The organism is Parasedimentitalea nitratireducens (assembly GCF_057444295.1).
In genome coordinates this window covers 516066-626875 of record NZ_JBYAXC010000002.1, presented here as the reverse complement: position 1 = coordinate 626875, position 110810 = coordinate 516066, and the positions used below count along the sequence as shown (strand labels likewise).

The window sequence follows — 110810 nt, the reverse complement described above, 5'->3', positions numbered from 1 at the left end:
GATGTCGTTGTACTGGAACGAGATCAGCTAACTTCGGGCACCACTTGGCATGCTGCGGGGCTGATTGTTGGCGGGTTGTTAACATCAGAGGCCGAGTGCGAGATCTACACCCATGGCCGTGACCTTTATGCGTCCCTTGAACAGGAAACAGGGCTCACCACTGGGTTTCGCGACGTTGGCTATCTACAAATCGCAAACAACGAAGAGCGCGTACACGAGATGCGCCGCGTCGCCCCTTTCATGCGCCGCCATGGCATCCATATCCACGAGGTCTCGCCTCAGGAATGCCAGGACCTGTTCCCAATTGGTGATATGTCAGATGTGCTGGCGGGCTTTTACACCCCAGAAGACGGACGAGCCAATCCAGTGGATGTCACCATGTCGCTGGCCAAGGGCGCGCGTATGCGCGGGGTGCAGGTTTTTGAAGGTGTTACCGTCGCCGAAATTATGGCCAAGAACGGTACGGCCACCGGTGTACGCACCGCCGACGGCCAAACCATCACCGCCGAAAATGTTGTGATATGTGGTGGCATGTGGTCACGGCAACTGGGGGCAAGCGCAGGGATCAATCTGCCACTGCAAGCCGCCGAGCACTACTATTTGATCACCGAAAAGATTGATGGTCTCAGCCGTGACCTGCCGGTGCTGGAAGACCCATCAACCTATACCTACTACCGCGAGGAAGTTGGGGGCTTGATGCTTGGTTTGTTTGAACCCGGCGCTGCCCCGTGGAAGCTTGGCGGTATCCCGGATGACTTTGCATTTGGGGAAATCGAACCAGATTGGGATCGGGTAGCTCCGCATCTCGAGACAGCCTATTCGCGCGTGCCCTCAACTTTGAATGTCGGGGTGCGCAAGCTGTTTTGTGGGCCTGAAAGCTTTACGCCAGACCTTGCTCCTTTGGTTGGGGAAACTCCAGAGCTACGCAATTGCTATGTCGCTTGCGGCATGAACAGTCTTGGGATTTTGAACGGCGCAGGCACCGGCAATGTACTGGCTCATTGGATTGTGGATGGCCACCCACCTATTGATGTGACCGGCATCAACGTGAACCGTTTCACCCGCCATCACGCCACACGCGCTTTTCGCCGTGATCGCGGGCCCGAGCTATTGGGGAAAATGTTTGGCCAGCATTATCACAATGAAGGCTATGAGACCGCCCGCGATTTGAAACGCTCTGCCTTGCATGACCGGCTTGCAGCCTCAGGCGCATTCTTTGCCGAGGGGCACGGGTGGGAGATGCCCGACTGGTTTGCCCCAACACCCGAACAGGCAGAGGTTGAGCAATACAGCTGGTTCCGTCAGAACTGGTTCGATTGGCACGCTGAAGAGCACCGCGCCGCCCGTGAGGATGTGATTATTATGGATATGTCCGCCATGTCCAAATTCATCGTCGAAGGGCCTGATGCTCTTGCGCTATTGAGCAGACTGAGCTGCAATGAGGTTGATGTCCCCAATGGGCGATTGGTTTATACCGCCTGGGTCAATGAAAAAGGCGGATTTGAAGCTGATCTGACCGTCACGCGACTAAGCGGCACCAAGTTCATGGTGGTAGTAGGCGAAAACAGCCACGGTCACACCGAAATGCGCATGCGTCGCCACATCGAACAGGGCGAAGTTGCCGTAATCACAGACGTCACGCCGGGCATCACCCAAATCAACATTCACGGTCCCAAAGCGCGTCAGCTGATGGAGAAAGTGACAAGCGCAGACATGTCTAACGAAGGCTTCCCCTTTTTGACTTGTCAGGACATCGACGTCGGCTATTGGGACGTGAAAGCCTTTCGTGTCACCTTTGTCGGAGAGTTAGGCTGGGAGCTTCAGGTGCCTTCATATGCAGCGGTTCAGATATATGACCTGCTCAAAGAAGCGGGCAACGAGTTTGGCCTGCGCGATGCAGGGATGCAGACGCTCAACTCGTTGCGGTTGGAAAAGGCCTACCGTGATTTTGGGCTGGATGTGGACAACACGGACAACCCAATCGAAGCCGGCCTGGGTTTTGCCGTCAAACTGGATAAACCCGGTGGGTTCATTGGCCGCGATGCGCTAGCTGAAATCAAAGCGGAGGGCGTTCCCAAAACTCGGATGCTGCAGTTCCTTCTGAAGGATCCTGAGCCGCTGCTTTATGGAAACGAGCTTATTTATCTGGATGAAGTCGAAGTTGGTCATCTGCAGATCGGCGGGTATGGCCACACTCTGGGCGCTGCGGTTGGTATTGGTTTTGTATCTCTGGATGAGCCGGTGTCTCTTATCCTAGTGCAAAACGGGAACTGGCAGATTGATGTGGCTGGTCAGGCTATCCCAGCGAGTGCTTCCATCAAACCAATGCTCGACCCAACCATGGAACGCATTAAACGTTGAGAGTGGGATCGTTGCAATCTCTGGCAACGCGGTGACTTGGTCGCACAGCAATTACAGCAATTGGATTACCAGTCTGGCTTGGTGAAGAACGATTTTTCGAGCCCCTAAATGACGGCAATGGGTAGTTCCCGACCAGTCAAAACAGGCTGCGATAAGATTTTGCAAATGTCGCTATCTGCGCATTGCCGCCGTTGGTGACAAACACGCTTAACGGCAACTTCCAGCCCGTTCTCGAGATTGGTGCGGAGTGCAGCATCCGTCACTAAGGGCGAACACCTGCCAATCGCGTCACTTCCCTTCAATGTTTCCACAACCGGCAAACCAATCGATAGAAGCCTTAAATCCAGTGTCTGATCGCCAAACTTAGTATAAATGCAGAAACGCTAAGACGGTACCGGTTAACCGGTGACACATCGGCTTTGGCCTATCCTGATGATCCGTAGACAAAAACTCTGGACTAACGAATTTCAATCGTGTGGACACCAGTGATCATCTTGCACGCGCCATTATTCTCTGGTCCTGGGTCAGCTATCAAACTTCGCCAGTTCACGAACCAATTTCTGAAGGCCTGGCGCACCGGTTGATGCCGAGGGGCTTACGATCCGAATTGGCCATTTCAATTCAACCGTCAACGGCACGCCAATGACTTCGGGTTCGGTAACGAGGTTCAAGGATCCCTGATCTACAATTGCCCGGCCTGCGCCCTGAGCCACCATTCTGATCAGCGCGGATTGGGTGCCTGCCTCTGCCATGACCTGAAAGGGTACACCGGCCTGATCAAACATATGCTCGACGGCGCGGCGGAACGGGCTGTGAGTTGGCAGCATAACCTGAGGTACGCTTGCCAGTTCTGCCAGTGATATCTTACCAAGATGAGATAGTTTGTCATCCGCATGTAAGATGGCAATTGGCAATACATCATCGACCCGGATGCAGGCCAGATTAGGATCGCCGGGGTCCGAGGAAATGACCACGCAGTCAGCACGCCCTTCTCTTAGCGCAGCAAAGCATGAGTCTTCGTTCAGCACATCGACATCAATCCTGAGTGCTGGATGTCGTGCCATGAGGCGGCCGGCTGCACTGGCGACCCGGGTATCCGCCACGACGGGAAGCGCGGCTACTCTCAGGTGACCACCCATTCCTGAGGCAATCTGGCGGGCGGCATCTCTGACACGTTCCAACCCATGATAATGCTTCAGCGCGGCCTCTTGCAGGCTGTGGGCCGCTGCGGTTGGTTCAAATTTACGTCCCGACCGATCGAACAGCGCCACCCCAATTTCTTCTTCAAGTTCCGCAACCGCACGGCTGATCGCAGGTTGAGAAATATGCAATGCATCGGCTGCTTTACGCGTCGATTTCTGGCGATAGGCCATCTGGAATATTTCGATCTGGCGGGCGGAAAAGCGCATGCGGATTGATAACAGGAACGTATCAAATGATGCAACTTTTTGATTTTTTCGGTATCGTAAATTACGATATGTAAGGTGAAACTGCCTGCTGGAAGGAACGCCGTTGCCCCTGGATATCACATTACTGCTGCTGGCAATATTCTTGGGAGCCGTGCTTCAGGTTGGGGTCGGGATTGGCTTTAGCATTGTTGCAGGCCCTCCAATGATGGTTTTGCTGGGAACTTCGATCGCAGTTCCAGTTCTGCTGATGTTGAATACGCTGGTGTCAGCTGTTGCTGTCGACTGGCGCGTTTGGGTGACCGAGAAAAAGACGATCAAGACAGCGGTCATCGGATGCCTTTTGGGTGTGGCACTGGGACTGGTTATTTATCCCTTTTTGTCAGAGCAAATCGTACTAGGCTTAACCGCTATGTTGTTGCTGATTGGTGTATTAACAACGCTGATCCCACTTCGCTCTATGGTCGGGACACCTGGCTTTGCGTCGATCTCCGGATTGTCTGGTTTAGCCACAGTTTGGGCCGCAACCCCCGGACCGCTTATGGTGTTTGGTCTGATCGCAACTGGTCGGTCGGCTCATGATACCCGTAGATTAGTCCAACCCATAGCGCTGGTCGCCTACGGAGTTGCACTGCTGTTGCATAGCCTGGTTGACGGTGGAGGTCTCGCGCAGGCGCCGGGAGTTTGGGCCTTTGTCGCGGCCACCCTTCTAGGCAGTCTAATTGGGCGCGTGCTCGGCCCACTGCTGCCTCAACACCTGATTAAAAATGCCATTCGGGTCATCTCTATTCTGGCCTGTTACGCGCTTTTCCGGCGCGCCTATTTGCTGAGTTAGACAAGGGGCAAAATGATGCAAAACGACGAGCTTCTGGCTCGCTTTCCACGCGCTGCACTCATGAATGGTGAAACGCCTTTGGTCCGTTTGGATCGAATGTCTGAACGCCTTGGAATTGAGCTGTGGCTCAAGCGGGATGATCTTACGGGCCTCGGGTTTGGTGGCAATAAGACCCGTCAGCTTGAGTTCTATTTTGGCGACGCGTTGGCAAAGGGGGCTGATACGGTTCTCATCACCGGTGCTGTGCAATCAAACTATGTACGTTCAGCGGCGGCGGCGGCAGCAAAATTGGGGCTTCGCGCCATTTTGCAACTGGAAGAGCGGGTCGCGGGTATGGGAGAGCCATATTACACCTCCGGCAATGTGCTGCTGGCCAAAATTCTAGGTGCCGAGCACATCAGTTTTCCAGACGGCGAAGACGAAGCCGGAGCCGATACCGCGCTTCATGCACGCTCTGATCAGATCAAGGCCAACGGGGGTAAACCGTATGTGATCCACCTGGGGATGGATCACCCGCCACTCGGGGCCCTTGGGTATGTGGCCGCAGGATTGGAGCTCAGTGAGCAGATGAATGATTTCGACGCTGTTGTTGTTCCATCAGGCAGCGGTGCAACGCACGCCGGGCTCTTGACTGGGTTGCGCCTGTCGGGGCAGTTGGCTCCGGTCCATGGGATATGTGTGCGCCGTGATCACCAACAGCAGCAGGCGCGGGTAAAAACCGTGCTGCACAAATTGGCCAGCCTGCTGGATATTGACCCGCAATTGACCTCGGATGCTGTTCTTACCTGGGGCGCCTCATTGGCCCCAGGCTATGGAAAAATGAGCCCAAGTACTGAACATGCCCTAAGTCTGATGGCGCGCACCGAGGGTGTTTTCCTTGATCCGGTGTATACTGCAAAAACGTTCGCTGGCCTGTTGGACCTGGTTGAGAACGGTCACATTCGAACAGGGCAAAAGATTGTCATGCTGCATACGGGGGGATTGCCTGCACTCTTTGGTTATCAAGAGGAATTTTGAGCGGCGTAAACTGATCTGATGAACCAAGAAATATGCTGCAGCGAAGACCTCAACTCGAAAATGCTTTCACCCACCATTTCTGATCGCTGTGGAAAGCAAAACAAACGACCGACCCGAAGTTTCTCATCCTTAATCGGAGTATTCTCGATGCCAAACCAGCCACCTCAAGATCTATCCGATCTTCCCACGCGCATCACCGGACCGGCTGCATGGATCGGCCTCGAGATGGCAGACAATCCTGATGCCTGGCTTTATCAACTCAGCTTAGAAGACATTGCCGACCTTGAGAACGCCGCCCGGCATTTTCTTGCACTAGGGCTTGATGTTGGAGAGATCTCTAAAGAAACTTTTCCACTCACAACGTTTTCCACGCATGTTCAGGAATTGAGTAGGATCCTGTTGACTAGAGCGGGCATCCAAGTGCTTCGCGGTCTGCCAATCGCAGGGTACTCTCAGAAATTTGCTGCAACCATCTTTTGTGGTCTGGGCGCCCATCTGGGAAGTGCACGGTCCCAAAATGCCCAAGGTCACATCTTGGGGCACGTCCGCGATATTGGTGGCGATGTCAACGATCCCAACAGCCGCATTTATCAGACCTGCGAACGCCAAACGTTTCACACGGACAGTGCTGATGTTGTCGGCTTACTATGCCTGCGAGAAGCCAAGGAAGGGGGGCGATCATTACTTGTAAGCGCTGAATCCATCTACAATAGAATGAGAGCCGAGCGACCCGATCTGCTGGAAAAGCTCTTTGACCCAATCGCCACTGACCGGCGGGGCGAAATTCCAGAAGGTTCCAAGCCTTTTATGGAAATACCTGTTTTGAATTGGCATATGGGGCAATTGACGGTTTTCTACCAACGTCAATACATTGACAGCGCCCAACGGTTTGACGGCGCTATGCCTTTGACGACTGAACATGTTGAAGCGCTAGACATGTTCGATGAACTGGCCAATGACCCAACACTTTGTTTTGGGATGCAGTTAGAGCCGGGTGACATGCAGTTTGTCTACAATCATTCACAACTACATGATCGCACAGGTTTTCTTGATTGGCCTGATCCCAGCAAGCGCCGTCACTTAATGCGTCTCTGGCTCTCGATCGATGGCGACCGGCCACTGCCTGAATGTTTCAAAGAACGCTATGGCTCAATCGAAATTGGCAATCGCGGTGGAATAATCACCAAAGAAACCAAGTTACACGCACCGTTAGACTGACAACGGGCACAGGATGTTGTGCAGTTTCCGGCATTAGCTCTTCGCGACAAACCACATCACCGCCGTCCTGCCACCGTAACAACAGACAATCACCTGGTTGGCTTTGCAGGGCCGCAGCTTTCTCGGACAACCAGGTCACCATGTATCAGCGTCTCTTGCGGTGCTGGAGAGGCTCCACTCAAGCCACCCAAAAGGTATGACATTGCCATTTGGCCGATTTGGCTTCTGGGTTGCCGAACGGTTGTAAGAGCAGGGGTTATGTTGTTGGCAAAAGGAATGTCGTCGAAACCGATGACAGAGAAGTCCTCGGGAACGCGATAACCGCGTATTTGCAGGGCACTGATGACACCAATTGCGGTATCGTCATTGTAGCAGAAAAAGGCGGTTGGCAGGGTGTCCTTGATAAACAGTCTTTCGATTGCTGCGCGACCACCTTCGCTGGAACCGTCACCTTCGATGCGCCATTCCTCAATGTGCTCGGCTGCTTCGGCAAGCCCCTTAGTGTATCCTTCCTGGCGTAGATCCGAAACAGGATCGCTACTGCTTGACGACACATACCCGATTTTACGGTGTCCAAGTGAAATCAGGTATTCGGTTGCCATTTTCGAGGCTCCGACATCATCAACCCCAACATATGATACGTCTTTGTGATCTACGGGGCAGGTCGCAGCGACCATGGGTGGAAAGGCTGAAATTGGGTTCTTGGGTTGACCAGCAACCGGTAGGTGCCCGGTTAGCAGAATGAGACCGTCGACCATTCCCGATGACAAAAATCTCATATGGTTTTCTTCTAGCGAAATTGTCCCTTCGGTGTTTCCGATGAGAACACCGTAACCCATTTCGTTGGCCGCTTTTTCAAGTCCTATCAATATTCCCGGAAAGTTGGGGTCGGCAATTGACTGGGTGAGAACCATAACCATGCGAGACCGTTTCATGCGGAGATTTTGCGCCATGGCATTGGCGGTGTAACCAGTGCGGGCAATGGCAGAAGTGACTTTTTTGCGCGTGCTTTCTGCAACCTTTTTCGGCGTTCGAATCGCGCGGCTTACAGTCGCAATCGACACGCCAGCTAACTTGGCGACATCTTCAATTGTAGCTGGCCGGTCCGATGATCTGCTCAAAATCTTTATCCTTGATCCGGTGGGTTATTGGGCCGGATTCAGTATTTATTTCCAAACTGTTAGAGGCGTCTATATCGTGAAAAAGCTCGACTGAGAAGGTTTACATGCGATAATGTAAAGGTTTACATCGCTCGTGAAAAGGTTTACATGGGTCAAAGTGGCGCAGTTGTTTGGTTGCCATTAGGTACAGGGTGGGGTGACATGCTTGACGGACAATCCAATAGGCTCCTGGTTCTGGAAGCAGACTGTATCAGCAAATCTTTTGGGACTGTTCCGGTGCTGTTTAGTGTGAGCATGGATATTTGCGCGGGAGAAGTTCACGCCCTTATCGGTGAGAATGGGGCTGGGAAATCCACGCTGATTAAAATCCTATCAGGGTTTCATCGACCAACCTCGGGGCGCATTCTTTTTGATGGCAAAGAAATTGAGCTCCCTCCAAATGGTGGGGCCGAAGAGCTCGGCATTGTCCTGATCCATCAAGAGCTGAATCTGGCTGAGCAGATGACAGTGGAAGAAAACATCTTTCTAGGCCGCGAGCTAACTCGTCGTGGTGTTCTAGACCGCGTGGCAATGCGGAAAAAGGTGCAAGACTATCTGGGTGATATCGGTCTGGACATTTCCCCGTCTGCGCGGATTTCGGACCTGTCCATTGCGGAAAAGCAAATGGTCGAGATCGTCAAGGCGATCAGCCGCAATGCGCGGGTTCTTATAATGGATGAGCCAACCGCGGTTTTGACAGAAGCAGAAACCGCGCTCTTTTTCCGCCAGGTTGAGAAATTGAAAGCCTCTGGTGTTGCTGTTGTGTTTGTGTCGCACAAACTGTCCGAGGTGAAACAGATAGCAGATAGGGTTACAATCCTGCGTGACGGCCAATGGATTGGGTCCAAACAGGCGGACTCACTGTCGCCAGATGCCATGGCGCAGATGATGGTTGGTCGGGAATTGTCCGACCTTTATCCTCCCATGCACGAAGTCGACGTTGACGCCGAACAAGTACTAGAGGTTCGCAATCTATATGCCGCCGGAGTAAAGGATGTCAGCTTCGACCTGCGTAAAGGGGAAATCCTCGGGTTCTCCGGTTTGATAGGTGCAGGGCGTACAGCTGTTTTCGAAGCAATTTGTGGTCTTGAGCCAATTGAGAGTGGCCAGATTACCTTTGGTGGGCATGAAACCCGTTTTGCTTCGGTTGCTGATGCGCGGGATGCCGGAATTGTCTATTTGACCAAGGATCGCAAGGCCAAGGGATTGCTGTTGGATAAGCAGATGCGACCCAATCTGACCCTGTTTGCACTTCCAAAATTCGCGAAGCACTTTGGCCTTGATACCAAGGCAGAGGACAAAGCGATGGCCCGAGCGATCCGTCGCTTTGACATTCGGGCCCGTGATCCCAAGATTGATGTTGGTGACATGTCCGGCGGCAATCAGCAAAAACTGTTGCTTGCCAAGATTATGGAAACCGACCCGCAGATTGTCGTCATTGATGAACCTACACGCGGCATCGATGTGGGAACCAAGCAGCAAGTCTATCATTTTATTGTAGCACTGGCGGCCGAAGGCGTTTCGGTTGTCGTCATCTCTTCTGAGATGCCCGAGGTGATCGGGGTCAGTCACCGCGTTGTTGTGATGCGGGATGGCCAGGTTATGGGCGTGCTCACAGGGGATGACATCAACGAAAATGAAATCGTGCGCTATGCCGCCGGTCTGAAACGGGAGGGCAGGGAATGACTGTCTTGGCAAACAGTAGCCTTGAGAAGGGAAAACGGATGAGTTTTGACATCAAAACGGCTGGTCCGGCGATTGCCCTGATCCTGCTGTGCATCATTGGTTTTTTGCTTAATCCGGCTTTTCTGAGTGAGGGCAACCTGTCCAACCTCCTGACACGGTCGGCCTTTATTGGCATCATCGCGGTTGGGGCCACCTTTGTTATCACCGCAGGCGGTATCGATCTTTCAGTTGGGTCAATGGCCGCTGCGATTTCCGGGGTGATGATCATCATCATGAATAATGCCGTGGAAACGCTGGGTGCGGGACTAACAACAGTTTTGTTGGGGTGCGGCTGTTCTATCCTGCTTGGGATTGGAGCTGGCTGGATCAACGGTATTCTAACGACCAAAGGCAAGATCGAAGCCTTTATCGTTACTCTTGGAACAATGGGCATCTATCGCTCGCTGGTAACGTATTTTGCTGACGGCGGCACGCTGTCGCTGGATTTCGCTATCCGCGGCACCTATCGCCCCGTGTACTACGGCAGTTTTCTTGGTCTTCCCATTCCAGTCTGGGTATTCATCGTCGTTGCAATCTTGGGCTGGATCCTGCTGAACCGCACCGCCTTTGGTCGCTATTGCACAGCCATCGGCTCGAACGAGGCCGTGGCGAAATACTCTGCCATCAAGGTCGACCGTATCAAAACCATGACCTACGTCATCCAGGGGCTTTGTGTGTCACTCGCTACGATCATCTATGTACCTCGGCTTGGGTCTGCGTCGTCTTCGACAGGCGTGTTGTGGGAACTGGAAGCGATCGCGGCGGTGATCATTGGCGGCACCGTACTCAAAGGCGGATATGGCCGGATTGGCGGTACCATCCTTGGCGCTCTTATCCTGACCACCATCGGTAACATCCTGAACTTTACCGACCTTATTTCCAACTATCTGAACGGCACGATGCAAGGCCTGATCATCATCATAGCTGTCTGGTTGCAGCGCGGTGACTGGGGCAAGGCTAAGACCAAGACAACCTAAGATTACAGATACCAAACCGGGGTCCTGTCCCCATGTTGAAAACGAACCGGGCGCTACCGGACAGGAGAGGTGTGCCCAAAATCTCGGGAGGAGATTACGATGAAACGCTTGAGTACAATTGGTGCAATGGCCCTGACAGGGGCAATGGCAATCACTGCTTCGCTGGCTAGCGCTGAGAACATCAAAATTGGTGTGAGCTATCCAACACCTACCCATGCCTGGGCTGCTGGTATGAACTGGCACGCAGAGCAGGCTGAAAAACGGCTTGAAGCACTATATCCTGACGTTGACTTGATCCTGGTGAACTCACCAGACCCAAGCGCGCAGGCAAGTGCGCTGGAAGATCTGGTTTCGGTTCACAAAATCGATGCGCTTATCGTTCTGCCCTTTGAATCTGAGCCGCTGACGGACCCGGTGTTGAACGTGAAAAACACTGGTGCACGGATTACGGTTGTGGACCGGGGGCTGAGCCAGCCGGGGATCGAAGATATCTATGTTGCCGGTAACAACCCGGAAATGGGTCGGGTTTCAGCCGTCTACATGAAAAGTCGGTTAGAATCTGGAGACAACATCGTGATCCTGCGCGGCATTCCAACGCTGATCGACAACGAGCGTTTTGATGCCTTCATGGCTGAAATAGAAGGTTCCGGCATTAACGTTCTGGATCACAAGCACGCCAACTGGAACCGCGATGACGGGTTCGAAGTGATGCAGGATTTCCTGAGCCGCTTCCCGGACATCGACGCCGTTTGGGCGCAGGATGATGACATCGCAATTGGTGTTGTGGCTGCGCTAAAGCAAGCGGGCCGTGATGGTGATGGTATGTTCGTTGTTGGCGGTGCTGGCATGAAGGAAACCATCAAATCCATCATGGATGGTGAAACACTGGTGCCCGTTGATGTGCTGTATCCACCATCAATGATCGCAACCGCGATGGATGTCACTGTTGCGTCATTCAAATCCAATGGCCCAGTTGCGGGTCGCTACATTCTGGGTGCGACACTGATCACTCCAGAAAACGCGGCTTCCTTCTACTTCCCCGACTCTCCGTTCTGAGACGTGAATGCCTAACACAGAAAGGGGCATTCGTGCCCCTTTCCAACAACCGGAGGACAGGACGATGAAAACGCTAAAAGGCCCCGCGCTGTTTCTGGCGCAGTTTGCTGGCGATGAAGCTCCATTTAACAGCTGGGACAGCATCACCAAATGGGCGGCTGATTGCGGTTACAAAGGCGTACAGGTTCCAAGCTGGGATGGCCGCATTTTTGACCTTCTCAAGGCTGCAAGCTCACGCTCTTATTGTGAAGAAATGGTAGGTGTCGCCCGTGAAAACGGAGTGGAAATCACCGAATTATCTACTCATCTACAAGGGCAACTGGTGGCGGTTCATCCGGCCTATGACACAGCATTTGATGGCTTTGCCGTTCCTGAGGTTCGCGGCAATCCCAAGGCGCGGCAATCTTGGGCGACCGAGCAGGTCAAACTTGCTATTACCGCCAGTCACAATATGGGGATTTCCGCGCATGCGACGTTCTCTGGTGCATTGGCCTGGCCCTATGTCTACCCTTGGCCACAGCGGCCTGCAGGGTTGATCGAAACTGCATTTGACGAACTGGCCCGACGTTGGAAACCCATTCTGGATCACGCTGAAAACATGGGTGTGGATGTCTGCTATGAAATCCACCCGGGCGAAGATCTGCATGATGGTGTGACATTCGAGATGTTTTTGGACCGGGTCGGCAATCATGCCCGTGCCAACATGCTGTACGATCCATCGCACTATGTTCTGCAATGTCTGGACTATCTGGATAACATCGACATCTACAAAGACCGCATCAAGATGTTCCACGTCAAAGATGCCGAGTTCAATCCAACCGGGCGCCAAGGTGTCTATTCAGGCTATCAAAACTGGACCAACCGCGCCGGACGTTTCCGCTCGCTGGGCGACGGGCAGGTGGATTTCGGCGCCGTGTTTTCCAAGATGGCCGCCAATGACTTTGACGGCTGGGCCGTAGTGGAATGGGAATGCTGCCTGAAGCATCCGGAGGACGGAGCCCGTGAAGGCGCTCAGTTCGTCAAGGATCACATCATCCGTGTTACCGAGAAAGCGTTTGATGACTTTGCTGACGGCGGCACCGATGAAGCCGCAAACCGGCGTATGCTAGGACTAGGAGGCTGAGATGACAGGCAAGAAACCTATTCGCCTGGGTATGGTGGGGGGGGGCAATGATGCCTTCATCGGTGCTGTTCACCGCATCGCGGCGCGTCTTGATGGGGAATACGCTCTGATTGCAGGCGCTCTGTCTTCTACGCCCGAAAAGGCTCAGATCTCGGGTGCCGCGCTTGGGCTTGCGCCGGACCGCACTTATGACGATTTCAAATCCATGGCGATCCGCGAGGCTAAGCTGAAGGAGGGGATCGAGGCGGTGGCTATCGTCACCCCGAACCACATGCATGCCCCAGTCGCACGCGAGTTCTTGCGCCGCGGGATACATGTGATCTGTGACAAACCCCTCACCGCAAACCTTGTTGACGCCCGTAAACTGGTGAAATCAGCCGAAACCTCGAACGCGCTGTTTGTGCTGACCCATAATTACACCGGCTATGCGATGGTCCGGCAGGCTCGGGATATGGTTGAGCAGGGTGTTCTGGGAGATATCCGGGTCGTTCAGGCTGAATATCCCCAAGACTGGCTGACCGAGGCCGAAGAAACCAAGGACAACAAGCAAGCCGAATGGCGCACCGATCCGGAACGTTCCGGGGCAGGTGGGTGCATCGGCGACATCGGCACCCATGCCTTCAATCTGCTGAGCTTTGTCACCGGGCTGGAAGCCGAAAGCCTATCTGCTGATTTGCAAAGTTTTGTGCCGGGTCGCCAACTAGATGACAACGCCCATGTGATGCTGCGTTTCAAAGGTGGAGCGCGCGGTATGTTGTGGTCCAGCCAAGTGGCGCCGGGCAACGAAAACGGCCTGATGCTCCGCGTATACGGTTCCAAAGGCGGGCTTGAATGGGTGCAGTCAAACCCGGACATGCTGTGGTATACTCCGTTTGGTGAGCCAAAGCGTCTTCTGACGCGTGGCGGTGTTGGAGCGGCTGGTCCTGCCAACCGTCTGACACGCGTGCCCGGCGGGCATCCCGAGGGGTATTTGGAAGCCTTTGCCAACATCTATACCGAAGCTGCCGCAGCCATTCGGGCACATAGAGCCGGTGAAGCTCTTCCAGCAGATGTTCATTTTCCGACCGTCCACGATGGCCTTCTTGGCATGCAGTTTATTGATGCCTGTGTGAAATCCTCGCAGCGAAATGCTGCCTGGGTCGCGGTCTGACAGGGCGCTTGGGAATGTACATTGGCATTGATCTGGGGACATCTGGTGTCAAAGCGGCTTTGATGACAGCTGAGAAATTAGCACTAGCCGCAACTGGAACAAAGATCACCTCTCACCTCTCAGCTTGCCGTTGGTGGTGGTACTGGCTCAGACTATTGGCTCCAGGCACTGGCAATGGTTCAAAGACGCCAATTCCAGTTCCATTCTCTGGCAATTTTGGCGCTGCGTGGTTGGGCCTGATGGCCGCCGAAGGTGCCGGAGCTGAAGTCGCCATAGCGTCAAAGATACAAAAACCTTTCACCCAGATAAAAATCTTACCGCCGCTTTTGACGCTGCATATGCGCGGTTCAAGCTGGCTCAGACTACGATAGGGGACATTTTATGACCGACTTTTTTGCAGGCATCGAGCCGATACGCTTTGAAGGCCCTGACAGCGAAAACGAATTCGCCTTTCGCCACTACAACCCAGACGAGGTTGTTATGGGCAAACGCATGGAGGATCACCTTCGGTTTTCCGTCGCCTATTGGCATAGTTTTGCCTGGGAGGGCGGGGACCCATTTGGCGGGCAAACCTTTGAACGCCCTTGGTTTGGTGATGGGATGGACCAGGCCAAGAAAAAGGTCGATGTTGCGTTCGAGATGTTCGATATCCTAAACGCCCCGTTCTTCTGTTTTCACGACGCCGATGTGCGGCCCGAAGGCGCAAGCTTTGCCGAAAGTCGCCGCAACCTTGAGGAAATCACCGATCTCTTTGGGCAGAAGATGGAGGAAAGTCAGACCAAGCTGCTTTGGGGCACGGCCAACCTGTTCTCGCATCGCCGTTACATGTCGGGTGCTGCAACCAACCCAGACCCCGATGTTTTTGCCTATGCCGCTGCAACGGTTAAGAGCTGTATGGATGCGACCCATAAACTAGGCGGCGCAAACTATGTGCTGTGGGGCGGTCGCGAAGGATATGAAACGCTGTTGAACACTGACCTATCGCGCGAGGCCGAACAGGCCGGGCGGTTCCTGTCGATGGTGGTCGAGTACAAACACAAGATTGGTTTTGACGGTGCAATTTTGATTGAACCGAAACCGCAGGAACCGACCAAGCATCAGTATGATTACGATGTGGCCACGGTTTATGGCTTTCTGCGCCGTTTTAGTCTGGAGAACGAGGTTAAAGTGAACATCGAACAGGGTCATGCGATTCTGGCGGGTCACAGCTTTGAGCACGAATTGGCATTGGCGTCGAGCCTTGGGATATTTGGGTCAATCGACATCAACCGGAACGACTACCAATCAGGTTGGGACACCGATCAGTTCCCCAACAACCTGCCCGAGGTCACATTGGCCTATTATGAAATTCTTCGGGCTGGTGGCTTCTCATCGGGTGGAACCAACTTCGATGCCAAACTGCGCCGCCAAAGTCTTGATCCCGAAGATCTGATCTTGGCCCACGTTGGAGGCATGGATATCTGCGCGCTTGCCTTAAAAAAAGCAGCGTCCTTGTTTGAAAACGGTGCGTTGGAGGATGCGCGTGAGAGCCGGTACGCAGGTTGGAAAAGTGCCAAGGCCCAAGAAATGCTGGAGCGAAATACATTGGACCAAATAGCAACGAGAGTAGAGGCCGAGCAGCTTGATCCGCAACCACGGTCAGGCCGCCAGGAAAGATTGGAAAACTTAGTGAATTCCAAGACTTGGTCAGCTGTATAGCATATCCGTCGTCTGCTGACCCAGCTGCAAACTCCCAAGTCTCACGTGCTTTCAAATCTTGCAGCCGGAATGACGAATAACGCAGTGGCCCCCGCAGTCCGCAGCGTCTTTTCCGTCTTTTTCCTCCGCGACTTGCGCTCACATGCCGATTAAACATTGAACTCCGTGTCCCGTCGATCGTGACCTTGGTTTCCGCTTTGTCGACTTCGGTTCCATTTGCCTTTTCCCGACCAACAATGTGTGCCATACGCTTTTCCTTCTTCGGTGGTTTTGGTGGCGTATGCCGTCTCACTGAATCTCAATTATGCCCCCCAATTGGGGGGCTAGTGCCAATAAGTGCGGGAATGTCCTGAGAATGTCGGAATTCAGACAAACTACATCTGACGCTAGAGGTGTTGAAAAACAGCAGTTTAGCAATATTCACAAGGCTGCCCGCCTCTCAATTGCACCGATGATGGACTGGACTGACAGGCACTGCAGGTTCATGCACCGGTTGCTGAGCCAAGAGGCGCTGCTCTATACCGAAATGGTAACTGCTCCGGCTCTGGTGCGGGGAGGGGCGTTGCATTTGTTGGCCTATAGTCCCGACGAACATCCTGTGGCCTTGCAGTTGGGTGGGTCTAACCCGCAAGAACTTGCGCAGGCCGCAAAAATGGGGGCGGATGCGGGCTATGACGAGATCAACCTGAACTGTGGCTGCCCGTCGGACAGGGTGCAATCCGGTGCTTTTGGCGCGGTACTGATGCAGCAACCCGATCTGGTGGCAGACTGTGTTGCCGCAATGAGGGATGCGGTTGATGTCGAGGTGACGGTTAAATGTCGTATCGGCGTTGATGAGCAGGAACCACGTGATGTGTTGCCAAATTTTCTGGAGAAGGTCCGTGCCGCTGGGTGCGAGCGCCTGACCATCCATGCGCGCAAAGCCTGGCTGCAGGGGTTGTCCCCAAAGGAGAACCGGGATATCCCGCCGCTCGATTATGATCTGGTGCACCAGATGAAGGCAGATTTTCCGGATCTACACATCTCAATCAATGGCGGTATTACCTCTTTGGAGGAGGCCAAGGTGCATCTAGACCGAGGCTTGGACGGGGTGATGATCGGGCGGTCTGCTTATCACCAGCCCGGTGATGTTCTCAGTGCCGCTGACCCCGAGATTTACAGGGTGGGAGAGGCCAGTGATCCGATTGAAGTGGCCCGACAGATGTTGCCCTATATCGAGGCGCATCTGAGCGACGGCGGCCGGTTGCACCAAGTGACGCGCCACATGCTGGGTCTGTTTGCCGGGCGTCCCGGTGCGCGGCAATGGCGGCGTACCCTGTCCGAAGGTGCACATCGTGACAGCGCTGGCCCCGAGCTGGTCGAGCAGGCAATGCAGCCGGTCATTGGCTGAACGCGAATTAATCAAAGTCACACCTAGACATTTCCTTGCTGTCGCAGTTTGGTCCCCAAGACCAAACACCCAAGGAGTGCCCTGATGCCGGATGCAATGTTGTTGACCCAGATGCTGGTGATGCTGGCGGTCATTGGGGCGGTGGCCGGCGTGCTGGCGGGCTTATTGGGCGTTGGCGGCGGTATCGTTCTGGTGCCAGCCTTTTTCTATGCCTTTCAGACACTGGGCTACGGCGGCGATCAGTTGATGCAACTGTGTCTGGCGACCTCGCTGGCCACAATCATTGTCACCTCGTTGCGGTCGGTGCATAGTCACCACAAAAAGGGCGCAGTGGATTTGGAGATCTTGCGCAAATGGGGGCCGGGTATCGCGGTGGGTGCCATTGCTGGGGTACTGGCCGCGTCCTCGCTGCGATCCACAACCTTGCAGGGGCTGTTTGGCGTATTGGCACTGGTGATCGGTCTTTACCTAGGATTGGGGCGCAGTGAATGGCGGCTGGGTGAAATGATGCCCAAGGGCCTACGCCGGATGACTATCTCTCCAATGGTAGGATTTCTGTCGGTGCTGATGGGCATCGGTGGTGGCAGCTTTGGGGTGCCTCTGATGAGCCTGTATAACACGCCAATCCACCGGGCCGTTGCCACAGCCGCCGGGTTTGGCGTGATCATCGCCGTGCCATCTGTCATTGGCTTTCTGTTTCTGCCAATTGATCCTGCGGTGCGACCGCCCTTGACCATAGGCGCGGTGAACCTAGTTGCCTTTGGCATCGTTATTGCAATGACCCTAATAACGGCCCCTTGGGGCGTTCGCCTGGCCCATGCCATGGATCCCAAACCATTGAAACGCGTGTTCGCGGTGTTTTTGGTCGCAGTGGCTTTGAACATGCTGCGAAAGGCCGTGGGATACTGAAACTAGCGAGACATCGCTTGTTTCTACATCCAACTAGAGAGGGTCATGGTGGTCTCTACGGCACTACTTTAACGTTTTGATTGATTTTAGTCGAAGAGGATTTCCCGATGATCACGATCAAGAGTTTTGACCAAGGCGCACAGTTAGAAGTTGAACTATCGGGCAAGGTCAGCCGGGAGGACTATGAAACAACTTTGATCCCAGCCATCGAATCTGCCCTGATTGAGCAAGATCAATTCCGCATTCTAGCGCTGATGGGTGAGGATTTTGAGGGGTTCGAGCTTGGTGCCGCTTGGGCCGACATTCAGATGGGGCTGACCCACTGGCGGGGGTTTGACAGGATCGCGGTGGTGGCCGAGGCAGGCTGGATCAAATCCGGGGTGCGGATCATTGCTCCGCTCATGCCTAGTCCAGTCCAGCTTTTTGCTCCAAACGAAGCGGATGAGGCCCGGCGCTGGCTACGTCAGTCGCTGGGGGCTGTGCATATGCGTGCCTTGGACAGTGGGGCAATTTACGTGCAGCTGATGGGAAAACTGGACCCTCAGGTTTTGGACCGGGCCGAAGAGGGGCTGGATGCCCATATCCGAGATAGCGATGATGTCCGCCTGATGCTGGATCTCAGCCAATTTGACGGTTGGCAAGGCCTACCAGCGTTAGGAGCCCATTTCAAACTGGTCCGCGAACATGCGCCCTTGGCCAGCAAGGTTGCCGTTTTGGGGGATAAAACATGGCAGCACATGGCGCAGCGCGTGATGTCAAAATTCCTGAACGCCGAAACCCAGTTCTTTGAGCCCAGTGCCCATTCTGATGCTGAAAGCTGGCTTGCCAGCGAATAACGCCAAGCCTGTCGTTTTGCCTAAAATACGCCCTGCGCCGAATAGGGGGCCTTAGCGCTGCAACCGGCCCCGACGTCCCCCGCGACGGGTTTTTGGGGCAGGGTTGCGGCTGGGCAATTCAGCGGTGATGCTGGCGCGCTCGTCTGCAGACATCTTGGACCAGCGGCTGATTTCATCAATCGAGCGGGAACAGCCAGTGCACAGCCGCGTTTCAGGGTGAACGACGCAGATCTGAATACAGGGCGATTCAATCTCTTCGCGTTGCCAGACATCGTCGCTCATCTTCATCTATCCATTCTTCAAGTGGGACATGCGATCCAACGCTCCCTGAAGAATATAGGACGCGGCGACATGATCAATAACCTCAGCGCGACGTTTTCGCGACGTATCCGCCTCTAACAGCGCTCGTTCCGCAGCAACCGTGCTCAGCCGTTCGTCCCAAAAACCAATCGGCACCTCGGTCAATCGGCTCAGGTTACGGGCAAAGGCACGAGTTTTCTGGCAGCGCGGTCCCTCGGTGCCGTCCATATTGCGTGGCAGTCCCAACACAATACCAGCGATATCGCGCCCCTTGATGATTTCCAGCAACCGGGCTGCATCCAGTGTGAATTTCTTGCGCCGAACGGTCTCTAGCGGCGTGGCAACCGTGCCCATCCTGTCAGATACCGCCACCCCAACAGTCTTGTCGCCTAGATCCAATCCCATCAGAGCTGAAAAACCGGGCAGGGCAGACGCGAAATCTTCGATTTCATCATGGATCATTGGGTAATTCCTGCCTGTTGCGCCGTGTCAGACAGCAGTGTCAGCGCCGCGTCATTGCCAGCAAAGTTTTGCATGGCCTCGGCATGTATCATCTTGGCCCGATCCAAGTCTCCAAGAACGGCCAAGGCGCCAATCAGCTGCGCCCATTCTTCGGCAGAGCCCCCTTCAGTGGCCAGCCGGTCTGCCAGACCTGACACCATCCCCTGGATCATCGCCTGGCGGTCGTCGGCGCTCATGTCCTGCGCACCAGCCATGTCTTCCGCACTTGGCCCTGCCAGCGGCTGCCCTTGGCCAGCTGGCGCAACTGGTGTGTAGTCAACACCTGCGCGATAGGCCATCATTTCAATCTGGTCCTGAATTCCGGCAATCCAAGGGGCATCCGCCGGACCGGCCTGCAGGGTCTCAACCCAAATCTGATAGGCCATGTCGGGGCGTCCAATTTGCGCCAGCATCACCCCCCAGTAATAACGCGAGGGGCCATTGGTATTATCCAACGTCAACGAGGTGTGCAGCGCATCTTCGGCCTCGGGTGAGACATAGCCACCTGCGGCCATGATCATCAACTCGGCCAATTCGGAAAAGTCACGGGATTCGACATCCCCCGACATGATGTCGATATAGCTCTGCTTGGCCTGATGGGCGGCAACAAAATTGCCTAGATTAGCTTCGTGCTGCGCCAACAATGCCTGTCCTTGTGCGTCATCGGTCCGTTCACTTGCAGTCTTGCGAAGCTGCTCGATCAAATCTTGATAGCTGTCGTCCACCTGCACCGGAGGCGCGGTTGGCATTTCCGACTCGGCCTCAGCCTGACTTGGACGGGTCTCGGCCCGTTCCTGCGCCTGCGACATGCGATATTCCAGCGGCAAGTCACCATAACCAAAGGCGCCAATTTTGTAATAAAGCCCCAGCGATCCGCCCAGCATCACCACTGCAACCAGCGAGGCCATAACTAGCGTGGCACCGCGCGGTTGTGCCTGGCCTGCGTTGTGCTGCTGCATTTGCTCATCAGCTGCCAGAATGCGCCGCGATATTTCAGTCCGCGTGCGCTCGGCGTCACCTTCGTTGATGACCCCACGCGCCAAGTCTTTTTCCACTTCGCGCAACTGCTGGCGATAGACCTTCAGATCATAGGCCGCTGCCGGTTCGCCGGTTTTGCGAGTCCGTAACAGGACCGCGGCAATCAACAGGGCAATGGCCAGCGCCATAAATGAGGTAACAATCCAGAAGGTCATGATGTCTCCGTATTTTGTCTTTTCATCTACAGGTGCGACGCTGCGGACAAAAGAACAAACTGAGGGGCGGGGCGTGATGTCACGCCTTGGTGAGGAAAGCGGGAGGGATGTCGCAACGATGCATAATTGCGACGATTTACGGCACAAGCAAAACCGCGCCATGATGCATATCAAATGATATCTCGAACCAAATGGATTCGCCATGAAACGCTACTCGGTATTTGCTGTTGCGCGCGAAGCTCTGCGCTATCACTCCGGATGGGAGCGCGCTTGGCGTTCGCCCGAACCGAAACGTCATTATGATGTGATTATTGTCGGCGCTGGTGGCCACGGTCTGGCCACCGCTTATTATCTGGGCAAGAACTTTGGCATCACCAATGTTGCGGTGATCGAAAAGGGCTGGCTGGGCGGCGGTAACACCGGTCGTAACACCACTATCATTCGCTCCAACTATCTGCAGGATCCATCCGCGGCGATCTACGAAAAAGCCCGCAGCCTGTACGAGGACATGAGCCAGGACCTGAACTATAACGTCATGTTCAGCCCGCGCGGCGTTTTGATGCTGGCGCAAACCCAGCACGAAATTCGCGGCTACCAGCGCACTGCCCATGCCAATGCCTTGCAGGGCGTGCAAACCGAATTTATCTCGCCCAAGCGGGTCAAAGAAATCGTGCCGATCATCAATCTGGATGGTCCACGCTATCCGGTTCTGGGTGCGCTGTGGCAGGAACGCGGCGGCACCGCCCGTCACGATGCGGTGGCCTGGGGCTATGCGCGGGCCTGTTCCGCCATGGGCATGGACATCATCCAGCAATGTGAAGTCACCGGTGTGCGGGTCGAAAACGGCCGTGTGGCTGGTGTGGATACCTCTAAGGGTCCGATCGATTGCGACAAGTTGGGTATGCTGGTTGCGGGCAACGCCTCGGTCCTGTCGGAAATGGCTGGCTTCCGCCTGCCAATGGAATCCGTCGCCCTGCAGGCGCTGGTGTCTGAGCCGATCAAGCCTTGTATGGATGTGGTGGTTATGGCCAACACTGTGCACGGCTACATGTCGCAATCTGACAAGGGCGAAATGGTCATTGGTGGCGGCACCGACGGCTTCAACAACTATACCCAGCGTGGGTCGTTTCACCATATCGAAGAAACCGTGCGCGCCCTGAACGAAACCTTCCCGATGGTCTCACGCCTGAAAATGCTGCGCCAGTGGGGCGGCATCGTCGATGTCACCGGCGACCGCTCGCCGATCATCTCAAAAACTCCAGTCGACAATGTCTTTGTCAATTGCGGCTGGGGCACCGGTGGCTTCAAATCCATCCCCGGTTCTGGTTGGGGCATGGCCGAGCTGATGGCGACGGGTCATTCCTCGCTGACCGAAGCCTTTACCATCGACCGCTTCAAAGAAGGCCAGTTCATCGACGAAAGCGTCGCCGCCGGGGTGGCACACTGATGTTGGGTCTAAAGGCTACGTTCGCCCGCTTTCCTGCTTCTGGCTGCAGCAGCTTTGCCGATTCCGTTTGGTACAGTATGCGGGCCGTGTGTCTGCGGCGGAGCGCTTTTTCGGGCCAGACGGACCCGTACCAAAGTTATAATCACTGCCAACACCAGGCAGATACCAGCAACGAGTGTGATGAGAGGTCCTATTTCCATGTTTCATCATATGTGCATCGACAGGTTGTAAAACAATGCTGATCCTTGAATGCCCCTATTGCGGCGTCAAAGCCGAAGAAACCGAACTGCACGCCGGTGGCGAGGCGCATCTGAAACGCTTTGGTCCAGGTTCCTCCGACAGTGAGTTCCACGATTACCTGTTCATGCGCGAAAACCCCAAGGGCGTGCATTTTGAACGCTGGCGCCACATCAATGGCTGCGGCAAGTGGTTCCACGCGGCCCGCTGCACTATGACGCTCGAGGTATTCGGCACCTATTCGGCGCAGACATATGAGCCGCCACAGGACATTCGTGACGCCATCAGCGCCAAACGCCCCGACTGGAGCTGGAGAGAGTTCAAATGAGCCTTCTTTTTGCTGAAAATACTCAAATTCCCTCCGCAGATCTGCGTGAAAGGTCCGTAACATGAGCACCCGTCTTGCCAATCAGGGCCGGTTGATCGACCGCTCCAAACCGATTGAGTTCACCTTTAACGGCAACCGCATGAGCGGCTATGAGGGCGACACCCTGGCCTCGGCGCTGCTGGCCAATGACCAGATGATGCTGGGCCGTTCGTTCAAATACCACCGCCCGCGCGGGCTGGTGGCCTCGGGCGCCGAAGAACCCAACTCCTTGGTGGGACTGGGCAATGGCAACCGCTTTGAGCCCAACCAGCGTGTCACCACGACAGAGCTGTTTTCTGGACTGTCGGCGCAATCTCAAAACCACTGGCCTAGCCTGGAATTCGACGTGGGCGCGATCAATGCGCACCTGTCACGGTTCCTGCCGGCGGGTTTCTATTACAAAATGTTCATGTATCCCAAGGCGTTCTGGAAACATGTGTATGAACCCATCATCCGCCAGTCTGCCGGTCTGGGTAAAGCGCCCGACAAAGAACTGAAAGACGCCGACACATACGAGCACTTTTACTTCTTTGCCGATGTGGTTGTTGTTGGCGGCGGTGTTGCCGGTCTTCAGGCGGCCAAGGCGGCTGCGGCAACTGGTGCCAAGGTTCTGCTGATGGAGCAAACCAACCATTGGGGCGGACGTGCCCCGGTTGATGGCGGCACTATCGACGGTGACACAGCCGAGGCTTGGATTGAAAAGACCCTGGGTGAGCTTGAAGCCATGGACAACGTTACCCTGCGTACGCGTTGCATGGGATCGGGTGTCTATGATCACGGCTATATCCTGGGCTATGAACGCTTGAGTGATCACACTCCGGGTGAGGCAGGTCCGCGCCACCGCTTGTGGCGGATCCGCGCCAAGCAGATTGTCACCGCAACGGGTGCGATCGAACGCCCGCTGTCCTTTGCTGGCAACGATGTGCCCGGCGTCATGCTGGCCGGCGCGATGCGCGACTATGTGGTGAACTGGGGTGTTACTCCGGGTCAGCGCGTGGTGATCGCCACCAACAACGATGACGCCTATCGCACAGCCATCACCCTGCACAACGCAGGGGTTGAGGTCGTTCGCGTGCTGGACGCCCGCCCAGCCGGTGGCGGTGCCCTGATGGAGGAAGTCCGCCAACTGGGTATCCGGGTCGACCCCGGCCGCGCCATTGCCAAGGTCACTGGCGGCAAACGGGTCGCCAAGGTGGCGATCTGTGCTCAGGATGGTGAAGGCGGCGCGCAAGAAGACGTTGCAGCCGATGCCGTGGCAATGTCTGGCGGCTGGTCTCCGGTTGTTCACCTATGGTCCCACTGTGGCGGCAAACTGATCTGGGACGACGCACAGGCCCACTTCCGCCCTGATGTATCACGCCCACCTTTGGGTGACGATGGGGCAGGGTTCGTGGTTGCCGCTGGCTCTGCCAACGGCGCGCTGGACCTTGGAAACACTCTGTCCGACGCAACCACCGCTGGCGCTGCGGCTGCCAAGGCGGCTGGCTTTACCAAAAAGGCTGCAAAGGCTCCGGTTGGTTCAGTCCAGGCCGAGCAACCAATGGCCCCGGTCTGGTTGATGCCAGCCAAGGCGGACATCAAGCTGCGGATGAAAACCTGGCTGGATTACCAGAACGACGTCAAGGTATCCGACGTGCAACTGGCAGCGCGTGAAGGCTATGAAAGCGTCGAGCATACCAAGCGGTATACCACGCTGGGCATGGCTACAGATCAGGGGAAACTGTCCAATATCAACGGCTTGGCGGTGCTTGCTGACACGCTGGGATCTGAGATCCCGCAGGTTGGCACCACCACCTTCCGCCCACCATACACACCGATTTCCATGGGTGCGATCGGTGGCGAGGCCCGTGGCGAAATCTTCCAGCCGATCCGCAAAACCCCGATGCACGACTGGCATGATGCCAATGGTGCCGATTGGGAACCGGTCGGCCAGTGGCGCCGCGCCTATGCTTTTGTGCGTTCAAATGAAAGTGTCGAGGACGCTGTAGCACGCGAGGTCAAGAACACCCGCGAAAACCTCGGCCTGCTCGATGCCTCGACCCTCGGCAAACTGGTGGTCAAAGGCCCGGATGCAGGCAAGTTCCTGGACATGATGTACACCAATATGATGTCCAATCTGAAGGTCGGCAAATGCCGCTATGGGCTGATGTGTTCTGAAAACGGCTTTTTGATCGACGACGGTGTGGTTGCCCGTATCGATGACGACACCTGGCTGTGTCACACCACCACCGGCGGCGCCGAGCGGATCCATGGCCATATGGAAGAGTGGCTGCAAACCGAATGGTGGGACTGGAAAGTCTATGTCGCCAATGTGACCGAGCAGCTGGCCCAGGTCGCCGTGGTTGGCCCCAACGCCCGCAAAGTGCTGGAGAAGCTGAACGCTGCCGCGGGTGGGGGCATGGATGTCTCCAAAGAAGCGTTGCCCTTTATGGAATGGCGCGACGGCAAGATCGGCGAATTTGACGCGCGGGCCTACCGCATCTCCTTCTCGGGTGAACTGTCTTACGAGATCGCAGTTCCCGCCAGCCAAGGCATGGCCTTCTGGCAGGCGCTGCTCGAGGCAGGCAAGGAATTCGGTGTAATGCCCTATGGCACCGAATGTCTGCACATCCTGCGGGCCGAAAAAGGCTTTATCATGATTGGTGACGAAACCGACGGCACCGTGATCCCTCAGGATCTGGGGCTGCACTGGGCGCTGTCCAAGAAAAAGGAAGACTATCTTGGCAAACGGGCGCACCTGCGGTCGCATATGGCGGATCCGGATCGCTGGCAGTTGGTTGGTCTGGAAACTGTTGATGGCTCAGTCATCCCGGATGGTGCTTATGCCGTGGGCGAGGGGTCGAACGCCAATGGCCAGCAAAACGTGATTGGCCGTGTGACCTCGACCTACCACTCACCAACCCTAAACAAGGGCATCGCCATGGGGCTGGTCCACCACGGGCAAAAACGCATGGGCGAAGTGATCGAGTTCCCGGGCACCGATGACAAAACCTACAAGGCCAAGATCGTCGATCAGGTCTTCTACGACAAAGAAGGGGAGAAGCAGAATGTCTGATCCTGTAAGCGCGCTGCAAGGTGCCCAATTCACCGGTATCGCCTCTGTCGAAGAAAGCGGGCTGGCGGGCATGATTACCCTGCGTGGTGACCTGTCTTCGGCCAAGCTGAAAAAGGCGGTGAAGGCGGCAACCGGCGCGGCATTGCCTGCGTCGGGCAAAGCCGAGTTAAGCGAAGAGGGCGGTGTCTGTTGGATGTCCCCCGACGAACTGCTGGTTTTGGTCCGCTATGAAGAGGTTGAAGCCAAGTTGGCCAAGATCAACACGGATTTGGCAGATGAACATGCCTTGGCGGCCAACGTATCAGACGCGCGAGCTGTGTTCCGCGTTTCGGGCGAGGGCGCACGTGAAGTGCTGGCCAAACTATGCCCGGTAGATATGTCGGTCGAGAATTTTGTCCCCGGCCAATTCCGCCGCACGCGCATGGCGCAGGTGGCCGCAGCGTTCTGGCTGGATGAGCAGGGCGCGTTTCACATCGTTTGTTTCCGGTCGGTCGCAGATTACGTGTTTAACCTGCTGAGCACAGCGGCTCAGAAACGATCTGAGGTCGGAGTTTACTGACCCAATCTTTCCTATGCATTTGTCAACATCGCCCTTGACGCGAGGGCGATGTTTTGCGTTGCGTTTGCGGTTGAATTTGCTACCTTGCACGCTGCAACTTGTTGGAAAGAAGAGATATGTTTAAGTCAATTTTTGCATCTATTGTTTTTGCAATCACCTCCACATCGGCTTTTGCCGATACGGTTACATATGATTGCAAGCTGAAAACGCGTGAAGGCGGAAACTTCATGGCTGATCGCGTGGTTTTTTCCGTGGACACTGACGGTAGGCAAGCCTTGGTCTACGACGCATATATCCATCACTACGAGGGCGCACCGAAGCCTGCAAAATTCAAGGTACAGAACAACGGAAAGTACCAGATGAAGTGGTCTGTTGATGTTAGCGCCGTCAATGTCCAATCAATCCGGATTAACTATATTGGCAAATTTGACCCAAATTCGAAAAAGCTTGTCGTTACTGGGCGCCTTCAGAATATCAATTCGATGGACCGACCAGGTGGCAGCGGCCCCTGTACGTCGCTTAAGAATGAGTCCCTGTTTTAAAAGACGATTTATGTGACAAATTGAGTGGGCTATATTAGAGAGGCCACAATTCAGGGTTGAGATGTTTAGAGCCCAGCTAATCGCTATATCTTTACCCCGTCCTTAAAAAATGGCGGGGTTTGATATTGTAGTTTCAAGCAAGATAACTATATCACGGCCAGTAAGCCATTGGAAAGATGAGATATGTTTAAGACATTTGTTGCTGCGGCGGCTCTGGCCGTCATCACTACACCAGTATTCGCTAGCGTTGTTACCTATGAATGCACGATACAAGGTGGTCAAAAACGCGGCTGGATTGATGACACCCTGTTTGTGTCGATCGACACCGATGCCAAGCGGGCTGCTGTGAACACACCATCGGTTCAACACTACGAAGGCAGACCAAAAGCTGCTAAGTTTAAAGCCACCAGAGCGGGAAAGTACCGGGTCAAGTGGTCGGTACTACACACCAACGCAAACCCTTCGGCTATCAAAGCAAATTACGAAGCTGATATCGACCCGAAGACTAATAAAGTTGCGCTTCTGGTTCGGTTTCCAATGGTTAGCGTCTCGAACCGTCCACGCGGCACGGGAACCTGCGAAATTCTGAATGGTAAGTCACTGTTTTAAATTGGTTCTGTTTGTGCATGAACACAAGAGAACTGACCGGAAATACGTGGTGATTGAGACCAAGATGAATAAAACGAAAACTCTACTGTTCGCCTGCGCTGCAACCGCATCTGTTTGTATGACGGCCCCAGCCCTCGCTGACGTATATGAATGCACGTTTAAAGAGGGCCACGTTTCCAAACCAACCCCAACCCGTGTTGTGATTGAGGTCGACGATTATCGACGCCAAGGAAAACTGCTCGAGATTGAAATCCCAGGCGTCGCCACACGACCCGGTCCTATCACTATTACGCGTAACAATATCAATGTTGTCTCGGTCGAGTGGGCAGACCCTGACTATGCGTACACGGCAGAAGCAAAGCAAAATGGTGCAGGGTTCGGAACTTCACACAGAGGCAACTTCCGGGGAAAAGTTAAGTTTTCAGTTTTTCTAAAGAAACAGAACCTCAAGGCTTCAACACGCTCATCGGATAGGAGCGATCAGCCCATCGCGGCAAAATCTGGTCGCTGCGCTCGATTGAAATAGTATACCTGAATTATTCTGCACGTGTATGAAAAGAATATGAAAAAATCAATTTCTCGACTGTTTGTCAGCCTGTCATTTGCCTTCGTGGCATCCTCGTCTCCAGCTATTGCTGAAGTTTACGAATGCACCTTTAAAAACGGCCACGTTGCCAAACCAACTCCAACGCGTGTGGTGATCGAAGTTGACGATAATCGACGTAAAGGAAAACTGCTGGAGATCGAGATTCCGGGTGTCGTTACGCGATCCGGTCCTATCACTGTGACGCGCAATAATATCAAAGTTGTCTCGGTCGAGTGGATTGAGCCAGACTATGAATTCACGGCAGAAGCAAAGCAAAATGGAGCAAATACTCGATCAGTTTATCATGGTTCCTTTTGGGAGAACCTCCGGTTTTCTGTATTTTTGAAAAAGCAATCTCTAAACGCCAAAGTTCGGTCAGACCTCATCAGTCATAATCACCCTTTCAGCGGGCACAGCTCCGGAACATGCACACTGCGTTAATATGGCTCATTTGAATTTTTCAGTATCCAAGAGAAAAAATTGAAAAAACCACCGTCTCGCCTGCTTGCCAGCCTGACTGCGGTCATTGTTTCTGCCGCGACTCCCGCCTTTGCTGAAGTTTACGAGTGTACGTTCAAAGAGGGTCGCGTTGCCAAGCCAACCCCAACACGCGTTGTTATGGAAATTGATGATCATTGGCGCAAAGGACGGTTGCTGGAGATCGAAATCCCCGGAGTGGTTACGTCACCTGGACCGATAACGGTCAAGCGCGACAATGACAAAGTTGTCTCGGTGGAGTGGTTGAACCCCAGCTATGAGTTCACGGCAGAAGCAAGACGAAACGGAGCAAGATCAGCGCGGGACGGGAATGATAACATCGACTGGCGCAGCCAATTGTTTTCTGTGTTTGTGAAAAAAGACAGTTTGAAGGCACATGCACGATCCAACGACACCACTAGGGTGCAACGCGCCTTCGAGCAGCGCGGCTCTTGTGTTCGCTTGAATTGAAACAAATCTCGAAAACTTGAAATTAAGAAAGAAGATGAAAATGAAGAATTTCCTACTTGGCTCCCTGCTTGCACTTGGCGTCGCTAGCGCCGCATCCGCAGAGGTCTTGAGCTATGACTGCAGTCTGAACAGCTGGGAAGAGCAGGGCTGGGTGCCGCCACGTGTCCTGTTTTCGATCGATACCGAAACCGGACAAGCCCGTGCGTTTGATGCCAACATCAACGAAGTCCATGGCGCGCCAATGGCTGTAAAAATCAACTCCACTCGCAGCGGCAAATATCGCATGTCGTGGAAGCTGAACCTAGTTACCGTCAGCGGCGAGAGCATACGCGCCAACTATGTCGCCACCTATGATCCCAACTCTACTAAGTTCAACGTACGGGTGAATATGCCGATGGTGAGTGCAACCAACAGGCCGAGTGGTGACGGAAGCTGTAAATCCACGGGCAACCAGTCGCTGTTCTAACGCTTGGTGCGCGGTCACTGGAAGCAGATCGACTGAATTAAAATGGGCCCTGTTTTGGTTTGTTACTTGGACCAGTCCAGCTTGGTGACTTTCGAAAATACCGAAAAGGAAGAAGAATGAAAATCAAATGTGTAGCTGTTGCAGTTTTAGTAGCTATGGCAACCCCAGCTGTTTCTGCAGTTGTTACGTACGATTGCGATATCAAAAGCGGGGAAGATTACGGCTGGATCTCAGATCGAGTTTTGTTTTCCATCGATGCTGAAAACAAACGCGCAGCAGTGTTGGATGGCTTAATTTCCAACACAAATGGTGCCCCTTTGGTGACCAAGCTGAAAACTAAGCGCAATGGGAAACAAAAAGTGGCTTGGAGAATCGAGACCAAAACAGGCACCGGGCGCAACGTTAAGGTAAACTACGAAGCTGTTTTTGATCCGTCGTTTCAGACCGTAAGGATCGATGGTTGGTTTCCGCTAAGAAACAACGGCAATAACCCAAGGGGGACTGGTTCTTGTACTGTTGTGAACAAGAAATCCCTTTTCTAAGCGTCATACTTGAATGCTCACAAACCTAATATGGATAAAAACATGAAGATTATTACTTGGTCGCTTTGTGCCTTTTTGGGATTTGCCAGCGCCGCAAGTGCCGAAAAATACGAGTGCAGTCTCAGTGAGACGTCGCATTTCAACCTGATTGCTCCAAAGATCGTCATCGATGTTGCCGCTGGTGGAGCAAGTGCAACCGTGGTTGACGGAATACTGGCCCATTACCAACAGGCACCTGCCCAGGCGACAAAAGTGCGCCGCAAAGGCAATGTCCTGAGGGTGTCCTGGAAATTGAAAAAGGCCTCTGGCGGGGCCGTTAATGCCGCGTATACACTTATTTATAAAACCAACACGGGCAAAGCGCATGTGAACGTGTCGCTCCCTGCATATGACAATACCAGCTCAGCTTCTGGTACCTGTCGGAAAGTTTAATTATCAATCCTGTGAGATGTTGGGCGGCAAATTAAATTGTCGCCTGACATTCACCCGCAGTGCTTAGTTCTTGGCACTCTTTGTGCTATTATGCACATAGCTTGCGTCTGTCAGATGTAGCTTCTCTCTTGACCATTCCCATCGCGCAACGCATGTATCCGCATAGGAAATGCAACTTAATTTGATAGGTGTCTCAGATGGCTTTTGAACTTCCCGATCTCCCATATGCACATGACGCGCTGGCTGCCAAAGGCATGTCCGCAGAAACCATGGAATACCACCATGACCTGCACCACAACGCCTATGTGACCAACGGCAACAAACTGATCGAAGGCACCGAATGGGCCGGTAAATCGCTGGAAGAGATCATTGTAGGCACCTATGACTCATCCTCGGTTGCGCAAAACGGTGTCTTCAACAACATCAGCCAGTTGTGGAACCACAACGAATTCTGGAAAATGATGGGCCCCAACGGCGACGTCATGCCAGGTGATCTGGAAAAAGCTCTGGTTGAAAACTTTGGCTCGGTTGACGATTTCAAATCGCAGTTCTCGGCTGCTGGCGCTGGTCAGTTTGGTTCCGGCTGGGCCTGGTTGGTCAAAAACGCCGACGGCTCGTTAGCAGTGACCAAGACTGAGAATGGCGTGAACCCACTGTGCTTTGGCCAGACCGCACTGCTGGGCTGTGACGTATGGGAGCACTCCTACTACATCGACTTCCGCAACAAGCGTCCGGCCTACCTGTCGAACTTCCTCGACAACTTGGTTGACTGGGAAAACGTTGCCTCGCGTCTGGGCTAAGTCCTGATTGCAAAGCGATTATGAACCCGTCGGCGGATGTCGGCGGGTTTTTTATTTGGCCGCTGGTCTGAATTAGTTGGTCAGCATCTCAAGGGCCTGTACTGGGCTATCAACCCAAGTCAAATATTCAGCCGTGGCCTGATCTGCAAATTCCTGATCAACAACATGATCCAGCAGGGTGCGTAGGGGCTCCCAGTATCCTTCGGTATTAAGAATGATGATCGGTTTGCCATGGAGCCCAAGCTGTCGCCATGTCAGCACTTCGAACAATTCGTCCAGTGATCCGGCACCACCGGGCAGAACCACCACCGCATCGGCGTTATACAGCATCACCTTTTTGCGTTCATGCATGGTTTCGGTGACCACATAAGTCGATAGGTCCGATTTGCCGACTTCGCGACGCTCCAGATGCTCGGGGATCACACCAAAGGTCTCGCCACCTGCTGCTTGTGCAGCACGTGCAACCGTTCCCATCAATCCAACATCACCAGCGCCATAAACCAGCCGCAAATTGTGTTCTGCAAGCCCACGTCCCAGACCTTCTGCGGCCTCAGTATACGCAGGCATTGCCCCAAAGCGGGATCCGCAATACACACAGACCGATTTTATAGACATGGGCCAACCCTTCATTGTTGAAACACGAGGGAAACAAGACGTGTTTTGACCCCTGATACCGGGATTGATAGATTGGCTCAACTCAGCGGGAGAGATATCCTGCAAATTGGAAGGAAGACTATGGCGGGAACAGCCGGAAGCGGAGGGCTGGGCGCCCTAACAGTTGGCGGTATCGCAACAGTTGCGGTGGTCGTTGGCGGCGTAGTGCTGATGCAGTTGGGGGTGTTCAGTTCTGATCCTCCCATCGATGAGCAAGCCAATACTAATGGCCAAGTGGAAACCACAGTTGCAACAGTGGCTGAGCCAACCAAAGGCGACGCACCTGAAACGGTTGCCACGGTTGAAGAGACTGCTCCTGCCACCGCAGTTGAGCAGATCGCCACTGAAACCAGTGCGGACGATGCACAGGAAGTCGCCCAAACCACCTCTGAGCAGACAGCGCCTGAGCAGAGTGAGGCCACAGCTGACGCCCAACGGGACACTGTTGTCGCAGTTGCTGCGGATAGCCCGGTGGCTGAAAGTACAGAGCCCGCCGCCGATGTCGTTGCCGATGCCAGCACCACTACGCAAGATCGGGTCGATGAGACTGTTGAGACTGCGAATGTTGATGTGCCTGCTGCTGCTGAAGAAACCGCAACACAAGAGCAGGCACAGCCTACCGAGACGGCCGCGCTTGCGCTGCCAAATACCACCGCCCCTGCAGTGGTCGAGGAACCCTCATTTGTACTGATCGCGCCCGAGTTGGATCTTGTCCGGTTTGATACCGATGGGTCTGGCGTTATTGCAGGCCGCGCTCAGGCGGGGGTTCAGATTTCCGTGTTGTTGGATGACAAGGTGCTGGATCAGTTCATGGTTCAAAATGGAGGCGAATTTGTCTCACTGACCTCGATCGAACCGAGCATTGACGCACGGGTGGTGTCTCTTGTGGCGGCCTTTGATGGCCAAACAGCCATCTCCGACGCAACATTCATTTTGGCCCCTAGCCAGGTTGCTGCCACAGCGACGGAAGAACTCGCCGAGCCTCCCAAAGAGGTTGTGGTCGTGGCAGAGGAAACCACCGTTACCGAACAGGTAGAGCAGCCACAAGCCACACAAGATGCAGTTGATGAGGTGGTCGCAGCCGACGCCTCCCAAGTCGCAGTGGTTGAGTCAGAAGATACTGCTGAAACACAGGTAGAAGCGGCGGCCGATCCTGAAGTTGTAGTCGCCGACGAGCCGGTTGCAGCTGAGGCTGAAGCAGCTCCTGAAACTGTTGCAGCTTTGGCCGATACGTCTGATGATACAGAGGCAACCGAAGCAGCGAAGGCTGCGGTTGAAGTTGCCAAAACTGCTGCGCCACAACCTGTCACTCAGCCCGAAACCGAGACTGTACCGGACGTGCAGCCAACCCCTACTCCCGTGGCCGTTTTGAAAGCGGACTCAAAAGGCGTTGAATTGGTGCAGCCCGCAACACCCGTTGCGCCAGAACTGCTGGGAAAAGTGGCGCTGGACACCATCAGTTATAGCGAAGAAGGCGATGTTCAGCTTGCAGGCCGCGCGCAACCGGACTCGCTGGTGCGGGTCTATCTGGACAACAGTCCGGTGGCCGATATTCGCGCCGCTGAAAATGGACGCTGGAGAGGCGAACTGAGCGACATCGCACCGGGTATTTACACCCTTCGCTTGGATGAACTAGACGCCGACGGCGTGGTTCTGAGCCGGTTGGAAACCCCGTTCAAACGCGAATCCCCCGAGGCCTTGCAGCCACCAGCAGCCCCCGAGGCCAGCCCCACACAGGCAGCGCCGCTGATCCGTGCGGTGACCGTGCAAAAAGGCGATACCCTGTGGGCCATCTCACGCGAACGCTATGGCGATGGATTGCTCTATGTGCGGGTGTTTGAGGCCAACAAAGGCGATATCAGGAATCCGGACCTGATTTATCCGGGACAGGTTTTCAACATCCCCGAATAAGCTGTTGAACAAAATCATGGAAACGCGCCCTTAGTGGCGCGTTTTTCTTAGCTAGCTTCTGGTCAAGCCGGGATGCAGCCCTTACTTCAGTAGGTCTAGCAAGGACGCACCATGACCCAAGCCAATGATATCACCGCCCGCGACGAACGCCGATCTGGCGCGCGCACCCTACGCCGCGTATGGCCTTACCTATGGCCAGACGGTCAGGCCTGGGTAAAACGCCGGGTGGTTTTGGCGCTTGCGGTGTTGGTGCTAGCCAAGGTCATCGCTGTCTACACACCCATTCTGTACAAAGGCGCAGTGGATACCCTTGCGGGCGAGGGCGTGCCGGATCTGGCACTGGGTGCTATTGGTCTGACCGTGGCCTATGGCATGGCCCGGATCATGACCATCGGCTTTCAACAGCTGCGCGATGTGATTTTTGCTCCGGTTGGCCAGCGCGCGCTACGGCGTCTTGCGCTGGAAACCTTTACTCATATCCACCGCCTGTCGATGCGCTATCACATCACCCGCAAAACCGGCGGGCTTAGCCGGATTATTGAACGCGGGGTCAAAGGCGTTGAGTTCTTGCTGCGCTTCATGTTGTTCTCAGTCGGGCCGCTGATCCTAGAACTGTCGATGGTGGCCGTGATCCTGGCGGTGCTGTTTGATGTCCGCTATCTGGTGATCGTTGTGGTCACAATCGGGCTCTATATCTGGTTCACCTTTGCGGTCACCGAGTGGCGTGTGAAACTGCGCCGCGAAATGAACAAGCAGGACACTGACGCCAACCAAAAGGCAATCGACAGCCTACTAAACTATGAAACCGTCAAGTATTTCAGCGCTGAAGGCCGCGAAGCCAAACGCTATGATGGTGCCATGCGCGCCTATGCGGAGGCGGCATTGAAAACCGCGTACTCGCTGGCCTTCCTGAACTTTGGACAAAGCGTTCTGATCACCATCGGCTTGGTAGGTGTAATGGTTCTGGCCGCGATGGGCGTACAGGCTGGTACGCTGACCGTAGGTGATTTTGTCATGGTCAACGCCTATATGATCCAAATCACTGTGCCGCTGAACTTCCTGGGCACTGTCTACCGCGAAATCCGCCAGAGCCTGGTGGACATGGGCGAAATGTTCGACCTGCTTGAGCAACCCGCCGATGTGTCCGATCGCGCTGGCGCTGGCGCACTCAAGGTAAACGGCGGCAAAATTGCTTTGCAAGATGTTCGATTTGGCTATGATGCCGACCGCGAGATCCTCAAGGGTGTGTCGCTGCAGGTTGAAGCCGGGCAAACCGTGGCCATTGTCGGGTCAACCGGATCAGGCAAATCCACCATCGGGCGGCTCTTGTTCCGCTTTTATGATGTCACTGGTGGGGCACTGACTATTGATGGGCAGGATGTGCGTGACGTCACCCAATCCAGCCTGCATGATGTCATCGGCGTAGTGCCGCAGGACACGGTGCTGTTCAACGACACCATTGGCTATAACATCGGCTATGGCCGGGGTGGGGCAACGCAGGATGAGATCGAACAAGCCGCCCGCGACGCACAAATCCACGATTTTATCATCTCCCTGCCAGATGGCTATGAAACCCCAGTGGGCGAGCGCGGGCTTAAACTGTCGGGTGGTGAAAAACAGCGCGTCGGCATTGCCCGAACCCTGCTGAAAAACCCTCCAATCCTGTTGCTGGACGAGGCCACATCGGCACTGGATAGTGACACCGAGCAAGAGATCAAAGAGGCGCTGTCACGGGCCGGGCAGGGGCGTACGGTGATCACCATCGCCCATCGCTTGTCTACCATCGCTGAGGCCGATCAGATTGTGGTGCTTGAACAGGGTGAAATCAGCGAGTTGGGCACCCATGATGAGCTGCTGACCAAAGATGGTCGCTATGCGCATCTTTGGCAGCGTCAGAAGGCGGATCAAGACGCGGCCTAACCGTTGCGTCTAGGCCCATTCAGCGTACGCCCTGTTCACGCAGGTTTTGGATTTGTGTGACAGTCTGCATTTCGTCACGTGACATCCGCCCGGCCTGACAAGCCCGGCATCAGGAACAGGGCCCCCTTGTGAAAGGGGCGCTATCGAAATGCATTTACGCCTGGGGGATAAAGTCCCCGGCCGTCTCCGCAATGGTGGTACCACCGTCGATATTCCCGCCGCGCCCCACTGGGTGATCGGCCATATCAAAACGCACTGGATAATCGGCAGGGAATGGGCCTTGCCGGTTATCAGTCCTGTGCAGGGACAACCTGAACATTGCCGCTGGGATCAACCAACAGTAGGTTGACCAGAGTATTCAGAAAACCCGGTGCTATTGATGCTGAAATTCATCCGCAAACTCATTGTTGTAACGCTTATCTTTGTTCTGGCGAAATTCGGCTTCCTGAGCCTCTTTCCGGTGCCAGCAGATCAAAACCGGGTGGACAGCATCGCAATAGCCCCAACCACTGACACCTTCCTGGGGGCCGAGATCCTGCCCCTGGCCCTGGCCAACCCAGACCGATCGGGGGTTGCCCCATTGCGGCAGGGCGAAGATGCCTTTGCGGCGCGGATGTTGCTGACCGAGGCGGCACAGGACAGCATCGATGCGCGCTATTACATCTGGCAAAACGACGCGACAGGGCTGATGTTGCTCGAGGCCCTGCGCCGGGCGGCGGATCGCGGCGTGCGGGTGCGCTTGTTGCTGGACGACAATGGCACCCCCGATCTGGACGCTGAATTGGCCGAGCTGAACCTGCACGCCAATGTTGAGGTGCGGCTGTTCAACCCCTTTGTGATGCGCCACCTGCGGAGCTTGTCCTATGTGCTGGATTTTGCGCGGGTGAACCGCCGTATGCACAATAAATCTTTCACGGTCGATGGTGTCGCCACGGTAGTTGGCGGGCGCAATATCGGCGACATCTATTTTGCCCACAGCGACGGCGTGAACTACTTCGACCTTGATGTGGTGGCTCTGGGGGATGCGGCCAATGATGTGGCGCAGGACTTCGATCTGTACTGGGCCAGCCCTTCAGCTGTTCCTGCTGATCTGATCCTGCCCGCAGCTGGGGATAAACAGGGCAGCCTGTTGGCAGCGGCAATTGATGCGGTCGAAGACACCGCCGGGGCACGAAAATTTGCGGCCTCTGTCTTGGCCTCAGATTTGATGAAACAGCTACAAGATGGCGCACAGGGGTTTGAATGGGCTGATCTGCAAATGGTCAGCGATCATCCGGCCAAAGGACAGGGGCCGGTGGTGCCTGAAAAGCTGATGATCAACCGGTTGGGGCAGCTCTTGGGCACGCCCACCCAAAGTGTCGATCTGGTCTCGGCCTATTTTGTACCCGGAGATCGCCTCACCACGATGCTGTCAGACTGGGCAGGGCAGGGGCTAAATGTTCGCGTGCTCACCAATGCACAAGAGGCCACCGATGTCTTGCCGGTGCATGGCGGTTATCTGAAATACCGCGATCAGTTGCTGGACGCCGGGGTTCAGGTGTTTGAGCTTAAGTCAACGCAGGAAGAGGACGAAGAGATGGACCTGCGCGACCAGTTTGGCCTGATCGGTTCCTCGCAGGTTAGCCTGCATGCCAAGGCCTTTGTCATTGATCAGCGAGATCTGTTTGTAGGCTCATTCAACTTTGATCCACGCTCAGCCAATCTGAATACCGAGATGGGGTTCCTGATCAAAGACTCCCAACTGGCCAAAGATATATTCCCAGGCTATTCCGGCCAGCTGAAACAGCGGGCGTACCGAGTTCAACGTCGCGCTGATGGCGGCACCGAGTGGGTTGAAACCCGTGCGAACGGTGAAGAGCGGCAATATGTGGTGGAGCCCGGTTCAACCGCCTTTACCCGGTTTCTGGTGCAACTGATCGGATGGCTACCGGTGACCTGGCTGTTATGATCCACTGCGCAAACGCCGCATATACAAAAACGCCCCCTGACCAAATTTGGCAGGGGGCGTTTTTTTGTTTATAGTGTTACAGCGTTACTCCGCCGCGCGTAATGACAGGTTGTCCGGTTCTTCCGCCTTGGGTTTTGCAGGCTTTGGCGATGGCTCGTCATCCCACTGGATTTCCGTGGTGGGCATTTTGCGGGCCTTACGAGCCAGACGCATATCCTGCGCGATGCGGCTGGACCGACCTCCGGTGATACGGGCCAGAATGCGGCCCATCCAGGACATGTAGGTGCTCAACCAAACCCGCAGCGACAGGAATGACGGCGTCACCACCAGTGTCAGAACCGTCGCAATACCCAGACCAAACACCACGGCTGTTGCCAGTTGCTTCCACCACAGCGAGGTCGGGCTGTTGATCGAGTAACCACCGCCAATGAAGTCAAGGCTAAGGCCAAACATCATCGGTGCCAGGCCGGCCATAGTGGTGATAGTGGTCAACAGAACCGGACGGATCCGGGCCTCGGCGGTGCGAATGATCGCTTCGATCCGCGGCATGCGTTGGCTGAACTCCTGATAAGTGTCGATCAGAACAATGTTGTTGTTCACCACGATCCCCGCCAAGGCCACAATGCCGGTCCCGGTCATGATGATCGAGAACGACTGGCCCATCACCATCATACCGATCAGCACACCAGTGGTCGACAGAACCACCGCCAACAGCACCAGCACCGAGTTGTAGAACGAGTTGAACTGCGCAAGCAGGATCACAAACATCAATCCCAGCGCCCCAGCAAAGGCGTTCATCAGGAAGGCACCGGATTCAGCCTGCTCCTCTTGATCCCCGGTCCATTCCCAAACTACAGCACTCGGCAGTGGGTTGGTTTCCAGCCACTCGGTCATTACCGCGATCCGCTCGTTGGCATTGACCGGAGCAAATCGTGCATCGCCATCTAGCGCCGCACGCAGATCTTCGATGCTGTCAGCACCGGTCAGCTGGACCAGTTCCACTTGATCGCCATTGGGCATTTCAAAGGTTTCACCAGTGGGCTGGGTGCCCTCAGCGATCGCCTTGACCAGAGCAAGGCGTTGCTCGTTCCCCGTGTCTTCATTGCTCACTACAACCTTCATCAGGCCAGGTAATACGTCTGCTTTCACGTCATAGTACCGTTGCTGATCAACCCGGTTGATCTCGGCCAGCTTGGGCACCGGGTGGCGGGTGATGAAGTTCGACAGCGGCACCAGACCATCAGCCGTGCGCAGCTTGAGGTTATCAAGCGTCGACAACACCCGGTCTTGTTCGGGCAGGCGCACGCGGATTTCGATTTCCTCGTCCGAGCTGTCAACCCGCATGGTATCCAGCAGGATGCCACGGGTAACCAACTGTACCATGGCACCCACGGTTGCTACGTCAGCTCCGTATCGGCCGGCCTTTTCCACATCGACATTGATTTCCCAATCAATGCCGGGCAGCGGTAGACTGTCCTCGATCAGCGTTAGCCCAGGAGTGGCTTCAAAATGCGCGCGCGCGGCTTTTGTCGCTGCGTTCAGATCATCCCAGCTGTCGCCCTTGATCCGTAAGTGGATGGGTTTACCCGAGCCGGGCCCCTGTTCCATCACGCTTAGCTCACCCACAAAACCGGGCAGCTTGGCCAGTTCGACTTTCAGTTCTTCGATGACCTTGTTGCCGCCAAAATCGGTTGCTGTCACCTCGCGGCTTAGCAGGCCAAAGAACCAGGTTTCTGTCTGAGTTGGGCGGTCTTCCCACGCGATGATTTCAAACTGAACCTGACCCACAGTATCAGCAGGGGACTGGCCGCCACCGGGGCCGCCTGTATCCAGACCACCTTCGCCGGCAAAGGCAAAGACGTTGATAACTGCAGGGTGAGCGGAAATCACCGCTTCTGTCTGGCGCACCAGTTCGTCATTTTCTGTCAGCGAGGTGTTGCCTCGGGCGCGAACGTAAACGGTGGCCTGTTCCGGTTCCTGATCCACAAAGAAATCAACACCGTTGTTGTTCTCACCAAAGTAATTGAACACCGACATGATGGCTATGGCCACCGCAACAATGGTCACCACCGGCATGATTGGGTTGCCAACAATAAATTTGATGAAGGCCCCAAAAGCTGTGTGGTGATAGCCGGGAGTAACTGGTTTCTCGCGACGTTCAATCCGCGCAGCGCCCAGCACAACCGAGGCCGCAAAAGCTGACAGGATCAGCACCACAGCGCCAAGCAGCAGTGGGCCGAACCCTTCGCTGCCGTCGGGCAGAATATAGTTGGGGTTCAGCATCTGCATCGCGCCCACAAACAACCCGTACAGCGGGATTGGCACCAGCGGGATACGGATCCACCATGGCAGAACCGCGCGCAAACCGTCCGACAGGTGTTCAAAAACCCGACTCATCCGGCCCGATACCCCGCCCACGACGGGCAGATAGATCAGGGCCACCAATAGCGAGGCAGACAGAACAAAGATCAAGGTGATCGGCAACATACTCATGAACTCACCCGGAACGCCGGGCCAGAACAGCATCGGAAGGAACGCACAGAGTGTTGTGGCAGTTGAGGAAACAACTGGCCAGAACATGCGCTGTGCGGCCTCGACATAGGCATGCATGGGGCCGGTGCCCTCTTTGATGCGCTTGTCGGCGTATTCCACCACCACAATCGCACCATCCACCAGCATCCCCACCGCAAGGATCAGACCAAACATCACCATGTTTGAAATGGTGATCCCCATCAGGGCCAGGAAGGCAAAGCACAACAGGAACGACGTTGGGATGGCAAAGCCAACCAGGAAGGCCGCCCGGCTGCCCAAGGATGCCAGAATGACAATCATCACCAGCGCAACCGCGGTCAGTACCGAGCCTTCCAACTGGCGTACCATCGAGCCAACAACACGGCTCTGGTCGTTCGAGGTGCCAACCTGCACAGCGGCCTGTAGCTCTTCGGGCCATTTGGCCTGAGCGGCGGCCAGGGTCTCTTTGACCTGATCCACAGTGTCGATCAGGTTGAACCCCTTGCGCTTTACCACCTGCAAAGCAACGGTGTTGTCGCCGTCAAAACGGGCGGTGCCCTTGCGATCTTCAAAGGTAAAGTTGATCTCGGCCAACTCGCCCAATGTCACCACACGGTCACCATTGATTTTGACCGGCAGCGAATAGATATCGCTGACCTCGTCAAACGAGGATGGGATGGTAACCGAGAATGTGCCTTGGTTGGTTTCAACTTCACCGGCTGCGATCAACTGGTTATTATTGCGCACAACGTTGATCAGCTCCAACGCTGTGACGTTATACGCCTCCAGCCGTAGGGGATCGATCAGAACCTCAACCATTTCGTCGCGGTTACCGGCGATGCCGGCCTCCAGCACCGAATCCAGCGCCTCGAAATCGTCCTGCAGATCCTTGGCGATGCGCGCCATGGTGCGTTCTGGCACGTCGCCGGTCAGGTTGACGATCACAATGGGGAATTCAGAGAAGTTGATTTCGTTGATGGTATAGGCCTCGGCACCATCAGGGAAATCAGCCTCAGCTGTGTTCATCGCATCACGGATATCAGCCATGACGGCCGTTTTGTCCCAGCCAAAGTCGAATTCAAGAACGACACCGGCAAAGCCTTCAGCCGCGGTCGAACTCATCTGGTCTAACCCATCCAAATCGGCCAGTTCGGTTTCCATCACCTTGACCAGCAGGCTTTCGGCATCAACGGCGGAAATGCCGGGGAAGGGGACCGAGATGAACAGGACCGGAATTTCAATATCCGGCTCACCTTCTTTTGGCAGGCTGGAATAGGCAAACCCTCCGACCAGAAGCGAGATTAGAATAAAGGCAATGACCATTCGGGCCCGTTCAGCGGCCCAACTTACTATTCCGATCATTGTTTGGCCTCACGGTAGGTCGGCTTGACCGAAACACCTTTGACAACGAAGTCCTGCCCAACAACGATGACATCTGCAACATCTGGCAATCCGGCCAGCCAAACGCCATCTGCCTCGTCGCGCAGCAACTGCACTGGGTAGAAACCCACGATCTGGTTTTCGTCAACAACGCGCACGCCCAGTTGGCCTTCGTTGTTCAGCGTCAGCGAAGACTGCGGCAGTTTATGAGCACGGGCGCCCGGCGCGGCAATTGCGATGTCAGCGGTCTGACCATCCCGGATCGACAAGTCCGAATTACCAACGGTGATCTGGACTTCGAATGTGCGGGTGGTGGGATCGGCCGAGCGGCTCAGGAATGTGACCTGCCCCTGAACCCGTTGGCCAGCGGCCAGTTCGGCACCAGCCATTGCACCAACTTCGATGCGGTTGACCTCGGTTTCCGGCACAAAACCAACCACCTTGATGGTGTCGAGCTGAATGACTGTGGCACACAGCGTTCCCTGTTGCATCAAGCTGCCGATCTCGGCGGTGTCACTTTCCAGAATGCCATCAAACGGAGCGGTAATGGTCAGCCGGTCAATTTCCTTTTGCGCCGCAGCCACCGCAGCCACCGCAGACTCAATGCCGGCACTGGTGGTTTGCAATCCTGTTTCCGCAGCGGCGATGCCGGCAATTGCGGCGCGCTCTGACGCCTGTGTCGCGGCCAGGCGAGTGTCGGACACATAGCCGCCTTCGGACAGTTTTTGCGATGCGTTGTTGTTGATCTGCGCTTCTTTCAAGCGGGCGCGGGCTTCGTCCAGACGCGCTTCGGCCTCAGGCACCCGCGAGCGGGCTTCGGTCAGGCGGGCCTGAGCTTCGAGCAGGGCAGCCTGGCGGGTGCCGGTATCAAGGCGGCACAGTAAATCACCTGCAACAACCTGAGCGCCCTTGCGCAGAGGATCGGAAATCACGGTGGCCGTCGTTTCAGCGCGTACCTCGACCTGGCGTGCTGCCTGGGTTTGGCCACGAAGGATCACCGCACTGTCGATCGCACGAGATTCGCTGCGCAGGACAACAACGCCAATTCGGTTCTCGGCCAACTCGGTGACGGCCGGGGCGGTTTCTTCAACCTGCACCACTTCTGTTTCGATGGCGGCATCCGGATTTTCACCGCGTGCAAATGCCATTAGCGCGTCGCGCTCTATCACCAGCAAGTAGAGACTGGCTGTCACCACGATAGCGGTCAGCAGGGGTATCAAGCGCATCTTAGGCCCTTTTTTATTGATCTATGGTCCACCCGGACCCATAAATTTTGCCCTGTTGGGGGCGTTGGTTGCAAAGTCATAGGTGTGATATAGGTATTGTCCATACTAAACTAAGCGGTTCAGATAACATTTTTTTGCTTTTCTTTCGCTGCTGGGTTGCAGCGGGGCATGAATGCGCCACTTGGCTTGGCTGTTCAGGCGCGGTAAGAGAGACGAAAGAAAGAGAATTCCCCGGCCTGTGCCGGGCCTATCAGGGACGATTTGATGAGCGACACCGACAGTTTTATCGACGAGGTAACCGAAGAGGTCCGCCGCGATCGGATGTTCTTGATGCTAAAACGGTACGGTTGGATCGGTGCCGTTGTTGTGGTCGCCATTGTTGGCGGTGCTGCATTTCGCGAAATACAGCAATCCAAGGCGACAACAGCGTCTCAGGATCTTGGGGATTCTATTATCGATGCGTTGGCACATGATGATACGGCCAGCCGCGCCGAAGCACTGTCGGCTATATCTGCCCAAACTCCGGGCGGCGAAGCCATTCTGAAAATGCTGCAAGCCGGTGCATTGGCGAACTCGGACCAGATCGAACCGGCAGTATCACTGCTTGAAGAAATTGCTGTGAATGCGGATCTTCCTTTGATCTATCGCCACACTGCGACGTTCAAAGCATTGGGGCTGCAGCAGGATACGTTGACCGCGCAGGATAAGCGTTTGCAGTACGAGGTTTTGGCGCAAGCAGGGGCTCCTTTGCGATTGCTGGCACAAGAGCAGCTGGCACTGATTGATATTGCAGAAGGTGACCCAGAAGCGGCTATTGTCCGGTTTCGGGATATTATTGCCGATGCTGATGTGACTGCGGACTTGCAAGACCGTGCGCGTCAAGTGATTGTAGCGCTTGGCGGTTCTTTGGAAGACACAGCTTCTCAACAAGGCTAAAGAGATATCGCGCAGGATCTGACGCGGAAAAACTAATTAGAAGACAGGGCAGGGCAATGACGGCAGCAACTACCACCTCTAGGGCAGGGATGGCCTTGCTTGGCGGCGCTTTGCTGCTGACCATGGCAGGCTGTCGTGACCCTGAACTCATTCTACAAGGCCAACGCGAAGACATTCGCGAAGGCTCGACTGTTCGGATTGAGAACCAATCCCGTGCAATTTCCCTGCCGCAGCAGACAGCCAACGCCTCTTGGCAGCAAAGTCACGGAATGGAGGCCTACCGCACTGCGCATCCCGCACTCAGTGCTGCGCCACAGCTGGCTTGGTCGGTGTCCATTGGACAGGGCGACGAACGCCGCCATCGCATCACAGCCACACCGGTTGTGGGTGATGGGCGGATTTACACGCTAGACAGTGGCGTGCAGGTTTCAGCCGTATCAACATCGGGGCAGCTGCTGTGGCAAACTGATCTTGTCGAGACTGACGATGGATCTGCCACCGGTGGTGGTGTCGCCTATCACGAAGGCGTTTTGTATGTGTCATCGGGCTACGGTGTCCTGACAGCGCTGGATGCCACCAGTGGCAAACAGCTCTGGCGCCAAAAACTAGAGGCGACGGGGTCCGGTCAGCCCAGCATCGCTGGCGACCTTGTGTATCTTGTTGCAGGTGATGATACCGGTTGGGCAATCAACAAAAAAGACGGGCGTATCGCCTGGCAAGTGAGTGGATCGCCAAGCCCGGCGAATGTTCTGGGTGGACCGGCTCCGGTTATCACCTCTGATCTTGCCGTCTTTGCGTTTGGTTCAGGTGATTTGACAGCCACTTTCAAAAACGGCGGTCTGCGACGCTGGAATGCCTCGGTTGCGGGCAAGCGGGTGGGCAGCTCTACCGCGCGTATCGGCGATGTAACCGGTGGTCCGGTTGTGGTTGGTAGCCGTGCTTATGTGGGCAACCACTCTGGCCGTACCGTTGCGTTTAGCCTGCAGGATGGCGAACGCCTGTGGACAACACGAGAGGGCGCACTGGGGCCGGTTTGGCCAGTGGGCGGCAACCTGTTCCAAATCAGCGACCTGAGCCGACTGCTGCGTCTGGACGCAGATTCTGGCGAAGTGATTTGGGCCCAAAATCTGCCCGGCTATGTGAAAGATAAACCTGGCCGTCGAAGCGCGATTGTGGCGCACTATGGTCCGGTTCTGGCGGGCGGAAATGTGATCGTGGCCTCAAACGATGGGTTGCTGCGTCTGTTCAAACCAGAAGACGGAAGCCTTGTGCGCACCGTCAAAGTGCCCGGCGGCGCCACAACTGCGCCCATCGTTGTTGGCAAAACCTTGTACGTGGTGTCATCAAAAGGTGAATTGCACGCTTTCCGTTGACGCCAGGATGCGCTATGGGGCGCATCTGAACCGCTGAAAGTTTGATCTGATGTCCTTCACCCTCGCCATCGTGGGCCGCCCAAATGTGGGTAAATCCACACTGTTCAACCGCTTAGTCGGCAAAAAGCTGGCGCTGGTCGATGACCAGCCCGGTGTAACCCGCGACCTGCGCGAAGGCGAAGCCCGCCTTGGCGACCTGCGGTTTACCGTGATCGATTCGGCCGGTTTGGAAGATGCGACCGACAATTCGCTGCAGGGGCGCATGCGTCGCCTGACAGAACGCGCCGTTGAAATGGCTGATATCTGTTTGTTCATGATTGATGCGCGCGTTGGTGTAACGCCTACGGATGAGATGTTTGCCGAAATCCTGCGCAAGAAATCCGCGCATGTTATTTTGGCCGCCAACAAGGGCGAAGGCGCAGCAGCTGACGCCGGTGTGATCGAAGCCTATGCCCTTGGTCTTGGCGAACCGATCCGCCTGTCTGCGGAACATGGTGAAGGCCTGAACGATCTGTATTCGCAGATCATGCCACTGGCGGATCAATTCGAAAAAGACGCCATAAAAGATACGCCCGAAGTTGATGTCGATCTGGATGAAGACAGCGACGACGAGGAAGACTACACCGTTCCAATGCCCACACGGGAAAAGCCGCTGCAGGTTGCCGTTGTAGGGCGCCCAAATGCGGGCAAATCCACGCTGATCAACAAGATCCTGGGCGAGGAGCGTTTGCTGACTGGTCCCGAGGCAGGCATTACCCGTGATGCGATTTCCCTGAAAATCGACTGGGGCGATGTCCCAATGCGGATCTTTGATACCGCCGGTATGCGCAAGAAAGCCAAGGTGCAGGAAAAGCTAGAGAAGCTTTCGGTCTCCGACGGTCTGCGCGCGGTCAAATTTGCCGAGGTCGTGGTGGTTCTGCTGGACGCAGATATCCCGTTTGAACAACAAGACCTGCGTATTGCCGATCTGGCCGAGCGCGAAGGCCGGGCTGTTGTGGTTGCCGTCAACAAATGGGACATTGAAGAGGACAAGCAGGAAAAGCTGCGGGCTCTCAAGGAATCCTTTGAACGCTTGCTGCCACAGCTGCGCGGTGCGCCGCTGGTTACTGTCTCGGCCAAAACCGGTCGCGGGCTGGATCGGCTACAGCAGGCTATCATGCGCGCCCATGATGTGTGGAACCGCCGTATTTCAACCGCAGCGCTGAACCGTTGGCTGGTTGGTATGCTGGAACAGCACCCGCCGCCGGCACCACAGGGTAAACGGATCAAGCTGCGTTACATGACCCAGGTCAAAACCCGCCCGCCGGGCTTTGTGGTGATGTGTTCCCATCCAGACAAAATGCCAGAAAGCTACAAGCGCTATCTGGTCAACGGTCTGCGTCAGGGTTTTGATATGCCAGGTACACCGATCCGGCTGACCCTGCGCTCACAAAGTGACAAGAACCCCTATAAGGGTAAGAAGAAAGCAGCGCCCAGCAAGCTGCGCAAACATATCGAGGGACGCCGCAGCTAAAACGGTAGCTCTCTGATCTGAATTCTAAGGCGGTCCCAAACGGGCCGCCTTTTGTTTTTTTATGGGGATCGCCTTGAACGCTGCCAATAATTGCAGGGCTTGCCTATTGTTCAATTGCAAGTGAGTATTAAGTGTTAGTGAATTGTACGCACTCCATTATTTTTCGGAGTGTTGCGGTAAATTTATAGGGACGTAGACATGGACCTGAGGGCACATACGCGCCAATTTTGCGATAAAGACAACCGGCTTGCCTCGCTAAGCTATTTCGGGACTTTTGCGGTGTATTTTTCATCGCTGTTCCTGGCCGTTCACATTGCGGGCCTGTGGTATCTGATGTTGCCCGCCGGGGTGATACATGCCTTCTCGGCGGTGCGGCTATACGTCTTGCAGCATGACACCGGGCATCACTCGCTGTTTGAAACCCGCGCGCAGAATGAATTGGCCGGGCATGTTCTGTCGCCTTTCACCTTTGCCCCGTTTGAGGTGATGAAGCAGAACCACAACCTGCATCACGCCAATATCGGCAATCTGGAACATCGTGAAACCGGCGAAATCCACACAATGACGCTGACAGAATGGCAGCAGGCGGGGTTCTGGCAAAGGCTGGTCTACCGACTTTATCGCAATCCTTTGGTGCTGGTGCCGGTGGGTTCGGCCTTTACCTATTTCATCCGGTATCGTTGGCCCAAGAACACCACGCAGTTTGGCGTGCTAGGCGTGCTGTTGCATAACCTGGCGATCCTGGGGTTTCTGGGCATCCTCTACGCGCTGGCCGGAACCACTGGCTTGCTGGTCTGGCTCGGCTTTTCTTTCCTCGGCGGGATGATCGGGGTGTTCCTGGTCTATCTGCAGCATAATTTTGAGGACACCTATTGGGACCGCCGCCCGGATCTGGATCCGCATGTAGCGGCTATCCAAGGTTCGTCCTGTCTCGATTTTGGCTGGTTCTTTGACATGTCCGTCGCCTGCATCACGCTACATGACATTCACCACCTGAATTCAAGAATACCGTCTTATCGCCTGCGTAAGTGTCACCACAGCCTGCCGCCAGAATTTGCCCCGCGCAGGATCAAGTTTCCCGAGGCAGTGCGGGCATTAGGTCTAAAACTGTGGGATGAAGAGCAGAACCGGCTGGTACCGTTTCCAAAGTAATCTGAGCCTGACCCAGAAAAGAAATGGCCCGGCAGCGCCGGGCCATTGTTGTTTAGGCTAAAACGCCGTCAGCAGTCAGCGTTAGCTTGCCACCCAGATAGGGGGCCAAGACCTCGGGCAGTTGAACCGATCCGTCTTCTTGCTGGCCATTCTCCAGTACAGCAATCAAACAGCGGCCTACGGCCAGACCAGACCCGTTCAGGGTATGCACAAACTCGGGCTTGCCACCCTCGGCAGGTTTGAAGCGGCCATTCATGCGGCGGGCCTGGAATTCACCCGTTGTCGAAACGGAAGAGATCTCGCGGTAAGCGTTCTGACCGGGCAGCCAAGCTTCGATGTCATAGGTGCGGCGGGCGCCAAAGCCCATGTCACCAGTACATAGGATCACGGTGCGGTAAGGGATACCCAGCTGCTCCAGAATATCCTCGGCACAGCGCAGCATGCGCTTTTGCTCGTCATCCGATTTGTCCGGGTGAGTGACCGAGACCATTTCGACCTTCTCAAACTGGTGCTGGCGCAGCATGCCGGATGTGTCACGCCCGGCCGAGCCTGCCTCGGAGCGGAAGCAGAGCGAATGCGCGGTCATGCGGATGGGCAGGGCGCTCTCATCCAGAGTTTCCTCACCCACCGAATAGGTCAGAGGAATTTCCGAGGTTGAGATCAGCCACCAGCCATTGGTGGTCTGATAGCTGTCTTCTGCGAATTTGGGCAACTTATCTGTGCCATACATCGCCTCGTCGCGCACCAGAACCGGCGTGTTGACCTCGGTCAGCCCGTTCTTGTCCACATGGGTGTCGAGCATGAACTGGCTCAGCGCGCGGTGCACACGGGCCACTGCGCCTTTGAGCATCACAAACCGGCTGCCCGAGGTTTTGGCGGCGGTGCCAAAATCCATCGAGGCCTCGATGCCACCGATTTCAAAGTGCTCTTTGGGGGCAAAACCCAGCTCAACCGGGGTACCCCAGCGGCTGACTTCGACATTGTCGTCTTCATCCGCGCCTTCGGGCACGTCCGTCGCAGGCAGGTTCGGAATGCGAGCCAGCATGTCGGTGAGTTGGGCGTCCAGCTCCTTGGCCTCGGTCTGCATAGTGGCCACTTCGGCCTTCTTCTCGGACACCAGCGCGCGCAGGCGTTCGAACTCGGCCTCGTCGCCACGACCCTTGGCAGCGCCTACTTCTTTAGACGCTTTCTTTTGTTCAGCCTGTGCGGTTTCAGCCGCTTGGATCTTACCGCGACGGGCAGTGTCGAGGGCGAGGATTTCGGATGACATACCCGCATCCCCACGCCGCGCCAGAGCGGCGTCGAAATCGGCAGGGTTTTCACGGATGGCGCGAATGTCATGCATGGGGGCGTCTCCTTGGACGGTTTTGAATCAGTATCTCAAGCATATGCCGTAGAGCAGGGCAAAGGGGAAGGGGAGGCGCACGCTTCGCGCACAGAGTGAGGAATTTTGGCACAGTTTGCGATACTGCGGGGTTGAGCCGCGGAGCAACTGTTTTATCTGGTAGCTTGGCAGCTTGCCGCACCGCGACCGATCCCCCATGGAAAAGCGCATATCTATCTTTCCAAAATCGGGCGCGGTTCCACCGCTTCGGTGGTTTGATGTTCTGCGAGTAAACTGATTGAAGAAGAGCTGTGTTTTGCATGTTACGCAGGTTTGGCCAGGGGCCTTTAGTTATCTCCGGCCAATTCCCCATCCCATTCATTTTCAGCAATCTTCGGCTCGGGTGTATCGGCGATGTAGCTGGGGGTCATGATCTGGACCTTGTTTTCGTTAAACACGGCGACGATGTTTTTGTGCAGGTCCGATTTGATCCGCGGGATTGAAGACCCGCGAGTGGTATAAGCGTTGATCTGGTAGTTGATCGCGTAGTCGGCCAGCGTGGCCCAGAGCACAAAAGGCGCAGGGCGGGTTTTGAGATCTTTGGTGCGATGGGCGGCCTCGATCAGCATGGCCTCAATTTTGGCGGGGGTCTCCTCGTAGCCGATGCCCACGGTGGTGTGCAGCAGCAGGCCCGAGCCGTCGATCTTTTTGGAATAGTTGATCACCTCGGAGTTCAACAATTGCGCATTGGGGATCGAGATCAGCTCGTTCTTGATCGATTTCAGGTGGGTTTCCATCAGTTTGATCTGCACCACGTCGCCTGTGTGCTCTCCGATCTTGATGCGGTCACCGATGCTGGTAGAGCGGCGATAGATCACAAACAGGCCAGACAGTAAATTGCTGACTACCGAGTTGGCCCCCAGCGACAGCATGGCCCCGACCAATAGGGTGAGACCCTGGAACGCGGCAGAGTCTGAACCTGGAATATAGGGAAAGGCGAAGACCAGTGAGATCATGATCAGCACCGCGCGCACGATGTTGAAAGTTGGGGTGACCCAATGCTTTTCAAAATCGCCAATCTCAAATGTTCCCGCTTCAACTGCGTCAAAAAACACCCGTAAGCCTTTGATAACATACAGTGTCAGGAAGGCGATGATAGCGAGGGTGATGAGGTTGGGGATATAAAGGAAGAAGCCGATCAGGATGTTGAGTACCGGCTCGGTGACATAGGTCAGCAGCAATTGCGCCACATATCGGGTTTCTGCAAAGGACAGCAGGATCAGCGACAGGTAGTAATAGATGCCGAGAAACAGGATCGCAAAGAGCACAAAATTGACGCCAAAGCGGATCAGGGCGGCGATGGCATCGGCCTGCACATGTGACTGGGTGGCGCTTTCGACCGAGGCAAAGTGACGGTGGACCAGTCTGTTGATCAGCTTTTTGAACCGGCGGCGCAGCCAGAAGATCAGGGTGGTGAACAGAATGAAACTGAGCGTCCAGCCTGCAACCTTGAGGACCGACTCGATCCGAGCTTGCCCGGTTCGAGCCACGCGGTAAGCCAGGATTGCTTCACTGATAGCATCGCCCTGCAGTTTGGTGAGAACTGGAATTTCCAGTTGTTCCAGTTCGGCGTCGCTATTGGTGACGATTGTGACCAAGTGGCCATCTGCAAATATGCGGACGCCCAAGTCGACAGTATCAGTGGTGATTTCAACGGTATTTGATGTGCTTGCTTCAGCAACTGCGATGATTTGCTCGGCGACATGACCAGCGCGTTCTACACCCGGCAGGGCCGAGGACCCACGCACAAAGAACAACTCGTTTCCGTCAACAATGACCGGCGCCTGAAATATACCTTCATCATCTTCGCCAGCAAGGACCTCTGGTGGCGGCACATTGGGGGCATCTGACTGTGCCATCACAAATGATGGCGCCAGCAAGGTCAGCAGAACAAAAAAGCGAAATAGCCCGCGTAAGTAACTCGATATCATCAGCAAAAATCCTTTGATGATGACTATATTCAAACAAATCCACCTGACTAGCCCAGTTATTATGCGCGGGAAGTGTTTTTACCTCTGATGCAAGGCCTGCCTTACCTTGCAAAGCCCCTGCACAGCGCATAGGTTCGCCAGCGAATTTTACGCTGAAAAGCAGCGTGGCACAGAACAAAAGGAATACCCCATGGGCGTTGAAATATTTCAGCAGATGACACCACTCATTCTAATCTTCGGTATCATGTATATGCTGCTGATCCGTCCGCAGCAGAAGAAGATGAAAGAGCACAAGGCGATGGTGGAAGCGCTGCGCCGCGGTGATCAGGTGATCACCCAGGGTGGTCTGATCGGCAAGGTTTCCAAGGTTAAAGATGACGGCGAAATCGAAGTTGAAATCGCTGATGGTGTTAAAGTGCGCGTGGTCAAAGGGACCATTTCTCAGGTTCTGAGCAAGACCGAACCAGCGTCCTAAGACGACAATAATAAGAACAACTAAAAGGCAGGGCTATGCTGCAAATCGATCTCTGGAAGAGGGTGCTGATCTGGCTGGTCTGTGTGACTGGCCTGATTATGGCCCTGCCAAATGCATTTTATACGCGCGTCGAGCAGGCAAACGACGCAGCGATTGAAATAATTGCCAAGGGTGAAACACCCGAGCGGCTGGAAATTGTCGACCAATGGCCATCTTGGATGCCATCGTCGCTGGTGAACCTGGGGCTGGACCTGCGCGGTGGTGCGCATCTTCTGGCCGAAGTGAAGGTAGAAGACGTCTATGCTGCGCGCATGGATGCGATGTGGCCGGAAGTGAGAAACGTGCTGCGCGATGAGCGCGCAACCGTTGGTACATTCCGTCGTCAACCTGGTCCTGAGGATCAGATCCGTCTGAAAGTAAGCAAACCCGAAGGCATGAGCCGCGCGCTAGAAGTGGTGCGAGGGCTGGCCAATCCAATCCAAAGTCTGACCGGTGTTGGTTCTATGGATTTGAATGTGACCGCAGATGGGGATGTGCTGACCGTTCAGTTGTCGGATGCCGAAAAACTGGCGTCGAATGATCGTACCGTCCGCCAGTCGCTGGAGATTATTCGGCGCCGGATTGACGAAGTTGGCACCCGTGAACCAACCATTCAGCGACAGGGGGCGGATCGCATTCTGATCCAGGTTCCCGGTATTGGATCCGCATCCGAGCTGAAAGAGCTTATTGGCACAACTGCGAAGCTGACATTCAGCCCAGTTGTTGGCCGTGGCTCGAACCCTAATGCAGCACCCGGTGCAGGCAACAAGGTGATCCCGTCACTGGATGAACCGGGTGTCTTTTACACCGTATCAAAAGCTCCGGTTGTTACCGGTGAAGAGCTGGTCGATGCGCAGCCTTCGTTTGACCAGAACGGCCGCCCGGCTGTGAACTTCCGGTTCAACACATCAGGTGCGCGTAAGTTTGGTGATTACACTCTGGAAAACGTCGGCTCTCCGTTTGCGATTGTTCTGGATGACGAAGTTGTTTCGGCGCCGGTTATTCAATCGCATATCCCCGGTGGTTCCGGCATCATTACTGGTAACTTCACCCTCGAGGAAAGCACCAACATGGCGATCTTGCTGCGGGCAGGTGCGTTGCCAGCCGAGCTGGAGTTCCTGGAAGAACGCACCATTGGCCCCGAGTTGGGGCAGGACAGCATTGATGCGGGAAAGATCGCAACAATTGTTGCCTTTGTTGCGGTGCTGGTCTTCATGATGCTGAGCTACGGTCTGTTTGGTGTCTTTGCCAACGTGGCGCTGATCCTGAATATTGCGCTGATCTTTGGCATGCTGAGCGTGATTGGCGGCACACTGACCCTGCCGGGTATTGCCGGTATCGTGTTGACCGTTGGTATGGCGGTGGATGCCAATGTGCTGGTGTTTGAACGGATCCGCGAAGAGCTGAAAGCGGGCCGTGGCCCGGCGCGCTCTATCGAGGAAGGCTACTCAAAAGCGCTGAGCGCAATTTTGGATGCCAACGTGACCACATTCATCACTGCTGTGATCCTGTTTGCCATGGGATCGGGCCCAGTACGTGGCTTTGCCATTACTTTGGGGCTGGGCATCATGACTTCAGTGTTCACAGCGATTTTTGTGACCCGCGTGATGATTATCATGTGGTTTGAACGCCGCCGTCCAAAAACGATCGAGGTGTAAGATGAGACTTAAGTTAGTTCCCGCAGAAACCTCGTTTGATTTCTTTGGCCGCTGGAAGCTGTGGCTGGGGATTTCAGCCTTGATGATGGTGGTCGGCTTTGCCTCGTTCATGTATCAAGGGCTGAACTTTGGCATCGACTTCCGGGGTGGCACAACCATCCGGACCGAAAGCACACAGGCCGTGGATGTTGCTGCCTATCGTGCTGCTATCGATGCACTGGATCTGGGTGATATCTCGATCACCGAGGTGTTTGACCCGACGTTTGAAGAGGATCAGCACGTTGCGATGATCCGTATTCAGGCGCAGGCCGATGCCGAGTCAGCCTCGGCGCAGATGATTGAACGGGCCGAGCACGCGCTTGGTGGTGCAACGCAAAGTCAGATGACTGCGATCATCGAAGGCGAAAATCTGAATATCGCCGAAGTTGAGGCTGCAATGGCTGAGCTTGGTGGTACGCCAGTAGACGGAGAGACAGCCAGGTTTGTGTTTCCAGGCGATACAACGTTTGAAGTCAGAGATCAGATTGAAACACTAGCTGCAAAAGCATCCACTGTCGAACGCGTAGATTTTGCCTATGACAATATCAAATTTGTCTCGGTCGAATCCGTTGGCCCCAAGGTCTCGGGTGAGCTGGTCCAAACAGCCGTGCTGGCTGTGGTTCTCGCGATTGGGGCGGTTCTGATCTACATCTGGCTGCGGTTTGAGTGGCAGTTTGCCCTTGGTGCTGTCGCTGCGTTGGTACACGACGTGGTGCTGACCATTGGTGTGTTCTCGGAACTGCAGATCAAGTTTGACTTGGCGATTATTGCGGCGCTGCTGACAATTGTCGGCTACTCGCTCAACGATACCGTGGTTGTGTTTGACCGGGTTCGCGAGAACCTGCGCAAGTACAAGAAAAAGACACTGGCGGAAGTTCTGAATCTGTCGATCAACGAGACCCTGAGCCGGACCGTGATGACCTCGGTCACCACTTTGCTGGCGCTGATCTCGCTCTATGTGCTGGGCGGTGACGTGATCCGCGGATTTGTCTTTGCGATGATCTGGGGTGTGATTGTGGGGACTTACTCTTCGATCTTTGTGGCCTCGACCATTCTTTTGTACCTGGGCGTAAAGCGCGACTGGTCCAAGCCAACGAACACCACTGGCAACCAGTTTGCCAATATCGACGCCTAAACAGGTTGATCATTGAAAATAGAAAAGCCGCAGGTCACCGCCTGCGGCTTTTTGCTGTCTGAGGGATCTGGGCCAACCGCTAGTGCTGTGCTATTCAGCCCATGACACGCGAAACAAGGATGAGCCCATGCGCCTGAATGAAGTTACCTATACGGACGCAGATCCGATTGATAGCTATGGCCCCGGCTTCTTTCGGGTTGGTGGTGAGCTGATTCAAGGGGGGATGCTGACCGGACCCAAAGGCACAAGTCCCTGGACAGGCTATGACGACAACGCGGCCTTGTTGGCTCTGGCCGATGAGATTGACGTTTTGTTTGTTGGCACCGGCAGCGAGATTGCCCATATCCCAGCGCCGTTACGGGCCGAGCTGGAAGAGGCTGGCATTGGCGTTGAGGTGATGAACTCACCCGCTGCTTGTCGCACCTATAATGTGCTGTTGTCCGAGGGGCGCCGTATTGCACTGGCCGCCTTGCCTGTGAATTGATCTGCCGCAAAGACACCAATTTGCAGTGTGTCATTAGTCAGCGCAGGCAACGAGATAAGCGGGTTAGATGAGCCTAAGAGTAACAGATTTGTGCATCGCCCGTGGTGGTATTCCGGTGCTGGAAGGGCTGAGCTTTACGCTTGAAGCCGGGCAGGCCCTGATCCTGCGGGGACCCAATGGCATTGGCAAAACCACCTTGCTGCGCACCGTTGCCGGGCTACAGCCACCGGTTTCGGGTTTGGTTGACGGCGACGAAGATATGATCGCCTATGCGGGCCATTCCGACGGTATCAAACCCACCCTGACTGTGACCGAGAACTTGACATTCTGGGCCAGCGTATTTGGCGCCGACAGCATTGAAGAGGCGATCCAAGCTTTTGATCTGGATGTGCTGCGGGATCGTCCCGCTGGGGAACTTTCTGCCGGTCAGAAGCGGCGGTTGGGTCTGTCGCGGATGCTGGTCACCGGGCGGCCGATTTGGGTGATGGATGAACCCACCGTTAGCCTGGATGTGAAATCGGTAGAGATGTTTGCAGATGCTGTGCGTACGCATCTGGGGCAGGGTGGGTCAGCGCTGATTGCCACCCATATTGATCTGGGGCTGGACAGCGATGTGCTAGAGGTTGGCCCGTTCAAGGCAAAGCCGCCTGCGATAGATGATTTCGACGGAGGCTTCATGTGATTGCTCTGTTGATGCGCGATTTAAAACTGGCGCTGCGGGCCGGGGGCGGCTTTGGGCTGGGCCTGGCGTTTTTTCTGATCGTCACTGTAATGGTGCCACTGTCGGTGGGACCGCATCCTGACTTGCTGGCCTCAATCGCGCCGGGGGTGCTGTGGTTGGGGGCCTTGCTGGCCTGCCTGTTGTCGCTGGATCGTCTGCTGGCGCTGGACTGGGAGGATGGTAGCTTGGACCTGCTGGCCACCGCACCGCTGCCGTTAGAAGCCACCGTGAGCATCAAGGCGCTGGCCCATTGGATAACTACAGGCTTGCCACTGGTGCTGGCCGCACCGGTGCTTGGAGTGCTGCTGAACCTGCCTGTGCCCGGTTTCAAATGGCTGGTGATCTCGTTGCTGTTAGGCACGCCTGCATTGTCGGTGATTGGAACCTTTGGTGCGGCGCTGACCGTTGGGCTGAAACGCGGCGGGCTGCTGATGTCCCTGCTGGTGATGCCGCTGTACATGCCCACCCTGATCTTTGGTGCCGAGGTGGCCCGTCGTGGCGCCGCCGGCATGGAAGTCCAGACCCCGCTGTTGTTGCTGGCCGGGATTTCAGCTGCGTCTATCGCGCTGCTGCCATTTGCCAGTGCCGCCGTCTTGCGCATCAACCTGCGCTGAGGCATTCGTGATTTGAGAACCCAATAGGGAATAGCTAGGTACCCAATATGTCGATCTGGGAATACGCCAATCCAAAGAAATTCATCACCACCACCGAGCGGGTGTTGCCCGTGCTGTGGTGGGGCGCGGCCATTACAATATCTGTGGGTCTGGTTTGGGGGTTCTTCTTTACCGGGGATGATTTCCGGCAGGGATCTACCGTCAAGATCATCTACCTGCATGTGCCGTCCGCAATGCTGGCGATCAACACCTGGGTGATGATGCTGGCAACGTCACTGGTCTGGTTGATCCGCCGCCACCACGTTAGCGCCCTGGCGGCGCGGGCTGCCGCCCCTGTGGGGCTGGTGATGACATTGATCGCACTGGTGACAGGTGCAATCTGGGGGCAACCGATGTGGGGCACCTGGTGGGTCTGGGATCCACGTCTGACCTCGTTCCTGATCCTGTTCCTGTTCTACTTGGGCTATATCGCCCTGTGGGAGGCGATTGAGGACCCGGACACGGCAGCTGACCTGACTTCGTTCTTGTGTCTGGTGGGCAGTGTGTTTGCGCTGCTGAGCCGTTATGCGGTGAACTTCTGGAACCAGGGGCTGCATCAGGGCGCATCGATCATGCGGGCCGAGGCGGTGATTGGAACCGATACCGAGGAAAAGGTCAGCAATATCTTCTTTTACCCACTGATGACCTGCATCATCGGGTTTGTGCTGCTGTTTGTGGCACTGATTTTATATCGCACCGGCACCGAAATCCGCGCTCGGCGGATCAAAGCGCTGATGGCACGGGAAAGGGTTGAGGCATGATGCCGGATCTGGGGAAATACGCTGAAACGGTGATGTCAGCCTATGCGGTGTCGATTGCGCTGTTGGTTTTGCTGGTGGTGATCAGCGTTGTGCGCGGCCGTAAGGTGCGTGCCGAGATGGACAAAATGGAAAAGCGGGTGAGCGGCAATGGCTAAAATCTCTCCAATGATGGCGGTGCCTGTGGTGGTGTTTGCGGGCTTTGTTAGCCTGGCCCTGGTGGGCATGATGCGCGACGATCCCAACAGCCTGCCATCAGCGCGCCAAGGTCAGCCCACGCCAGCGCTGACCATGAATGAGTTTCCCGGTAAGCCGGCGTTCACCGATGAAACCCTGCGCGATGGTCAAGTGAAACTGGTGAATTTTTGGGCCAGCTGGTGCGCGCCGTGCCGCGCAGAACACCCAAATCTTGAGGCGCTGGCGAACGAGGGGGTCCCGGTTTATGGGATCAATCACAAGGACCAACTGGCAAACGCCTCGGCGTTTCTGGACGAGCTAGGCGATCCCTATTCCGGCCTTGGCCATGACGAGCGCGGTCGTACTGGCATTGACTGGGGCGTGTATGGCGTGCCGGAAACCTATGTGATCGACGGCAATGGAACCATTTTGTTGCGCCATGCCGGCCCGCTGACACAACGGGTAATCGTAAAGACACTGCGACCTGCAATGGAAGCGGCGGCTGACAACTAGCAGGTGTCGTCCATAATAATGGTACACAAACAAAGGGCGCGCAGGCCGTAACTGCGCGCCTTTGATTTTTGCGGCTTGCGCAAATTCATCGTTAAATGGAAATCAATGTTTTCCGTCAATTATGCGTTCACAGTGGGTGCTGAACATCCGCAAGGACTAACGAATAATGACGGCGGAGATTGACTAATGCGATTGTTTGGAAAGAGAAGTGCTGCATTAAGCGCAATTGTGCTGGCGGCTCAAATCTCTTCGGCATCGGCCAGCGAAACTGGGTGCCGCGTTCACAGCAACCTGTCTTCGCTTCTCTTGGATAGTAAGAATTTTCTGGACTACCTGCGCACCGGCGCGGCCGCAGAAACAGCTTGGATTCTTGATAAACGGCTAAGAAGCAGCGCAACCGGCAACCTGCCTGGGCAGCTTAAACAATTGCAGCTTGGTCGCTTTGCCACGACAACTGAAACACTGATTATCCAGCAGCGATCCCTGCTTCGTGATTATAAGCAATCCGGGCGCAGATCGGCCAATCAGACTGCAGACGTGCTTCAGGCCAGACAGCAATTAAACGCGGTGCGACATTCGCTGGGCACGGTGGTTTGCACCTCAAGCGCAAGCAAATCATATGCTGGCGGAGGTGCAGGGGGCGGTGCCTCTGATATGGCGCGCTCTATTGCGGAAAGTGGTGCCTTTCGCCTGATCGCTGGAATGTTTCTGGCGGGCGGCATTGTTGTTTGCTTGTTTGGCTGGTTCAGCCAGATCGGTAAGCGTCGTACCAAGCGATATTCCTGTTTGCTGCCCTGCACCGTGGTTGCCAACGACAAAATACACCCTGCCATGATCACCAACATCAGCCGTACTGGCGCCAAGTTGGATATTGTAAAAGGGTTTGAAAAAGGCCAGCGGGTGCAGGTGAACTTCTTGGGTGAAAGCACGAATTGCTGTGTTGTGCGCCACAAGAACGGTCAACTGGCGATCGATTTTAACACAATGCTGCACCTCGAGGTGCTGGAGAAGGTACTAGCGGGCGTGACCGCTGCGTCGATAGCGGGCACGGCTCTTGGGCCATCCGCTAGCAGCTAAGTCGCCCTGTAGCCTGAGGCTAGTTGAAAACCGATAAATCGAGGTCCAGACCTGTGCCCAACCAGATGCCGTGATCGCGGTGGTCTTCCAAGTGATTGCCGGTTTCTGGATGTATAAACACAATTAGCCCATCGCGGTTGAGCGCGAGCCAGGGGAGCAAGGTGATGAATTGCGCAGGACTGCAGCCAAGTTGACAAGACCACATGGGATGCGGCCCGACTTTTTGTGCGTGAACGCGCCCCATCTGGACCCCATGCGTGTCAGCAGCTGTTTGGCATAGCGTGCGGGCCTGTTCGATGCTGTTTGCATCAAAATAGACATGGGCGTGATAGCCGGTGATTTCTGTGATCTGTTTCATGACGCGACTGTGCGATGGTAGAGGCACAACAACAACTCATACACCACGCACATAGTCTGTGCACCGCGCGGTGTCGTTATGGAACTGAGAAGGTCCGAAAGCTTTGCTCGCGCCGCATGGTGCGGCTGCGCGCGTCCAGATCCCCACGCTCGGCGCGCCAGGCTAGGTAGTCGTCCAGGTGATTCTGGCTTTGCCAGATGTGAAATATCACGATTTCCTGACGCTCTTTGTTGATGCCGATATGGGCCTCGACACAGCCCGCGAAGGCCCGTGTGTCTGGTAAAAACTCAAGTACTGATGCAACATGCGCATCGAACGTGTCTTCGTCGGGGTAGACGATGACCACTGCCGCCTCTTTCATTTGGTCGTGCCTTATTCCGCAGCTTGTTTGATTAAACATGTATCAAAAATATATCTATTCACAAGACTGTGATCAGGGATTTAGCAGGAATTCAGCGGCTTTTAGCGAAGATGGGAAGCAAGGGGACTTAGTTGAACAACTGCGCCTTTGGTCATAGATCATGCTCCACAAGAAGACTGCCAATTTCACCCAGCGGAATTGAAGTGTTCTGAGCATTCAGCACCAGCAAGGCTTTGCATTCGGAAGAGGGCGTTAGATACTCAAGGGTGTCCTCAATGGGCTCTTCATTGTGCCATGTGGTCAGGACAAACCTTTCCTGCTTCACGTGTCCTGCGTGTTGCTCCTGCACAAGGGCCCAGTCAATTGCATCATCCCATTTGATTGTTTTTGATCCCCAGGCTGAAGCAATAGTGGCCGAAGAGTGCACGATCCATTTTGCAATGTCCCGCTGCCACTGCGGGTCAACATCGCCCCGGCAAAGGAGCAAGACATAGTGCGGAACCTGAACCGGGTAGGCGGGCGGGACGCAGCCTTCGGTAATTGGAACTTCTTTGAAAATGTCGAACATATAAAAACTTCACCCAGTTGTGGTCACGTCTAAGTGCTTAATTTGAAATTTGCTGAATGAAATTGGCGAGGATTTGGTCGTTTGGGAACTTTTCCAGGCTCGTCGTTGCATGTTTCATTGCTTGTTCAGCCTCTCCCGAGAGATAAAGTGCCCAAGCAAGCTCTCCGTAGTGGCGCGGGTCTTCGGGCGCCATTTGCATCGCCTTGTCTGCCAATGGATAGGCCCGATCACCTTGCCCCAGAAAGTTAAACGCCATCGCGCCGAAATAGAAGGCATCAAGATTATCAGGGGCGCGCAGGATTGCTTGCTCGCAATCTGCAGCTGCCTTTTTGTATTTCTTCAGATCTATTCGAACAACACAGCGTGAGAGCCAGCCCTGCGAGTGTTCGTCTGTTCTTAAAACTTTCGAGTATGCCCTTTCGGCTTGTTTATACTGACCAAGTTCGCGAAGCGTCCAAGCCAGCATACGCAAATGGGACGTGTTCTCTGGGTCAAGTTCCAGTGCCGCTTGTAGGTCGTTTAAGCTCGCTTCTAACTTCCCAAGATTTCGCAGTGCGACGCCACGTTGGGTCAGAGCATCCGATCTTTCGGTGTTAGATAAGTCTTTGCGGGTCAGGTAAATGTCGCAGGCCTCAAGTGTCGATTTGGGAAGCGACGAAGCATCAAGGACTAAACAGTCTGGTTGATCAGAAGCAAAAGCGTTATTGGCCGAGAGAACCAATGCGGCGCAAATCAAAATCTTTTTCACAGCGACAATCCAAATGAGTTTTCGAGAAATCTAGGTGTTTTGAAAAAGAAAGGCGACCAGTAGAGGCCGCCTTTCATGATGTTTTTGATAGAAATAAACGTTATGACTTGGCCAGGTTCCGCAACACATAGTGCAACACACCGCCGTGCTCTATGTATTCAATCTCGGGCGCGGTATCGATGCGGCACTTCAGAGTAATCTCTTTCACCGAGCCATCAGCCATAGTGATCGAGCAAGGCACTTCTTGCAGCGGTTCGATGGTGTCCAGACCCGAGATCGACACGGTTTCTTCACCGGTCAGGCCCAGCGATTTGCGGTTGTCACCGCCGGTGAATTCAAACGGGATAACCCCCATACCAACCAGGTTGGAGCGGTGGATACGCTCAAAACTTTCGGTAATTACCGCTTTGACGCCCAACAGGGCTGTGCCCTTGGCCGCCCAGTCACGTGACGAGCCTGCGCCGTATTGTTCACCACCAAAAATCACCAGCGGCGTGCCCGCCTCTTTGTGGGCCATGGCTGCATCGTAGATCGCAGCCTGATTGCCATCGGGGCCTTTGGTGTAGCCACCCTCGACACCGTCCAGCATCTCGTTCTTGATGCGGATGTTGGCAAATGTGCCGCGCATCATGATCTCGTGGTTGCCGCGTCGCGACCCGTAGGAGTTGAACTCTCGCGGCTGAACCTGACGATCAGTCAGGTATTTGCCCGCCGGGGTGGTGGTGGCAAAGGTGCCGGCTGGCGAGATGTGGTCGGTTGTGACCATGTCGCCCAGCACCGCCAGAACCTTGGCGTCTTCGATGTTGGTGATGGTGCCGGGCTCAGAGCTCATACCCTGGAAATAGGGCGGGTTCTGAATATAGGTCGAGCTTGCCGGCCAGTCATAGGTCTCGGCATCGGTGGTTTCGACGCCTTGCCACTTGTCGTCGCCTTTGAAGACGTCGGCGTATTTCTCAAGGAAGGCTTCGCGGGTGACCGTCTGTTCAACCAGTTCCGCAACTTCCTGTGATGTTGGCCAGATGTCTTTCAGGTAGACGTCATTACCGTCTTTGTCCTGCGCGATTGGATCTGTTGTCAGGTTGATGTCCATGGTGCCGGCCAGTGCATAGGCAACCACTAGCGGCGGTGAGGCCAGATAGTTGGCGCGCACATCCGGGCTGATGCGTCCCTCAAAATTGCGGTTGCCGGACAGCACGGCGGTTGCCACCAGATCTCCACCGGCGATGGCGTCTGAAAGTTCTTTCTGCATCGGGCCTGAGTTGCCGATACAGGTGGTGCAACCATAGCCCACCAGGTGGAACCCTATGGAATCCAGGTCTTTTTGCAGATCTGCGGCCTCTAGATAGGCCGAGACCACCTGCGAGCCTGGGGCTAGCGAAGTCTTGATCCAGGGTTTGCTGTTCAGCCCCAGCGCGGCGGCCTTGCGCGCAACCAGGCCCGCACCGATCATCACGTAGGGGTTTGAGGTGTTGGTGCAGGACGTGATCGAGGCGATCATCACCTTGCCGCTTTCCAGCGTGTAATCCTCGCCCTCGACAGCCATCTGTTTGCCCATTGGCCGCTTGAAGGTCTCTTCCATTTCCTTGCGGAAGGCATCCTTGGCGTTGCTAAGGGCAACATAATCCTGTGGACGTTTGGGGCCGGAAATGGCGGGTACGATGGTGCCCATGTCGAGGCTGAGTGTGTCGGTGTAGATCGGCGCATAGTCATCGCCGCGCCAGAAACCGTTTTCCTTGGCGTAGGCTTCGACCAGCGCGACGCGGTCTTCGTCGCGGCCGGTGTTGCGCATGTAGCGCAGGGTTTCATTGTCGATCGGGAAGAAACCACAGGTGGCGCCGTATTCAGGTGCCATGTTGGCAATGGTGGCCCGGTCTGCCAGCGGCAGGCGGTTCAGGCCTTCGCCGTAGAATTCGACAAATTTGCCAACCACGCCTTTGGCGCGCAGCAATTCAACTACTTTCAGAACCAGATCGGTGCCGGTGGTGCCTTCGACCATGGCGCCTGTCAGTTCAAAGCCTACCACTTCGGGGATCAGCATCGAAATCGGCTGGCCCAGCATGGCGGCTTCGGCCTCAATCCCGCCAACACCCCAGCCCAGAACGGCCATGCCGTTGACCATGGTGGTGTGGCTGTCGGTGCCAACCAGCGTGTCAGGATAGGCAACTTCATTGCCGTTTTGATCGGTATCGCTCCAGACGGTTTGGGCCAGGTATTCAAGGTTCACCTGGTGGCAAATGCCGGTTCCGGGGGGCACTACGCGGAAGTTGTTAAATGCACCTTGGCCCCATTTCAGGAACTGGTAGCGCTCCATGTTGCGCTCATACTCGCGGTCGACGTTCATCTGGAAGGCGCGTGGGTTGCCAAACTCGTCAATCATTACCGAGTGGTCGATGACCAGATCAACCGGGTTCAGCGGATTGATTTTTTGTGGATCGCCACCCAGGGATTTGATGCCGTCGCGCATGGCGGCCAGATCAACAACAGCCGGAACACCAGTGAAATCCTGCATCAGAACGCGGGCAGGGCGGTAGGCGATTTCGCGGGGGTTCTTGCCCCCCTTGGCGCCCCATTCGGCAAAGGCCTTGATGTCATCAACGGAAACTGAAAACCCATCGTCCTCGAACCGGAGCATGTTTTCCAGAACCACTTTCAGCGCGGCGGGCAGGTTTGAAAAATCCCCCAACCCGGCCTCTTGTGCGGCAGGGATTGAGTAATAGGAAATGGTCTTGCCGTTGACGCTTAGATCTTTGCGCGTTTTGGCAGTGTCCTGTCCGACGGTGATGGGCATGGTTGGCCTCCCTTAGGATTGAGAAAATAGGGATATCGCTACGGTTTATTTGCCCTATGAAAGGCCATTTTTCAATACTTGAAACGCGGCGGCGCGGTGATTTGTATGCAATAGTACACAGAATTTCGATATGGGCGGCTTATCCGCTCACTTCGGTTTCAAGAATGATTGATTGGCCTTGCTGACAGTGGAGAGATAGATCAGTTTTACGCAACACGTAGAAGGAACTGCAATGACCCCCTGGAAAGCCATCATCGCCGCAATTTTTATTGCGATACCAATTTCGGTGGTGGCGCAGTCTCGGATGGTAGTGGTCGAGCTGTTTACCTCGCAGGGGTGCTCATCCTGCCCGCCAGCAGATGCATTGTTGCATCGGTTGACCAAGCGCGATGATGTGCTGCCTTTGGCGCTTCATGTGGACTACTGGGACTATATCGGCTGGAAAGATCAGTTTGCGGATCCGGCGCATGCTGTGCGCCAAAGGGGCTATGCCAACGAGGCTGGCCGCAATATGATTTACACCCCACAGATGGTTATCATGGGGCAGGAAGATGTGGTTGGAGCCGATGCGATGGAACTGGCTGATGTCATTGCGCGACACCAGCAGCGCCCATCAGCTATAGCAGTTGATACACATCGCACCGAATCTGGATTGCAGGTTGCCCTGAACCCTTTGCAAGATCTGCCATCTGAGAAACTATTGGTGCAGTTGGTCAGGTTCACCCCGGTAAAGAGCATCGCCATCTCTCGCGGTGAACTGGCGGGGAGGCATTTTGACTATGTCAATGTTGTTGAGAATTTGCAGCAGGTTGGCACTTGGGATGGGCAACAAGAAACAGTCATTACTGTGCCTGTTCAAGGGCCGCAGTCTACCGCCGTTCTTGTGCAGCGCGGTGCGTATGGCGCAATTCTGGCAGCCTCGCGCGTTGATTGATCGCTATTGCGTTGAGCCTTCGCTCTCGCTGTTGTTCTCAACGATATATGGTTTCCAGCGTCGGTGGATCCAGAACCATTGCCCCATGTGTTTGCGCACCAGAACTTCCAGGTCGTCGCAAATTGCTTTGGTCATGGTTACGGGATCGGAATGTGGGATTTCAGCGTGCATGGTGATCTCAAAATCCAATCCGTTGTCCTGGCGAATTGCATAGACCGGGATCATCGCGGCGTTGTATTTTAATGCCAGTTCAGCCGGGACAATTGACGTCACCGCAGGTTGGCCGAAAAAGTCAATTTCCTTGCCGCCATGGGCATGCAGGTCGGCAACGATAGCAATGATGCCGCCGCTTTTGAGGTGGCGCACCATTTCCATCATGCCGCGGCGGCCCTGTTCGAACATCGGCTTGCCGATTTGCTCAATAGTGCGCACATAGTGTTCGTTGAAAAATGGATTTGCCATACGGCGGTACAGCGAGCCCATTTTATGACCGCGGCTGATCAGGTTGGAACGGGCGGCATCATAATTGCCAAAGTGACCGGTCACCAAGATCACTGGGCGGCCTTGGGCACGGGCATCTTCCAACGCTTTTAGTCCGGGCCCTGAAATGGGGGCCGCATGGGCGCGATCTAGAAAACGTTGCCCGGCATAGAGCTCAATCAAGGTGCGCCCGGCATTGTTGCTAACTTCGCGACACAGGCGTGAAATATCGGTCTGAGAAAGTTCTGGGCAGGTTAGGGTCAGGTTGTCGCGAACCCGTTTATCAAAGCCAACCAATGGTGCCACGGCGCTCACCAGCCATCCCATTGCAGGTACACGCCAGCGATAAGGGACACATCCAACCCCAGCAATGAGGCCTCGCAAGAACAGATTGCTTGTCAGATATTTTGCGCGTGCCAGTGGAGACAGAGCAGAGGGATCAATGGGCATGAAAGGAAGCGGACCTGCGGAGTTGAAACAAGATCAGGAACCCGGATCATAAGCTGGGCGATCCGCAGGTACAAGCGGCTCGCTGCCGAATGACGGTAGCGAGCCGCTAGCTTACTCGTCTTCGTCATCTTCCTGCAACCGCATTTGCATTTCACCGGACTGAACCAGTTCGCGCATCACATTGACAACAGCTGACATCGCAGCTTCGCCAACCGAGGCTCTGACTTTGCCCATTTCGGCCACTTCATCGCGGATGTTATTTGCCATCCGGCCAGACATGTTTGCCAGCATGAACTCGGCACTTTGCTTTTCGTCTTCACCGGCGATGTCGGCATAAGCAAAGGCGGTAACCATTTCAGGCTGTGGCACCAGTCGAACGATGCGCGGAATGTCGATTGCGCTGACGCGCTGGTGGATGATGGCAAAGGTGAAGATGGATTTGCGCACATCCGTTGCAAATTCCTCGTCTTCTTCATCCAAGGCTGTCAGGACTTCTTCACGCTTCGCGGCCATCGACTGGGTCAGGATTGCGCCCATGCGCTCGCCTGGGGTCTCGTCAAAAGCGATTTCCGGGCGTGCTTCGATCTGGGCGGCCAGTGACAGGCCAATCCGATCAACCGTTTCGGGTGTCACCGATCCGGTCTGGCGAACAGCGTAAGTGATGCGGCGGGCAACCGGGCCAGGAAGGTGGATCAGCATTTCAGCTGCCTTGGCGGTGTCCAGTTTTGACAACATAACAGCTGCAACTTCGGTGCTTTCAGCTTCGGCAAGTTCAGCCAAGTCTTCAGCCGGTAGCGCCCGCAGGCGTTCCCATGGGTTGCCGAACTGGCGTACACCAGCTTCTTTGCGCAGGCGGCGTTCCGTCTGGCGGCTAATTTTGCCTTCCATTGCGGACAATGCGCCAGCCAGGCCGTTGGGGAACGACAGGCCGACATTTTCGAGCATTTCAGCAAATTCATTGGCAACCGCATGCAACGTGTCGCGGTCGACCAAGCCCATTCGACCCATTTGCTGAGTCAAGGAGGCCTGCATTTCATCTGAAAGCTCTTCAATTGGAATATCGGCGCCTTCGTTCAAAAGCAGGCGCACAACAATGGCTGCTTTTGCCTTGCTGTCCAAGCCTGAAGGGGAGGTCGCTGGTGCCATGGCATCAAATCCACCCATGGTATCCGGTGTTGTCATTGACGGTAACGCCAAGGCCATATCGTGCTGCATTCTTGAGCCCCTGCCTAAAAGATTCTTCTTCGGTTCTGAGGCAGATTACAGCAGGAGCCGTAAAGAAAGATTGAAATCAGTAGTTAAAATTGTCTCCAGTTTCCATTGCTTTACGCAGCGAAATTTCAGCCCATGTTCCAGCCCCTCCACGCGACCGGATTTCTTGCCATTGGGCCAAGGCCTGCGCTGGCATGCCATCCTGAACAAAGCCTTGCCCCATATATGACCGGGCCAGCAGGTTGTTTGGATTTTGCTCAATCGCCTTGGAATAGAAGGTGTTCGCAAGTGTCATATTGCCAAGTTTGCGATGGGTGAAGCCCCAATAGGTCAGCGCGAGATCGTCGTTTTGATTTGATAGAGCCTGCAATACGCCCTGTGCGTCTTGATACCGCCCGGCATAGGCCAGTTCACGTATCGCATCGTACAATTCGTCTGTTTTCAAGAAAGATTGTTTTGGTCGGACGCAGCGCTTTTTCTTGTCGTCCCAGACTTTCACACCGCGGCATTCTTTGGTGGTTTGAGTCGGTTTGGGTGCACCACTGTCGCCACCGCCACCGGCGGCAAACGTGTATCCAGGCAAACACATGAGGCAGATTAAAAGTGCGCGCATCAAAAAAACTTCCCGTCCAACAATACCGTTGGCATAGCCTAAGCTGAAACCAGGCAGCAGCGATATTAAAATTATGGTGTCAGCCTGTCACAACAGGGTGATCAGCCCCTAGCCCGTCACCTGTTTGGTGCATTTCTGTGCTTCTGCATCCCAAACGGTACCAGCCACACAGGATTGGCTTTGTTTACTATGGTTTGAACAGGACAGTGCATAGGATGCAGGTAGAACAAGCAATAGAGAGGTGATCGCAACTTTGATACTCATAACAGGTCTCCGTGGGGAAGATGGGACCAGTATAGCGTAAATCTCCGGTACTTTCAAAAACGGATCGGGCAGTGTGAGAAAAAGTCAAACTCTGAGCATGTATCAGAAACGAGAAAAGCAAGATTTTGACTTAGTAGTCGCCATAATTATCGGAGCGCAATATGCTCGAAAGAAGTATTGATGCTGGCATTGCTAGCAGCGCAGAGGCCAATACCCAATCGGGCACAACAAATGCAGTGTAGAGAATAAACGCACAATCTGAACTCGCCAAAAAGAGCGAGAAACACACGATACCAATACAACTCCAGTCTATCGCAACTTCATAGGCTGAGATCTTATGCCGATAGCGGAACAATCTCAGGAGCAGAGGCAGCGCAAAAAGGATGAAGGAAATCATCGCGGCGTCATCGTCTCCCCCTGAACTCAAGAGCTCTCGACAGTAATACGGGCCGGATTTGCCGTGGAGCGCGAGCCCCAGCGATAGCTCTTCAAATGTCAGCCCAACCGTAACCAGCCAGCTCAGCAGCAAGAAATAGAGTTTGTGAACAACGGTTTGAACTGTCAATATTAACTATTAACAACCGAAGTGGCTGGCGGCTACTCACGTTAGTGGAACCGTTCGACTTATCTTAAAGGTGTCCAAATCGAAAACGCCCCGCAAAAATGCGAGGCGTTTGAAGTTAGAGATATTGTTGAATTTACTCGCCAAAGACCCGTTTGAAAATCGTATCGACGTGTTTGGTATGATAACCCATGTCGAATTTCTCGTTCACGCCGTCTTCGCCCAAGGCAGCGACCACTTCGGCATCTGCCAGTAGAAGTTCACGGAAATCAACGCGGTCTTCCCACACTTTCAGCGCGTTGCGCTGCACCATAGAGTAAGCATCTTCGCGTGACACACCGGCCTGAGTCAGGGCCAGAAGAACTCGCTGGCTCATCACCAAGCCGGGGAACTTGTTCATGTTGTCCAGCATGTTTTCTGGGAACACCAGCATCTTGTCGATCACGCCGGTCAGACGGGCCAAGGCAAAGTCGAGGGTGACACAGGCGTCTGGACCAATCGCGCGCTCAACGGACGAGTGTGAAATGTCACGCTCGTGCCATAGGGCAACGTTTTCCAATGCTGGAACCACAGCGGAACGCACCAGACGGGCCAGACCAGTCAGGTTTTCAGTCAGAACCGGATTTTTCTTATGCGGCATCGCGGACGAGCCTTTTTGACCCATCGAGAAGAATTCGGCGCCTTCCAGCACTTCGGTGCGCTGCATGTGGCGTATCTCAGTCGCGACGTTCTCGATGGACGAGGAAATCACACCAAGAGTGGCAAAGAACATCGCGTGGCGGTCACGTGGGATCACTTGGGTCGAGATTGGCTCGGGGCTTAGGCCTAGCTGCTCACAAACATGCTCTTCGATGGCTGGGTCGATATTGGCGAACGTACCAACAGCGCCCGAGATTGCGCCGGTTGCGATTTCTTCGCGGGCCAGTTTCAGACGGGCCAGGTTGCGGTCCATTTCGGCATAGAATCGGGCAAAGGTCAGGCCCATGGTGGTGGGCTCGGCGTGGATACCGTGGGAGCGGCCAACACGAACGGTGTCTTTATGCTCAATCGCTCGGCGTTTCAGGGCTGCCAGCAAGCCGTCCATGTCTTTGATCAGGATATCGGCTGAACGTACCAACTGCACGTTCAGGCAGGTGTCCAGAACATCCGAAGAGGTCATGCCCTGATGCACAAAACGGGCTTCCTCGGAACCAACATGTTCGGCCAAGTGAGTCAGGAAGGCGATGACGTCGTGCTTGGTGACAGCTTCGATTTCATCGATGCGGGCGACGTCAAATTCAACATCCTTGGCTTTCCAGACTGCGTCCGCGTTTTCGCGCGGAATGACACCGATATTGGCCATGGCTTCGCAGGCATGTGCCTCGATCTCGTACCAGATGCGGAATTTGCTTTCGGGAGACCAGATGGCAACCATATCGGGGCGGGAATAGCGAGGGATCATAGGCCAGGACCTTTGTAATAGGACGGGATGCGCGCCTCTTAGATCAGGTGGGGCAAAACAACAAGGTGAAGGGGGCAGAGTGGGGCATATTGTCTGGAATATATGGATGTTAGCGCGTGTCATTGCTTGGAAATTGTGCAAGTTTCGAAAATGATTTGATACCGCCAGGCCAGTTTGGTGCCTGCAAGGTGGAAACAGCGTTTGAAGACACAGATTTTGTGGAGCCACAATTTATGCCTGTCGTTTCGAAATGGGGTCTTATATTGTTGCAGCTAACCGGGGTGCTCTTGTCGATGTTCCTGGTGGTTGTGACCTTTGGAGATCAGAAAGAGGTAGAGGTTCGACTTCAATCCTTTGCAATTGCCAAGGTGGAACAAGCAGCCAAAGCAGCCTGGGATGAGCGCACAGGTCGAATTGCCGAAACTCCTGGGTTTGGTCGTCTACAGGCATTGGCGCAGCGGTTTGACCGAGACGCCGAGCAGATTGAGTCCGTTCGGGAACAGGTGGTTCCAGCGCTGATCGCATTCTCTCTGTCTGATCATTGTCCCAAGAGTTGTGACTTTTCAAAGGTGGTGCAAGCCGTTGATGTATCCCTGCTGGAACGGGCTGCAAAGTATCGGGTGGGGCAGGTGACCCTGCAGGACTTTATCGTTCAGCGGTACGACACTACGGTCCGCGGTCTGATCCGTGATCTGCGGCGGTTTGCCTTGGTCAATGTCGTGGCCCTGTCTCTGATGATGGGGCTTGTGATCTTTCGCAACCATGTGAACTGGCGCTTCGTGGCCATGTCGGTGGCCGTGACCGGCTATACCGCCTGGGCGGCTTATGGCTATCTGTTTGGCCAAAACTGGGCCTATTCAATTCTGTTTCAGGATTGGGCCGCACCCGGCTATCAGCTGGCAATGATCCTAATGTGTTGCCTGTTTGCAGACTGGCTGTTTTTGTCGGGGAGGCTGACGCAATTAGCTATCAATGCTGTGGCCACGGTACTGCCGTGTTAGGGGTACAGGCCGAACCTTAGATGACTTTGCCGCGAAGGTTTTAGTGCAACGAAGGCCAGGACTCGTGCCGTTGATCTGAGAGGTGCTTGACGTTAGGGACCGCATGTCATAAGTTTCTGTCATGACAGAAATTACCGACATATCAGATTCGTCCGCAAAGTCTCAGTTTGTTTTGTACTGGGGTGACATGGGCAGCCAGTGGGGTGTGAACCGTTCGGTTGCGCAGATCCATGCGCTTTTGTTCCTGAGCGAGGCCCCAATGAACGCCGAGCAGATATCCGAGGAGCTGTCTATTGCGCGGTCTAATGTTTCGAATTCTCTGAAGGAACTGATTGGCTGGCGTTTGATCCAGCGGGTTCCGGTAGCCGGGGACCGGCGCGAGCATTTTGTGGCTGTTGTAGATGTTTGGGAAATGGCTTTGCTGATCACAAAAGGGCGCAAAGAGCGTGAGATTGATCCAGCCCTGCGCGCCATAGATATCTGCGTTGGTCAGGCCGACAACGAAGCCAACCTTAGCCCCGTTGTGCTGAAGCGGATGCGGGAAATGCAGGAGTTTTTGACAACTGCGGATCACTGGTCTGAGCAGATGTTGAATGTTCCCAAGTCGAAACTCTCCCTGCTGATGAAGATGGGCGATAAGGTATTGTCGCTGCTGACGATAGGGAACAAGAAGACCAAGTAACCTAACAAAATTTTTTGCCAATCTATTTCTCTAAATACAGAAATAACCGATACAACAGTAAAGGGTGCCAAATGCGACAGGATTATATCGCCAGCCAAACCTTACTCGACCAGCGTTTTAGTAATCTCTTGGGTCAAGAGGCTTGGGACACTCTTCCGAAAAAAGTGCGCGCACGGTTTGGCAAACGCCTAAGTGGCGGAGCCAGCGTTGTTTATCAGGGCAGGGTGGTTGCCATGCGGATGAACCTTGCCGGTCGTCTGTTGGCACAGCTTGGCCGCCTGATTGGTGGCCCGTTGCCCCATGACATGTCCTCGGTTGGCCAGCCTGCTGTGGTGTCCGTGACCGAAGACAGTGCAGGAGACGGCCAGTTCTGGATCCGCCAGTACGGCCGCGCCGTTGGGTTCCCCCAGGTTGTTCACAGCTCTAAACGGTTTGCCGGGCCGACCGGTATTGAAGAATACATTGGGGCCGGGATTGGTTTGGCCCTGCGCGTCAGTGCGGATTGCGAAAGCCTGTACTTCAAAAGCGATCACTACTTTTTGCAACTTGGGCGTCGAAAGCTCCGCCTGCCATCCTGGCTGCGCCCCGGAGCCCTGACCATCGCCCACCGCGATCTTGGCGGCGCACAGTTCCTATTCTCACTTTCCCTGAACAGTCGGCTCTTTGGTGAGCTGATCCATCAGGACGCCCTTTTCCACGATATGGAGGATTAACAATGGACAATCCTGTTCTTTGGACGCTGATTGCGATCCAGGTTTTTATGGGGGCCTTTGACACGCTTGTGCACCACGAAGGCACCGAGCGACTGGCCTGGCGCGCCTCGCAAAAAACCGAGTTACGCCTGCACGGTGTACGCAACTTTTTCTATGCCCTGATCTTTCTGAGTATCGCCTGGACCGAGCTGCACGGGGCCTTTGCCTGGGCCCTTGGCATTGTGCTGGCGGTAGAGGTGATGATCACCCTTTGGGACTTTGTTGAAGAGGATCTGACCCGGAAACTGCCGGGTACCGAACGCATCAACCATACCCTGTTGGCGCTGAACTATGGCGCAATTCTTGCCTTAGCGGCGCCGTATCTTTGGGCCTGGGCCCAGCTGCCGTCAGAGATTGTTATGACCCATTATGGCTGGTGGAGCGTGATGGCGACCCTGTCGGCCATTGGTGTTGGTCTGTTCAGCGCCCGAGATCTGCTGGCCGCCTCGCGCAGCGATCGATTGGGTCGAGGAGATTCAGCAGCCCTGGTGGCTGATCTGCCGCCCCGTCAGCACATTCTGATCACCGGCGGCACCGGGTTTATCGGACAGCGACTGGTCGAGGCACTGGTTGGTGCTGACCATTTTGTGACTGTTCTTACGCGCAATCCACGCAAAGAAGACGGCTTGGCGCATCCGGTGCGGCTGATCTCAAGCCTTGATCAGATCCATAATGAGGACCATTTTGATGCCATCATCAATTTGGCCGGCGAACCGGTTGCCAATGCTCTGTGGACCGCAGGCAAACGCGCGCGCATCATCAATTCAAGGGTCGAGATGACACAAGCGCTTGGGGCTTTGATCCAGCGGCTGAACCAGACTCCAGACTGTTTGATCAACGGATCGGCGATTGGTTGGTATGGGCTGCAAGATGATGAAGAGCTGTCGGAGGAGGCCAGTCCCAAACCTGCATTTGTACACGATGTCTGTTCGGCTTGGGAAAACGCCGCCGCTGACATCGAGAAAGAGGGCCTGCGCGTTGTATGCTTGCGCATTGGGCTAGTGCTTGGGGTTGACGGCGGCATGCTGGCCAAACTGTTGACCCCGTTTGAGTTTGGCGGTGGCGGCGCTATGGGCAGTGGTCAGCAATGGATGTCGTGGATTGAGCACGACGATGTGATCCGGGTGATTGCCTTTGCCATTGGCAATTCACAAGTTGAGGGACCCGTGAACGCCACCGCGCCTGAGCCTGTGCAAAACAAGGAGTTCACCAGCGCCCTTGGCCAGGCCCTGAACCGTCCTGTCCTATTGCGTTTCCCAGAATGGGTGCTTGGTACAGTTCTGGGAGAGATGGGGCGCGAGACCATGCTGGGTGGCCAGCGGGTGGTTCCATCGAAATTGTTGCAGCACGGTTTTGTCTTTAAGTATCAAAAGCTGCTGCCGATGTTGACTAAAATCACAGGGTCCAAGACCGTCCAACACGAACAGTCCGGGCGCACTTCGCAGACTCCGGTGAAGGTCGATAGCTAACTTATCGGCGGGCGTTCTGAAGATATGCAGAGCGCCCCTAGTTCCAGGGGGCGCAACTGTTGAAAGTTGCGATTTGTTGCCTGCTCCATCTGATGAGCGATAAAATTACCTTTCCATATTTTGTGATCTGTTCTTAACTCGCCTCAGTTTTTCTGTTGCGGTTGTTTTTCCCGCAAGTTTTGTATTTAAGGAGACGCGGGAATGTTCAATTTGTTCCGCACTTGGGCTGGGGTCGGCGGGATAATCGCCGCAACTGCCCTGGCGCCAAATGTATCTTTGGCCGATATGCCAGTCACCTATAAGACTGACGGTCAGGCTTTGTTCACGCTGAATGTGCCCGATTTCTGGAGCGCGCGTGCTGGGGGCGGACGTAGCCTGACTGCGCCGGGACTGGATGAAACCCGTCATATCAACCGGCTGATTGGTCTCAAACCTGTGGCGGATGCGGGTATTTGGCTTGGGTTTATCTCCCCCCATGGGGTGCGCACCTTTGACGACGCGTTGGAGTATCTGCGCGGCGTTGGGCCCTTTCTTGTGAAAGACCCGCAAGTACAGGAGCGCGAGCGGATCTCCATTGACGGTCTGCCAGCCGGGCGTGTGACCGGAACCGGGCGCCGTGACGGCAAGGCGGTGAGTTTTACCGCTGTGGTAGTTGATTTGCCGCGCGACCGTATGGCTGTTGCAGTTGTAGTGATGGAGGCCGGGGTGAACCCAGAGCTGGTATCTGATGTGAACGCGGTGTTTGCCTCGTTCCGGGCTGTGCGGTGAGGGGGCTTGAGATGATCTGTTTGAACTTGAGAAAGATTGGGCTGGCCTTGCTGCTGGGTGGTAGCGTAATTGGCCTGTCCGCATGTGATCCCAATGCGACCTCAAGCGGAGGGGCTTATTATGATGGCTTGCTGTGGAATGACTATTACAACGGTTATCCGCGACCACCACGTCCGCCCAAACCGCCAAAGCCCGAACATCCAATTGAACGGCCACCGCGACCGGAACCGCCCATCGCGCGGCCGCCAATTGCAAGGCCACCCATCGCCCGGCCACCAGTAGTGCGGCCGCCTATTCATCGACCACCAGTTGCCCGGCCGATGCCGCGTCGTTGACGCACCGATGCACTCCCGCCCGTCGGCAACCTCCTGCCGGAGGTGCGCCTCCCGTTGGGCGTAGCGCCGCGCATGCGCGGCGCTACGCCCAACTCCGCACGGAGGATCTGCGTTAGCAGATATTTCGAGCGGCGGCGGGAGAGCTACGCTTGAACTGGTAGAGCGTCACATTGGGATTGCGACGGTTTGTAATCGGGTCACCACCTGTGCGCCGTGTTCCAGAGTACGGTGGACCGGGCATTTGTCGGCGATCTCGAGCAGGCGGTTGCGTTGCTCGGGCGTAAGGTTGCCCTGTAGTTCGATCACGCGAGTGAACTGGTCGATGCGGGAAGGATTGCCAGTTGTTGCATCCTGCGCGTGCACCTTGTCATGGCTGATCTCGACGCTGATGCCGTCTAGGGGCCAGCCCTTGCGACGGGCGTACATGCGAATGGTCATCGATGTGCAGGCCCCCAGCCCGGCGGAGACAAAACCATAGGGTGACATACCCCGATTGCTGCCGCCATAGGCCTGGGGCTCATCGGCCAGGGCGTGATGGTCCGGCCCAGACTGGATGTCCTGCAGGAACCCATCGGGGCTGACTTCGTTCACCCGCAAGATCCCCTCGGGCGCTCCGGGAGGTGGGGCTGGTGGGGTGAGGTCAATGTATTTCCCAGCCCAGGCGGCAATCACTCCAGCTGCATATTCTGCATCTTCGTTTCGGCTGATCAGATGATCGGCGTCATCCAGTGTTACAAAGCTTTTGGGATGTTTGGCAGCCAAGAATATTTGCGCGGCATTGTCGATGCCAACTGTGGCATCTTGGGGAGCGTGGAGCACCAGAAGCGCGGCCTTTAGTTCTGCAATGGCAGGTTCCAGGGTTTCAGCCCGGATATCTTCGACAAATTGCCGCGAGATGGTGATTGGCCGTCCGCCGAGGCTGACACTGGCGGAGCCATGTTTTTCGATCTCGGGCAGAGCATTTGCAAAGTTATGCGCCACATGGCCCGGGTCGGAAGGGGCGCCAAGGGTTACAACGCCTTTGACGGAGGGGATGCCGGCGCGGGCGCGCAACACAGCAGCGCCGCCCAGAGAATGCCCGATCAGCAAATCAGGGGCCATGCCGCGGTTTGCCAGATAACGGGACGCTGCAATCAGATCGGCGACGTTGGAGCTGAAACTGGTATTGGCAAACTCTCCATCCGAATGGCCCAGACCGGTGAAATCAAACCGTAATACGGCAATCCCCATGGCGGCCAGACGGGCGGAAATGCGGCGGGCGGCGGGGATGTCCTTGGAGCAGGTAAAGCAATGGGCAAATAGGACTGTCGCTAAATGTGGTCCGTCTGGCAGATCCAGGCGGGCTGCAAGATCGGTTCCGGCGTGACCGGGAAAGGTGATGCGTTCTGTGGGCATGGGATGGCACTCTGCTGCAATGGGTTGACCTAGAGTGTGCAGCAGTCTGCGATTAAACAACCCACCTGGCATCTACGTCACAGGAAGGTGAACCAGAGCGAGCAAAAGGCGGCGAGGGGAGTTTCGCGAGCCGTTAACTATATTTTCAGCCACTGCGCAATAACCTCGTAAAAGTGTGCGGTGTTTGCCTGCTTCCGTTTTGGTTGTTGGAAAAGGGGCAGGCGCCGAGTTTAGTGAGTTGATGGGATTTGGTGATGTTGGATGAACCTCCAATTGTGACTCGTAACGTCCGTAGTATGGATTGGCAGCAGCGATTGCGCCGCAGTCTTGGCCACTGTTTTGCACAAATCGTCGAAACCCTGACCGGGACGGCAGAGGTGCAAGAGGTCCAGTTTCAACTGATCAAGGCAGGTCCGCGCGCGGTCAGTCTAAAGGTCATGGCTAGCGGCTATACAGGTTTTCTAAAAGTTTTTGATGGCGCAGATGGGGCTGTGTCTTATGGGCGGGAACGGGGGGCGTTGCTTGCAATGTCTGGCAGTGGTCTGGTGCCAGATATTCTGGCGTTTTCAGATGAGTTGCAGTTTGTTTTAACCGAGTGGGCTGATCAAGAGCAAAGGCCAGAACAGGATCCGTGTCAGATGGCGTCGATCATCGGGAGCTGGATGGCGAAATTTGATGCTGTCGCGCCCAGTCAGCCAGCAAGTGGCAATTGGTTCAGCTATTTGTCTAAATTCAAAACCGGGCTGGACCATGGGCCAATATGGGACATGAAGGATGCCTTGGTAAATATTCCTTTGTGTGGACGTGTGCTGTCGCGCAATGATGAGGCGTTTCATAACTATGTTTGGTCGCGAAATGGGGAGGTCTTTGGGTGCGATTTTGAACAGGCGCGCATGAGGCCACGGGGGTGGGACTATATCATGGGGTTCTCTGCGCTGATTGAGCGCTTTCCGGAGAATGTCAGCGATGTGTTGCGTGCTTATTCTGAGGGGTTTGCAGGGGCACACCGGGGCGCGTTGATTGTGGAGGAGTTGAATTCCGTTGCCCGTGTTCTGTTTTGTGCGCGTGCGGTTGCGGGGCAGGCGCAACAGGAGGGGGCATCATGGCTGTAGAAACCCTGACCCTTACACTTGGTGTCGATGATGAAGATGGTAAGTTTGAAGGCAGCAAGCTGATCGACGGGGACAAAAACGACAATCAAAATGTCACAATTGAGGATGGTGGAAATTTCAATTCTGAGGTTCTGATTGCCAATTTTGGTAAAGGGACAGCCACCGAAGAAGGCGCGGGGGCTGGTGGAGACGATAGTTTTTACATGGACCTGTCCGGTTTCGACGACGATTTTAGCATCACGGTGAAAAGCATGGACGCCGGTGATAACTTTGTTTTCACGGGCTTTGATAGTTACACAACCGTTGGTACGGTTTGGACGTTTCAATATACCGGAACGGATGGAGCGCAACACACGGTGTCGATTGACGCCGACTCGGACAATAGTACTGGTGTGGTCAATATTGTCGTTTGTTTTGTGCGTGGTAGCCGAATTCTGACACCTTTGGGTGAACGGCCAATTGAGCAGCTGCAATGTGATGATCTGGTGGTCTGTGGCGGTGGGATCGCGCGGCCGGTTCTATGGGTTGGGTGCAGCCATTTGGATCAAGCCAAGTTGCAGGCACATCCCGAGTTGAACCCAGTTCGGCTTGCTGTGGATAGTTTGGGGCCAGGGTGTCCTGAGCGGGAGTTGCAGCTTTCTCCGCAACATCGGGTGTTGCTGAGAGACTGGCGCGCTGAGTTGTTGTTTGGGGAGCGTGAAGTGCTGGTTCCAGCTGTTTCACTGCTGAACGATAAGAGTATTTCACAGCCCACAGTTGGTGGAGGCGTGGACTATTACCACATCCTATTGGATGGGCATCACACGGTCAGGGCAAATGGTGTGGAATGCGAAACGCTGATGCCCGCAGCGATGGCTCAAGCGTCATTGTCTGGTGCTGCGCGGGATGAGATTTTGCAGATATTTCCCGAAATCGCATCGGATGTTGCGGCCTTTGGTGCGCTATGTCGTCCGGCGCTGAAACAACACGAAACACGAGTATTGATGGAGTGCTAAAGGCTCAATCCAGTGGGGGCGTTGTCGCGCCACTGGGTGTCTCGGTCCCTCTGTTGGGAGGAACCTCGGGTTCAAAGAGATCACAAACCCATTAGGGCTGCATCAAACGGGTATTGGGTCAGGTTTTCATAGCCGGTTTCGGTGATCAGCACCTGATCTTCCAGTTTGATGGAGAAATCACCGCCATCCTCGCCAACACAGGCCTCGACGCAGAGCACCATACCGGGCTCCAGTGGGTAGTCGTAAGCGCCGGGCACGGCCTTGTCTGGATAGGCAACCAATGGCCATTCATCACAAAGCCCGACACCATGCATCATGCAGCCGTATTTCTGCGCCTGAAATTTGTCGTCGAGTCTGTGGCATCTCTCGCTTAACTCGGGGATCATCACGCCGGGTTTCAACATTTCCATATTGGTCATGATGTGTTCATGGGCATGCCGCATCGCATAGACCATATCAGCGCGCGGTTTTTGATCACCGATCCACCAGCTGCGCGAGATATCGATACAGATGCCATAAGAGCCGATCAGGTCGGTATCGAACGATATGATCTCGTTTTTCTGGGTGATGCGGGGGCCGCATTCCTGGAACCAGGGATTGGTACGTGGCCCTGAGGCCAGCAACCGGGTTTCGATCCATTCGCCGCCACGCCGGATGTTTTCGCTGTGCAGGATGGCCCAGATGTCATCCTCGGTGGTTTTGCCATCGCCTACGTGGGCGCGGGCAAATTCCTCCATCTTGCCGACAGAGGTTTCGCAGGCATGATTGGCGCAGCGCATAGCCAGGATTTCCTCCGGCCCCTTGATGGCGCGGGTTTTCTCGGTGACTTCTTCGCCATCCTTGATTTGGAAGCCCTGGGTTTCAAGTGCGCGCAGGCCATGCAGCATGATCTTGTCGACGGCCAGACGTTTGTTTGATCCAGCATGATCTTGCATCACTTGGCGCACCTCATTTGCAAAGGCATCTGCGGCTACATCCACCTTGTCGCCGCGATCAAAATAGAACAGGTCAGCGCCAGAGCGTTGTTCGCGCACCAGCGGATTGAAGGTCGAGAGGAAGGGCGAGTTTTTGTAGTCCCAGATCACCATGTAACCATCAGCGCAGAGCAAGACGGCGCGGAAGGGATTGTGGGCGTTCCAGAGCTGCATGTTGGTGCTGTCGGTGGCGTAGCGAATATTGAGCGGGTCGAACATGAGCAACCCGCCATAGCCTCGATCTACCAGCGCCCGGGTTAACCGCTGCCAGCGATAGTTGCGCATGCTTGGTAAATCTGGGAGGACCAAGCCTGCCTCGGCCCATTCGGTAAAGGCCAGTTGGGTGGGGCCGATTTCGATCCGGTTGCTGTCATTTGGGGTGCCATCGCCAAGGGTGGCCCCTCGGGTTGGGTCGATTTTGCGCGTTTCACGATAGTGCGGCGTCATGGTGATTGCTCCGGTACTGCACAGATGTGTACAGCGTGGGTCAGGGTTACGCGGATTTCCTTGCTGAATACGACCCCTGAACTGGTCGTTTTTGTCGGATTGGGCCAAGAGTTTTTGGACAATGTCGCAGCTAAGGCTGGCTATGAAGACAAAGAGTGATATGCAAAAATCCATGGAACCCATTTTACAAAAACAGATCCCCCATAATCCTCTGCAATCCAAGTCCTTGCCGGGCGTGCAACCGCTAAATCCGAAGGACTGGTTGATCCCGGATGATGCATTCGCCAGGCAGATGCAGCTGCGCGATAAGTTGCTGGAACAAAGCCGAGAGCATGTGCTGATGCTGGATCAATCGGCAATGCCAGCCGCGCAAGAACTGCTGCGGGTGGTACTTGACCAGCTATATCCGGGTGCAATGGATGTGGTTAAGCGGGCAGACGGGCGACAGGTGGATCTGAACTGGGAAGATCCACTGGGCACGCTGGGGCGGATCACCCAGCAAGATTTCTGCATTCTGGAGAAACAGGGCGGCGAACATGTGATGACAGGCGCGGTGCTATGCTTTCCGGCCAGTTGGACGCTGTCGGAAAAGTTCATGAAGCCGCTGGTGGGCATCCACGTGCCGGTGGACAGCTATGACGAGGGTATCGCAACCCGGGTTCAGCGGATGTTCAATGGGGTGCAGGCGGGGCGGCCACTATGGCGTTACAATGCGCTTTGGTATCATGACCCATCCCTGCATCAACCGCGAAGCCAGTATGCGCCACGGGATAAGAAAAACTTGTCAGATGCAGAGTTTATGCGCAGTGAAAAACAGGTGATATTGCGGTTGCCTGAAACCCGCGCGGTTGTGTTTTCAATCCACACCTATATGGCAACGCGATCTGATGTGCTGGCGCAATGGGAAGATGCACCAGCAGAAGGGTGACGCGGAGCGGGTTCAGACCACTCCTGAACTTTGGAACAGTACGACACATGCCGCCAGCGGCGGAATACGTGCTGCCAAACGCATTTGGTTGGTCTGTATCAGGCCACCGGCCCAAGCTGAAAATCGGCTATGTGGGGCAAGTTTAGCAATCGGCTTTTCTACGCGGATGGGGCGGACCGGCATTGTGGGGCAATGCAGTTCCAGATCAGCCAGGGTTTCCTCGACCGGTGCAAAACGCGTGTGAACCTCGGTGTCGGGCAGCATATCATGGGCCGGTCGAATATGGGAAAATGCGCTCATAAACTGATCTGTGGTCAGGGTGGCGTTGGGGTCCATCCACTCAATTTCGTCGGCGTCAAGCACCGGCGCAATCCGGTAGAGCAGGATCGCCATCAACATTTCGCTTAGCTCCTGATCGCAATAGCGTGGGAAACTTGGTTTTAGGGTCAGGATGACGCGTTGCAGTTCTGTCTGATCTGTTTCTGGCGATGTTTCCGCAGACAGGTCTGACATGCGCAAAACAAGGCGGTACTGATCGCAAGCCAGCGAAATGGCATCACCTGCCAGCGCGCTGAATTGGTCTACCGAATGGCCGTATTCTTCCAGCGTATCGGCTATGATGCAGCTACACTTGGCCAGTGCGCTACCGGGTGTTCCGTAGAATACGAGTCCACCATGAAATTCTGTTACATGGGCCACCGTCAGGATCCTCCGCTCGGGTTGCTTCTAAGGAAACAATAGAAGTCGAAAACGCTAAAAGTGAGGCGGGATTGGCGGAAATACTAAGAGATTGTTTTGATTTTCTGAATTCTATAAATTTATGAATAAATTGTATAAATACAGCAGGTTGCAGCCTCTTGTGGTTCTTGTGTGTGTCGAATAAGGCCGAACTTTGGCAGTAAATGGCCATATTGCTGCCAAAGCCATTACAATCAGGGTGTTGTTGCAAGGATTGTTTTTGGGCGGACCTTGGTGATTGTTTCCAGACTACAAAACAGACAGTTGTGTCTAGCGGTCGATCTGCGCGCCCATGATGGCTAGGGACTGCTGATACACCGTAGCGGCGTTCCAAGTCTTCAAGACTATGTAGTTCGGCTCACCCGGCTGATAGCCTTTGCCCTTTTTCCAGCCTTTCTTGCGCAGATAGTTGGCAGTCGTGGCCAGGGCATCCCCCATGTCGTAAAAATCGACCCGGCCATCGCCACCCCAATCGACGCCGTATTTCAACGCGTTTCCGGGCAGAAACTGAGTATGACCCAGCTCGCCATGTTTGGCACCACGGGTGGCAGGGGTAATACCGCCGCGATCCACCAGTTTAAGTGCACCAATGGCATGGGGAACAAAGAAGTCAGAGCGGCGGCAGTCATAGGCCAAAGTGGTAATGGCCGAGACAACCTGACTGTCGCCCATAAAGTTGCCAAAGGCGGTTTCCATGCCGTGAATGGCAATCAACACGCCGGCGGGAACGCCATATTTCTTTTCAAGTGCGGCGTAGAACCCCGGATCGCGGGCTTTGCGCCGACGTCCCTGTGCAACGATGGTTGTCGAGCCGCGGATCTCCATGAATTTTTCAAGTGTATAGCGAAAACTCTTTTGATTGCGGTCCGCTGAGATGGTGCGGTTGGCGTATTCCGCATTGGCCAGCGCCTGCAATCCGGGCTTTTTCACACCAGCGCGTTTCGCTTCGCGGGCAAAATCGGCTTTCCAGGTTGAAAATCCGGCGGAAGTGTTGCCACAAGGGGCAGCAATCGCCGGGGCAGCAAGGCTAAAAAAGAACAGGGTGGACACCAGGGACAGACGCATAATACAGGCCTTTGCAAAAATGAACTCCCTTGAGCCTAGTGCCTGGGTGCCGAAAAGCCACTGAATTGTGCCAAGTCTGCGTGCTTAGGTAAAAGCAGAGGCTGCCGACAAGGCCAGCCCATCACCAACGGCAGTCATCGCGTTCGATTTATGGACTTTGGCATCCGGAAAGATCTGTCGCATTTGCTGCTCAACTGCGCCCATCAAGGACGAACCTCCAACCAGGACAATTCGATCAACCTGCGCTGCGTTGAGGCTTGCGAGATTCAAAATCTCGTTGGCTCCGGTTGCGATTTCGCCCACCAGCGCATCCAGGGACAGGTGGACCAAGTCTGCAGATAGCGGCACATGCAGCCCCCGCTCCAGGTCTTTAAGGTCAATACGCGGGGCAGGGTGGTCTGGCTGGTTGCTCTGGATCTTGCCGCGCTCAACGGCAAAGGCCAGATCATGGCCCAGTTCATCCTCAAGCACGGCAACCAGTCGCGCCAGTTTTTCGGGTTCTGCTGCATGGCTGGCCAGATCCTGTGCTTTGTGGCGACTGTCAGCTGCGTACAGAAACTGGATCATCTGCCAGGTTGCCAGATCGTTGAAAATCTTGGCCGGTGCGGGCAGGGTGCCGCCGCCAAAGGCATTGCGAATGGCGCTGCCACGGCCCAACAGCGGCATCACATGGTCAATGCTCAGACGTCGGTCAAAATCAGTGCCACCAACACGCAGACCATAGCTGGCCAAAATTTCTGTCTCGCCGTTTGGCTGTTGTTGAAACAGCGAAAAGTCAGAGGTACCGCCGCCAATGTCGACGATCAGTCCGGTTCCGGCATCCGGGACCGTAGCGCGTGCTGCGGCTTCGGGTTCATACATGAACTGCACATCCTGAAACCCGGCAGCCAGATAGCAATCACGCAAGTCAATCTCAGCCTGGGCATTGCGGGCTTCATCTTTGCTGTGAAAGCGCACGGGGCGGCCTGACAGGGCATGGGTGAATTCTTGATAGGTTGCCGCCTCGGCGCGGGTTTTCACCTCGCGTAGGAAACGGGCGATGATTTCGATGAAATCGATCCGCTCCCCATGGATCCGCCGTTTTTCGCGCAAGAGCGGTGTACCCAGCAGACTTTTCAGCGCCCGCATAAACCGGCCTTCTTCGCCAGATATCAGAGCCTCGGTTGCACTTGCCCCAATCCGCATACGGCGCGGTTGCTCCTCAAAGAACACGGCGGTTGGCAGGGTCTTTTCACCGGGCTCCAGTTCGACCAGCCAGGGCTTGCCGTTCACCGCAATACCGGCGGCAGAGTTCGAGGTTCCAAAGTCGATACCAAGGGTGTTGGGGGCGCTCATCTCGATCTCCTGTCATCAGCGGGAAGGCGCGGGGATACAGCGAGCAAGGGGCAAGGGCAACAAAAAAGAGCGCCCCAAATGGGACGCTCTGAAACTGAGTAGGGTGCGTGCTTGCACGCACCGTTGGCTTAGCAGCTGTAGTACATGCCGAACTCAACAGGGTGAGGTGTGTGTTCGAACAGTTCAACTTCTTCCATCTTCAGTGCGATGTAGCCGTCGATCTGGTCTTTGGTGAACACGTCGCCCTGCAGAAGAAAGTCGTGATCGTCAGCCAGGCATTCCAGCGCTTCGCGAAGCGAACCACATACGGTTGGGATGTCAGCCAGTTCCTCAGCAGGCAGGTCGTACAAGTTCTTGTCCATGGCTTCGCCAGGATTGATCTTGTTCTTGATGCCGTCCAGGCCAGCCATCAGCAGCGCGGCAAAGCACAGGTATGGGTTGGCGGCTGGATCTGGGAAGCGAGCCTCGACGCGCTTGGCTTTTGGCGATTCAGTCCATGGGATCCGAACACAACCCGAACGGTTACGAGCCGAGTAGGCGCGCAGAACTGGGGCTTCAAAGCCTGGGATCAGACGCTTGTAGCTGTTGGTCGCCGGGTTGGTGAAGGCGTTCAGGGTCTTGGCGTGCTTCAGGATGCCGCCAATGAAGTAGATCGCCTCGTCCGACAGATCAGCATATTTGTCGCCAGCAAACAGGGGCTTGCCGTCTTTCCAGATCGACATGTTCACGTGCATGCCGGTGCCGTTGTCGCCATAGATCGGCTTAGGCATGAAGGTTGCGGATTTGCCGTATGCGTGGGCCACGTTGTGGATCACATATTTATACTTCTGCAGCTCGTCGGCCTGTTTGGTCAGGCTGTCAAAGATCAGGCCCAACTCGTGCTGGCACGAAGCAACCTCATGGTGGTGCTTGTCCACTTTCATGCCCAGACGCTTCATGGTCGACAGCATTTCCGAACGCAGGTCCTGAGCTTCGTCGATTGGGTTAACTGGGAAGTAGCCACCCTTGACGCCAGGGCGGTGGCCCATGTTGCCCATTTCATACTCGGTGTCGGTGTTCCAGGACGCATCCGATGCGTCAACTTCGTAAGACACTTTGTTGATCGAGTTCGAGAAGCGAACATCGTCAAACAGGAAGAACTCAGCTTCTGGACCCATATAAGCAACGTCGCCGATGCCCGAGGACTTCAGGTAAGCTTCGGCTTTCTGAGCTGTACCACGTGGGTCACGCTCATAGGCTTCGCCAGTGTCCGGCTCAACGATCGAGCAGTGGATACACAGGGTTTTTTCAGCATAGAACGGATCGATATAGGCACTTGTGGTGTCTGCGATCAGTTTCATGTCGGAGTTTTCGATCGATTTCCAGCCTGCGATGGAGGAGCCGTCGAACATAAAGCCTTCCTCAAGGAAGTCTTCGTCTACCAGATCCACATCAACAGTGACGTGCTGCAACTTGCCGCGAATATCGGTGAAACGGATGTCGACATAAGCCACATCTTCGTCTTTGAGTGTCTTGAGAACTGACGCTATGCTCATTCCCTTGGTCCTTCTGATATTATGGTCTGTATAGGTGAGTGCTGTATTTTACAGCGCGTCTGAACCGGTCTCGCCGGTGCGGATGCGAATGGCTTGTTCGACAGGAGATACAAAGATCTTACCGTCACCGATCTTGTCGGTTTTGGCGGCGTCAACGATGGCTTCGATGGCGGCGTCGACTTGATCGTCGTCCAGCACAACCTCGATTTTCACCTTGGGCAGAAAATCCACCACATATTCGGCACCGCGATAAAGTTCTGTGTGACCCTTCTGGCGGCCAAAGCCTTTGACCTCGATGACGGAGAGACCCTGTACACCGACGTCCTGCAACGCTTCCTTCACCTCGTCCAGCTTGAACGGTTTGATGATGGCTTCGATCTTTTTCATTCTCGGGCTCCTCACAGCTTGTCGAGGACGGTCAGAACACTTCTTATTAGGAACAGCAATGTATACCGTGACCAAAGGTAGGAAATCCGCAATTGCTCGGCGGGTGCCTGCCTGATTTAAGGGCGCTGCGCCTAAATAATGTGCGAAATTGAATCGACGAGGCTTGATGATGACTGAACTGCTAACCGCTGCCCAGATGCGTGCCATTGAAACAGCCGCGATTGAGTCTGGTGAAGTGACCGGGCTGGAGCTGATGGAGCGGGCCGGGCAGGGGGTGGTTGAGGCGATATTTGAGGAATGGCCGGAGTACGATGATGGAGATCACCGGGCCGTGGTTCTGTGTGGACCGGGGAACAACGGCGGCGACGGATTTGTGGTGGCGCGGCTGCTGAAAAAGCGTGGTTGGGACGTGGAGGTGTTTCTTTATGGGGATGCCGACAAATTGCCAGCGGATGCGAAGGCGAATTATGAACGTTGGAGTGAGACGGGGGATACAAACGATATGTTTGCAGCATCTGTCCCGGATGAGGGCAGAGGTTTATTGGCGGAGACGCTTGATTCTGAGACGAACTCGCCTGATTTAGTCATTGACGCGATTTTTGGAACGGGTCTTGGGCGACCACTTTCGTCCGACTTGAGGCAAGAGCTGTTTTCTTTGGAAAAGGCTGTTTGGGCGCATGGAAGTAAGGCCGTTTCGGTAGACCTTCCGTCTGGTCTGTGCGCTGACTCAGGCAAAGTTTTGGGAGGGGGGGACCTACCCATTTTCTCACTGACAGTTTCATTCCACGTTGGAAAACTTGGGCATGTAATGGACCTAGGTTCGAGTTACTGTCGGAAAACGGTTGTAAAGAGCATAGGTATCAATGGCAGCCCGCGTCCGCGAATGGGGGTGGAACTAATCGAAACGCCTTTCTGCGGCGTGCTGAAATCGGACGGCCACAAATACGCCCACGGCCACACGCTTGTCCTCTCAGGTAGCCATGGCAACACAGGTGCTGCACGCCTTGCCGCACGCGGCGCGTTGCGTATCGGCGCGGGTCTGGTCACGCTGGGTTCTCCGCGATCGGCGATGCTCGAAAACGCCTGCAACCTGACAGCTATCATGTTGCGGCAGATTGATGGTGCACTGGGGCTGACTGAACTGCTGGAAGACGCCCGCTTTAGCGCGATTTGTCTGGGGCCGGGGTTAGGGCTGCGCGCCGATACGCAGGCCATGGTGTTCACGGCGCTCAAGACCGAGCGGCCAACCGTATTGGACGCTGACGCGCTCAGCCGGTTTAGCGCCAAACCAGAAGCCCTGTTTGAAGCTTTGCACAAGGATTGCGTGCTCACGCCACATGGCGGTGAATTTGCCAAATTGTTCCCGGATCTGGCTGAGAAACTGGATGCACCCGCCTCCACTGGCCCGGCCTATTCCAAGGTCGACGCCACCCGCGAGGCGGCAGCGCGGGCAGGCTGTGTGGTGCTGTTTAAGGGCGCGGATACGGTGATTGCGGCCCCTGATGGACGCTGTACTATCAACTCAGCCCATTACGAACGTTCAGCACCGTGGCTTGCCACCGCAGGGGCTGGCGATGTGCTGGCCGGGTTTATTGCTGGGCTGATGGCGCGGGGCTATGCTCCAATGCAAGCGGCCGAAACAGGTGCGTGGCTGCATGTGGAATGCGCCCGCAAATTTGGTCCCGGACTGATCGCCGAGGACCTACCCGAGCAACTGCCCGCCGTGTTCCGCGACTTGGGGCTTTAGGCGGCCGGACGTATCTTCAAATCAGCAGGGGTGGCGCCCGCCACCTCAAGTCCGCCGGCATAGATCACATGGGCTTGGTCCAGTTGCAGCGTATACAGTTCAAGAACCTGTAACCCCCGGTCACAAATGAATTCTCCATCCACCAGCGACGCGGCGGGAACCAGCGCCTGATCGGTTCCAAACATCGCCTCGGCGCGCCAATCGCGGATTAGAACCTTTTGTTCGGCCGGCAAAACCAAATCGCAATCAGGCCGGGTATCGCCCAGCGAGCCCGCTGCAATAGAAATGGTCCGCAACAGCGCACGGCGTTTGGCAACCGCCTGTACCTGTACCATCCCGGCGCTACGGGTGATGACATGATCACCGGGTCTAATATCTTGCACGGCAACTTCACCCCGGCGCGTCAACACAATGGTATCGTGCAACAATCCCGCTTGCGGTGTTGTTTCAGGTGGGGGGTGGCCGGTACGCGGACTCCTGTCGCGCGCAGGTCCTTTGGACTGCGTTTTCATAGCGTTCTCGCTCTGTCTGCCTCGATTTTTTTTGGTCACGTTGTGGCAAAAAGCACTGGCTGTCGCGGTCTTTTTGCATGCTTCGTTAACAATTAACTAAAATTGGCGTTTTTGTTGCAACCGCGCCATATTCAAATTTGACCTCATTTGTGAAATCGACGTCGATTTGCTCTCGCATCTTCCAAAAAGCTTTGCTATCAGCGCCGCACACCAAGGGAATCCCTTGGGTGTATGTGCGGGTGTGGCGGAATTGGTAGACGCACCAGATTTAGGTTCTGGCGCCGCGAGGCGTGGGGGTTCGAGTCCCTTCACCCGCACCAATAAAACCAATATAATCTTTTATTTACAATATGATACGCTTTATTATTGTTCATATATCCACCTTTTCGCCCACCTTTCATGGGGGGCTTGAGTTGGTGTTTCTGTGATAAGAGTTGCAACCCGTTGCAACCAACTGGGTGCGAACATCGCTATAGACGACCCGTTAGCAAACCGACCGCATTTTGCTGACGCTGGCCTCCGACAGCGACAAGACCGGCATCGCGTTCTAGCTACAGCTGGGAGCGTTTGAGGCTGAATGAAATTTCGACCACGAACCCACCCGATACACGGTGTGCAGAGTTTGATGCTCCTCTAGTTATTGCTTTCAAATCGTGTGATCGTACCAATTAGTTCAAACAACATCAGTGATTTTATCGAATGACTTCTATTTCTCTACAGTTGAAGTACCGCCCCCTTCGCATCGGGTGGTGTGTGTCAAAAGACGATTTGCCTGGGCTTCGAAAAGCCATGCGGCTTTCGTACACAACTTGGGGCGGGCGGTATAATCCCATTTTGCCGATTGATGACTCTGAGCTATCCAAGCAACTGATTGATTGCTATCGGGTTGATATGCTCGTGCAGATTTCAGAAGGAGAAAGTGTTAAGGATTTTGTCGAAAGCTATAAGCACTTGAGGTCTCCATTTGCCTTAAGTGAACTGTTCCAGGGAACCGGAGGCGGCAAAAAAGAAGCTACAATTGCAGACATTCGTCATCCGCTGTTCTAGGTTTTCAATGAGGAACACAGGCATAATCCAAATGGAAGTCCATCCGTTGACTTATATTCTTGGGACGATGCTGATCCGCTGGCGGACGTTTTTTTAACAATTTTTGGAGCGCCGCCGAGCCCCGATGTAACTGGTTGCAATTATTGGGAGTTGGCAAAGGACCATCTGAAGGCGGAAGAGATAGATATCGCTCTGCACGATGAAGTTCCGGAAGCTAACATGAACCGACTAACGTTTTCCGCACTGGGGCAAAAATTTTTAAGACAGCACTATGCGATTAGAATCGAATGGAATTGTGCTGGTTTTTACGTTGGTCAAGCCGATTGTTTCGAGGATCTAGTAAATTTTTGGATTTTGAGAGCTGCGAACATCGCCTTACTTTTTCTCGACCCCGGTCAAACTGAGAGGCTTCAGAAACCTAAGCAAAAATGGCTTCTCACTCTCGCCAATCGACCGGTTGGTAACTTTGGAAGAAAAGAAATTGCAATATGGAAACGACCAGAACTGGAGCTTACCGAGGAAGTTGATTGGGAAGGGGACATATTGAATGTAGAATTGAGTGAGGCGACTTGGAATGGTCTGAATGTTCGTGCGCCGTATATGTACTTTGGAGACGCTGCGTCTCTAGGAGCGGTAGAAAAGCGCTACGGTAAATCAACAATGAACTTTTCGCTTACCAGCAAGCCTTTCATTGATGATGGGAACCTTAGAGGACAGAGTTATGTTCTGTCGATTAGTACGTATGTCGGAATGTTTGGAGATGAAACCGAAACGTTTCATGCTCCGTTCCTACCAGAACTAAATGAGTACTATGGCCGAGAGTGCCATTTTATTTATGACGAGGCGCGGGCTGAGCCGGACGGCTTGGGTGTCATTCAGCATATTTACTCGGACAGCTTAGACTTGACAGCGTTGCAAAACGACCGCTTGGTTCAAGAAATTTTTTCAACTGTCGGCATTTCCGTGAAAACTAGCAAATCGGGTAGAGTAGCTAAAAGCCTTATTCGACAAATGGGAGGGTTATCTGGCTGCCGAGTATTTCGAATTGAAGGCGTACGAAGCTTGATTGAACGACATGGGCCGGACAAGTCGTTCTCTAGAAGTGATGCTATGCAAGCTATCAAAGGGGGTGGGAATGTACGCGACATCAAAGAATATCAGTCCGTCTACATTGCCCCTCGCAAGTCAGGGGCGCCGTTGAAAAACGGCGATGTACTTTCCTTTCTGCTCGATAAAGGTGTTTTTAGGCCTGGACTGAGTTTTGAATGCCCAAACTGTGAACTAGATTTTTGGCGTTCTCTTGACGAAGCTTCGGCTCGATCAGAATGTGAATATTGTGGTCACGAATTCGGCATTTCTGGGCAGCTGCGAGACCGAGGGTGGGCTTTTCGTCGGTCTGGTCTATTTGGCCGCAATGACAATCAAGAAGGTACAATACCAGTATCTCTGACTTTACAGCAGCTACAGGGCAGAGGGTTTGCCAGAACAATTTATACGACTGCTGCTGAGCTTTCCTCGGATTTGGAGAAAATTCCTCACTGCGAAACTGATTTTGTAGTCATCAGATATCGTGATAGCGACCCAAGGGTTCAAATTGTTATCGGAGAATGCAAGACGCGCAAGGAAATTGAAAAAGCAGACGTCGACAACCTTGTGGCAGTTGCAGAAGCTCTTAAAGAAAAATTCGATGTCTATATTGTTTTTTCTAAGCTGACTGAATTCACGGAGGGCGAGGTTGACTTAATTCAGAAGGCTAATTCAGAACATCGAAAGCGCGTTATTATGTTCACCGACCGGGAGCTTGAGCCGTACTTTTTGTACGAGCGAACCGAAAAAGAGTTCGACATAAGACCAAGCGCGTCAAGTTTCGCGGAAATGGCCACTGCGACCGACCGTGTCTTCTTTCAAAAACTGAAAAAAAATGATCATCGGCGCCGAGGGGCTCTAGGAATTGACGAAGGGGCCTGCTGCGATTTTGTTCGGCTCCTTTGATAGCTGTGGTTGCGGCAAAGGAAGTAAACTATTGGACGAAGCAGGACGGATGAAATCCGCCGGATGCAGTGCGGATGGCGCTGACATGTGGTTTGGTACGTAAACATGCGACCGATGATTATGGTGTCGGCATTGGAAATGTGCTGCTCAATATTGGCCGACCGGCGAAGAATGTGTTCGCCTGTGTTACAAACGCTTAACAGTTGGGGCATGAAGTACAGAGAATATTGAGGCTTTTCATTCACGTTCTTCACTCGGTAGACAGAGGACGCGCCTGCGTTTTTGCAATCCGTTGCAACTTTTGGCTAGCCGTAAGGCATTACGCTTTGAATGCTCATTGTTGCTCTCCTTTGCAACTCGTTGCAACTCTGTCTACGGAATGGGCCAGACAAAGCCAGTGCCTACTACTAGGGGCAACATCAAAATAGATGTCGCCTTCGGTATCAGGAGCGCAAGGCCCCAGTTTTTCACTTCAGCCGAGGCCAATTTTCGCCATTCATCGAAATCGCGATGGTTGTCGGTTTGGTCGGCTGCTGACGTCTCACTGCTAATGCAGTGCGGAAGCACGATGATGCGTCATAGAACGGGCCTACCAGAGCGTAGGTGTCGATCAGTGTCAAAACCTCTTCATTCTGAGGACTGACAAGACGATGAACATTCCAATAATGATCCGGCCCCAAGGGAGGTTCCACCCCTAGGAGGCGAGGGTGTTGATAACATCCAGGCTGTTATCAACATACAGCGGTGGATTGACCGAGGTGTTCACTGGTGGAGGGGTTAGACTGACGGTATTTATAGGGGTTGTCGGACCTTTGCGACGGCTGGCGAAGAAGGGTAAGTCCAAGATTTGATCAACGTTGTTTTTGGGTGTTTTGGGTGTGTTCAAGTATCTATCCTTTCAAGAGGAGGATGATTTTTTAACAAACTATCATAATAGAAACGGGCGTTTTGTACCTGTATTCTCAAAGAATTACGGGTTGTCGCGGGTGCTTGTCAGCCCCGTTTAGGGTGTGCTCAACAATTTGATATGGTCCTGCGCGTTCAGAACAGATTGGTTGAGACGTTCAATTTGCTCTTCCTGTTCGCAAATCTGGTTGAGCATGTTGCCCATGGTCTTTCCCTGATCCAAAAGAACCTTGATCAAAAAAGCGATGATCAACACAGAGAAGATTAAGGCGATGGTTAGGGCGGTTGTCATGGGTGCATTCTTTCATACTGAAATGTGATAAGTGACTACAATGACATCAGGGCTGATGATGCTTGTGATTAGGTCGTTTAGGTGTTGTTTATTTCGCTTCGGACCTATTGGGCGAGCGCAAGAAAATGATCTATGAACTAGATCACTCAGCAGCCAATAAAACTGCGTCCATGTCAGCCGAGATCAGGTCAACATCGGCTTCAGTATCCACAGCGTAGGCGGCGGCAAGGGCCAACTCAGTCATTTTCTTGCCCTTCCAGTCTCTTTTTGGCGCGTTGCATGAACTGCGCTTTCACTTCGGCGTAGACGATCTTGGCGCGTTCGCTCAGAGGTTTATGCTGCTCCACAAAGTAGCGGTGGTCCCGTTCGGCTTCACGGTATAGCTGGTTCTTTGCCGCGTTGACTTGTTCGGGTGAGAGATCCGAGTTTTCGATGCGAATGTGACTGTCTGTTTTGGGTTTGGTCCTCCAATTGGTTGTTGCTAGCCGACTGGTCGACCGCTGAACGTAAGCAGGTCGTACCTGTACCGCAAAATGTACCACCCGATCTGTTGACCAAGTGCCATGTCCACATCGCCTTGCTGATCCGGAGCGGTTCGTGGATGTCTTGAGCAGCCCCACTTGCGTGGTCCAACTTGAAAGTTTGTGCATGGTTGGGCTTTGCACCATTCTATGTCGCTGTTCTCTGCAACGGGCGTTGTCCTGAAGTGTTTGTTGGCCTCGTGCCTGCAAGGGCAGCGATCCGTAGTTTGGGGGCCTTGGTGCGTCGTCCTGCATGTTGACACCAGGGGCGGTGAATTGCCATTTTCGCGCTTTGTACCAATGCCTGCTATGCGGAAAAAGCATGTGAGATTTCAGCTGGGTATGAATAGCCGAAATCGGTCACGGGCATCAGTTGAACTAAATGATGAGAGGGTTTGGAAGTAAGAAATTTCTGTAGGCTACTGATGGCCTTGCGGATGAAAACTGATGCCTCCAGGCTGTCAACAGAAGTCGTTTATGTGCGAGAAGTGCCCAGTGCTAACCGCAAAAAGCAACGACCAAACTGCCGGGGCATTTTTTTGGTGGCATCTGTGTAGTGTGTTCAAGCCAGCAGGTCGAAAACCTCACCACCAATCTTCAAATTGATCTCATTCTGCCCCGCGCCATCCACCAGCGCCCAAATGATTTGGCCGGTAGGTTTGTAGACCACAAAAGCCTCCGCTACAGCATCATCCCCTGCGCGTATTCCCCCAGAACTGGCGGAATGGGCCAGGTTGATCTGGAAATCATCGGCGCTGGCGCCCGAGACACCAAACTGCAGGATGTCTCCTTCGTCGTTTTCAAAATCTTGAATCCAATCAGATCCATGACCGCGAGCCCCAAAATGGAAAAACGTATCCGCACCTGTGCCTCCATTGATCCGGTCATGCCCATAGCCACCATTGATAAAATCATTGCCCGCATTGCCGAATAACAAATCAGACAGGCCTGAACCTGTAAGGACATCATCGCCGTTCTGACCAGCTAGTGTATCTGAGCCAAAACCGCCTATGATGGTATCATTGCCATCTTGACCAAAAACGAGATCATTACCGGCGCCCGCTGAAATCCAGTCATTGCCAGCACCGCCCGTGATCTCATCCCTTACGTCAAGTTGTCCACTAGAAGAGGTCGATGTATCTGGCCCACCATATATGATGTCGTCTCCATCTCCGCCATGTAACTTATCGATACCGAGGCCACCAAATAGTGTATCGTCACCAGAGCCCCCACGGATGGTGTCGTTACCTAATTCTCCATGGATTTCATCTGCACCCAGCCCGCCCAAAGCACTATCGTGGCCCATTCCGCCTAGAAAAAAATCATCCGTCTCAGCGCCGTCAAACTCGTCATTTTCATCCGTTCCAAAGTAAGCCAATCTTGGATCATATGATCGTGTGTGAAGCCAATTAACCGTGCTATCTTCAACGTGACCACCATTGAATTCTACCCGCGTAAGCACCATCAACCTACCATCAGTCAATTCCGCCAGCGATGGGTATTCCCATGCTGCATATCCAGGACCAACCTCAATGCTTGTCGGTCTTCCAATTGTTTCAGCAACATCGGAATATGTCTGAATAGCGTGGTCCCTCGATAAAGTTAGAAAACCACCGTGCTGCAAAGCCGTGATGGTTTTTGGATGGCTGTCCAATGGAAACACGATGCCCAAAGGTATGCCTTCTGCATCTGTAATTAGACCACTGCTTTGCTCTGTATCGGGATCATAGGTAACTTGCACGATATTGCCGTTGGTCAGTTGGGTTGTGATTACAGTATTGTAAATAATTTCAAAACGACTGACGGTTGTCTCCAAATCGACTGGCACGCCTAACCTGTCTCCCGCAGCATCAAAAGATTGGCTAAATCGGGCGCCTGAAGACTCGTAAAAATCGGCTAGATCAACCGGAGGCTCACCCACATGTTCGGCCCAGGAAACCGTAAACTCTCCATTTTCAGCGATTTCAACATCGGGCTGGAATGGCCAGAGAGCGCTTTCCGGTTCAACCCGAATTGGGGCGGTGGTTTCTGTATTGTCGGCGGCGAATAATTGTACATAAATACCATAGCTCTGTTCGTTTGGTATGAAGCCACCAGTTAAAGGTGAATAGTTAATATCGGTGCTCCACAAGACCAGATATCCGCCATCAGGCAATGCATGTATTGAGGATGCTCCGACGGATTCTGGACCAAATCCAGAAAAGGCCACACCTGGCACACTCAATACCTGATCAAGCGGAAGATTATGGTCAAAAGTTAATTCAGGTTCAGTAATGAGGGCCATAACGCAATCCAATTTGCTCAGCAGGACGAGTTTTAGATCAACGTTCCCCAAGTGGAACGCCATTGGACTCAATGTGACACTGAAGCCGATACCCCACAAGCAGAGCGTGAGAAGGTAATGTCACGCATAAGGCGGCATGCCCCAGGACATGCATGTGTTGATGGCCGGGCAATTTAAGTCCTGTGTTTGGCTTCTTCAGTGCGCCCTTGAACCCATGTGGGGAACTGAACCACGTTTGGAACAATCCTATTAATGCGCGGCCCTTCAGGTCTTGCCCAAGTCGTTTTCGTTCGGGGACGGGAAGTGAGCACAACCTGTGGGTAGCAGCTTTCTGGTATCAGCTCTCGCCAGACCGCAAAGGGCAGCACCCAACGGAACACATCGCCAGTAATCATGGCTGGATGCACGCAGATGGATATGCGGAGTTCGAATATCTCGGTTGTTCCGGCGACGACCTAGAAGTCGTCAGCAGGGCACATGTCTGGCGCTAGTTTGTCGATATTCACAGGGCTCAAAGATTGGCCAGCTCTGATGATCTCTATGCAGTCGAAAAGGAAGTCCGTGGATCACCGCAATTTGGCTAGCAAATACGCTCTCTCGCATTCCGGGGTACACGATCAGCCGTGTCGATGACCTCTTGCCGTGGGAAATGGCCCCGTAACGCCGTGAGACCCCAGGCTTACAATTGGTCTTTGGAAGTAATTGCTTAACTGGTGTTCTATCCAGAGAGAGCAAGTACCCAATAAACCAGTTGCGTTGAAGCTTGGGCGAGGGGAAGGAAGCGGGGCGCCCTAGGCGGTCAAATGCCGAATCCCGAAAAATCATTATGAGCAAATAATACTCTATTCTTCAGAGGCCGCTACATTGTTTAACGGCATTCGAATGGAGAGTGCCGCGACACATGCGAACACTCTAGTGAATGCTGGGTGCTAGGTCGTTTGAGGGAAGCCGCTGGTAACTTTGCAGGGGAGGGGTTCAAATGACCGTTGTCATAGGTACTTCGCTTGCGGAAACCCTAACCGGATCGGAACTCGTTGACACGCTTGATGGTGCGCAGGGCAACGACACCATATTCGGTCTGGGTGGCGCTGATAGTTTGATTGGCGGGCTTGGGGCGGATTCAATTGATAGCGGTGATGGTAATGATACGATTACCGGTACAACCGGTCTGGTCGCCGACATTGACCCGCCCAGCGTAGGTCCCGACACCCTGATCGGTGGGGCGGGTGACGACTTAATTAGTGGATACGGCAACAGTATCTTGGCGCAGGGTGGTTCTGGAAACGATACTATTCACGGTGGGCCTGACGGATTGAGCGATACGCTGGATGGCGGCACAGGCGATGATGATTTGGTCGGCCAAGGCGGCGCCGATGTTTATATCGTCGACAACGTGCTCGATTTTGTGGCCGAATTTACCTATGACTCCTATGGCATCGGCAACACCGCCACAGGGGATGTTGACGAGATCCGGTCCACCATTTCCTAGGCGCTGCGAGATTGGAACGATGACGGATTTAACGTCGAAAACCTGACCCTGCTGGGCAGCAGCAATATCGATGCCCCCGGCAACGAGGTTGCCAACGTCATCACTGGCAATGATGGAAACAACCGGCTTTCGGGCGGCGACCTCAACGACACGATCATAGGCGGATTGGGCAATGACACTCTGCGCGGCGATGACGGGAATGACACTCTGCTGGGCGGGGACGGCAATGACACTCTGCTAGGCGGGGACGGCAACGACACTCTGAACGGTGGTGATGGCGATGACCTCATAGTCGGCGGCGAAACCGATGCGGACCTGCGCGACGTGGTCTATGGCGGTGCCGGGAATGATAGTATCGATGCTGGCTACGGCAATGATCTGATCTACGGTCAGGACGGCAACGATAGCATTGCCGGCGGCTACGGCGTTGACGAGCTGCAGGGCCAAGGTGGCGATGACGTGATCACCGGCTCGGCCTTCTCGGACTTGGTGTTTGGCGGTGATGGCAATGACTTTGTCAACGGCGGCTTTGGTCATGACCGCATCAATGGCGGTAGCGGCGCGGATAAGTTCTTCCATATTGGTGTCGAAGGTCACGGGTCAGACTGGATCCAGGACTATAACGCCGCCGAAGGCGATGTGCTGTTGTTTGGCAACGCCAGTGCGACTGCGGATGATTTTCAGGTCAATCTTGCCCACACCGCCAATGACGAAGGCGAACGCTCGGGCGATGACGCTGTGTCAGAGGCTTTTGTCATCTACAAACCCACGGGTCAGATTATGTGGGCGCTGGTCGATGGCGGTGGTCAGGGTGAGATCAATCTGAAGATCGGCGGTGAGATTTTCGACCTTTTCGCCTAGGAGGCACTAATGAGTGAGCCGAAGGGATCTTCGACTTGATCCTTCCAGCCAGCTTTAACCATGTGGGGACGCCCAGACCAAACGTTGGATTAAACCTGCTGCCAAGACTCGTAATGCCGCTCTGATCGCGCGTCATGTTCTCGATTTATGGAACAGTTTCCAAAAGTGGCTTGATTTCGGACCCAGAACAACTACAGCATGCAAGTGGTGGCATTCGAGTTGAGGAATGTACTCTTGGACAATTTAAAGGGACGTTTTATTATGGCTGTGACTGGAAATTTGGCGGAACGCGTCAGCGATATAGATGTTGTGGCTGCAAAACTTAACCAGAACCAGATCAACGATCTAGCCGCGTCTCCGGCGCCATTGCGAGTGCTCCTCCATCCGGGCATGATTTCGCCACGGGAGCGAAATTTCCTGTACAACCTCACGCGTTTGATCGAAAATTTGGACGGTGCAATTGTCGACGCTGGCATTTACCTCGGTGCTTCGACGAAAGCCTTCGCCAATGCGATCGAAGAACGTGACAGTGCCAACACTGTGATCAAGTCTTATGATGTTGGAGTATTCAATGGCTTTACGGCCACTGAAGCATCGCGTGCTCTGAAAACAAACTGTGCCGCCGGCCAGTCGTTTGACTGGATACTCGAAGACCTGTTGCATAACGAGAGAGGCCATATCGAATTTACGTTCGGTGACCTGACGAATTTCGATTATGAAGGTGGCAACATAAAAATTGCATTCCTTGATGTTATGAAAAACCGGGAACTCTCTCAGAGAGTTGTCGAACAGTTCTTCCCTAAGCTGACAGCGGATGCGGTGATTATACACCAAGACTATTTTCATCCGCAGCATCCGTGGATCCCGGTGATCATGGCGCGGAACGCGGACCTTTTCGAATATGCAGGACGGCCGCAAACAAATGAATTCGTCAACACAGCGGTTTTTACGTTTAAGGGACCCGTTGAAGCGCTTGCTAAACTGGACTGCAATCTGGACCTTAGCCCCGAAGAGTTGCGTAAAGCCATGGAACTGGCTGTTCTCGTTCATTCGGATCCGGTGGAACGATTGAACATACTTGGAGTGCAGTGCGTTATCGAAGCATCCTTAGAGCGGAATGCTGTAAGGGCGCGGGAGCTGTTCGTCGCCTTGGCAAAAGAGCACGGCTTAGCAGACCTTCTTGAGGATCCAGAACAGAAGCGCCACGTAGACCGAATTAGAACTGCAATCAATATCTTTGGGCGCGGTGGCAAAATCTGGTGATTTGAGTAATTTCAGCTATGCCAGTTTGATTGATCAGGAGCACTCAAACTTTGTAGTGGCTTTGATGATGTAACCGTCCCACGACGGCATTGATGCGCCAAAGTGGGTCTGCAATGATCCACAAGGGCGCATCTCCAACTGCGCTGATAGGAAGTTGATCCTAGGCGATTTGTTCCTACAATTCAGCGCGTCGAAACCACGACGGGTCAAGAATGAATGTCTTACGAAGAGTGCCTCCAGTTCACCTTTCTTGACCTTCAAAGTTGGGCCATTGTCGTTATCGGGCTAATATTGTCCGCTGTATTGAGAAGGCTCGGTAGAGTAAAGACATCTACAGTGATGGCCATTGCAGCAATATATGGCGGTGTGTTTTGGGCATACAGCTATTACGAAATGAACTGCGTAGAATTGTATGTGTGATGAAAATCAGCCCATCATACCGTAAAGTTGTAAATTCGAAAACTGAGCCAAACCCCTGTCGTTTACTCCAGTCATCAATGTGGAGTGGAAACGTGGCCTAAGCTATGATCGATATTGACTAGTCAGAAAAAGGGAGCGGAAATTTACGAGTTTAATCCGCTCTTGCAAGGCCGTTGAATACGTCTCTGTCCCCGGAAGTGTTTTGCTCTACTTTGAGTGCAAGCCGGGTCGTTTGGGATGGGTAGCGTATTATGGGTGGAACAATCTACGAGAAATACGGCGGCTTTAGAACAGTCAGCAGGATCGTGATGGCCTTTTACGAAGAGGCGCTCGATTCAGATCAGATTGGTGATTATTTCACCGATGTCGACATGCCGCGGCTGATTGATCATCAGACCAAGTTTATCTCGTCGTTGCTGGGTGGCCCTGCGTCCTTTAGCGATGAGCGACTGAAACTTGTCCATCGGCAGTTGGAAATCACTCATACCGACTTTGATGAAGTGGCCCGCCTGCTGGCATCGACCTTGAGTGATCACGGGATGAGCGCCGAAGACGTGGAAACCGTTGTCGCCGAAGTCGAGTCAAAACGATCCATTGTTGTGGCTGACGGTAGATGAGTATCGCTGCCATCAATGAACAGTTGCTTCGATCAATTGGTGTTGGGGTTGCGATTGCCCATGTCCCTGATCTGAAACTCATCTTTTACAATGAACCCTTTGGAAAATGGTTTGGCGATCCGGGGCTTGGGGCATCTCTTGCCGGTGCCATCGAAGGGCTTGAGCAGAAAGACCTGGATGCGGTTCTGGAGGGGCAGAGTTTCACGGGTGAGGTTCAACTGAAACTCAAACGTCGATCCATCGTGATTGCAGTTAATATCACCATGACCCAGAACGGGTTTGATCCCTTGCTGGTGGTCGAATGCCAAAACATCACGCGGGTGCGCGAGCTGGAAGGCATGATCGACAGCTATTCAGCTATGGTCGAGCGCAATACCCGCGAGCTGGAGCGCGAAAAGGAGCGGGTGGAGCGCTTGCTGCTGAACCTGATGCCGCGCTCGGTCTATGATGAGTTCAAAACATTTGGGGTGGTTACGCCGCAGCTCTACAAAGAGGTATCCGTGGTGATGCTCGACTTTGTGGATTTCACCGAATTTGCAGCCCGTACCGACCCAACCGTGACCTTGAGTGAATTGAACGATGTTTTTACCGCTTTTGATCGCATCGTAGAACAGTTTGGTTGCGAGCGGATCAAGACCATTGGCGATGCCTATTTGGCAGTGTCCGGCATGCCGGTTGCAACGCCGGATCATGCAACGGCCGTTGCCAATTGTGCCGTGCGTTTCTTGCGTTTCCTGGAACGTCGAAATCAAAGCTATCAACACAAGTGGCGGGCCCGGATCGGGTTAGGGACGGGTGCTGCGGTGGGATCTGTCGTCGGTATTCAGAAATACGTTTATGATGTCTTTGGTCCATCGGTGAATATGGCGTCACGTCTGCAAATGCTGGCCGAGCCGATGTCCATCGTTGCCCCGGCCGATATGACCTATGCGCTGGTCGATGAATTCCGGTTGGGCGATTATGGATCGCATGACGTCAAGGGGCTGGGTGAGATGAAGCTGATCACAGTGGCGAGCAATTTCCGACCTGCATCGGCTTTCTAAGCGGCTGGCTGCCGTCTGGATTATCTAAAAGTGACGAATTGCGTAGGTTTTGCTAAACTGACACCAATTCTGGTTAGGCATTAGGAGAACGACATGAAGGTCTCTGTTCTGGCTCTGGGAGCCACAATTGCACTGGGAGTTCTAAGTGCGCCATTAATTGCACAAGAAGAAGTTCGATTTCAGGCCACAGATATTCAGCCCTCGGCGTTTAAAATCAGGAAAGCCAAGGCTAAGGGGATAGAGCTGAAGCCTACGCCGGGTATTGAGCTCAATGGATATAGCTATGTGCCCGATCAGGAGGGGCCACACCCTGCTGTGATTGTTTTGTTGAGTGGTGATGGGTTGACCCCAGCACGTCATAGCTGGGCTGAAACCTTGGCTGACGCGGGCTATGTCGCTTTGGTTGTTGATAGCTATGGCGCGCGCGGTGGCAGCAACCATATGAACGTGCATAACGTCAACATGCCCGATGATGCCTACAGCGCCTACCGCTATCTTGCATCGCGTCCGGATGTCGATGCCGACCAGATCAGCCTGCTGGGTTTTTCCATCGGCGGCTCACATCTGTTCACTGTCGTGGGTGAAGGCAACCCAAGGGTACCCGAAGGGTTCAATCCCAAGGCTGCTATTGCCGTTTATCCAACTTGCCCACCAATGGGTGCCGCGACGGTTCCGATGATGTTGCTGGCTGGCGATGCAGACAGTTTGATGTCGCTGGCAACTTGCGAGTCCTTTGTGGCGCAGTCACAAGCCAGCGCAAACCCTGCATCGCTCCATATCTATCCGGGTGCCACGCATTTCTTTGACAACCCTGCCTATGCCAAGGGGGATGCAGAGCCAGACCCCAAGCCGATGTGGTTCAAGGGCAATCATTATGACGCGGATGCCCATGCGGATGCTGTTATTCGTGTTCTGGAGTTTCTAAAGGCTCCGAAGTAGGAAGTTTCTGTGGCTCACTCTGATTGGCGATCCGGGGGCAGCAGGACCAGCTTGCCGGGGAGCGTTTTGGACATGAAATCTTCTTGCGCGCGGGCAATGTCGCGCAGGTCATAGGTTGCCGAGACCAAGGGCTTGATCGAACCTGAGTTCATCAGGGCAACCAGACGCTCAAAGACCTCGGGTGGTTGATACGTGCAGCCATGCAGGGTGATGTCAGGTAGATAAATTTCGCGCAGGTCTGCGGTGACAATGGGGCCTGCAATGGCACCGGCCACGGCATAGTGCCCACCGGGCTTCAAGGCGCGGATCAGAGCGGGCCAGGCTTCGCCGCCGACCACATCTATCACCACATCATAGCTGGCCGGGTCCGGCAGCTCGTCGCGAGAGAGCACATGGAAGGCCCCCGCATTATGTACGGTCTTGGTTTTTGCGGAGGAAGTGACGCCAGTAATCTCAGCCCCGCGTAGATGTGCCAGTTGCACAGCGGCCAAGCCCACACCGCCCGAGGCGCCGGTGATTAGTACCTTGTGGCCTTTGCCCACATCGGCCCGGGTCAGCATGTTTTCAGCCGTTCCAAAGGCACAGGGAATAGCGGCTATTTCAATGTCCGACAACGGCGACATTGAAACATCATAGAGATCCGCGGCCTCGACCAGACAATACTCGGCAAAGGCTCCGTCAATTTCCGAACCCAGCACAATGATCCCATGTGGATTGTCACGGGTTGGGCGGGGCAAGTTAATCGGGCAGGTGGCGCGGGCCCCTATGTGTAGATCCACATCCGTCCCAACCGCGACAATGCGGCCGCAAAGATCGCCGCCCTGAACGCGGGGGAAAGACAGTGCTCCTGCATAGCCTCCGGCTTCAACATCCTGATCCACGTCATCCGTGGCCCCGGTCACATCAGAAGAATACCACCCTATGCGGGTGTTGATGTCGGTGTTGTTGACACCTGCCGCCAGCACCCGGACCAGAACCTGCCCCGGACCTGGGGCCGGAACAGGGATGTCTTCGCACCATTCCAGAGTGTCGGGCCCGCCGTGACCGGTGAGCCGAACGCCTTTCATGGTGGTGGGCAGTGTCATGCACGCAGCCTTTCGTTGGTGGAGTCCCACAATGGTTGGTCCGCTTGTACCACAGCGCGGCATTTCTGTCCGTAGATTTCAACTTCCAATTCGGTTCCCGGCTTAGCCAGATCGGCCCGCACCATGCCCAGCGCGATGGAGGCGTTGACCCGATAGCCCCAGTCACCGCTGGTGGTTTCCCCCACAATCTCGCCGTCTTTCCAGATGCAGGACATATAGGGCGCATCCGCGTCCCCGGCCTCGACAATCAAAGTGACAAAGCGTTTCTTCACACCTTGCTGTTTCTCAGTCAGGATCGCGGCCTTGCCGGGAAAATCCTGCGGCTTGTCCAGCTTGATAAACCGATCTAATCCGCCTTCGAGTAGGGAATAGTCGGTGCTCAAATCGCCTTTCCAAGCCCGGTATCCTTTCTCGATCCGCAATGAGTTCAGCGCATACATGCCAAAGGGTTTGGCGCCAGCGCCAAGGATTGCGTCATAGATGGCGGGTTGATCATCATTGGCGCAATGCACCTCCCAGCCCAGCTCACCCGCAAAAGACACCCGTGCAAGGAACGCGGGTTTACCGGCGACCGTAGCCTGTTGATGGGTCAGCCAGCCAAGTGTCAGGTCAGCGTCTGACAACCCGGCAAACAGCTCCCGCGCTTTGGGGCCGGTGACGATCATGGTACCAAACTCAGCGGTATGATCTGTCAGGCTGATCCCAGCGGGCAGGGCGTTCTTCAGGATCTCGAAGTCATGCCATTGCGCAGCCCCCGCGGTGATCATGGTGAAATGATCCTCGCCGTGACGGATGCAGGACATCTCGGTCAGGATGCGCCCCCGTGGGTCCGAAAGATAGACCAGGTTCATCCGGCCCACCTTGGGTAGCCCGCCGGTTACCAGCCCGCGCAGGAATTCAGCCGCTCCGTCACCTGTCAGGTTGAATCGTGAGAACCCGGGCAGGTCCAGCACACCAACACCGTCGCGCACAGCTTCACATTCTTCCTTGATCCGCTGCTCCCAGGGACCAGAGCGGCCCCAAGTATGGGTGGCCTCTTCCGAGGTGTCATCGCCGGGCTGTGCAAACCAGTTGGCGCGCTCCCAGCCGTTATAGGCGCCCATGACACCGCCCAGATCCTTGATCTTGGCATGCACTGCGCTCAGCTTTTTGTCACGTGCAGCGGGCCATTCGTGATGGGGGAAATGCATGGCATATTCATTGCCATAGACCTCCATGCCTTTCTTCACGCAATAGTCGTGATCGGTGTAGTCGGTATAGCGACGCGGATCGCAGGCCCACATGTCCCATTCGGTTTGCCCATCGACAATCCACTCGGCCAGTACCTTACCCGCACCGCCGCCCTGGGCGATTCCAAAGGTGAACACACAGGCCTCAAACGCGTTCTTGACGCCGGGCATGGGGCCAATCAACGGCAACCCGTCCGGAGCATAGGGGATTGGCCCGTTGATGACCCGGCTCACCCCCGAAGTCGCCAGCGAGGGCACACGTTCCATCGCATCCATCATGATGTCTTCGATCCGGTCCAGATCGTCATTCCAAAGCTGGAAGCTGAAGTCCTCGGGCATCGGGTCTTCGGCAGTATCCCAGTGTGCCCTACAGTTCGGCTCGTAGGGGCCTAGATTAAAGCCGTTCTTTTCCTGCCGTAAGTAATAGGACACGTCCACATCGCGCAGCAGCGGAAGTTTTTTTCCACCGTTGGCCTTGGACCATTCTTCAATCTCGGGCACTTCTTCGGACAGCAGGTACTGATGGCTCATCACCATCATCGGCACAGTTCGGCCTCCATGGGGTTTGAACCATTCGCCAACACGTTGGGCGTAATAGCCCGCGGCGTTGACCACATAGTCACAATCAATGTCACCCTTGTCGGTGTGAACGGTCCAGGTGCCATCATCATGCTGCGTCACCCCAGTGGCCGGGCAGAACCGCAGGATCTTGGCCCCCATGTCGCGCGCACCCTTGGCCAGAGCCTGGGTCAGCTGCGCCGGGTCGATATCCCCATCATGCGGATCATATAGCGCCCCGGCCATGTCATGGGTTTCCAGGAACGGATAACGCTCCTTGGTTTGCTCGGGTGTCAGGATTTCAATATCCATACCCTGATACCGCCCCATGGATGCGGCGCGTTCAAACTCCTGCATCCGCTCAGCACTGTGTGCCAGCCGGATCGAACCGGTGACGTGGTAATTCATCGGATAGTCGACTTCTTCACCCAGGCGCGAATACAGCTCAGTTGAATAGCGCTGCATGTTCATGATCGACCACGAGGTCGAAAAGGTGGGAACATTGCCCGCCGCATGCCAGGTTGACCCAGCTGTCAGCTCGTTCTTTTCCAGCAATACGCAATCAGACCAGCCTTTCTTGGCCAGATGATACAGCGACGAAGCACCAACAACGCCACCGCCAATAATGACAACCCGTGCCTTGGATGGGAAATCGACCATGAGCTTACTCCTCCTCTTGCGGCACTCCATCCGCGATGTAGTAATAGTCACCTTTGGAGGCAACGAAGATGTGTTTGGCAATTTTGATGCCGGTGTCGCCGTCAACTGCGCCCAGGGCAAAACTGATGGTGTCCTCACCTGCGCCTTTCCAGAACAGGTACGAGCCACAGCGTGAACAGACGCCGCGTTTGGCAATATCGCTGGCGGCATACCAGGTGACCGGGCCTGTGATGGTCAGGTCGTTGTCATCAACATGGGCCGAGGCCCAGATGCCACCCGACTGCTTGCGGCACTGGCTGCAGTGGCACATGGAAGGGCCCTGCGGTTCAGCTTCGGTTTCAAACTGGATGTCACCACAGAGGCAGGATCCTTTGATCATCTCTTATCCTTTTAGTGAGGGCGTGCTGCTGGCGCCCAGCAGAACCCCGTAGAAAATAAAACAGATCGCCATGATGCGGCGGACCCATATGTTAAAGACAGCAGCCATCGCCGCACGGCCCAAGCCCGCTCCGATTACTGTAAAGCTGGTGTAGCTTATGGCGGTGATTGTGAGCGCTGTGGGCATGATCACACCCATTTGCTGCCAAACTGGAACATCCGGCTGCACAAATTGGGAAAACGCAGCCAGGTATCCGGCGACGCTTTTGGGGTTGATTGTGGCGACCGCAAAAGCGTGAAGATAGACGTGCCGGGCAGGGCGTTCCGCTGCCGGGGCTGGCTTGGATGCATTCATCCAGCCGCGAACTCCCAGATAGATCAGGAAACCCGCGCCAACCAGCTTGGCAATGAAGAACCCGATTGCTGACGCCGCAATGAGTGCAGTGACACCAAAAGCCGACAGAACAAGAAACAGGCTGGCTTGGGTCAGGATAGCCAAGACCCCGATCATTGCTTTTGGAAACGGCAAGGCCATACCGTTGCTGATGCAGTTCACTGCATTCGGGCCGGGGGTAGTAACAAAGACCACCCAAAACAGCGCAAATATGGTCCAGGATTCAAAACTCATGACATCAATAGACCGGTGGCGCGATAACCCAGATCGCAATAGCCGGTTCATCATAAGGATTGGACCAACGATAGGGTTCATGTCGAATGCGGAAACTGTCACCGGCGTTCACAGTAAATCGACGGCCGCCAATCTCCAGATCCAGGCAGCCAGAGATGATATAGCCCACCTCCTGGGTTGGCCGGTCGGCCATTGTCTGCATCTTTGAATGCGCTTGAAAGGTCGAATGCACCATTTCGAAGTCGTCGGTCAGATCCGGCGATAGCAGTTCCTCAATCAGGCCTTCTTCACTGGCGCCCATCGGACGCCGCGCGCCGTCCCGAACCACATATCCTTGCTCGTCTGCTGGGGCGTGAGCATGTCCAAACAGCATCGACATTGGCACATCCAGACAGGCGGCAAGTTGGCGGAGGTCGGAAATTGTTGGTTCCGACAGATCCCGCTCTACCTGGCTCAGCCAGCCCACAGACCGGTCCAGCCTGGTGGCGATTTCACTTAATGTCAGTCCACGCGCCTTTCGCAGAGCGCGAAGATCAGCGCCTAAAGTTGCGCCGAGGGGAGCTTGGCTGTTCACGGCGTTGTCCTGATGTGGTGAAAAATGATGTCCTAATTTCACGATGGTATGGTTTGGTGAAAAAATCCAGTACTTTTTCAGCCGCGGCTGCGAGTTTCTCTAAAACCCAAGCACAGAACACAGCAAAGCCACCCAGTGGGTGGTGAAGGCTCAAAAACTGAGCAAGTCAGTAGAAGTCCGGGGCGCATGAGCGCCCCGGACTATGGAACTTAACGGAACAGTGACATCAGCGAGGATGGTGCGCCGTTTGCAATCGACAGTGACTGAACCGCCAGCTGCTGCTGTGTCTGCAGAGCTTTCAGACGAGCCGATGCTTCTTCCATGTTGGTGTCGGTCATCGAGCTAACACCCATTTTCATCGAGTCAGTCAGCTTGGAAACAAACTCACCTTGGTCTTTCAGGCGCGCGTTGTCTGCACCCAGCTGAGCAGCACCGTCGATGGCTGTGGTCAGGAAGGTTTCGATTTCACCCAAAGCGGTCGCAGCTGTTGCACTGTCGGTGATTGCTGTCAGGTTGGCGACTAGGTCGACGTTGGCCTCAAAATCAACAGTTGCGATGCTGATTTCAGTGGCGGTTGGCGTACCAGTTGCACCTACACGGTCAAGCGAGGCCAGAACACCCATGCTGGTTGTGGTGTTGCCGTCGATGTCAGTCGCCAGCAGGTTCGCACCGTTGAACTGCGCAGCGCCAATGATGGCTGCAACCTGTTCGCTCTTCTTGGTGATGTCGTCCTGGATCTTGGCGTGATCAACGTTTTCGGATTGCGCAGAAACAATCAGCTCTTTGATTTCTGTCAGTTTATCAACGATTTGTTCGGCACCGGCTGAGGCAACAGAAACAGTTGCTTCACCTACGGCCAGGCTTTCGGAAATGGCTTCAAAGCCAGCGATGTCAGATTCCATGGTTTTGGAAATTGCCCATACAGCGGCATTGTCGCTGGCGGATCCAACACGTTTACCAGTGGAGATCTCGTTCTGAGCATCGGTCAGGTCGTTGTTTACAGACTGCAGAGTCTGCAGGGCTACCATTGCACCGTTGTTTGTCAGAATGCTGGTCATAGTATGTACTCCTAGAAGTAAAGTCTGGGGATTTTGACCCCAATTGAAGTTCAACCTTTACGGTCGTTCATGGGTGTCTTCTGACTTTGCATCTGGGCGTTGGCCTTGTGCGCCACCTTGTGTCGGGTGCATGGAGAGATTTAGCTGTCGTTTGCGACCAAAACCTTAACAGCGTAAATTACTATCACTCAGATAATTCGAGAATTTTCCATAAAATAGGGCTGGACCCAAGGCTGGCCTGGTGAGCCGTCATAGATAAAGGCGGATCGGATATAGAAAGTGCGATTTTGCCCAGTAAATGATGGATTTAAGCCCGATAAGGGCCTTGTTCGTTAATCAATCAAATTGTGCCCAATTTGCTCTTCTGCCAGCAAAACAACCTGGGCTGCTGCCTTGGCATCTTCGGCAGCGTCATGGTGCTTAAAGTCTAGGCCGAGTTCTTTCTTGAGATTTGCCAAACCGTGGCCGCCGTTTCCGCGAAATTCGGGCCAGGCTTTGCGGGCAATAAGCACACTATTATACCAGGTGGCTTTTAGATTGGGCAGATCATAGCGTTTGCAGGCACCGCTGATGGCTTTTTGGTCAAATTGACTGTGCTGAACCAAGGGGTGCCGAGCCAGAAAATCGCGCAAGTGGTCAATCACGTCATTAAACCTAGGCTGACCAGCCACGGTTTCGGCGCCGATTCCGTGTAGCCTGACATTAAAACTGGCGAATCGTACTTCGGGATCGATCAGGAAGCTGGCGGTTTGAAACGAACCATCGTGGGCAACCATCGCAAGGCCCAGTTGACATATACTGTCACTGCTGGCGTTCGCTGTTTCCACATCAAGCGCCACAAACCGATAGCTGCGCGAGAACAAAGGCCACTGGGCTTGTTCTTTTGCCTCGGCCTGATGAAAGAGATCCAACTGTCTGTGCATCCCTGCCTCTTTAGTATGGGGTGATATCATTGTATCGTGCCGTATACGGACAGCGAATAGCAAGTTTCAGCGTCGTCGGGATTCACATAGAGCAGGGAGCGGACTGATTTTGTCCCGTCGCTTTATTTCATGGTTCGCCTGTCCAAAAGAAGTTGATTTCAACAGTATAGGTTTTGTTATGACAGTGTTTCTCAGGACTTCGATGGTTTCAGCGGCTTTGCTGGGTGGGGTTGCCCAGTCAGCGCAGGCTGAAATGAGATATGAAAACGACTCGGGTGGCTTTGTGTCTGTCTATGGCCAATTCAACCCCGCCTATCAATCGGTGGATGATGGCGTAACGAGTACCAGTACTTTGGTTGACAGCGCGCATTCAAACACACGGGTTGGAATGTGGGTCAACCAGCCAATGGGCAGCGGCACGTTCACATTCAACTTTGAAACCGCGTTGGGGCTGCGGGCGTCTGATGCCGTGACCCAAACAACTACACCCAAGGGAATTGACTGGAGCCGGACAAAGCTGCGCAAGATCGATTTTGCTTACGACAGTGGAACTTACGGCAAGTTTTATCTGGGGCAGGGGAGTATGGCGACCGATGGGGTGGCTGATACCGATCTGTCGAGCACCAGTCTGGTTCTCTATAATGGCATTGGTGATACCGCCGGTGCCTTTACATTCCGAACGTCGGCGGGGGCGCTATCAACTGTGTCGATCGGATCGGTCACGTCCAGCTTTGATGGCGGGCGACGGGGCAGGGTGCGGTATGACACCCCAGATTTCAACGGCTTTACGGTTTCTGCTGCGGCAGGCGAGGAAGTGCTGGCCAGCAACAGCAACGACAAGTTCTATGACATTGCCCTGCGCTATGCGAATGAATTTAACGGCGGCAAACTGGTCGGCGGTCTTGGGTTTTCACGGCGTGATCGTAACGGCGTAGATCAAGATGACACATTCGGTTCGTTCAGCGTATTGCTCGACAGCGGGTTCAATGTCTCGATGGCGGTCGGCAGCCGGGATAGCGGCGAAGACTATGTCTATGGCAAACTGGGATACAAAGGGGATTGGTTTGCCATTGGACAAACCGCTCTGGCCGTCGATCTCTATGATGGCTCCAACTTTAACACCAGCGGGTCCTCCACCCGTGTCTTTGGCATCGGGGCCGTGCAGAATATCGACAGTATAAACATGGAAGCTTACTTGGGCCTGCGCAGCTATGAATTCTCTGAGGTTTTAACCTCGTATCAGGACATCGATTCCGTTCTGTTTGGTGCCCGCTGGAAATTCTAAGACAAAACTCAGATCCCAATCGCGCCCAATAATCCTGGGCGCGTTTTTCTATTTGAGCCCCATTTTCAGCGAATCTCTGCCGGTCGATTCTGCGGCCATGATTGCAGTGCGGCAAAGGTGCTCCCTGATAGCGGAAGTTATGTGAACTGGTTCACATAATGCCTTGCAAACAAAGCTGAAAGTCTCACAGGCTTGTTACCAATTGGGCGGTTTTTTGCCATTTGACCTCGCCTGAATCGTCCATCTGTTTTTCAAGTCTCGGCATCAAAAAAAACGCGTGATAGCCCAGTTTCCGAAGTCGCCCCCTTATGGATGGAACGAGGGGTGTCCGACTTATTATGAGGAACTAGGAGCACTCACTCATGAGCACTAAATTCACAGCAAGCGCCAGTGCAGCCGCACTTGCCGTCGCCATCGCATCACCTGCCTTTGCTGGCCCGACTTACGAAAACGACACCGGTGGAAGTTTCACCTGGTACGGCCAGTTTGATCCGTCCTTTCAGTCATTTGATGACGGCACCGAGACATACAATCGTTTGGTTGATAACTCGGGTTCCAACTCACGGATTGGTTTCCGTCTGAAGCAGGCCTATGGCGAAAATACACTGCTGTTTAAATTCGAAACGGCCTTTGGTCTTCGCGGATCTGACGGTGTTAGCCAGACATCAACAGGCGACACACTAAGCTGGGATCGCACCAACATTCGCCACGTTGATCTGCAGTTCGACACGGCTCAATTTGGTCGCTTCTCAGCTGGTCAGGGTTCGATGGCCTCGGACGGAATCGCTG

General features: G+C 54.6%; 105 protein-coding genes and 1 tRNA gene (1 of these 106 only partly in view). 67 read left to right on the top strand and 39 right to left on the bottom strand.

Annotated features, from left to right (window positions below):
- On the top strand, window positions 1-2361 hold a 2361-nt coding region (locus tag AC2T28_RS08715), incomplete at its 5' end, for a GcvT family protein (protein ID WP_486748582.1).
- 524 nt (window positions 2362-2885) lie between these two features.
- On the opposite strand, the gene AC2T28_RS08710 is transcribed toward AC2T28_RS08715, so the two are convergent.
- Window positions 2886-3770 (bottom strand): LysR family transcriptional regulator, encoded by an 885-nt coding sequence (locus AC2T28_RS08710; protein ID WP_486748581.1) that lies wholly within the window; start codon window positions 3768-3770, stop codon window positions 2886-2888.
- Window positions 3771-3873: 103 nt separating this feature from the next.
- On the opposite strand from AC2T28_RS08710, the gene AC2T28_RS08705 reads away from it, so the two are divergent.
- From AC2T28_RS08705 to AC2T28_RS08695, 3 genes are read left to right on the top strand one after another with little or no spacing between them, the layout of a single operon-like run.
- Window positions 3874-4602, top strand: a complete 729-nt coding sequence (locus AC2T28_RS08705) for a TSUP family transporter (protein WP_486748580.1) — start codon at window positions 3874-3876, stop codon at window positions 4600-4602.
- 15 nt (window positions 4603-4617) lie between these two features.
- Window positions 4618-5619, top strand: a complete 1002-nt coding sequence (locus AC2T28_RS08700; protein WP_486748579.1) for a D-cysteine desulfhydrase family protein — start codon at window positions 4618-4620, stop codon at window positions 5617-5619.
- 18 nt (window positions 5620-5637) lie between these two features.
- Window positions 5638-6837: a TauD/TfdA family dioxygenase gene (locus AC2T28_RS08695; RefSeq protein ID WP_486748578.1), complete on the top strand. Its 1200-nt coding sequence runs from the start codon at window positions 5638-5640 to the stop codon at window positions 6835-6837.
- 89 nt (window positions 6838-6926) lie between these two features.
- On the opposite strand, the gene AC2T28_RS08690 is transcribed toward AC2T28_RS08695, so the two are convergent.
- A complete protein-coding gene (locus tag AC2T28_RS08690) occupies window positions 6927-7901 on the bottom strand; it encodes a LacI family DNA-binding transcriptional regulator (RefSeq protein WP_486748959.1) in 975 nt (324 codons plus the stop codon).
- On the opposite strand from AC2T28_RS08690, the gene AC2T28_RS08685 reads away from it, so the two are divergent.
- The 11 genes from AC2T28_RS08685 to AC2T28_RS08635 all read left to right on the top strand — a co-directional run bounded on the left by AC2T28_RS08685 (window position 7819) and on the right by AC2T28_RS08635 (window position 18861).
- A complete protein-coding gene (locus AC2T28_RS08685; RefSeq protein ID WP_486748973.1) occupies window positions 7819-8052 on the top strand; it encodes a hypothetical protein in 234 nt (77 codons plus the stop codon). The genes AC2T28_RS08690 and AC2T28_RS08685 overlap by 83 nt on opposite strands.
- A gap of 107 nt (window positions 8053-8159) precedes the next feature.
- Complete coding sequence (locus AC2T28_RS08680; RefSeq protein WP_486748577.1) at window positions 8160-9683, top strand: sugar ABC transporter ATP-binding protein; 1524 nt, start codon at window positions 8160-8162, stop codon at window positions 9681-9683.
- Window positions 9680-10699: an ABC transporter permease gene (locus tag AC2T28_RS08675; protein WP_486748576.1), complete on the top strand. Its 1020-nt coding sequence runs from the start codon at window positions 9680-9682 to the stop codon at window positions 10697-10699. The genes AC2T28_RS08680 and AC2T28_RS08675 overlap by 4 nt, the downstream gene beginning before the upstream one ends.
- Before the next feature lie 99 nt (window positions 10700-10798).
- On the top strand, window positions 10799-11755 hold the full coding sequence (locus tag AC2T28_RS08670; protein WP_486748575.1) for a substrate-binding domain-containing protein: 957 nt from the start codon (window positions 10799-10801) through the stop codon (window positions 11753-11755).
- A gap of 64 nt (window positions 11756-11819) precedes the next feature.
- Window positions 11820-12878: a sugar phosphate isomerase/epimerase family protein gene (locus AC2T28_RS08665; RefSeq protein ID WP_486748574.1), complete on the top strand. Its 1059-nt coding sequence runs from the start codon at window positions 11820-11822 to the stop codon at window positions 12876-12878.
- Between the two features lies 1 nt (window position 12879).
- Window positions 12880-14028: a Gfo/Idh/MocA family protein gene (locus AC2T28_RS08660; RefSeq protein ID WP_486748573.1), complete on the top strand. Its 1149-nt coding sequence runs from the start codon at window positions 12880-12882 to the stop codon at window positions 14026-14028.
- A 14-nt stretch (window positions 14029-14042) separates the two neighbouring features.
- Window positions 14043-14399 carry a hypothetical protein gene (locus AC2T28_RS08655; RefSeq protein ID WP_486748572.1) on the top strand — a complete coding sequence of 119 codons (357 nt, stop codon included), beginning with the start codon at window positions 14043-14045 and terminating at the stop codon, window positions 14397-14399.
- Between the two features lie 10 nt (window positions 14400-14409).
- Complete coding sequence (gene xylA / locus AC2T28_RS08650) at window positions 14410-15726, top strand: xylose isomerase (RefSeq protein WP_486748571.1); 1317 nt, start codon at window positions 14410-14412, stop codon at window positions 15724-15726.
- A gap of 355 nt (window positions 15727-16081) precedes the next feature.
- Window positions 16082-17116 (top strand): tRNA dihydrouridine(20/20a) synthase DusA, encoded by a 1035-nt coding sequence (dusA, locus tag AC2T28_RS08645; protein ID WP_486748570.1) that lies wholly within the window; start codon window positions 16082-16084, stop codon window positions 17114-17116.
- A gap of 84 nt (window positions 17117-17200) precedes the next feature.
- The gene (locus AC2T28_RS08640; protein ID WP_486748569.1) at window positions 17201-18025 is read left to right on the top strand and encodes a sulfite exporter TauE/SafE family protein; all 825 of its coding nucleotides are present in this window, start codon (window positions 17201-17203) and stop codon (window positions 18023-18025) included.
- A 107-nt stretch (window positions 18026-18132) separates the two neighbouring features.
- A complete protein-coding gene (locus tag AC2T28_RS08635) occupies window positions 18133-18861 on the top strand; it encodes a SpoIIAA family protein (protein WP_486748568.1) in 729 nt (242 codons plus the stop codon).
- Window positions 18862-18912: 51 nt separating this feature from the next.
- On the opposite strand, the gene AC2T28_RS08630 is transcribed toward AC2T28_RS08635, so the two are convergent.
- The 3 genes from AC2T28_RS08630 to ccmI are packed head-to-tail and all read right to left on the bottom strand — an operon-like array spanning window position 18913 to window position 20855.
- Window positions 18913-19143: a DUF1289 domain-containing protein gene (locus AC2T28_RS08630; protein WP_486748567.1), complete on the bottom strand. Its 231-nt coding sequence runs from the start codon at window positions 19141-19143 to the stop codon at window positions 18913-18915.
- Window positions 19144-19149: 6 nt separating this feature from the next.
- A complete protein-coding gene (gene ruvX, locus AC2T28_RS08625; RefSeq protein WP_486748566.1) occupies window positions 19150-19623 on the bottom strand; it encodes a Holliday junction resolvase RuvX in 474 nt (157 codons plus the stop codon).
- The gene (gene ccmI, locus AC2T28_RS08620; protein WP_486748565.1) at window positions 19620-20855 is read right to left on the bottom strand and encodes a c-type cytochrome biogenesis protein CcmI; all 1236 of its coding nucleotides are present in this window, start codon (window positions 20853-20855) and stop codon (window positions 19620-19622) included. The genes ruvX and ccmI overlap by 4 nt, the downstream gene beginning before the upstream one ends.
- A gap of 202 nt (window positions 20856-21057) precedes the next feature.
- On the opposite strand from ccmI, the gene AC2T28_RS08615 reads away from it, so the two are divergent.
- The 13 genes from AC2T28_RS08615 (at window position 21058) to AC2T28_RS08555 (ending at window position 31445) form a co-directional block, all read left to right on the top strand.
- The gene (locus tag AC2T28_RS08615) at window positions 21058-22302 is read left to right on the top strand and encodes a sarcosine oxidase subunit beta family protein (RefSeq protein ID WP_486748564.1); all 1245 of its coding nucleotides are present in this window, start codon (window positions 21058-21060) and stop codon (window positions 22300-22302) included.
- Window positions 22303-22537: 235 nt separating this feature from the next.
- Window positions 22538-22867, top strand: coding sequence for a sarcosine oxidase subunit delta (locus AC2T28_RS08610; RefSeq protein ID WP_486748563.1), 330 nt, complete (start codon window positions 22538-22540; stop codon window positions 22865-22867).
- A 61-nt stretch (window positions 22868-22928) separates the two neighbouring features.
- Entirely contained in the window at window positions 22929-25961 is a 3033-nt protein-coding gene (locus tag AC2T28_RS08605; protein WP_486748562.1) for a sarcosine oxidase subunit alpha family protein, read from the top strand.
- On the top strand, window positions 25954-26520 hold the full coding sequence (locus AC2T28_RS08600) for a sarcosine oxidase subunit gamma (RefSeq protein ID WP_486748561.1): 567 nt from the start codon (window positions 25954-25956) through the stop codon (window positions 26518-26520). Before AC2T28_RS08605 ends, AC2T28_RS08600 begins: the two co-directional genes overlap by 8 nt.
- Before the next feature lie 116 nt (window positions 26521-26636).
- Window positions 26637-27062: a hypothetical protein gene (locus tag AC2T28_RS08595; protein ID WP_486748560.1), complete on the top strand. Its 426-nt coding sequence runs from the start codon at window positions 26637-26639 to the stop codon at window positions 27060-27062.
- 183 nt (window positions 27063-27245) lie between these two features.
- On the top strand, window positions 27246-27671 hold the full coding sequence (locus tag AC2T28_RS08590) for a hypothetical protein (protein WP_486748559.1): 426 nt from the start codon (window positions 27246-27248) through the stop codon (window positions 27669-27671).
- Window position 27672: 1 nt separating this feature from the next.
- A complete protein-coding gene (locus AC2T28_RS08585) occupies window positions 27673-28197 on the top strand; it encodes a hypothetical protein (RefSeq protein ID WP_486748558.1) in 525 nt (174 codons plus the stop codon).
- A 36-nt stretch (window positions 28198-28233) separates the two neighbouring features.
- A complete protein-coding gene (locus tag AC2T28_RS08580) occupies window positions 28234-28698 on the top strand; it encodes a hypothetical protein (protein ID WP_486748557.1) in 465 nt (154 codons plus the stop codon).
- Window positions 28699-28737: 39 nt separating this feature from the next.
- Window positions 28738-29205 (top strand): hypothetical protein, encoded by a 468-nt coding sequence (locus tag AC2T28_RS08575; protein ID WP_486748556.1) that lies wholly within the window; start codon window positions 28738-28740, stop codon window positions 29203-29205.
- Between the two features lie 34 nt (window positions 29206-29239).
- Window positions 29240-29671 (top strand): hypothetical protein, encoded by a 432-nt coding sequence (locus AC2T28_RS08570; protein WP_486748555.1) that lies wholly within the window; start codon window positions 29240-29242, stop codon window positions 29669-29671.
- A 116-nt stretch (window positions 29672-29787) separates the two neighbouring features.
- Window positions 29788-30213, top strand: a complete 426-nt coding sequence (locus AC2T28_RS08565) for a hypothetical protein (protein WP_486748554.1) — start codon at window positions 29788-29790, stop codon at window positions 30211-30213.
- A gap of 30 nt (window positions 30214-30243) precedes the next feature.
- Entirely contained in the window at window positions 30244-30645 is a 402-nt protein-coding gene (locus tag AC2T28_RS08560; RefSeq protein WP_486748553.1) for a hypothetical protein, read from the top strand.
- Window positions 30646-30842: 197 nt separating this feature from the next.
- Window positions 30843-31445, top strand: a complete 603-nt coding sequence (locus tag AC2T28_RS08555) for a superoxide dismutase (protein WP_486748552.1) — start codon at window positions 30843-30845, stop codon at window positions 31443-31445.
- Window positions 31446-31517: 72 nt separating this feature from the next.
- Here AC2T28_RS08555 and AC2T28_RS08550 read toward each other — a convergent pair whose 3' ends face one another.
- Window positions 31518-32060, bottom strand: a complete 543-nt coding sequence (locus AC2T28_RS08550) for an LOG family protein (RefSeq protein ID WP_486748551.1) — start codon at window positions 32058-32060, stop codon at window positions 31518-31520.
- 120 nt (window positions 32061-32180) lie between these two features.
- Between AC2T28_RS08550 and AC2T28_RS08545 the strand changes: the two genes are divergently transcribed.
- From AC2T28_RS08545 to AC2T28_RS08535, 3 genes are all read left to right on the top strand, one after another.
- Entirely contained in the window at window positions 32181-34010 is a 1830-nt protein-coding gene (locus AC2T28_RS08545) for a LysM peptidoglycan-binding domain-containing protein (RefSeq protein WP_486748550.1), read from the top strand.
- 111 nt (window positions 34011-34121) lie between these two features.
- Window positions 34122-35930 (top strand): ABCB family ABC transporter ATP-binding protein/permease, encoded by a 1809-nt coding sequence (locus tag AC2T28_RS08540; RefSeq protein ID WP_486748549.1) that lies wholly within the window; start codon window positions 34122-34124, stop codon window positions 35928-35930.
- Window positions 35931-36309: 379 nt separating this feature from the next.
- Window positions 36310-37878, top strand: coding sequence for a phospholipase D family protein (locus AC2T28_RS08535; RefSeq protein WP_486748548.1), 1569 nt, complete (start codon window positions 36310-36312; stop codon window positions 37876-37878).
- An 84-nt stretch (window positions 37879-37962) separates the two neighbouring features.
- Here AC2T28_RS08535 and AC2T28_RS08530 read toward each other — a convergent pair whose 3' ends face one another.
- Window positions 37963-41751, bottom strand: coding sequence for an efflux RND transporter permease subunit (locus AC2T28_RS08530; RefSeq protein ID WP_486748547.1), 3789 nt, complete (start codon window positions 41749-41751; stop codon window positions 37963-37965).
- Window positions 41748-42995 (bottom strand): efflux RND transporter periplasmic adaptor subunit, encoded by a 1248-nt coding sequence (locus AC2T28_RS08525; protein WP_486748546.1) that lies wholly within the window; start codon window positions 42993-42995, stop codon window positions 41748-41750. Before AC2T28_RS08525 ends, AC2T28_RS08530 begins: the two co-directional genes overlap by 4 nt.
- Before the next feature lie 264 nt (window positions 42996-43259).
- Here AC2T28_RS08525 and AC2T28_RS08520 point away from each other — a divergent pair, with 264 nt between their 5' ends.
- The 4 genes from AC2T28_RS08520 (at window position 43260) to AC2T28_RS08505 (ending at window position 47969) form a co-directional block, all read left to right on the top strand.
- Window positions 43260-43931, top strand: a complete 672-nt coding sequence (locus AC2T28_RS08520; protein WP_486748545.1) for a hypothetical protein — start codon at window positions 43260-43262, stop codon at window positions 43929-43931.
- A 56-nt stretch (window positions 43932-43987) separates the two neighbouring features.
- Window positions 43988-45304, top strand: coding sequence for a PQQ-like beta-propeller repeat protein (locus tag AC2T28_RS08515; RefSeq protein ID WP_486748544.1), 1317 nt, complete (start codon window positions 43988-43990; stop codon window positions 45302-45304).
- Window positions 45305-45353: 49 nt separating this feature from the next.
- A complete protein-coding gene (der, locus tag AC2T28_RS08510) occupies window positions 45354-46817 on the top strand; it encodes a ribosome biogenesis GTPase Der (RefSeq protein ID WP_486748543.1) in 1464 nt (487 codons plus the stop codon).
- Window positions 46818-47015: 198 nt separating this feature from the next.
- The gene (locus AC2T28_RS08505) at window positions 47016-47969 is read left to right on the top strand and encodes a fatty acid desaturase (RefSeq protein WP_486748542.1); all 954 of its coding nucleotides are present in this window, start codon (window positions 47016-47018) and stop codon (window positions 47967-47969) included.
- Window positions 47970-48021: 52 nt separating this feature from the next.
- On the opposite strand, the gene serS is transcribed toward AC2T28_RS08505, so the two are convergent.
- On the bottom strand, window positions 48022-49314 hold the full coding sequence (gene serS / locus AC2T28_RS08500) for a serine--tRNA ligase (RefSeq protein WP_486748541.1): 1293 nt from the start codon (window positions 49312-49314) through the stop codon (window positions 48022-48024).
- 326 nt (window positions 49315-49640) lie between these two features.
- The gene (locus AC2T28_RS08495; protein WP_486748540.1) at window positions 49641-51284 is read right to left on the bottom strand and encodes a mechanosensitive ion channel family protein; all 1644 of its coding nucleotides are present in this window, start codon (window positions 51282-51284) and stop codon (window positions 49641-49643) included.
- Between the two features lie 190 nt (window positions 51285-51474).
- On the opposite strand from AC2T28_RS08495, the gene yajC reads away from it, so the two are divergent.
- The 10 genes from yajC (at window position 51475) to AC2T28_RS08445 (ending at window position 59013) form a co-directional block, all read left to right on the top strand.
- Complete coding sequence (gene yajC, locus AC2T28_RS08490) at window positions 51475-51759, top strand: preprotein translocase subunit YajC (RefSeq protein WP_486748539.1); 285 nt, start codon at window positions 51475-51477, stop codon at window positions 51757-51759.
- Between the two features lie 35 nt (window positions 51760-51794).
- On the top strand, window positions 51795-53456 hold the full coding sequence (gene secD, locus AC2T28_RS08485; protein WP_486748538.1) for a protein translocase subunit SecD: 1662 nt from the start codon (window positions 51795-51797) through the stop codon (window positions 53454-53456).
- Window position 53457: 1 nt separating this feature from the next.
- Window positions 53458-54630 carry a protein translocase subunit SecF gene (gene secF, locus AC2T28_RS08480; protein WP_486748537.1) on the top strand — a complete coding sequence of 391 codons (1173 nt, stop codon included), beginning with the start codon at window positions 53458-53460 and terminating at the stop codon, window positions 54628-54630.
- A gap of 127 nt (window positions 54631-54757) precedes the next feature.
- Window positions 54758-55114, top strand: a complete 357-nt coding sequence (locus tag AC2T28_RS08475) for an Mth938-like domain-containing protein (RefSeq protein ID WP_486748536.1) — start codon at window positions 54758-54760, stop codon at window positions 55112-55114.
- Between the two features lie 67 nt (window positions 55115-55181).
- Window positions 55182-55796: a heme ABC exporter ATP-binding protein CcmA gene (ccmA, locus tag AC2T28_RS08470; RefSeq protein WP_486748535.1), complete on the top strand. Its 615-nt coding sequence runs from the start codon at window positions 55182-55184 to the stop codon at window positions 55794-55796.
- Window positions 55793-56449: a heme exporter protein CcmB gene (ccmB, locus tag AC2T28_RS08465; protein ID WP_486748534.1), complete on the top strand. Its 657-nt coding sequence runs from the start codon at window positions 55793-55795 to the stop codon at window positions 56447-56449. The genes ccmA and ccmB overlap by 4 nt, the downstream gene beginning before the upstream one ends.
- 47 nt (window positions 56450-56496) lie before the next feature.
- Window positions 56497-57249, top strand: coding sequence for a heme ABC transporter permease (locus AC2T28_RS08460; protein ID WP_486748533.1), 753 nt, complete (start codon window positions 56497-56499; stop codon window positions 57247-57249).
- The gene (gene ccmD, locus AC2T28_RS08455) at window positions 57246-57404 is read left to right on the top strand and encodes a heme exporter protein CcmD (RefSeq protein WP_486748532.1); all 159 of its coding nucleotides are present in this window, start codon (window positions 57246-57248) and stop codon (window positions 57402-57404) included. Before AC2T28_RS08460 ends, ccmD begins: the two co-directional genes overlap by 4 nt.
- Entirely contained in the window at window positions 57397-57936 is a 540-nt protein-coding gene (locus tag AC2T28_RS08450; RefSeq protein ID WP_486748531.1) for a DsbE family thiol:disulfide interchange protein, read from the top strand. The genes ccmD and AC2T28_RS08450 overlap by 8 nt, the downstream gene beginning before the upstream one ends.
- A gap of 186 nt (window positions 57937-58122) precedes the next feature.
- Window positions 58123-59013, top strand: coding sequence for a PilZ domain-containing protein (locus AC2T28_RS08445; protein WP_486748530.1), 891 nt, complete (start codon window positions 58123-58125; stop codon window positions 59011-59013).
- Between the two features lie 19 nt (window positions 59014-59032).
- Here AC2T28_RS08445 and AC2T28_RS08440 read toward each other — a convergent pair whose 3' ends face one another.
- The 5 genes from AC2T28_RS08440 to acnA form a co-directional block, all read right to left on the bottom strand.
- Window positions 59033-59371 carry a DOPA 4,5-dioxygenase family protein gene (locus AC2T28_RS08440; protein ID WP_486748529.1) on the bottom strand — a complete coding sequence of 113 codons (339 nt, stop codon included), beginning with the start codon at window positions 59369-59371 and terminating at the stop codon, window positions 59033-59035.
- A 76-nt stretch (window positions 59372-59447) separates the two neighbouring features.
- The gene (locus AC2T28_RS08435; RefSeq protein WP_486748528.1) at window positions 59448-59732 is read right to left on the bottom strand and encodes a hypothetical protein; all 285 of its coding nucleotides are present in this window, start codon (window positions 59730-59732) and stop codon (window positions 59448-59450) included.
- A gap of 151 nt (window positions 59733-59883) precedes the next feature.
- The gene (locus AC2T28_RS08430) at window positions 59884-60300 is read right to left on the bottom strand and encodes a DUF7684 family protein (protein ID WP_486748527.1); all 417 of its coding nucleotides are present in this window, start codon (window positions 60298-60300) and stop codon (window positions 59884-59886) included.
- Between the two features lie 37 nt (window positions 60301-60337).
- Entirely contained in the window at window positions 60338-61048 is a 711-nt protein-coding gene (locus AC2T28_RS08425) for a tetratricopeptide repeat protein (RefSeq protein WP_486748526.1), read from the bottom strand.
- Between the two features lie 100 nt (window positions 61049-61148).
- Window positions 61149-63836 carry an aconitate hydratase AcnA gene (gene acnA, locus AC2T28_RS08420; protein WP_486748525.1) on the bottom strand — a complete coding sequence of 896 codons (2688 nt, stop codon included), beginning with the start codon at window positions 63834-63836 and terminating at the stop codon, window positions 61149-61151.
- 232 nt (window positions 63837-64068) lie between these two features.
- Here acnA and AC2T28_RS08415 point away from each other — a divergent pair, with 232 nt between their 5' ends.
- On the top strand, window positions 64069-64770 hold the full coding sequence (locus AC2T28_RS08415) for a DUF1223 domain-containing protein (RefSeq protein ID WP_486748524.1): 702 nt from the start codon (window positions 64069-64071) through the stop codon (window positions 64768-64770).
- A 3-nt stretch (window positions 64771-64773) separates the two neighbouring features.
- On the opposite strand, the gene AC2T28_RS08410 is transcribed toward AC2T28_RS08415, so the two are convergent.
- From AC2T28_RS08410 to purB, 6 genes are all read right to left on the bottom strand, one after another.
- Window positions 64774-65700 carry a lysophospholipid acyltransferase family protein gene (locus tag AC2T28_RS08410; RefSeq protein WP_486748523.1) on the bottom strand — a complete coding sequence of 309 codons (927 nt, stop codon included), beginning with the start codon at window positions 65698-65700 and terminating at the stop codon, window positions 64774-64776.
- Between the two features lie 111 nt (window positions 65701-65811).
- Window positions 65812-66915 (bottom strand): flagellar motor switch protein FliG, encoded by a 1104-nt coding sequence (locus tag AC2T28_RS08405; RefSeq protein WP_486748522.1) that lies wholly within the window; start codon window positions 66913-66915, stop codon window positions 65812-65814.
- Between the two features lie 76 nt (window positions 66916-66991).
- Window positions 66992-67525: a tetratricopeptide repeat protein gene (locus AC2T28_RS08400; protein WP_486748521.1), complete on the bottom strand. Its 534-nt coding sequence runs from the start codon at window positions 67523-67525 to the stop codon at window positions 66992-66994.
- 108 nt (window positions 67526-67633) lie between these two features.
- A complete protein-coding gene (locus AC2T28_RS08395) occupies window positions 67634-67789 on the bottom strand; it encodes a chitin-binding domain-containing protein (protein ID WP_486748520.1) in 156 nt (51 codons plus the stop codon).
- Window positions 67790-67919: 130 nt separating this feature from the next.
- Complete coding sequence (locus AC2T28_RS08390) at window positions 67920-68354, bottom strand: hypothetical protein (protein WP_486748519.1); 435 nt, start codon at window positions 68352-68354, stop codon at window positions 67920-67922.
- Window positions 68355-68487: 133 nt separating this feature from the next.
- Entirely contained in the window at window positions 68488-69792 is a 1305-nt protein-coding gene (gene purB, locus AC2T28_RS08385; RefSeq protein WP_486748518.1) for an adenylosuccinate lyase, read from the bottom strand.
- Window positions 69793-70025: 233 nt separating this feature from the next.
- Between purB and AC2T28_RS08380 the strand changes: the two genes are divergently transcribed.
- The 5 genes from AC2T28_RS08380 to AC2T28_RS08360 all read left to right on the top strand — a co-directional run bounded on the left by AC2T28_RS08380 (window position 70026) and on the right by AC2T28_RS08360 (window position 74464).
- The gene (locus AC2T28_RS08380) at window positions 70026-70793 is read left to right on the top strand and encodes a hypothetical protein (RefSeq protein WP_486748517.1); all 768 of its coding nucleotides are present in this window, start codon (window positions 70026-70028) and stop codon (window positions 70791-70793) included.
- A 121-nt stretch (window positions 70794-70914) separates the two neighbouring features.
- Window positions 70915-71475 (top strand): GbsR/MarR family transcriptional regulator, encoded by a 561-nt coding sequence (locus AC2T28_RS08375; protein ID WP_486748516.1) that lies wholly within the window; start codon window positions 70915-70917, stop codon window positions 71473-71475.
- A 71-nt stretch (window positions 71476-71546) separates the two neighbouring features.
- Window positions 71547-72188, top strand: a complete 642-nt coding sequence (locus AC2T28_RS08370; RefSeq protein ID WP_486748515.1) for a DUF4166 domain-containing protein — start codon at window positions 71547-71549, stop codon at window positions 72186-72188.
- Between the two features lie 2 nt (window positions 72189-72190).
- The gene (locus AC2T28_RS08365) at window positions 72191-73696 is read left to right on the top strand and encodes a TIGR01777 family oxidoreductase (RefSeq protein WP_486748514.1); all 1506 of its coding nucleotides are present in this window, start codon (window positions 72191-72193) and stop codon (window positions 73694-73696) included.
- A 201-nt stretch (window positions 73697-73897) separates the two neighbouring features.
- Complete coding sequence (locus AC2T28_RS08360; protein WP_486748513.1) at window positions 73898-74464, top strand: hypothetical protein; 567 nt, start codon at window positions 73898-73900, stop codon at window positions 74462-74464.
- Between the two features lie 500 nt (window positions 74465-74964).
- Here the strand turns inward: AC2T28_RS08360 and AC2T28_RS08355 are convergent, their stop codons facing one another.
- On the bottom strand, window positions 74965-76194 hold the full coding sequence (locus AC2T28_RS08355; RefSeq protein ID WP_486748512.1) for a bifunctional alpha/beta hydrolase/OsmC family protein: 1230 nt from the start codon (window positions 76192-76194) through the stop codon (window positions 74965-74967).
- 254 nt (window positions 76195-76448) lie between these two features.
- Here AC2T28_RS08355 and AC2T28_RS08350 point away from each other — a divergent pair, with 254 nt between their 5' ends.
- Together AC2T28_RS08350 and AC2T28_RS08345 are read left to right on the top strand one after the other, a co-directional pair.
- Window positions 76449-77306: a hypothetical protein gene (locus AC2T28_RS08350; protein ID WP_486748511.1), complete on the top strand. Its 858-nt coding sequence runs from the start codon at window positions 76449-76451 to the stop codon at window positions 77304-77306.
- Window positions 77297-78301: a Hint domain-containing protein gene (locus tag AC2T28_RS08345; protein ID WP_486748510.1), complete on the top strand. Its 1005-nt coding sequence runs from the start codon at window positions 77297-77299 to the stop codon at window positions 78299-78301. Before AC2T28_RS08350 ends, AC2T28_RS08345 begins: the two co-directional genes overlap by 10 nt.
- Before the next feature lie 80 nt (window positions 78302-78381).
- Here the strand turns inward: AC2T28_RS08345 and dddP are convergent, their stop codons facing one another.
- Window positions 78382-79722 (bottom strand): dimethylsulfonioproprionate lyase DddP, encoded by a 1341-nt coding sequence (gene dddP, locus AC2T28_RS08340; RefSeq protein WP_486748509.1) that lies wholly within the window; start codon window positions 79720-79722, stop codon window positions 78382-78384.
- 142 nt (window positions 79723-79864) lie between these two features.
- Between dddP and AC2T28_RS08335 the strand changes: the two genes are divergently transcribed.
- Entirely contained in the window at window positions 79865-80650 is a 786-nt protein-coding gene (locus AC2T28_RS08335) for a heme-dependent oxidative N-demethylase family protein (RefSeq protein ID WP_486748508.1), read from the top strand.
- A 12-nt stretch (window positions 80651-80662) separates the two neighbouring features.
- On the opposite strand, the gene AC2T28_RS08330 is transcribed toward AC2T28_RS08335, so the two are convergent.
- From AC2T28_RS08330 to AC2T28_RS08310, 5 genes are all read right to left on the bottom strand, one after another.
- Entirely contained in the window at window positions 80663-81349 is a 687-nt protein-coding gene (locus AC2T28_RS08330; protein WP_486748507.1) for a hypothetical protein, read from the bottom strand.
- A 309-nt stretch (window positions 81350-81658) separates the two neighbouring features.
- Window positions 81659-82453, bottom strand: coding sequence for a lytic murein transglycosylase (locus AC2T28_RS08325; RefSeq protein ID WP_486748506.1), 795 nt, complete (start codon window positions 82451-82453; stop codon window positions 81659-81661).
- Between the two features lie 84 nt (window positions 82454-82537).
- A complete protein-coding gene (locus AC2T28_RS08320) occupies window positions 82538-83788 on the bottom strand; it encodes an Hsp70 family protein (protein ID WP_486748505.1) in 1251 nt (416 codons plus the stop codon).
- A gap of 128 nt (window positions 83789-83916) precedes the next feature.
- The gene (gene glnA / locus AC2T28_RS08315; RefSeq protein WP_486748504.1) at window positions 83917-85323 is read right to left on the bottom strand and encodes a type I glutamate--ammonia ligase; all 1407 of its coding nucleotides are present in this window, start codon (window positions 85321-85323) and stop codon (window positions 83917-83919) included.
- A 48-nt stretch (window positions 85324-85371) separates the two neighbouring features.
- Window positions 85372-85710: a P-II family nitrogen regulator gene (locus tag AC2T28_RS08310; RefSeq protein ID WP_037309951.1), complete on the bottom strand. Its 339-nt coding sequence runs from the start codon at window positions 85708-85710 to the stop codon at window positions 85372-85374.
- A 169-nt stretch (window positions 85711-85879) separates the two neighbouring features.
- On the opposite strand from AC2T28_RS08310, the gene AC2T28_RS08305 reads away from it, so the two are divergent.
- Window positions 85880-87457: an NAD(P)H-hydrate dehydratase gene (locus AC2T28_RS08305; protein WP_486748503.1), complete on the top strand. Its 1578-nt coding sequence runs from the start codon at window positions 85880-85882 to the stop codon at window positions 87455-87457.
- Here AC2T28_RS08305 and AC2T28_RS08300 read toward each other — a convergent pair.
- Entirely contained in the window at window positions 87454-87882 is a 429-nt protein-coding gene (locus AC2T28_RS08300; protein WP_486748502.1) for a Hint domain-containing protein, read from the bottom strand. The two genes, AC2T28_RS08305 and AC2T28_RS08300, sit on opposite strands and share 4 nt — an antisense overlap.
- Window positions 87883-88204: 322 nt before the next feature.
- Here AC2T28_RS08300 and AC2T28_RS08295 point away from each other — a divergent pair.
- The 3 genes from AC2T28_RS08295 to AC2T28_RS08285 all read left to right on the top strand — a co-directional run bounded on the left by AC2T28_RS08295 (window position 88205) and on the right by AC2T28_RS08285 (window position 91008).
- Window positions 88205-88289: transfer RNA gene (locus tag AC2T28_RS08295), tRNA-Leu, on the top strand.
- Window positions 88290-88668: 379 nt separating this feature from the next.
- The gene (locus tag AC2T28_RS08290; protein WP_486748501.1) at window positions 88669-89016 is read left to right on the top strand and encodes a hypothetical protein; all 348 of its coding nucleotides are present in this window, start codon (window positions 88669-88671) and stop codon (window positions 89014-89016) included.
- Window positions 89017-89166: 150 nt separating this feature from the next.
- The gene (locus AC2T28_RS08285) at window positions 89167-91008 is read left to right on the top strand and encodes a hypothetical protein (RefSeq protein WP_486748500.1); all 1842 of its coding nucleotides are present in this window, start codon (window positions 89167-89169) and stop codon (window positions 91006-91008) included.
- Window positions 91009-92011: 1003 nt separating this feature from the next.
- Here the strand turns inward: AC2T28_RS08285 and AC2T28_RS08280 are convergent.
- From AC2T28_RS08280 to AC2T28_RS08270, 3 genes are all read right to left on the bottom strand, one after another.
- The gene (locus AC2T28_RS08280; RefSeq protein ID WP_486748499.1) at window positions 92012-92206 is read right to left on the bottom strand and encodes a hypothetical protein; all 195 of its coding nucleotides are present in this window, start codon (window positions 92204-92206) and stop codon (window positions 92012-92014) included.
- 236 nt (window positions 92207-92442) lie between these two features.
- The gene (locus AC2T28_RS08275; RefSeq protein WP_486748498.1) at window positions 92443-92856 is read right to left on the bottom strand and encodes a hypothetical protein; all 414 of its coding nucleotides are present in this window, start codon (window positions 92854-92856) and stop codon (window positions 92443-92445) included.
- A gap of 433 nt (window positions 92857-93289) precedes the next feature.
- Complete coding sequence (locus tag AC2T28_RS08270) at window positions 93290-95011, bottom strand: calcium-binding protein (protein WP_486748497.1); 1722 nt, start codon at window positions 95009-95011, stop codon at window positions 93290-93292.
- Between the two features lie 182 nt (window positions 95012-95193).
- On the opposite strand from AC2T28_RS08270, the gene AC2T28_RS08265 reads away from it, so the two are divergent.
- From AC2T28_RS08265 to AC2T28_RS08235, 7 genes are all read left to right on the top strand, one after another.
- Window positions 95194-95502, top strand: coding sequence for an IS66 family transposase (locus tag AC2T28_RS08265; protein WP_486748496.1), 309 nt, complete (start codon window positions 95194-95196; stop codon window positions 95500-95502).
- A gap of 488 nt (window positions 95503-95990) precedes the next feature.
- Window positions 95991-96500, top strand: a complete 510-nt coding sequence (locus AC2T28_RS08260; protein WP_486748495.1) for a calcium-binding protein — start codon at window positions 95991-95993, stop codon at window positions 96498-96500.
- Window positions 96501-96503: 3 nt separating this feature from the next.
- Complete coding sequence (locus AC2T28_RS08255; RefSeq protein WP_486748958.1) at window positions 96504-97361, top strand: calcium-binding protein; 858 nt, start codon at window positions 96504-96506, stop codon at window positions 97359-97361.
- A 234-nt stretch (window positions 97362-97595) separates the two neighbouring features.
- Complete coding sequence (locus AC2T28_RS08250; protein ID WP_486748494.1) at window positions 97596-98624, top strand: hypothetical protein; 1029 nt, start codon at window positions 97596-97598, stop codon at window positions 98622-98624.
- 671 nt (window positions 98625-99295) lie between these two features.
- On the top strand, window positions 99296-99661 hold the full coding sequence (locus AC2T28_RS08245) for a group I truncated hemoglobin (protein WP_486748493.1): 366 nt from the start codon (window positions 99296-99298) through the stop codon (window positions 99659-99661).
- A complete protein-coding gene (locus tag AC2T28_RS08240; RefSeq protein WP_486748492.1) occupies window positions 99658-100704 on the top strand; it encodes an adenylate/guanylate cyclase domain-containing protein in 1047 nt (348 codons plus the stop codon). Before AC2T28_RS08245 ends, AC2T28_RS08240 begins: the two co-directional genes overlap by 4 nt.
- A gap of 93 nt (window positions 100705-100797) precedes the next feature.
- A complete protein-coding gene (locus tag AC2T28_RS08235; protein ID WP_486748491.1) occupies window positions 100798-101643 on the top strand; it encodes a dienelactone hydrolase family protein in 846 nt (281 codons plus the stop codon).
- 14 nt (window positions 101644-101657) lie between these two features.
- On the opposite strand, the gene AC2T28_RS08230 is transcribed toward AC2T28_RS08235, so the two are convergent.
- The 7 genes from AC2T28_RS08230 to AC2T28_RS08200 form a co-directional block, all read right to left on the bottom strand.
- On the bottom strand, window positions 101658-102728 hold the full coding sequence (locus tag AC2T28_RS08230) for an alcohol dehydrogenase family protein (RefSeq protein WP_486748490.1): 1071 nt from the start codon (window positions 102726-102728) through the stop codon (window positions 101658-101660).
- Window positions 102725-105175, bottom strand: a complete 2451-nt coding sequence (locus tag AC2T28_RS08225) for a GcvT family protein (RefSeq protein ID WP_486748489.1) — start codon at window positions 105173-105175, stop codon at window positions 102725-102727. Before AC2T28_RS08225 ends, AC2T28_RS08230 begins: the two co-directional genes overlap by 4 nt.
- 4 nt (window positions 105176-105179) lie before the next feature.
- A complete protein-coding gene (locus AC2T28_RS08220; protein ID WP_486748488.1) occupies window positions 105180-105554 on the bottom strand; it encodes a GFA family protein in 375 nt (124 codons plus the stop codon).
- Window positions 105555-105557: 3 nt separating this feature from the next.
- Window positions 105558-106181: a LysE family translocator gene (locus AC2T28_RS08215; protein ID WP_486748487.1), complete on the bottom strand. Its 624-nt coding sequence runs from the start codon at window positions 106179-106181 to the stop codon at window positions 105558-105560.
- Between the two features lie 4 nt (window positions 106182-106185).
- Window positions 106186-106755 (bottom strand): helix-turn-helix domain-containing protein, encoded by a 570-nt coding sequence (locus AC2T28_RS08210; protein ID WP_486748957.1) that lies wholly within the window; start codon window positions 106753-106755, stop codon window positions 106186-106188.
- Between the two features lie 209 nt (window positions 106756-106964).
- Window positions 106965-107813 carry a flagellin N-terminal helical domain-containing protein gene (locus AC2T28_RS08205; protein ID WP_486748486.1) on the bottom strand — a complete coding sequence of 283 codons (849 nt, stop codon included), beginning with the start codon at window positions 107811-107813 and terminating at the stop codon, window positions 106965-106967.
- 332 nt (window positions 107814-108145) lie between these two features.
- Entirely contained in the window at window positions 108146-108736 is a 591-nt protein-coding gene (locus tag AC2T28_RS08200; RefSeq protein ID WP_486748485.1) for an exonuclease domain-containing protein, read from the bottom strand.
- A 178-nt stretch (window positions 108737-108914) separates the two neighbouring features.
- Here AC2T28_RS08200 and AC2T28_RS08195 point away from each other — a divergent pair, with 178 nt between their 5' ends.
- Window positions 108915-110021 (top strand): porin, encoded by a 1107-nt coding sequence (locus tag AC2T28_RS08195; protein ID WP_486748484.1) that lies wholly within the window; start codon window positions 108915-108917, stop codon window positions 110019-110021.
- Window positions 110022-110383: 362 nt separating this feature from the next.
- A protein-coding gene (locus AC2T28_RS08190; RefSeq protein WP_486748483.1) for a porin crosses the window boundary here: on the top strand, window positions 110384-110810 show its beginning. 692 nt of this gene lie beyond the right edge of the window; 427 of the gene's 1119 nt are visible here — the first part of the coding sequence; its start codon is at window positions 110384-110386; its stop codon lies beyond the right edge, outside the window.

Bases quoted from the DNA above. Each gene is read 5' to 3' on its own strand.
- AC2T28_RS08710 (WP_486748581.1), bottom strand. From the start codon at position 3,770: ATGCGCTTTTCCGCCCGCCAGATCGAAATATTCCAGATGGCCTATCGC.
- AC2T28_RS08700 (WP_486748579.1), top strand. From the start codon at position 4,618: ATGCAAAACGACGAGCTTCTGGCTCGCTTTCCACGCGCTGCACTCATG.
- AC2T28_RS08695 (WP_486748578.1), top strand. From the start codon at position 5,638: ATGAACCAAGAAATATGCTGCAGCGAAGACCTCAACTCGAAAATGCTT.
- AC2T28_RS08685 (WP_486748973.1), top strand. From the start codon at position 7,819: ATGGCAGAAGTGACTTTTTTGCGCGTGCTTTCTGCAACCTTTTTCGGC.
- AC2T28_RS08680 (WP_486748577.1), top strand. From the start codon at position 8,160: ATGCTTGACGGACAATCCAATAGGCTCCTGGTTCTGGAAGCAGACTGT.
- AC2T28_RS08675 (WP_486748576.1), top strand. From the start codon at position 9,680: ATGACTGTCTTGGCAAACAGTAGCCTTGAGAAGGGAAAACGGATGAGT.
- AC2T28_RS08670 (WP_486748575.1), top strand. From the start codon at position 10,799: ATGAAACGCTTGAGTACAATTGGTGCAATGGCCCTGACAGGGGCAATG.
- AC2T28_RS08665 (WP_486748574.1), top strand. From the start codon at position 11,820: ATGAAAACGCTAAAAGGCCCCGCGCTGTTTCTGGCGCAGTTTGCTGGC.
- AC2T28_RS08660 (WP_486748573.1), top strand. From the start codon at position 12,880: ATGACAGGCAAGAAACCTATTCGCCTGGGTATGGTGGGGGGGGGCAAT.
- AC2T28_RS08655 (WP_486748572.1), top strand. From the start codon at position 14,043: ATGTACATTGGCATTGATCTGGGGACATCTGGTGTCAAAGCGGCTTTG.
- xylA (WP_486748571.1), top strand. From the start codon at position 14,410: ATGACCGACTTTTTTGCAGGCATCGAGCCGATACGCTTTGAAGGCCCT.
- dusA (WP_486748570.1), top strand. From the start codon at position 16,082: ATGTCGGAATTCAGACAAACTACATCTGACGCTAGAGGTGTTGAAAAA.
- AC2T28_RS08640 (WP_486748569.1), top strand. From the start codon at position 17,201: ATGCCGGATGCAATGTTGTTGACCCAGATGCTGGTGATGCTGGCGGTC.
- AC2T28_RS08635 (WP_486748568.1), top strand. From the start codon at position 18,133: ATGATCACGATCAAGAGTTTTGACCAAGGCGCACAGTTAGAAGTTGAA.
- AC2T28_RS08630 (WP_486748567.1), bottom strand. From the start codon at position 19,143: ATGAGCGACGATGTCTGGCAACGCGAAGAGATTGAATCGCCCTGTATT.
- ruvX (WP_486748566.1), bottom strand. From the start codon at position 19,623: ATGATCCATGATGAAATCGAAGATTTCGCGTCTGCCCTGCCCGGTTTT.
- ccmI (WP_486748565.1), bottom strand. From the start codon at position 20,855: ATGACCTTCTGGATTGTTACCTCATTTATGGCGCTGGCCATTGCCCTG.
- AC2T28_RS08615 (WP_486748564.1), top strand. From the start codon at position 21,058: ATGAAACGCTACTCGGTATTTGCTGTTGCGCGCGAAGCTCTGCGCTAT.
- AC2T28_RS08610 (WP_486748563.1), top strand. From the start codon at position 22,538: ATGCTGATCCTTGAATGCCCCTATTGCGGCGTCAAAGCCGAAGAAACC.
- AC2T28_RS08605 (WP_486748562.1), top strand. From the start codon at position 22,929: ATGAGCACCCGTCTTGCCAATCAGGGCCGGTTGATCGACCGCTCCAAA.
- AC2T28_RS08600 (WP_486748561.1), top strand. From the start codon at position 25,954: ATGTCTGATCCTGTAAGCGCGCTGCAAGGTGCCCAATTCACCGGTATC.
- AC2T28_RS08595 (WP_486748560.1), top strand. From the start codon at position 26,637: ATGTTTAAGTCAATTTTTGCATCTATTGTTTTTGCAATCACCTCCACA.
- AC2T28_RS08590 (WP_486748559.1), top strand. From the start codon at position 27,246: ATGTTTAAGACATTTGTTGCTGCGGCGGCTCTGGCCGTCATCACTACA.
- AC2T28_RS08580 (WP_486748557.1), top strand. From the start codon at position 28,234: ATGAAAAAATCAATTTCTCGACTGTTTGTCAGCCTGTCATTTGCCTTC.
- AC2T28_RS08570 (WP_486748555.1), top strand. From the start codon at position 29,240: ATGAAAATGAAGAATTTCCTACTTGGCTCCCTGCTTGCACTTGGCGTC.
- AC2T28_RS08565 (WP_486748554.1), top strand. From the start codon at position 29,788: ATGAAAATCAAATGTGTAGCTGTTGCAGTTTTAGTAGCTATGGCAACC.
- AC2T28_RS08560 (WP_486748553.1), top strand. From the start codon at position 30,244: ATGGATAAAAACATGAAGATTATTACTTGGTCGCTTTGTGCCTTTTTG.
- AC2T28_RS08555 (WP_486748552.1), top strand. From the start codon at position 30,843: ATGGCTTTTGAACTTCCCGATCTCCCATATGCACATGACGCGCTGGCT.
- AC2T28_RS08550 (WP_486748551.1), bottom strand. From the start codon at position 32,060: ATGTCTATAAAATCGGTCTGTGTGTATTGCGGATCCCGCTTTGGGGCA.
- AC2T28_RS08545 (WP_486748550.1), top strand. From the start codon at position 32,181: ATGGCGGGAACAGCCGGAAGCGGAGGGCTGGGCGCCCTAACAGTTGGC.
- AC2T28_RS08540 (WP_486748549.1), top strand. From the start codon at position 34,122: ATGACCCAAGCCAATGATATCACCGCCCGCGACGAACGCCGATCTGGC.
- AC2T28_RS08535 (WP_486748548.1), top strand. From the start codon at position 36,310: ATGCTGAAATTCATCCGCAAACTCATTGTTGTAACGCTTATCTTTGTT.
- AC2T28_RS08530 (WP_486748547.1), bottom strand. From the start codon at position 41,751: ATGATCGGAATAGTAAGTTGGGCCGCTGAACGGGCCCGAATGGTCATT.
- AC2T28_RS08525 (WP_486748546.1), bottom strand. From the start codon at position 42,995: ATGCGCTTGATACCCCTGCTGACCGCTATCGTGGTGACAGCCAGTCTC.
- AC2T28_RS08520 (WP_486748545.1), top strand. From the start codon at position 43,260: ATGAGCGACACCGACAGTTTTATCGACGAGGTAACCGAAGAGGTCCGC.
- AC2T28_RS08515 (WP_486748544.1), top strand. From the start codon at position 43,988: ATGACGGCAGCAACTACCACCTCTAGGGCAGGGATGGCCTTGCTTGGC.
- der (WP_486748543.1), top strand. From the start codon at position 45,354: ATGTCCTTCACCCTCGCCATCGTGGGCCGCCCAAATGTGGGTAAATCC.
- AC2T28_RS08505 (WP_486748542.1), top strand. From the start codon at position 47,016: ATGGACCTGAGGGCACATACGCGCCAATTTTGCGATAAAGACAACCGG.
- serS (WP_486748541.1), bottom strand. From the start codon at position 49,314: ATGCATGACATTCGCGCCATCCGTGAAAACCCTGCCGATTTCGACGCC.
- AC2T28_RS08495 (WP_486748540.1), bottom strand. From the start codon at position 51,284: ATGATATCGAGTTACTTACGCGGGCTATTTCGCTTTTTTGTTCTGCTG.
- yajC (WP_486748539.1), top strand. From the start codon at position 51,475: ATGGGCGTTGAAATATTTCAGCAGATGACACCACTCATTCTAATCTTC.
- secD (WP_486748538.1), top strand. From the start codon at position 51,795: ATGCTGCAAATCGATCTCTGGAAGAGGGTGCTGATCTGGCTGGTCTGT.
- secF (WP_486748537.1), top strand. From the start codon at position 53,458: ATGAGACTTAAGTTAGTTCCCGCAGAAACCTCGTTTGATTTCTTTGGC.
- AC2T28_RS08475 (WP_486748536.1), top strand. From the start codon at position 54,758: ATGCGCCTGAATGAAGTTACCTATACGGACGCAGATCCGATTGATAGC.
- ccmA (WP_486748535.1), top strand. From the start codon at position 55,182: ATGAGCCTAAGAGTAACAGATTTGTGCATCGCCCGTGGTGGTATTCCG.
- AC2T28_RS08460 (WP_486748533.1), top strand. From the start codon at position 56,497: ATGTCGATCTGGGAATACGCCAATCCAAAGAAATTCATCACCACCACC.
- ccmD (WP_486748532.1), top strand. From the start codon at position 57,246: ATGATGCCGGATCTGGGGAAATACGCTGAAACGGTGATGTCAGCCTAT.
- AC2T28_RS08450 (WP_486748531.1), top strand. From the start codon at position 57,397: ATGGCTAAAATCTCTCCAATGATGGCGGTGCCTGTGGTGGTGTTTGCG.
- AC2T28_RS08445 (WP_486748530.1), top strand. From the start codon at position 58,123: ATGCGATTGTTTGGAAAGAGAAGTGCTGCATTAAGCGCAATTGTGCTG.
- AC2T28_RS08440 (WP_486748529.1), bottom strand. From the start codon at position 59,371: ATGAAACAGATCACAGAAATCACCGGCTATCACGCCCATGTCTATTTT.
- AC2T28_RS08435 (WP_486748528.1), bottom strand. From the start codon at position 59,732: ATGAAAGAGGCGGCAGTGGTCATCGTCTACCCCGACGAAGACACGTTC.
- AC2T28_RS08430 (WP_486748527.1), bottom strand. From the start codon at position 60,300: ATGTTCGACATTTTCAAAGAAGTTCCAATTACCGAAGGCTGCGTCCCG.
- acnA (WP_486748525.1), bottom strand. From the start codon at position 63,836: ATGCCCATCACCGTCGGACAGGACACTGCCAAAACGCGCAAAGATCTA.
- AC2T28_RS08415 (WP_486748524.1), top strand. From the start codon at position 64,069: ATGACCCCCTGGAAAGCCATCATCGCCGCAATTTTTATTGCGATACCA.
- AC2T28_RS08410 (WP_486748523.1), bottom strand. From the start codon at position 65,700: ATGCCCATTGATCCCTCTGCTCTGTCTCCACTGGCACGCGCAAAATAT.
- AC2T28_RS08405 (WP_486748522.1), bottom strand. From the start codon at position 66,915: ATGCAGCACGATATGGCCTTGGCGTTACCGTCAATGACAACACCGGAT.
- AC2T28_RS08400 (WP_486748521.1), bottom strand. From the start codon at position 67,525: ATGCGCGCACTTTTAATCTGCCTCATGTGTTTGCCTGGATACACGTTT.
- AC2T28_RS08395 (WP_486748520.1), bottom strand. From the start codon at position 67,789: ATGAGTATCAAAGTTGCGATCACCTCTCTATTGCTTGTTCTACCTGCA.
- purB (WP_486748518.1), bottom strand. From the start codon at position 69,792: ATGATCCCTCGCTATTCCCGCCCCGATATGGTTGCCATCTGGTCTCCC.
- AC2T28_RS08380 (WP_486748517.1), top strand. From the start codon at position 70,026: ATGCCTGTCGTTTCGAAATGGGGTCTTATATTGTTGCAGCTAACCGGG.
- AC2T28_RS08375 (WP_486748516.1), top strand. From the start codon at position 70,915: ATGACAGAAATTACCGACATATCAGATTCGTCCGCAAAGTCTCAGTTT.
- AC2T28_RS08370 (WP_486748515.1), top strand. From the start codon at position 71,547: ATGCGACAGGATTATATCGCCAGCCAAACCTTACTCGACCAGCGTTTT.
- AC2T28_RS08365 (WP_486748514.1), top strand. From the start codon at position 72,191: ATGGACAATCCTGTTCTTTGGACGCTGATTGCGATCCAGGTTTTTATG.
- AC2T28_RS08360 (WP_486748513.1), top strand. From the start codon at position 73,898: ATGTTCAATTTGTTCCGCACTTGGGCTGGGGTCGGCGGGATAATCGCC.
- AC2T28_RS08355 (WP_486748512.1), bottom strand. From the start codon at position 76,194: ATGCCCACAGAACGCATCACCTTTCCCGGTCACGCCGGAACCGATCTT.
- AC2T28_RS08350 (WP_486748511.1), top strand. From the start codon at position 76,449: ATGTTGGATGAACCTCCAATTGTGACTCGTAACGTCCGTAGTATGGAT.
- AC2T28_RS08345 (WP_486748510.1), top strand. From the start codon at position 77,297: ATGGCTGTAGAAACCCTGACCCTTACACTTGGTGTCGATGATGAAGAT.
- dddP (WP_486748509.1), bottom strand. From the start codon at position 79,722: ATGACGCCGCACTATCGTGAAACGCGCAAAATCGACCCAACCCGAGGG.
- AC2T28_RS08335 (WP_486748508.1), top strand. From the start codon at position 79,865: ATGAAGACAAAGAGTGATATGCAAAAATCCATGGAACCCATTTTACAA.
- AC2T28_RS08325 (WP_486748506.1), bottom strand. From the start codon at position 82,453: ATGCGTCTGTCCCTGGTGTCCACCCTGTTCTTTTTTAGCCTTGCTGCC.
- AC2T28_RS08320 (WP_486748505.1), bottom strand. From the start codon at position 83,788: ATGAGCGCCCCCAACACCCTTGGTATCGACTTTGGAACCTCGAACTCT.
- glnA (WP_486748504.1), bottom strand. From the start codon at position 85,323: ATGAGCATAGCGTCAGTTCTCAAGACACTCAAAGACGAAGATGTGGCT.
- AC2T28_RS08310 (WP_037309951.1), bottom strand. From the start codon at position 85,710: ATGAAAAAGATCGAAGCCATCATCAAACCGTTCAAGCTGGACGAGGTG.
- AC2T28_RS08305 (WP_486748503.1), top strand. From the start codon at position 85,880: ATGACTGAACTGCTAACCGCTGCCCAGATGCGTGCCATTGAAACAGCC.
- AC2T28_RS08290 (WP_486748501.1), top strand. From the start codon at position 88,669: ATGACTTCTATTTCTCTACAGTTGAAGTACCGCCCCCTTCGCATCGGG.
- AC2T28_RS08280 (WP_486748499.1), bottom strand. From the start codon at position 92,206: ATGACAACCGCCCTAACCATCGCCTTAATCTTCTCTGTGTTGATCATC.
- AC2T28_RS08275 (WP_486748498.1), bottom strand. From the start codon at position 92,856: ATGCACAAACTTTCAAGTTGGACCACGCAAGTGGGGCTGCTCAAGACA.
- AC2T28_RS08270 (WP_486748497.1), bottom strand. From the start codon at position 95,011: ATGGCCCTCATTACTGAACCTGAATTAACTTTTGACCATAATCTTCCG.
- AC2T28_RS08260 (WP_486748495.1), top strand. From the start codon at position 95,991: ATGACCGTTGTCATAGGTACTTCGCTTGCGGAAACCCTAACCGGATCG.
- AC2T28_RS08245 (WP_486748493.1), top strand. From the start codon at position 99,296: ATGGGTGGAACAATCTACGAGAAATACGGCGGCTTTAGAACAGTCAGC.
- AC2T28_RS08240 (WP_486748492.1), top strand. From the start codon at position 99,658: ATGAGTATCGCTGCCATCAATGAACAGTTGCTTCGATCAATTGGTGTT.
- AC2T28_RS08235 (WP_486748491.1), top strand. From the start codon at position 100,798: ATGAAGGTCTCTGTTCTGGCTCTGGGAGCCACAATTGCACTGGGAGTT.
- AC2T28_RS08230 (WP_486748490.1), bottom strand. From the start codon at position 102,728: ATGACACTGCCCACCACCATGAAAGGCGTTCGGCTCACCGGTCACGGC.
- AC2T28_RS08225 (WP_486748489.1), bottom strand. From the start codon at position 105,175: ATGGTCGATTTCCCATCCAAGGCACGGGTTGTCATTATTGGCGGTGGC.
- AC2T28_RS08220 (WP_486748488.1), bottom strand. From the start codon at position 105,554: ATGATCAAAGGATCCTGCCTCTGTGGTGACATCCAGTTTGAAACCGAA.
- AC2T28_RS08215 (WP_486748487.1), bottom strand. From the start codon at position 106,181: ATGAGTTTTGAATCCTGGACCATATTTGCGCTGTTTTGGGTGGTCTTT.
- AC2T28_RS08205 (WP_486748486.1), bottom strand. From the start codon at position 107,813: ATGACCAGCATTCTGACAAACAACGGTGCAATGGTAGCCCTGCAGACT.
- AC2T28_RS08200 (WP_486748485.1), bottom strand. From the start codon at position 108,736: ATGCACAGACAGTTGGATCTCTTTCATCAGGCCGAGGCAAAAGAACAA.
- AC2T28_RS08195 (WP_486748484.1), top strand. From the start codon at position 108,915: ATGACAGTGTTTCTCAGGACTTCGATGGTTTCAGCGGCTTTGCTGGGT.